The following is a 115,343-nucleotide window of genomic DNA, read 5'->3' as shown; positions in this document are numbered from 1 at the left end:
CCAGTCAGCCACTGGACTGGATCAGGCTGAATTTTCCAAAAGGCACGGTAGCCGGAACCTTCCTGCACAGTATTTTTGAGCATATCGATTTTCAGGATCGCAGTTACTGGAATCTGGAAATCCGCCGCCGTTTTAAAAATACGGCGCCACAAATCTGGCAGGAACTGAAAGAGAAATTTCATCAGGCCTTTCATGTTCGTCCATTGTTACAGCAGGCATTTACTCGGGGCTATCAGACGGCCTGTGTGAATTTACAGACCCTGTTTAGTCAGGTGGCCCGTCAAGGTCAAATGCAGCCGGAGAAATTGCAGCAGAGTATGCAAAAAGTACTCTCCAGCCTGAATTATAAAATCCTGACCGGAATTCGCCTGCATGATCAGAGTGAAGCTTATCGTCAGGAATGGCAGCAGTTTTTCCGTTCCGCTCAAACATTCGATCACTCTGAATGGTTGAACTTCTTAGGGCAGTTTCAGCGCTATGTTACAGAACTGGATGATGAGCCTTTTATCCAGTTTTTCGAACAGGAAATGGCGCAGATGACGCCTGCTGAGACAGCAGCAGAACTGGATGTAGAAACCGTTTTTCAGCAGGCATTCGATCATTTCATTGATGAGATGATTGAAGATCTTCTGCTCAATCGGGTTCATGACTGGCTCAAAGAAATTCTGGCTGCACCCCTACAGGCAGAGTTCAGCCTGGAGCAGTTGCAGCAAGGTACTTACTTGTCTGAATTCCCGTTTTACCTGTCTTTAACCGATGTGCCGTTACAGATTCGTCAGATCCAGCAACTGTTTGCCGAGCATGATATTCTCATGCCTGATTTTAATGAGGCAAAATCAGCACGCTATCTGACCGGATCTATCGATTTGGTTTATTTTGATGGCCAGCGCTATCATATTGCCGATTATAAAAGCAATTTTCTCGGGTCGGATCAGCAGCATTACACGGCCGAGGCCATCCAGCAGAATATGACTCACTCCAGTTACTGGCTGCAAGCGGCATTATATCTGGTGGCATTGCATCGTTATCTAAGCGTGAACATGCAGGGATATGACATGCAGCAGCATCTAGGTGGAGCGACTTATCTGTATCTGCGCGGTATGAATGGTCAGGCTGAACAAGGCGCTTATCACTGGCAGCCTAGTCTGGAATTTATTCTAAAACTGGATGAAATTCTGGGCTATTTTGAGCAGAAAAAATCAGCATAATTTTGATGATTTATAAAATTTTAAGAGTTTAAACAGAAGATTATCCTGTGGATAACTTTGAGGATAACTGTGTGGAAAATAAGCAAATTCACGTGTCTCAGCAATCAGCCCATTTAATGGCCTGGATTGACTATCTATGTCAGCCACCATTCAGTTCGGCGACTTTTGATGCTGCCGCAAAATTGCTGATTCAGCAGCTCCTTGAAGCGATGCAGGAGGGCAATAGTTGTATTCCGGCTAGTGCCGAGCAAACAGCTCTATTGCATCATCTGGTGCTGGATCGGAGTCAGCAGACTCAAGGCATTGCACCTTTTATTTTTGAGAACCAGCAGTTGTATTTATACCGCTACTGGCAGCTGGAGCAGGCAGTCGCCACCCAGATCGCCCGGATCAAGTCACAAGCCATCACGCCAGTAAATTTAAGTGAGCGTGATCGTAACCTCCTGACAGATCCACAGCAAAAGCAAGCGCTGGAAATGGTCGCCAAGCAGGGGCTGAATATTATCACCGGTGGGCCAGGAACCGGTAAGACCTATACCTTGGCACATATGATTGCGGTACTGCATGAAGCCTTACCCAATATCCGGATTGCGATGGCCGCTCCGACGGGTAAAGCGGCGCAGCGGATGCAGGAAGCCTTGCAGAAAGCTTTACATAGTGAAAAATTACAAGCTTTTGAGCTGGAGACTTTAAAGCAGGTTCAACCTGTTACTTTGCACCGCTTACTGGGCTTGGGGCGGTTGGGACGCCCCCGGTTTCATGCCAAGCAGCCTTTGCCTTATGATGTGATCGTGGTCGATGAAGCATCCATGCTGGACTTAAGCCTGTCACAGATGCTCCTTGCTGCAGTGCCAGATTCAGCCCGCTTAATTCTGTTAGGCGATGCAGACCAACTGGCCTCGGTGGATGTCGGCACTGTACTGGCAGACTTGCAGCAGACTTCTGTTCTGGCAGATAACCGGGTCAATTTAATCACGACGCGCCGTTTTGCCTCAGGCGCCCGAATTGGTGCGATGGCATACTTTATCCAGCAGGAGTATGTTCCAGCATCAGTTTTAAACCAGTTTGAACAGCAAGTGGTTGCTGCGAGTGAGCTGCAAGTAATTGCACTGGACCAGGTGGAAATTGACCAGCTGCAACTGCAGTATCTGCCAGAAATAAACCCAACTACAGGTCTACAGTTAGACCCATATTATGATCAACTGATGTATGGCTATCAGGCTTATGCGGACGCGATCAAACAGGCTCAGGATCAGACTGATTTCGAGCAATATGTGCAGCAGGCAATTCAGCACTTTGATCATTACCGGATTCTCACCGCAATCCGGCATGGTGATCTGGGTTTGAATAAAATCAATCAGCAGATTGAACAGCGTTTTCTGGCCAGTGTAGGCAAGTTAAAACAGGGCGACTGGTATACCGGCCGACCAGTGATGATGACTTATAACGATTATCAGCTGGGTCTGTCCAATGGTGATATTGGAATCTGTTTCTGGAGAGAACAAGAAGGACAATCACAATTTGAAGTATATTTCCCGAGTCTGGAAAAATGGGTGCTGGCGACACGCCTGCCAAAAAGTATAGAAACAGCTTTTGCTTTGACGATTCATAAATCGCAAGGTTCAGAATTTACTCATACGGCTGTAGTACTTGATCAACAAGCCAAAAATTTACTAAGTAAGGAACTGATTTATACAGCGATTACTCGAGCTAAAAAAGTCGTGAGCTTGCTGGTAGATCGTGATGCGTTTACACAAGCGCTATGTGTAAGAACCACACGAATAAGTGGTTTAAGCGAAAAAATACTTGAACAATGTAACAATGTATTGGCAAAAAATAAATAACTTTTGTAGGTAAATGCTTACATGGATTCAGGAAATTGGCGCATGGAGCTTTTAATCGGTTTTTGAGAAGATTGGTCACACAAAAGAACTCAACACGGAAAGTTGGGTATAAATCGCATAATAAGAACAAGAATGTCACCAGACAGCGAACTTACAGTGAAGTAAGTGAAAGAGGAAACTTACAGCCGCTAAGCCTTGTAGTTTTGGGAGAGACTACAAGGCTTTTTTATATCTGCCGTTAATGGAATTTTGCCGTAATCTTATAGAACGATAAAATTGGCAGAATAAGTAAATTTAAGTAAATAGCGTAATTAAAAGATATATAAGTGTAACATTTTGCAAATTTCGATGATAATTTTGTACGCAATGGCTTACAGCGAGTGAGGATAAATGCCTCTATGAGCATTTCGACAATATGGCAAAATCTACCACACAAGGAAGTTATTTTTAGTCAGGAAGATTTGAAAATAATAAAGCGTAAAACGCACTAAAAAAACAATAAATAAAAAATGATAATAGAAGAAACTACAGCGCGAAAAAGCCCGAGTTTACTCGGGCTTTTTTTTATCATTTATTTCTAAGCGCGATCAGAAATATTTTAAATATAAAAAGATCAGTTAATTTCTGCAGTTATCTAAACAGCTACTCATAAGCCAGATCAAGTCCAATTCCTGAAATTATGTGTAAATTGAACCATATGGAATTTATTCATATCAGTAAATAAGCCAAGGCAGCTTGGTAGCCAATACCATCAAAATTCATGATCTATTTTTGCAATCTGACGCAATTTCCCTTAAAATATGCAACTTGCTGTAGTGATGCACGGCAGTCAATGTATTGAATTCTCATTACTTTGATTTTTATCAAGATATATAAGCATCTCGGAGAAATCGAATGGCTTTAACAAACGCAGATCGCGCAGAGATCATTGCTAAATTTGCTCGCGCTGAAAACGACACTGGTTCACCAGAAGTTCAAGTAGCTCTTTTAACTGCTCAAATCAATGACTTACAAGGTCACTTCAAAGAGCACAAACACGACCACCATAGCCGTCGCGGTCTGATCCGTATGGTTAACCAACGTCGTAAGCTTCTTGACTACCTAAATGGTAAAGACCACGGTCGTTATGTTGCATTGATCGGTGCTTTAGGTTTACGTCGTTAATTCGATTTAAACTTTATTTTCGGGTTTATTGCATGCCTTGTGCTTTATTACTGAAAACTAAAGTCGGTTTAGCCTTTGGCTAGATCAGGGGAAGGGGCGAATGTTCGCTCCTTCTTTGTGTTTAAAAATAGTGTTTATTTCTGGTGAGGTCGGCTTCTAAGCTTTGTCATTTACCCGTCCATTTGGATGTGAATGCCAAACCTTAGGGGTCTCCACTAGAATAAAATCAGGAAAAAATAAAACATGTCGATGTTTAATATTGTTCGTAAAGAATTCCAATTTGGCCAACATCAGGTTGTCCTAGAAACAGGTCGTGTTGCGCGTCAAGCCAATACCGTATTGATTACCATGGGCGGCGTAACTGTATTAGTTGCTGTTGTTGCTCAACCCACTGCTAAAGCAGGTCAAGACTTTTTCCCGCTGACTGTTAATTATCAAGAAAAACAATACGCAGCTGGCCGTATTCCTGGTGGTTACGGTAAACGTGAAGGCCGTGCATCTGAAGCTGAAACGCTGATTTCACGTCTGATCGACCGTCCAATTCGTCCATTGTTCCCAGAAGGTTACTATAACGAAATCCAGGTGACTGCGACTGTTGTGTCTTCTGACAAGACTATGGAAGCTGACATTGCAGCAATGCTGGGTACTTCTGCAGCACTTGCGATTGCAGGTACACCATTCCGTGGTCCAATCGGTGCGGCACGTGTGGGTCTGATCAACGGTGAATACGTTCTAAACCCAAGCTTTGAACAATTGAAAGAAAGTGATCTTGATCTTGTCGTTGCAGGTACGGAATCTGCAGTACTGATGGTTGAATCGGAAGCGAAAGAACTTTCAGAAGACCAAATGCTGGGTGCAGTATTGTTCGGTCATGATGAAATGCAAATCGCGATCCAAGCAATCAAAGAATTCGCGACTGCAGCTGGTGCGAAAGAATCAACTTGGGTTGCACCTGAGAAAAACGAAGACCTTCGTGCAAAACTGAAAGAAGCATTCGAAGCGAAAATCTCTGAAGCATATACCGTTGCGGTGAAACAAGACCGTTATGCAGCACTTGATGCACTTCAAGCAGAAGCGCTAGCTCAGTTCGTTCCAGAAGGCGACGAAACTGGTCTTGCTGATGACGTAAACGAATTATTTGAAGATCTTAAATACCGTACCGTACGTGACAACATCCTGTCTGGTAAACCACGTATTGACGGTCGTGATACTAAAACTGTTCGTGCCCTTGATGTACAGGTTGGCGTATTAGAGCGTGCTCATGGTTCTGCATTATTCACACGTGGTGAAACTCAGGCATTGGTCACTACTACTCTGGGTAATACTCGTGATGCGTTGATGGTAGATACCCTGGCTGGTACCAAAACTGATAACTTCATGCTTCACTACAACTTCCCTGCATACTCTGTAGGTGAAACAGGTCGTGAATCTGGTCCTAAACGTCGTGAAATCGGTCACGGCCGTCTAGCTCGTCGTGGTGTTCAAGCCGTGCTTCCAGCAGCTGACCGCTTCCCGTACGTGATCCGTATCGTATCTGACATCACTGAATCTAATGGTTCATCTTCAATGGCGTCTGTATGTGGTGCTTCTCTATCATTGATGGATGCCGGTGTTCCACTTAAAGCACCAGTTGCGGGTATTGCAATGGGTCTGGTGAAAGAAGGCGAACGTTTCGCAGTTCTTTCTGACATCCTGGGTGACGAAGACCATCTTGGTGATATGGACTTTAAAGTAGCGGGTTCTGCTAACGGTATTACTGCGCTACAAATGGACATCAAGATTGAAGGTATTACCGAAGAGATCATGGAAGTTGCATTGAACCAGGCTTATGCAGGTCGTATGCACATCCTGAATGCAATGAACCAAGTGATTTCACGTGCTCGTCCAGAAATTTCTATGCACGCACCAACTTTCCAAGTGATCAACATCAACCCTGACAAGATCCGTGACGTGATTGGTAAAGGTGGTGCAACGATTCGTCAAATCACTGAAGAAACTAAAGCTGCGATTGACATCGAAGATAACGGTACAGTACGCGTATTTGGTGAAACTAAAGCTGCTGCACAAGCTGCGATTGCAAAAATCCAAGCGCTGACTGCTGAAGTTGAGCCAGGTACCATCTACACAGGTAAAGTGATTCGTATCGTTGAATTCGGTGCGTTCGTGAACATTCTGCCGGGTACTGACGGTCTGCTTCACATTTCTCAAATCTCTAACGAACGTATTGCCAACGTGGCTGACGTATTGAAAGAAGGTCAGGAAGTGAAAGTACAAGTTGCTGACGTTGATAACCGTGGTCGTATTAAATTGACAATGAAAGACATCGAACAAGCATAATTCGATGACTTTTTAAGTCTGAAAAAGCCCGCATCATGCGGGCTTTTTTATTTGGACAGATTCTTTATTTAAGAGCCAAGATCATTTAATAATCACATTTTAAGTAAAACGGATGATTAAGCCTTGTATTGAAACACTCTTGGTTGAGAAAGCTGTTCTCATTCAGGTAAGCGGATCGGCTTCAGAATTTTTTAACATGCGATAAATCTCGTCTTTTAATTTCAGTTTTTTGCGTTTAATCGCATCGATATCATCATTGATATGATTGACTGGATCGAGTTCAAGCTGGCTAATCTGTTTGTCCAATTCACTATGTTCCTCAAACAGTCGGGCAAAGTACGGATTTTCCTCACGTAATTGCACAATTAAATCACGGTATTCTGGGAACATATATTTGATCTTTTTATTGCAGTCTTTGGTTTTCATAGGGATATTTATCACTCAAAAAATAAAAGAAAAAAGCAAAATATGCCCTAGTCCGCATTGATTTAACTCAAGCAGACCGGACATTAAAAGACATTACTTGAAATGCAGATGTTTCACCTCGCGACGTAATTCCTGCACTTCATCAATGAGATCCAGCATCATGGCAACGGCACTAAAGGAAGCATCAAAATCACGCTGCAAACGGTAAGCCCGTTGTGCTCGAGTAATATCTTCCCCGAGGAAGGTACCAGGATGCGTTTTAGAACGGTTCGGCAAAATTCCATGTTCAATGAGTTGCATCACCCATTCCGGACTTTGGCCACATGCTTCAGAAAAGTGGAACAAATCAAAGGTACGATCATCCATGATTTCAGAGGGGATATAACCGTTGGAAAAGTTTTCTCTATATTGAATTGTAGTCATAGCTCTACTCCTTAAACAGCCAGGCTTGAGACATTCAGAAAGGAAGGTCGTCCTGAAGTAGGGGAATGCCATAATATTTTATGGCCGCTGCGCTGTGCCCTAACGGTATGGGATGCTATTTGAACCAGCATCCTACCTAGAAGAGGAACTCTTATCCTATGGAAATCCTGCTTGAACCTGAACAGCTCAGTCTGAGCAGGGAAACAAAGATCTAGGCGGGCATCTGTTTTTATAGTTTTATCTGTCATTTGCAAACCATCCGTTGTTTGCAACACACATTTACCCATGCCTATCAATTGAGGAATACATGTTGCATGGATACTCTGTTCCAGAGTCCGTAGCAGATTGAATTGCAGCTGAAGATAGATCATTGTGTGAATAAAAAATAACCGTCTTCGATTCATTATTATGAGTTTGGGCTAAGGGAAACAGTTTTTATTTGTACTTAATTGTTTCAAATCATAACCATTAAAAAAGCCCCTGAAACAGGGGCATGGAAAACTGAAAAAAATTAGTATTTTATCCAGGTAACACTGCGTCCGATAACCGAAACGCCTACATAACCACGCAGGGTCAGGCGTTTGCCATTGGCGCTTAAACGTGCTTTACCTTTGTAAACTTTACCGCTGATTGGATCAAGTACCTTGCCATCATGGAATTCGCGAGGTTTTTTTGGGTCTGCCTTAAAATCCCAGATAAATGGCAAGCCAATAAATGGTTTATTCTTAAGCTGTCCTGGACATTTGCTACAGATTCCCAGTTTTTCTGCACCTGGCAGGCTGCGGGTTTCTACGATAATTCCCTCATAGCTACCATCTGGTTTTTTGCGGATTTCGACATCAGCACGAGAATAACCGGATTGATCATCGATAGTCTTCCATTTCCCCAGTAGTGGATCTTCAGAAGCAAGGCTTAAACCTGCTACTGTTGCCAATGTGATCCCCATCATTAAGCGACTTAAAATTTTCTTCATAACATGCCTGTTGATCAATGATTATTCGTATTAGATTTATTACTCTAATTTATTCATAAAATGTAACAAAATCAATAGCGTAAAATGTGATGAGATTGGCATAAAATTAATAAATTCATGTGAATTATCACATGACCTAAAAATAAAAAAGCTCCTAAGGAGCTTTTCTTAATAATCTGAATTCGAAACTAGTTTTTAATCCAGGTCATATTGCGTCCGACCGGTGCACCTTCAGCACGGCTATGAATGACGAGATGCCTGCCATTATTTTTCAGGCGGGCACGGGCCTGATAAAGCTGTCCAGAAACCGGGTCGAGCAGAGTGCCGTTAATAAATTCATTGCTATGGTCGGGATGACTACTCAGTCCCTTAAGCATTGTGAGTCCGATGAGCGGTTGATCTTTCAATGCACCTTTGCATAGGGTGCAAGTTTGCTGTCGAGCTGCCCCTGGAATCTCACGGACATGCACAATTTTGGCAATATAGCGATCCTGAGCATCCTTACTAATCACCACATCTGCCAGGGAATAACCGGTACGGTCATCAATGGTTTTCCAGTGGCCAAGTAATGGGTCACTGTTGGCGAAAGCAGATAGACTGATGGTGCTTGCTGCTGTAAGAATGATAGAACAAAGCAGTTTGAATCTCATTGCCACATTACCCCATGTTATTGAAAATATATTTAATTTCTTAAAGGCATAAAAAAATTATGGGATTAATATAGCGTGAAAAATACACTAAATACCAGTCAATAATCACATTAAATTAAGAAAAATGAATATGAGTTAAAATTTACGTTCATTCATCCTGATGAGGGTGGGTGAATATTTTTGTGATAAGGAGTGAGATAAAGATAATGATTTTAAGCTGTCCAAGCCTTTGATCTGGTCAGACAGCTTACAGATGAGAATTTATAAAAACATGAGATTTACTCGACTTTCACCCAAGACACTGTACGTCCGAGCATGGGTGTACCTACATAGCCACGAAGCGTTAGCACATTGCCTCGGGAATTCAGCGTTGCCTTACTTTTATAGATATTGCCGGTTAGTGGATCGAGAATTGAACCATTAATGAATTCATTTTTCTTTTCTGGATTTGGTTTTAGACCTGATAAGACAGATAGACCCAGAATAGGTACGTCTTTCAGTGCCCCCTTACATTTAGAGCAATGGGTATGTGCAGGACGATTTGGAATAGCATGGATACGAACGACTTTACCCTGATAAGTACCATCATTGAGTTTACTGATTTCAACATCAGCACGTGCATAGCCTGTTTTGTCATCAATGGCTTTCCATGTCCCCGTGATTTCGGCTGCATAGCTGAAGCTCTGCACAGCACATAACATCACACCCATTAAATATCGAAATTTCATTTAAAATCTTCCACTTATTTTTTTGATTTTTTTACTTTGAAAATACCGTTGATCTTCTGATTCTATCGGTGTGCAAATTTTAATCATGTGGCAAGCTTGAAATTAAGTACATTTGTCTTTTTATATGAGAAATTTTGGTCAATATTTTATGAAAATATAAAATGAAAAAAGCACTCAATATTGAGTGCTTTTTTGAGCCGAACAGGGGAGGTTATTAACTGAGGTGTTCACCAAACAGGCTCAAAGCTTCTTCAGCCGTAAAAATATAACGGCTATTACAGAACTGACAGTCCATCTCAATTGGATTCTGGAATTCTAAAGTTTCACGAACCGATTCTACACCAATCTGCTGTAAGGCAATCGCACAACGTTCTTTAGAACAGGTACAGCCAAACTGCAAATGTTCTACTTCTGGTAAGCGCACTTCTTCTTCGTTATATAAACGATAGAGAATTTCATTGGCCTCCAGAGTGACCAGTTCTTCTGTTTTTAATGTTTCAGTCAGCATGGTCAGACGTGGCCATAAGTCTTCATCGACACGGCGTTGTTCTTCTTCACTGTTACGCGGTAGCAATTGAATCAGCAAACCACCTGCACGGTTGTTGTCACTGGCCAGCACGATACGTGTCGGAATCTGGGCAGACAGGTCATAATATTGCATTAGACAGCCAGCCAGATTTTCCTGATCAAGCGGAACAATACCCTGATAACGCTCACCAAATTCAGGCTCGATATTGATAAACAGCACTGGATTAGTCAGTGATTTTAAAACTGTGCTGCTATCTTCTGCTGCCTGAAAGTGTGGATCTTCTTCGTAATCCGCCAGTGCACGTACTTCACCGCGATGGTTACATTCAGCCATTGCCCATTTAAATGTGCCTGAAGCCTGAATTTGCAGGCTGATACGCCCTTTAATTTTCAGGGTGCTGGCCAATAGTGCAGTGGCGCTCAGCATTTCACCTAACAGGATTTTTACTGCAGGCGCATAGTCACGCTGGGCCAAAATTGTTTGTAAAGCTTCTTCAAGATGCACCACTTCACCACGAACAGGGCTATCTTCAATAAAAAAGCGTTGGCGTAAATCAGACATAAAATTCTCCATAACCCTGCTTTAATGGTGGCATTATTGTAAAACACAAGTTATGCCAGATCATCTCTTATGGCATCAATTCCTGAAGCGTTGTTGTCCTGTTGCGTGTCCGTATCCTGTTCTGGTATTTTTTTTAGCTGATCCTGAGCAAAAAGATACTCCAGTTCTGCCAGTGTATTCCTTGAGCCTGCAGAATTAAACGGGCTCTCCGTATCCAGATGAAATTGACGATTGAGCAGGTTTTCATCGTGAGTATGAAACTCATGGATCTTTTGTTGCGCCTGCTCTTCAGACAGTCCGCTCAGCTGACCTAGCAGACACTGACTGAGTTCTCGTGCAGAAGCATAGGTTTCTCGCCAGATTCGTTCCACGCCCAGCTCCTGAAGTAGATGGACATGATGCCGGTCACGTGCCCGTACCCATAAAGACATATCAGGATAATTTAATCGCAGATGCCGGACGGTCAGCAGTGAATCTTCAATATCATCAATGGCGACAATCACATGCTGAACCGTATCCAGATGTGCCTGAGCTAAAGCCTCTGGCTCAGTCGCATTGGCCTGATAGAAGGTAATACCGTAAGAGGTGAGCAATTCAGTTGCTTCGATATTGCTGTCCATGACACTGAATTTTTGTTGCTGTTGCAGCAAAATACGGGTAATGATCTGGCCAAAACGGCCAAAACCGATTAATAAAATTGGTGCAGTATTTGGTGGAAGGCTTTCAATGTCAAAGGTCGCTGCCAAATGATTTTGCCGATCCAGTCGTGGCAGAATCTGGTTATGTAATAACCAGTAAAATGCCGGTGTGAGTAGCATGGATAAACTTGCCATCCACATCAATGGGGAGAGCAGGGTTGGAGTAATGATCTGCTGCGAAAGTGCAATGATGAGTGCCAGAAAAGCGAACTCACCACTTTGTGCCACACTGGCGGCGAGTAGCGTACTGTTGCGCCAGCTATGTTGATAATAACGTGCCAATCCTAAGGTAATCGCAAATTTAATCAGGATCAGCGAAAGTGTTCCGGCAATAATCAATACGGGTTGCGTCAGTATATCGGCAAACTGCAATGACATGCCCAGGCTGATAAAAGCCAGCCCAATCAATAATCCGCTAAAAGGCTGCAGACTCTTTTCGACCGAAATCCGGAAATCAGAATCAGCCAGTAACATGCCAGCAAATAATGCCGCGAGGTACAGATTCAATCCCAGCGTATCCATCAGGACTAGTAAGCTCAGGAAAATGACAATGGCAACAATGCTATGCAATTCATGACGACCACTTTTGGCAATCCAGCGATAGAGCGGCTGCATGAAATAGCGGTTACATAGAAATAAGCCAGTAAAGGTAGCCATCATGGCAGCAAAATAAGCTATGCCATGTTCTGTTGAACTGACCCCAGCAAAAAGCGGAATCGCTGCAATGATAGGAATTGCAATCAGTGCATGAATCAGGGTGTTGGCATAAGCGGATTGACCATAACTGGTCGCCAGTTGTTGCTGATTATTTAAAAACTGGGTCACCAACGTCATGGCAGAGAGGCTGCCGGCCAGTCCGATGACAATGCTGGAAACCAGATGCTGATCGAGAAAGAACCAGGCCAGCAGGCTCAAAATCAGGGCCGTGCTCAGTACCTGTAAAATGGCCATAAACCACAGGGGTTGCCCAAGCTGAAGAATTCGTTGTGGTCTGAGTTGCAGACCAATCCAGAACATCAGGGCTAACAGGCTGATTTGAATAAAAGTCTGCATCACCTCAGGAGCAGAGATCAGCGCTAAGGCACTCGGCCCAATGATTAAACCTGTCAGTAAATAGCCCAGCACTGTTGGCAGTCTGAGTTTATGGCTCAGTGGCACCATTAACAGTGCAATCGCCAGAACCAGCGCTATTTGTAACAGTATCGACATTTTTCCGCCTTAAATTTTATTTTCATCCAGTCTTAAAGTTGAGCCTTTATCAAATGAAGATGGTCTCAATATTTTAGCTGAGTTCTTGTGGATCGATATCCAGTGTCAGCTTCATATTGGATGGCTTATCCTGTAACAGGTTTAGCCACCAGCTACGGACATAATAATGCAAACGGGCACGGTCTGCGGACAATAGCACCATATGAGATTGATAGCGTCCGGCCTTGCGTTCCATCGGGGCAGGAATGGGACCCCAGATGTCCAGCACCAGATCGGGATATTGCCTGAGCAGGGCAGCATGTTTCTGTAAGAATTCGGTATTTTGTGCCTGATCTTTGGATTCACAGCGAATCAGCACGGCATAACGAAAAGGAGGCATCTGGGCGATTTGCCGTTCGGTCAAAGTCTGCTTGGCAAAGGCGCGGTAATTTTCAGTGACTAAGGTATTCAGCAGCGCATGATCAGGTCTTAGGGTCTGTAAATATACATCCCCTTTATGTTCCCCACGTCCTGCACGACCTGCGACCTGTACGATCAATTGTGCTGTACGTTCTGTGGCCCGGAAATCGACACTGAGCAGACCAGAATCGATATCCAAAATTGCAACCAGCGTGACATAAGGAAAATGATGGCCTTTGGCCAGCATCTGCGTGCCGAGCAGAATCGCAGGCTCACTTTTCTGGATCTTGTCATAGATCTTTTGCCAACTACCCACCCGGCTGGTCGAGTCGCGATCGACCCGGATCACTTCAGAATCTGGAAAAAGCTCATTCAGATGTTCTTCAACTTTTCCAGTGCCCATGCCTAAAGTGGCCAGCTCCTGATGCTGACATTGCGGGCATTGTTCAGGCATACGATGAATGGTGCCACAGTGATGACAATGCAGATGCTGATAAGGTTGCCGATGCACAGTGAAATTGGCATCACAGTTCGGACACTGCGCCTGCCAACCACAACTGCCACAGATCAATACGGGTGCATAACCACGACGATTCAGAAAAATGAGCACCTGTTCTTTTTTGGCCAGGCGTTTTTTGATTTCTTCAATCAGATGCAGGCTGATGCCATGCTGCTTTGGCGCGACTTTTAAATCCAGAATATGGATTTTTGGCATCAGCGCTGTACCCGCGCGTTGATTCAGTTCCAGTACCTGCATTTTACCTTGCTGCACCAGTGCATAACTGTCAATGCTGGGTGTTGCCGAACCCAAGAGTACTGGACATTGCTGTAAATGTCCCCGGTACAATGCCACATCACGGGCATGATAGCGAAAGCCTTCCTGCTGTTTAAAAGACAGGTCATGCTCTTCATCCAGAATGATCAGGCCCAGATTCGGCATCGGTGTATAAATCGCAGAACGGGTGCCAAGCACAATGGAAGCTTTACCGGTTTCAGCGGCTTGCCAGGCTTGTAAGCGTTTACTGTCATTCAGGCCAGAGTGAAGCAAGGCAATATGACAATGGAAACGGGACTGAAAGCGGCTAATCGTTTGTGGCGTCAGTCCGATTTCAGGCACCAGTACCAGTACCTGCTTGCCCTGTTTCAGTACCTGTTCCATGATCTGAAGATAGACTTCAGTTTTACCGCTGCCAGTCAGGCCATCGAGTAAAAAGGCCTGATATTGCTTGCGGTATTTCAGCACTTGCTGAATCGCATGTTTTTGTTCCGGATTGGCCGTTAATGGCATCTGGGCCAGTTGTACAGGTTGCGGGCTAAAATCCTGTGCTTCCAGGACACATTCGCAAATCCCTTTTTTTTCGAGCGCTTTTAAAGTCGCTGTTTCTATTCCGGCCAGATTTAAGAGATTCTCAGTTGTTCCCACCGGATGCAGTTTTAGAATCCGATAGGCTTCCTGTTGCCTCTCGGAACGGCGAACCTTGGCTTCAGCCTCATGATCCAGCAATTTCCAGTTTCGGGCCAGCAGGTTATAAGGTTTGCCCTGACGCAATAAGGTCGGCAAAGCAGTCTGGATCACTTCCCCGATAGGAAACTGGTAATACTGTGCTGACCAGGTCAATACACTTAAAACCTGGGAATTGATAATGGCACGGTCATCTAAGAGCTCGGTGATGGCTTTCAGTTTGAAGCTCGGATCAATCGGAGCATCTAGCGGTAATTTTTCAGTAATCACGCCGACCAGATTTTGCCGGCCAAAAGAAACCGCGACTCGGGCACCCACTTCTGCCTGCTGATATTGTTCCTGACTCAAGCTATAGTCAAAACAGTCAAACAGATGCACCGGCACTGCAACACGAACACGATAAACAGGGGCAGTAACGGGAACAGAATTTGGCATAGTAACAGAGTGGGTCCTGATGAAATTTCGTCGTGCTCAAAGTTCAGTTATGTTAGAGTGAGCAGATAATTTATATTGAAGAATATGAATGATTTTGATGGTCTGACGCAACAGCGTTAAGCAAAATTTTGGAAAATTAGAGCATTACAATGCCTGCATATCAGTTTACTGCGCTTGACGCTTCAGGGAAGCAGCAAAAAGGCGTGCTTGAGGGGGATTCAGCACGACAAATCCGGCAACAGCTTCGGGATCAGGCGCTGATTCCGGTGTCCGTAGATCCGGTTGAGAAAAAAGACCAGTATTACCGTCGCAAATGGTTTGAAAAAAGCATCACTGCCTATGATCTGGCCCTTATGACCCGGCAACTCTCGGTACTGGTCGCTGCCGCAATTCCGCTAGAAGAAGCCATTCGCGCCGTCGGCAAGCAGAGCGAAAAAGTTCATGTGCAAAATCTGCTGATGTCAGTACGCTCCAAGGTGCTGGAAGGGCATAGCTTGGCTCAGGCACTGCAACAGTCTGGACGTTTTCCGGAACTGTATATTGCCACTATTGCGGCCGGTGAACGTTCTGGCCACTTGGATTTGATTTTGGATCAGTTAGCCGACTATACCGAAAACCGCTTCGCCATGCAGAAAAAGATTCAAGGGGCGATGATCTATCCGATTATTTTGCTCTTGATGTCTTTTGCGATTGTGATGGGTCTAATGACCTATGTGGTACCGGATATCGTCAAGACCTTTGATCAAAGCAAAGATGCCTTGCCGTGGATTACAGTGACTTTAATGAAAGCCAGCGATTTTATCCGGATCGCCTGGCCATTTTTGTTGATAGGGAGTGCGGCAAGTATTTTTCTGCTGGTACGTTTTTTAAGAACGACCGCTGGGCATTATGCTTTTGATCGTCTAACTCTGAAACTACCTTTATTCGGAAAATTATCACGTGGCATTAATGCTGCCCGTTTTGCCAGTACCTTATCAATTCTAACCCAGTCTGGTGTGCCACTGGTGGATGCCTTACGCATCGGAGCAGCGGTAAGTAATAACTGGGTGATCCGGGATTCGGTTAATCTGGCTGCTGAAAAAGTCACTGAAGGGGGGAACCTGGCTACCCAGCTGGAACGTAGTGGTTATTTCCCCCCGATGATGGTACAAATGATCAAAAGTGGCGAAGCCTCGGGGGAGCTGGATCGTATGCTGGAACGGGCATCGACCATGCAGGACCGTGAAGTGACCACGCTGATTTCGACATTACTCGCGCTTCTGGAGCCGCTGATGCTAGTACTTATGGCCAGTATTGTGCTAGTAATTGTGATCGCGGTGATGCTGCCAATCGTGAATATGAATAATATGATTTAAATAACATGTGTAACGTCTACGAAGAATCGAAAGTGCCTGAACTTTCTAAAGATGAATGAGAGATATTGAATGAAAAGGAATCCAAATCAAGCCATAGACCCTTCAACTACAGCTGTTGAACCTACCGTACGTGTGAGCCAGTTACGTGCACATCGTGCCTCAGGTTTTACCCTGATTGAAGTAATGGTGGTTATTGTTATTCTCGGTGTGCTTGCGGCCCTAATTGTTCCAAATGTAATGGGACGCGGTGAAAAGGCTAAAGTGGATACCACAGTCATCAAATTGCAGAGTATTGCGGGTTCACTGGATCAATATAAGCTGGACAATGGCAAATATCCAAGCATGCAGGAAGGTGGTCTAGATGCACTGGTAAATCAGCCGGCAACAGCGAAGAACTGGCTGCCAGGTGGCTATGTGAAAGGGGGTTATCCGAAAGACAGCTGGGATAATGACCTGCAATATGTGATTCCAGGAACCAATGGTCGTGCTTTTGATTTGTACTCTTTTGGTGCCGATGGACAGGCAGGTGGCGAAGGAACTGATGCTGATATTTATTACCAACCTTAATTGATAATTATTATAAATTAGTGAGTTATTGAATATATCACTTCACTTGATTGGTTGTTTCAATACTAGGTGAAGTGATAATAACTCTCAATCATAAAATATAATATAAGTAACTGAATTTAATAATATTAGTATAATATTAATGATTTGATAGTTATAATAAGAATTATTCCCATATTTATCTATTACAATTATCGTAAAATGTGAATAAATATAGCCTTTCTATTTACAAAAAATAGCTCATAATATTCTTAATGGCCCTTTTTTAGCCAAAGGAGAATGGTATGAAAGCATTAATATTGTCGGATGAAATAAACCAGTTTCATTGGTCGATGCTGAAATCTGTTCTTTTGGTTTTAAGCATTCTTCCAGCCAGCCAGGGAATTTTGCATTTATGGCAGACCACTGAAGGCAGCAGCCAGATTATGGTTGGTTTCTTTGCCATTAGCATGATGAGTACCTTATTCGTACTATGCTTCTGGTCAGCATTAAAAGCATCGGTCGTACAGTTTGAACAGGAACAGGCCTCTGCATTTGAAAATGGTATTGTTCAGATCTATCGTTATATTCCAATGTTGTCACTGGCGAGCATGTTGTCTTATCTGGTGATCCAGTTTTAATAACATATAGATAAAAAAACCGAGGCATGAACCTCGGTTTTTTTATAGTTCCTCCCTTTTAAAAAGGGAGGCCGGGAAGGATTTAGAAAATTAACTCCCTCTTGCGCCATATATGGATCACCTTTTGCAAAGGGGAAACTTTTGAGAGAAATTATCTTCTCGACTTAAAGCTGATATCCACTTTACGTGGACGGAAGCGCCAGCCCAGCAATAAGAGCAATACGGAGAAAATCAGCACTGGCCAGTCGCTGAGTTTCATATAGAGCGTTTCACCCTGCATGGCGGGGAGCTCACCGCGGAGTATAGCTTCTTTATCCATAGGTGCACGTTTCACAATATGACCATTGTGGTCGATGAACGCGGTTACCCCGGTATTGGTGGCACGAATAAACCAGCGACCATTTTCCTTGGCCCGCATTTGCACCATCTGTAAATGTTGCTGTGGACCGGCAGTGCCGGTAAACCAGGCATCATTAGATACGGTCACCAGAAAATCGCTTTGGCTTGCATTACGACGAGTCAGGTTTGGATAAGCCACTTCATAGCAAATTGCCGCACCTAGAGGATGGTTTTTCACATTTAATGGTTTCTGGATATCCGCACCACGCGAAAAACCACTTACCGAAGGGTCGTTTTGCAGAGCTGGAAGTACCCAACTGAGTGCGCCAGAGAGTGGAATGTATTCTCCAAAAGGCACCAGACGCTGCTTCTTATAAAGTCCACTCGACTCATCACCAGTGGCCATGATGCTATTGTAATATTTTGGCGTGCCTGCTTCCTGTGACTCAGCCAGATCCCAGAACGGAATACCTGTGACCCAAGCTGTTCCAGATTTTTCTGCCTGAACTTTCATCGCATCCAAAAAAGGCTCAATGTCGGTCTGGAACATCGGAATCGAAGATTCTGGCCAGACAATCAGGTCACGTCCCCATTCGGTCTTGCTCAGATTGGCATAGATCAGCAGGGTTTTTACCTGATATTCAGTTAACCATTTCAGGTCCTGGGGGATATTGCCCTGGATCAGAGAAACAGTGAGCGGCTTTTCATTTTTTTCTTGCACAAAAGTCAGTTGTGCTGCGCCCCAAGCACCCAATAACAAGAGTGCAGAAGGAACGATCCAGAAGACCCGTTTACTTAAGATTTCAACCAGTGCACAGGCCAGAACAATCACTACAAAGGACACCCCAAATACACCAAATAAAGGCGCATAGGCATCCAGATAAAGCTCAGTAAAAGCATAACCTGCAAATAACCATGGGAAACCGGTAAATACCCAGGTTTTGGCCCATTCAAAGATCACCCAAAGTGGTGCGAAGGTAAGAGGTGTTTCCGGGAAAAAACGACGATAAATAAAAGTCTGAAGCGCAGTAAACAGTCCCATGACGATCGCCATGATCAGGATCATGATTACGCTCAGGAAAGCACTGGTATCGCCATATACATGAATAGAGGTATAGAGCCAGAATGCACCCACAAACCATAATCCAATCCCATAAGCCCAGCCAATGCCAAAGGCCTGTTTCGCACTACGACCACGGACGCAAGCATACAGTAAGGCAGGAGAGAGAATCGCCAGCCACCAGTAATGATAAGGTGCCAGTGCCAGGCTAAAAATAGCGCCGGCAAATAAGGCAATCAATACGGGATAAATCAGGGCTAACTGCTTTTGCTGCTGGGCTGGATTTAATAGCTTATCGAAATATGCTCTCATTGGCGCACAGCTCGAATTAAACGAATAGAACGTGAATCTGCCTCAAGAATGGTAAATTGCCAGTTTTCCAGTTCAATCGTCTGACCTTCCAGATCATTTACCAAACCAATTTCTTGTAATAACAAACCGCCCATGGTTTCAACTTCATCATCGGAGAAATTGGCATCCAGCATATTGTTAAAATGCTCGATTGGTGTCAGCGCTTGTACTACCCATGTATTGGCTGTTTTCGGGTCTTGGTCTGGAACAATATATTGTGCTTCTTCATCAGCAATATCATGTTCGTCTTCAATTTCACCCACAATTTCTTCGAGAATATCTTCTAGGGTCACCAGACCTGAAGTTGTACCGTACTCATCAATCACTACCGCAATATGAGTCTGGGTATTTTTCAGCATACGTAGAACCTGATCCGAACGCGCACTTTCCGGCACAAACAGCGGCTGACGCATCAAGGCACGAATATCGACTTTGGAAGAAGGCTCGGTCAGGAAAGGAAGCAGATCTTTGGCCAGCAAAATACCAACCACATTATCCGGTTGGTCAGATGAGAACACAGGGAATCGCGAATGCGCAGATTCAACTAAAACATGCAGAATTTCCAGAAGTTGGTCATCTTCCTGCAAGCTAATCATGGACGTTCTTGGCGTCATGACTTCACGAATTTTGGTGGCTGGCAGATCCAATACGCCTTCCAGCATTGCAACAGTATCGGGTTCTAAAAATCGACGTGAATCTTGTACTAATTTTAGCAGTTCGTCGCGAGTTTCGGGTGCAGTTCCCAGCCATTTACGTAAGCCGCGCATACCCCACGACGGGCCTGATTCCTCGTGCATGATCTTTCCTAAAGACTCTTAATATCTAAAAAAACGTGATTTTATCATACCGCAGAAAATACGCTTGTCTATTGTAATTATGCTGCGCAGACTTGATCGCGCGGGTCAGTATGGTTTTGTGAATTGGTTCAAAGCGCGGGCTGCAATGCGATAGCCGCTTTATGCTAAAATAAGGCTGATCTTGAATTCCTGAGTCTGTCGATGTCTGAAGCCGAAATTACGCCAAGCCTGCAATTGAATACCCGTGGATTACGCTGCCCTGAGCCAGTCATGATGTTGCATCAAGCCATCCGTAAGTCTAAAGCTGGTGATGTAGTTGAAGTTTTTGCTACGGATAATTCAACTTCCTGGGATATTCCAAAATTTTGTATGCACCTTGGCCATGAACTGCTGCTTCAAGAAGAACGTCTGGATGAAAATGGCAATAAAGAGTTCCATTATCTGGTGAAAAAAGGCGGTTAAGAGATTTTTTGGGTAGATGAGTGATTCATTTGCCCATATTTTTGAAAGATTAAAATGAAAAGAAAGCTATTTTTTTTGAATACTTGATCTGCTTGAAGTTCCTGACTTTCAGAAAATAAAAATTTGATATTAAAGCCTCTTCCAGAATTACAGTGATGAATCGGAACCATGGCCAGACCAATGAATCTAGGCTGGATATAAATAATTCACTATAATGCCGCAAAAATATTTATAACAATTAAAAATGATAAAAAATCATATCGCTCAAGTATTAGAGCAATTGGGTCTTAGCGCACAGAAGCGTGCTTTGCTTGTTCAGTTTTCCCATCAAAAACTTAATTCTGAAGTTTTTCTGCAACGTATTGATGGCCAACATGTCCTGAATCAGGGACTAAAAATTGAGCTGATTTGTGTGTCGACTAATACCTTGATTCCCCTTAAAGAATTTATTGGAATTCAAGTAGCGATAGATCAGGTCACAGATCAAGGACAGTTATTTCGCAGTTCCGGAATTATTACGGCAGCAACTCAGGGACAGAGTGATGGTGCATTAGTGCTTTATAAACTCACCTTGGAAGATGCAACGTCGCTATGGCATAAACGCCGTAATAGTCGTGTGTTCATGGACAAGAGTGTCCGAGAGATTACTGAAATCTTATTCAAAGAATGGCAGGGTAAGAGTCCATTATTTGCGGCTGCACTCAAGCTGGATTTATCCGGTTTGCAGCAAACTTATGATGTGCGTCCTTTTACTATGCAGTTGAATGAAAGCGACTATGACTTTTTAACCCGTTTATGGCGTAGTGAGGGGATTAACTGGCTGATTGATGAGTCTGAGCTTATAATTGTGCATTCATCTGCACCGATTGCAGCACAAAAGCTTAGATTAATTGATGACAATAGCCACTACCAAGCTTTAAGCCGCAGGGCGATCCGTTTCCATCGTTCCAGTGCGACTGAACAAGAAGATAGCATGACCAGTTTTATTGCAGAACGACAGTTGCAGCCGACCGCTGTACATATCCAGCGCTGGCATGCCGGTCGCTTGAATCAGGAAGAAGGCATAGGTTCAGTACAAAGCAAGCACCAGCAGAGTCAGGTTCAGGATAATGCCAGCCTGGCATTGGAACAAGGCTGGAACATCAGTCCGGCATGGATCACTGATCTCAGGCATGCAGATCAGGCAACTCTAGCCTCGGATGCACAAATCGAGAAAATAAACCAAAATTTGCAGTATTTCTATGATGCACAGGCCAAACAATTTTTAGCAACATCCACGGTACGTGATGCCCAAGTGGGTTACTGGTTTCGGCTGGATCAGCATCCTGAAATTGACCAGCATCCAGCAGTAGATAAAGAATTTTTAATCATCTCTAGGAAATTTTATAACCAAAATAATTTGCCTAAAGACTTAAATGAGCAGGTTCATGCTTTAATTCAGCAAAGCTGTTGGCAGATGACAGAATCCAAGGACGCAGGTGAGCGTCAGGCCAACCAGCTAGTCTTGCAACGTCGCCATATTCACTTGGTTCCTGAGTATCAACCTTTATTGCAGCGGCCACAGGCCTATCCGCAATGCGCCAAGGTAGTCGGGCCAGAAGATGAAGAAATTTATGTGGATGAATGGGGGCGGATCAAAATCCGTTTTCTGTTCACTCGTCCGGATGACCATGCTCACGATGGTGGCGCAGGCAGCAATGACAGTGATACAGATTCAGCCTGGGTAGATGTTCTGACCCCGTGGGCAGGTATAGGTTATGGGGTCCGTTTCTTGCCACGCATTGGTGAAATTGTGGTCGTCGACTTTTTTGATGGCAATATTGATCGGCCTTTTGTGGTAGGTCGGATTCATGAAGGCCAACGTTCTCCGACGAAGTTTGATCAAAAAGGACAACTACCAGATACCAAAAAACTCAGTGGTATTCGCTCGCAAGAAGTACAGGGGCAAGGCTTTAACCAGTTACGTTTTGATGATACGACTGGCCAGATCAGTATACAGTTACATAGTAGTCAAGCTGCCAGTCAGCTCAATCTGGGTAACTTAAGTTATTCAAAAGAACAGGCTGAAAATGAAGGACGGGGTGAAGGCTTTGAACTTAGAACTGACCAATGGGGTGCAGTCCGTGCAGGTAAAGGGTTATTGATTTCGGCTCATAAACAGCAAGCCGCAGACGGTTCACATATGGATGCTGAACCAGCGAAAAGCCAGCTTGAATCAGGCTTGCAGATGAGCCAGGCGCTAAGTGATGTTGCTAAAAACCAGCAAACTGATCCGCTTGAAATCTTTGAAAATTTAAAAAGCTTTATTGAGAAAATTGAACAGCAAGATCAAGACAAGGCAGCTGCCTTTAAACAGGCAATTATGATTCTGACAGCACCAAAATCCATTGCGCTGAGTACCCAGCAGGATATTCATTTGTCTGCGGAGGGTCAAATTAGCCACCAGTCAGCGGACAGTATTAATTTAAGTTCGCAGAAAAATATTATTGGGCATGCCTCTTCTAAAGTCAGTTTGTTTGCAGCCCAACAAGGCTTAAGAGCTTATGCCGCAAAAGGCAAAGTTGAACTACAGGCGCAAAATGATGGGATGGATATTATTGCACGCAAAGGTATCAAAACTATCTCCACTGAAGATCAGATCGAAATTACAGCAGCGAAGGAAATTGTTTTAACTGCGGGCGGTTCTCAAGTTGAGATCAGTAGTGCCGGAATTTTGCCGATGACGGGTGGTCAGTTTGAGATGAAGGCAGGGCAGCATCAATTTTTATCAGGGGAAAAGACAATACATGATATTCCCTATCTTCCTGCCTCATATAATAGTTCCTATATTTTAGAGTTCGATGTGCGACATAAAATAGACAATAAATTATTAGAAAGCTCTCCAAATTTTAGTCTTATTGATTCTAAGGGGAATGTACGAACAGGAGAGGTTCCCAAAGATGGAATTATTAGAATTACTTCAGAAAATAAAGAAGAAAAATATACGGTTATGGTGCATAAATACGATGCAGAGATATCGGAGTTAGAAGAATGACTTATACGGCTCGTTTAAAGGTATCCTGTGATAATAAAGACCTTTTATCAAAATTAAGCTATACCTTACTAAATACGACAACTCAAAAAAGTTATGGAGGAAAAATTGGTCCGAATGGTTGTACCAAAATCTATAATTGCAATAAATTAGATTTAATCTTTGTAGAGTTAATTTTAAATAATTCAAAAATTGCCAGAGTGCGTGTTCCCGCACTAGAAAATGGCGAATTTAATAAATCGATATATAAATTAAAATCAACTACAGGTACAACAAAAAAAGCAGAATCAAATAAAGTACCTGTTAAAGTTAAAAATGAATTAGAAATAGCACTTGAAGCCTTACATGGTACAGCACTTTACTTTAGTAATAACTTTTTAGATCATGATAGCTCCTTAAGAATTGCTTATATGAAAGCAATTAAAAAAATGAGTCATGATTACTTAAAGGATGTTGAAAATGGAAGAATGACTGTAAAAGATGCTTCGAAAGAGGCTCATACATTAAGAAATGATATCTTAGAACAGACCAGGAAAAAGAATTCTCCAATCGCGTTAGCAGTATCACAAAAAGAAAAAATAGCGGCTAAAAGCTTAGATCAATTCTTAGAATATTATGCATTGAAATTAAAAGATCCTGATAAATGGAAAAGACTGAAAGATCAGTCAAGACAAACCTTAGATCATTATGTAAAAGCATCAACAGGTACAAGAAATTCATATTTTCAGGCGCTTTCAACAGCAGATAAAAATAAAGTTTTTTATAGTGTAGTTAAAGGATCAGGGGCATCCCATGGAACTTTTGATAAAGCAGCAAAGTATATGAAACCACTAGGCAGAGTAATTGTCGTTATTTCAATTTCCTATGCTTGGTATGAGATTTTTTCAGCTGAGAATAAAGAAAAGGAATTTTATAAAGAAGCCGCAACCATAGGCTCAGGAGTGGCAGCTGGCGCTGTGGGTGGTGCTATTGCAGGAGGAATTTGTGGCCCCGGGTCTCCCATATGTTCAACAGTGGGGGTAATAATTGGCGGTCTAGCGGGAGGCTATGGAGCATATAAATTAGTTGAAGCTTATGATGAAGAGTTGGAAGCTTTTACAGAATGGACTTTATTTTAATTTCAGTAGGTAGCCTGTATGTTTAAGTTTTTAAAAAGGTTAGTAAGAAAAGAAGCTAATAAAAATTTAGATACGAGTAATTATAAAACTAAAATTAAAAATTTTAGCTTAGAGCATGATCAGATTGTGGGCGTAAATATAGATGATGTAATAATAAAAATACCTTATACAGACATAGTAAGGATATCTATTATGGTTTATGAGGAAGATTTACTCCCTCAACCAATCTGGACTGTGCAAACAATAAAAGACATTATTGATATACCGAACGAATTAAATAATACAGATAAATTATTTTTTGAGGTTCTTAATAAAAAATTAGATGGTTACAACTCAATTCAAACCCAAGAAGAAATATTAAAAGCTATGAATTGTACCCATAACAGCCTATTCCATATTTGGCAGCGCCATGATGCAGATAAAATATTTAAATCTATTAAATACTAATTTTTTCTTGTACAAAAAAATTAAATGATGCGTATTTCATAATCTTATAAATATAAAAAAGCCTCTAAAATAATTAATTATTTTAGAGGCTTATGCAAGATAATTAAGCATTACATATTCGGGTAGTTCGGGCCACCGCCACCTTCCGGTGTTACCCAGGTGATATTCTGAGATGGATCTTTGATGTCACAGGTCTTGCAGTGCACACAGTTCGCTGCATTGATCTGGAAGCGTTTGCTGCCATCATCATTTTCCATGATTTCGTAAACACCTGCCGGGCAGTAGCGCTGTGCAGGCTCATCCCATTTCGGCAAGTTGACATCTACTGGAATCGAAGCATCGGTCAGTTTCAGGTGCGCAGGCTGGTTTTCTTCATGCACCGTATTCGATACAAACACAGAAGACAGACGGTCAAAGGTCAGCTTGCCATCCGGTTTTGGATAGTTCGGCTTGAAGTTCACTGCATCGACCGTTTTCAGAGTTTTAAAGTCTGGCACTAAATCATGGAGCGTGAACGGCACTTTAAATACGTTCTGGTCGATGAAGTTGAACGCTCCACCCATCCATTGACCGAACTTGTGCATTGCCGGGCCAAAGTTACGTGCGCTATATAGCTCTTCTTTCAGCCAGCTGTTGTTAAACTTGTCTGTATAAGATGTGAGTTCTTTCACGAAGAAGTCTTCGCCTTCGGTCACACGTGCAATCGCCAGGTCACCACCTTTTTCTACACCGGCAGCAATCGCTTCAAAGACTGCTTCACCACAAAGCATGCCGGATTTCATTGCAGTGTGTGAGCCTTTGATCTTGGCAAAGTTCAGGAAACCCGCATCATCACCGATTAAAGAACCACCCGGGAAGGTAAATTTCGGCAGAGAGTTAAAACCACCTTTAGTTACGGCACGTGCACCATAAGAAATACGTTTACCGCCTTCCAGATATTGCTTGATCAGTGGATGGGTTTTCCAGCGCTGCATTTCCATGAATGGATACATGTGTGGATTTTCATAAGACAGATCCACGATCATGCCTAATGTCACCTGGTTGTTTTCAGCATGGTATAACCACCAGCCACCTGAAGAACCGGTTTCAGATAAAGGCCAGCCCGCACCGTGCATTACCAGACCTGGTTTGTGTTTCGCTGGATCAATTTCCCACAGTTCTTTAATCCCGATACCGTAGTGCTGCGGATCAGCATCTTTATCCAGGTTGAATTTCTGGATCAGGCGTTTACCTAAATGACCACGGCAGCCTTCAGCAAAAATCGTATATTTGGCATGCAGCTCATAACCTGGCGCAAAGTTATGCGTCGGTTCGCCATCTTTGCCAATCCCCATATCACCGGTTTGGATACCTTTCACCGTACCATCTTCATGATACAGAATTTCTGAAGCAGCAAAGCCCGGGAAGATCGATACTTCCAGTTCTTCAGCTTTCTGGCCTAACCAGCGCACCACATTACCGAGTGAGATGACATAGTTGCCATCATTGTGCATGGTTTTAGGCACCATCCAATGCGGTGCTTCTTGTGATTTTTCATCTGAAAGAAGGAAGAAAGTTTTATCTTCTGTCACAGGAACATTTAAAGGCGCACCTTCTTCTTTCCAGTTCGGGAATAGTTCGTTCATCGCACGTGGTTCAAGCACAGCACCTGAAAGAATATGAGCACCGACTTCGGAGCCTTTTTCTACGACACAAACGGACAGATCATTTAAATTGTTTTCAATTGCAAGTTGACGGATCTTGATTGCAGCAGACAGGCCGGCAGGACCCGCACCTACGATCACAACGTCAAACTCCATCGATTCACGTTCGATGTGTTCCATGTAGGACTCCTCATATTTCTATTCGGTGGCAACCATAATCGGATGATTGGGTGCTGCCATGAGTGTTCTGAATTCCTAGACACAAAAATAGTAGTGTCTTTAAGCATCTGGGCTAGTATAGTTTTAAACCCAGGTTAAGCCAATTGGCTGAAACATATTATTTTTCCGTCATTAAGGTCTTCTTTATATGAATAAGTCAGCACCCGAGAAAAATCCGACGAAAAAAGTAGCTTCTAGCGATGATAAAAATTTAATGGATATCGCACAATACTTAAAAGATGCACAGGGCAGTCACAAAAGGTCAATCCCGCCTTTGGAGCAATGGCAGCCAAAGCATTGTGGGGCAATGGATCTCAAGGTTTTGGCCAATGGAGAATGGTGGCACGAAGGTCAATTGATCAAGCGTCAGCCGATGATAGACCTGTTTTCAACGGTACTCTGGAAAGAAGAAGGAAAATTCTATCTAAAGACGCCGGTTGAAATGATTGAAATCGAGGTCGAAGATGAACCTCTGTTTGTAAATCAGGTGGATCAGGTCGAGATTGAAGGCAAGACTTACCTGCAACTAACCACCACAACTCAGGACATCATTATTGTCGATAGCGAACATCCTATCTTTATGCGTCAGTATCAGGATGAATTGCGCCCTTATGTGCATGTCCGTTTTGGAATCAATGCGCTGCTTCAGCGGGCTGCTTTTTTACATCTGGTGGAGATGGGCGAGCTTGGTGAAAATGCTGCTGGAGAGACGGTTTTAAGCTTGAAAAGTGGTGATTTAGACTTGCATTTAAGCACCTGAGGTTTAAGCTTTGTCGCAAGGTCATTTGAAACAAGCAACTAGCAACGTTATGAGCGCTATCCAACCGATTTATCCCTTAGTAGATCCCATGCCCAAAGCCAGTGCTGATGCGCCTATCGGGATTTTTGATTCTGGTGTGGGAGGGCTATCGGTTGCTTTGGAAATTGCCCGGTATTTGCCCGATGAACGCTTTGTTTATTATGCCGACACGGCTTACGTACCTTATGGGCCCCGTAAAGATCAAGAAATCCGTGACCTGACTGCGCGAGCGATTGAATGGCTGTATCGTGAAGGCTGTAAAGTTGCAGTCGTCGCTTGTAATACCGCTTCTGCATTTAGTCTGGATTATTTACGTGAGCATTACGGCGAAAACTTTCCGATCATCGGACTGGTGCCAGCGCTCAAACCTGCAGTCCTCAATACCCAATCCAAAACGGTGGCCGTCCTGGCCACACCTGCAACCTTTCGTGGACAGCTGATTAAGGATGTCATGACCCGTTTTGCCGAGCCGGCACAGGTCAAAGTGATTCCGGTGACCTGTCTGGATCTGGTACCTTTTGTAGAAGCCGGTCAGCAGATGAGTCCTGAGTGTCTGGCGACATTAACTCAGATTTTACAACCGGTTGTTGATCAGGGCGCTGATTATTTAGTGCTAGGATGTACACATTACCCCTTCCTAAAATCGTCAATTCAGTATATTTTTGGTCAAAAGCTGACATTAATTGACTCAGGATTCGCGGTTGCGAGACAAACGGCCCGAATTTTGATTAAAAATGGGTTATTATTTGAACATGAGTGCAAGGACAGTCTAAAAATCCGACTTGTGGTTAGTGGTCAAAATGCTGAACAGCTCCAGCCGATTTTAGGGCATCTGATCCCAGTCGATATTAAATGGCAGGTCAGCAATATGGAGACAGAAGTCAGCTAGGCGACCGTCACTCATCTTATAATTTTGAAAGATATATTTTTATACTGGGGTCGTCATATTGTGTCAGGGCAGGGTCTAGCCGGTCAGATCAATGTGCAGTAAAAGAGGATAACCAATGCTCGATAAACGTTATCAGGTGTTTATCTCCACCTCTGGTGCAGAAATGCAGCCAGAGCGGATCATCTTGTCACAAACTTTGGTCGGCATGGGTTTCTTTTCCTGGGGGCTGGAACAACGTACTCCTTTAAATACTGCATTTGCGCGTCGCCAGATTGATGACTGTGATTATGTGGTGATTCTGCTGGGTAGCCAGTATGGCGAGCAGTCGGTTTCCGGTGTGGGTTATATGCACCTGGAATACATTTACGCTGTGACCAAGCAGAAACCGATTATTGTGTTTATGCATGAAGATCCGGCCTCACGTGATCCTTCATTGCACGATACCAAACCTGAATTACAGGAAAAATTTAAAGAATTTCGTCAGTTATTGCAGCAGGAAGCTGATCAGGTCTTTTGCTATCGCACCCTGCGCGATCTGGAAATGGCGGTACGTTTGAACATGCCGCAAATGCTGGAACGCTATCCGGTAAGTGGCTGGGTACGTCCGCAGAATACTCAAGCCTTGCATGACGAAATTGACCAACTCAAAGCTAAAGTGGCCCAACTGGAACGAGACGGCGGTACCCGTGAAGTAGACCCTTTCCTGAGCCTGCCGAAAGTATCTATGCATGAAGTTTTCTCCTTCGAATACCGTATGCATGCTTATCAGGATGGTAACTTTAAAGAGCTGAAAGTTCAGAAGAGACTGACCTGGGCACAATTGCTGGCTATTCTCGGCTCTACATTCATTAATCCGACGCCGGAGGAATTTTTCTCCAAGCATATGAATGAGTATTTGAATGAAACCGGTCTGGAAGATGCACGAGCGGAAATGCCGCGCGCGCATGCTGTAGCCCGTGCCCAGATTAATATTCGCGCCTTGCATAGCCTGAAATTGCAAATGCGCCAGAATGACTGGATTGTACCGTCAGGCCGTGATGACCGTCAGCGTCTGCTTTGGCAGATTACGCCTAAGGCACAAAAACTGCTGGACAGTAACTTGCTGGATAAAGATCGTACTTTTCAATATAAGTCAGTGTATTAATCCATATAGAGAATAAGTAAAAAGCTGTTAAAGTAAGCGGGTTGATACCACGACGGGCGTACTGCATGTTTTCTACAGCTAAACCAAAAGTTACGATTATATTGGCAAATTTAGGCACACCCGATGCACCGACTGTGCCGGCAGTACGCGATTTCCTGAAGCAGTTTTTATCTGATCAGCGTGTCATTGAAATTCCCAAGCCGATCTGGCAACTCATCCTGCGTTTATTTATTTTACCGTTCCGTCCCAAGCGAGTTTCCCAGGCTTATGCACAGGTCTGGGGTCAGGATTCACCGATGCGTGAGATTCTGCTGCAGCAGGTGAGTCAAGTAAAGGCCAAACTCATTGAACAATATCCGCAATTTGAACTGAATGTGGTGCCTGCCATGACTTATGGCAATCCCAATATTCAGGCTGTCCTTGATCAGATTTCGGCTCAACCGCAAGATCATATTATTCTGTTTCCGTTATTTCCCCAGTATTCAGCGACCTCTACCGCACCTCTGTATGATGCAGTCGCAAAATGGGTGCTGAAACAGCGCAATTTACCTGGTCTGTCGATTATCCGCGATTATTATCAGCATCCCTTATTTATTCAGTCACTGGCACAAAGTGTTCGGGATTATCAGGCGATTCATGGGCAGCCGGAAAAACTGTTGATGTCATTTCATGGTATCCCGCAGCCCTATGCCGATAAAGGTGATCCTTATGCGGATCGTTGCCGGATCACAGGCAAACTGGTTGCAGAAGCTTTAGGTCTATCTGAAGATCAATATGCAATTAGTTTCCAGTCCCGGTTTGGTAAACAGGAGTGGGTTAAGCCTTATACGGATGCCTTAATTGAAGAGTGGGGCAAACAGGGCGTGAAATCAATTCAGGTGATGAGTCCGGCTTTCTCGGCCGACTGTTTGGAAACACTGGAAGAGCTGGCCATGGAAAATGGGGAGACCTTTAAGGCCAATGGCGGGGAAAGCTACAGTTATATTCCGGCTTTGAACAACCGTGAAGATCATGTGCAATTGCTCAATACGCTGTTACAGGCTAATCTTGAAGCATTGAATCAGACGCTTGCCCATTAATCTTTTGAGGTTTCTTATCCTATGTTACAAGTCAAAATTGTTCCTGTGACTGCATTTCAGCAAAACTGCTCGATTCTTTGGGATAGCGACAGTAAAGAGGCTGTTTTGATTGATGCAGGGGGCGAACCTGAAAAATTAAAAGCGGAAGTAGAAGCACTGGGCTTAACGGTCAAGGCTTTATGGCTGACTCATGGCCATCTCGATCATGCTGGAGCAGTTGGTGCTTTAAAAAAAGTTTGGGATGTGCCGGTGATTGGTCCACATAAGGACGATGCATTCTGGCTGGATATGATTCAGGAAGTGTCTGCCCGTTACGGTTTTCCGATTCCGGAAAAAGTAGAAGTCACGCAATGGCTGGAAGGTGGAGAAGTTCTCAAGCTAGGTGATGAAGAGTTTGAAGTACGTTTTGCCCCAGGCCATACTCCAGGTCATGTAATGTTCTATAACAGGAACCATGCTTTGTTATGGACAGGGGATGTACTGTTTAAAGGCTCAATTGGACGGACAGATTTCCCGCGTGGCGATCACCAGCAGCTACTCGATTCAATCCAGCGCGAATGTTTTAGCCTGCCGGATGAAACCCAATTTATTTCAGGACATGGTCCGATCAGCAATATTGGTTTTGAAAAACAGCATAATCCTTTCGTTGCGGGAAAAGCAGGTTAAAGTAGGTAAAAAGATCAGCTTAGCTGGTCTTTTTATTTGCTAAAAGGGTTATTCAAAGACTGGCGGGTTTGTGCGTAGATCAGCCAGGTCATAATGGCAAGCAGAACTCCAACGACAATAAATAAGCCATCCTGTTGGAAAATTCCTATTCCTAATGACAATATCGCAAGTATTCCTACCCCAATTAAAATGATCTTTAGAAGAATGTAGCCCATGTTCTTGCTCTAAAATAATGTGATATTTCTGCGTAAGAACATAGTATTAAACTGGCATATGTGCTGTTAACTTGTGTTGGTTTTCTACAAGCTTTTTATAAAAATCATGTGATTATTTAGAATATGCTTAAGGCGATAGGATATTTTAAAAGGTTCAGTCTTCTTCAGAAGATTCAGCCGCTGGAGCATCTTGGGTTGGCAGTTTGTATTCTTCATTGGCCCAAGCGCCTAAATCAATCATTTTGCAGCGTTCCGAGCAGAAAGGACGAAATTCATTATTTTCCCAAGTGGTCAGTTTGCCACAGCGTGGACATTTTAAAGTGGTCAACATCAGCGCACTCCCTAGAAAAATAAAGCTTCGATTAGGCAAATATAACTGCACTTGTTAGACTTATACAGTTTTTATTAGTTTGATCTGATTATGTCGATTCGTCAATTTCAAGCACAGCGTATGCATGCCCCCCGTGATTTCCAAAGTATCAGTTCTGAACCGGTTTGTGTGGAAATCGGTGCGGGCAAAGGTAAACATGCTTTGCTATTTACCCAGACCAATCCGAACAGCAAGCTGATTGCGATCGAGCGGACTCGAGAGAAATTTTTGGCCATGCAAAAACAGCATGCGCTGGAAGGACAGCCGAATTTACAGACGGTTCATGCTGATGCTTTGCCGTGGATTGTGCATGCACTCTATCCAGCGCAAGTCGAACAGTTCTTTATTTTATATCCAAACCCTGAGCCGCATAACCCGGCACAGCGCTGGCTGAATATGCCATTTTTTGAGTTTTTATTATCGCGTTTAAAAACTGGTGGCATGATCACTTTAGCTAGCAATATTCCTGAATATATTGAGGAGGCAGAGCAGCAGGTTCAAAATCTGTGGAAACTGCCTTTCGTTAAAGAAGTCATTGGCCAAGACTCGGCAAGAACTCATTTTGAAATTAAATATCTAGAACGTGGTGAGTTGTGCCAGCAATTGATTATTAGTAAACCGGAAGGCTATACAACGCGTTTTGATGAGTTTCAGCCGCTACAAGGGCAGAATGCGAGTTCGGCGGAATAAGCCATGACGAAGCGCATTGCAATTGTGGGTGCTGGCCCGGCAGGCTTGATGGCTGCAGAAGTTCTGAGCCAGTCTGATTATGAAGTTCATGTGTTTGAACAGAAGCCTTCGGCTGCCCGTAAATTCCTGATGGCTGGGAAAACCGGCCTAAATATTTCTCATGCCGAACCCGTCGAGCAGTTTGTGCAGCGTTATGATCAGGTGAACTGGTTAGCACCTTGGATCAAACGCTGGGATGCGATATGGATTCAAAACTGGATGAAAGATCTTGGCATTGAACCTTATATTGGTTCTTCAGGTCGAGTTTTTCCTACAGAAATGAAAGCCGCTCCACTATTGCGTGTCTGGTTAAAACGTTTAACTGAGCAAGGGGTACAATTTCATTATCGTCATCAAATTCTAGATCTGAAAAATCATCAGCTACAGATCCATGATTTAAAAAATGATTGCGCATTCACAGAAAACTTTGATGCGATTGTTTTGGCTTGTGGTGCAGTGTCATGGTCAAAACTCGGCAGTGATGGGAAATGGCAAGCATGGCTTGATTGCAGTGAGATTGAACCTTTCCAAGCCAGTAATGCGGGTGTGGAATATCCATGGTCCAAGTTTATGCAGCCAATCTTCGGTCAGCCCCTAAAACGGGTCGAGGCTTGGGTTGATGGCGGTGACAAGACCATGGGAGATATCGTGATCAGTCACTATGGTCTGGAAAGTGGTCTAATCTATAAACAGGACCGGGGACTGCGTCAACAGCTGAAACAGGGTCAGCCAATGCAGCTGAATCTGGATCTTTTTCCGGATCAAACCTTAGAACAATTAGCTAAAAAATTACAGCCAAGTAAAAAGCAGTCTTTGAATAATATCTGGCGGAAAGCAGGTCTGGATGGTGCAAAAGCTGCTCTGGTGCGTGAACTGTTACCAAAGCCACTTTGGCAAAATGCTACTGAATTAGCACAGCAGATTAAGCAATTGAAAATTCCTTTAACCGGTTTCCGTCCTATACAGGAAGCGATTAGCTGTGCAGGTGGGGTTAAACGCGAGATTCTGTCAGAGCAGCTTCAGCTTAAATCCAATCCACATGTGTTCTTATGTGGTGAGATGCTGGACTGGGATGCGCCTACAGGGGGTTACTTGCTGACAGCCTGTTTTGCCACTGGACGAGCAGCCGCAGAAGGGGTGCAGCAATATTTAGTTCAAGCTCAATAATACGCATTCTTCAGAAAGTGAAAGTTAAATCTTAGAACTGCATATAAAATTTCAGGAAGCGTCCGCTTCCTGAAATGTATTATTTATTGTGCTGGGGCTTTATTTGCGGTGGTCATCTCTGGATATTGCGAACGCCAGCGTTCCAGTTGCTCTTGGGCATGTAGATATTTGCCCAGACCTTTTACATTTTCACTGGCTTCATTTACGGTAGAGGCCTGAGATTTCGGACTATTCACCAGTTTTTCCTGATGTTCCCAGTATTGATACATCAAACCCTGAATATAACGGCCCTGTTCAGTTTTAAGCTCCAGATCTTTGAGCATATTTAGCGAAGACTGGACATGATCGCGTTGACGTTGCTGGACAAATTCCGGAGTCAGATTGTCATCATTGCGCATGCCATTGAGCTCAGCTTCCAGATCCGCGCTCATTTCCTGGAAACGTTCTTCATAGTCATTCAAGACAGCAATATCATGGGGATCATCTTCCGTTTTAGGGAAGTTTTTCACGGGTCCAGTTTTCAATTCCTGCATGATTTCCTCTGATGCAGAGTCTTCCGTTGCCTGCTGTTCTACAGATTGTGAACTTTTCTGGTCACAGGCCATCAAAAACATGGCGGCAGTGAAAAGTGCAGTTCGTGACATCAATTGAATCGTGTGCATGATTGAATCCTGTTCCTAATTATTTTTCTTGAATACATAAATATAGGTGACATAAGGGAAATTAATCATATCTTCTGCACCCTTGTCCGTATAGTTTTTGATAATTTGTTCGAATTGCTGCTTGAGCTGCTGTTGCTGTTCTTTTGGTAGTGCCGCAATAAAGCTGGTTGACAATAAGCGTTTGGAAACCACCTGCTCGACAGGGCCATGCTGTAGCTGTTGCATTTGCGTTTCAGCATAAGGCTGAAAGAGATTCTGTTCTTCAAATACTTTACGCCAGGCACCACTATGATAACGTGGTGTATCGCCTTCCAGTGATGCAATATAATCTGCCAGGGCTTTAACCCAGTCGACTGTAATATCTCGTTGGTTCCAGACCAGTACCAGAAAGCCTTGAGGTTTAAGTACCCGATCCAGCTCCTTTAAGGTCTCTAGATTGGAAAACCAGTGAAATGACTGTGCACAAAACACAGCATTCACGCTATGATCGGGCAGAGGAAGCTGGTGGCTCATCCCTTCAAGGGTATGAATATCCGGATGTGCCAGTTTTAACTGGGCCAGCATTTCAGGGACAGGATCAATGGCGGTGATGTGGCTGCTGAGTGGAAGCAAATAGGCAATAAATTTACCTGTTCCTGTTCCCAAATCAACAAGATCTGCATCTACAGGCAATGACAGTGTCTCGGCAAGCCATGGGCTAAGATCTGCCGGATAGTCAGGGCGTACCTGCTGATAAAGCTCAGCCGCTGTACTAAACCCTTGTTGAGCTGCAGGATGCAGTGATTGTGTCATATTTTGCGCTTTTTAATCTTTTTCATCGATATAAAATAGCATATTCACTTTTTCGGCCCTATTCATTGAGTGAATTGTTGCCGAAAAGTTAGATTCACCAGCACGGGAAAGTTATGGATAAGCAGATTGTTTTTGAAGATGAGCATATACGCGCAATTTTTATGCCGGGGTCATCTTCAGAATTGATTTTTTCATTTGGAGATTTGATTACCCGTGCCAAGGGCTTGAGCATCAATGCCGAAAAATCATTAGCGAAATTTGAATTTAATGTTTTGGGAATCATGCCCAAACATAAATCCTGGTTTCCCAAAAGTTCCATGTGGAACATGTTGCAAGCCATTGCCGAGCTGATTGCACCGTTTCAGCAGCGCATTGCCTATGGTGGCTCCATGGGTGGCTATGCTGCGATTAAATATTCCAATCTGCTGAATGTTCAGCGAGTGGTCGCGATGGTGCCGCAATATTCGATTGATCCGGAAGATGTCGAAGATGCCCGCTACAACATGTTTTACCAGCCCGAGCTGAATGAAGGCATGCGGATTGAGGCAGAAGATGTCAGTCCGGAACGGGAATATATTCTGGTATATGACCCGTATTGCACCGAAGACCGGGTACATTACCTGAAACTAGAAGCCGTACTTCCGCAGCATCATGTACTGCGTCTGCCATTTACCGGCCATGACGCCATCGCTGTTCTGGCCAGCTCCGAGCTGCTGTATGACTTTTTATTGCATGAATATGATGAAAGTTATTTCTACCAGAAAATGCGCCGGGTCAAAAAAAACAGCAAGTTCTATTATCGCAAGGTGATTGAGAATATCCTGCCGAGGCATCGTTTTGCTTTAGGACGTATCCTGAAAAATAATGACCTATTGCTGGATACTCAATTTTTTGATGCAGCCCAGAAACAGGTGATTTTGCGTGAATTGCTGAGTAATAAACAGGTGGATCAGCAGGATCTGCTTAAGCTCGGAATTCACGTCAATCTGCCGCAGGAAAAGCGCCAGTTATTGCTGGATGCCTATGGACATGCACTGGTCTTTAACGTCATCAGCAACAAGATCGAAAGCTATACCGGTGATGCGATTGCACTGAACCATAAATTCCTGATTCCAATCTATGCCAAAGGTAATGGCTTGCTGACCATCAATCTGAATGATGAACGTTATCTGGTAGTGATGAATGATCGGCATATTATGAAACTGGTCAAGGAGCAGGATGAATTAAATGTAGGCATGCATCCGATTATCATGAAACGCTATGCTGATTTTTATATGTTCAGCTATAAACATCTGAATTTGCATACAGATGAATACGGCGCTTCCGGTTTCGTTGACGCAAGTGACAAAAATACACAGTTTGTGACACGAAGTGAAATGAACTAACCAAAAAATTTATCTAAAAAACAAATACTTGACTTATGTTTGCTAAGGCCTAATATGATCTTAGGCGGTATGAAAAATAGTCACACCGCTCCCGGTTGTTTATATGACAAGGGAGTAAATATATGCAATCCAAACAAGTTACAAGTATTTGTTTTATTCTTGGACTGATGCTGCCTAATTTTGCACACGCGGAAAGTGTGCATCCTGCAGTGATCTTGCTCAGTTCTTCTCTTATTTTTCTGATCTTTCTCAGTGTATATGTGATTTATAAGGTGCGCCGTTCTCTGCGTAACCATATTGATAAGTCTGTAGATTAACCACTTCTGACAGTAAGTTGCTTGAAAACCCTGCAGGACTTGTTTTAAATGGCAATCAAAATAAATTGTCAAACAAGGTTGAGGGTAGCGCCATGAAAGCCGCTTATTTAGATTATGCTTCTTTAGACCAACAGGATTTGGACTTTCAGGCACTACATGCAGTATTTGATCAGCTGGTCTTATACCCGGCCACATCGGCTGCAGAGATTCAGTCTCGTGTGGCCGATGTCGATGTCATCATTACCAACAAAGTCATGATTGACGCGGCAACCATCCAGCAATGCCCTCAACTGAAACTGATCCTGATTTCTGCTACGGGCACCAATAATGTCGATCTGGCTGCGGCCAAGGCATGTGGCATTGTGGTGTGTAACTGTCAGGCTTATGGCACCTCTGCCGTCGCTCAGCATACCCTTATGCTGATGCTCAATCTGGCCACTTCATTTTTAACCTATCAACGTGCAGTACAGCAGGGCGAATGGCAAAAGGCCAGCCAGTTCTGTCTATTGGGTGCGCCAATTGTAGAATTGGCAGGCAAGACCTTAGGTATTGTTGGTTATGGTGAGCTGGGCCATGCAGTTGCCAGACTGGCAGAAGCCTTTGGCATGAAAGTACTGATTGCAGCTTTGCCCAACCGTCCGGCAGATGACTCTCGTATTCCAATTGCCGATTTATTGCCACAAGTGGATTTTTTAAGCCTGCATTGCCCTTTAACGGAAGATACCCGTCATTTAATCAGTCATGCCGAATTGGACGCGATGAAACCAAGTGCATTTTTAATTAACTGTGCGCGTGGTGGAATCGTCGATGAACAGGCTTTGGCTCAGGCCTTACGCGAAGGAAAAATTGCCGGTGCTGCGACGGATGTGCTTACCGTGGAGCCTCCGAAAGAGGGAAATGTATTGCTCGATGCCTCAATTCCTAACCTGATCGTTACACCGCACAATGCTTGGGGCAGCGTTGATGCGCGTCAACGCATTGTGGATCAGATGGTGGAAAATGTAGACGCCTTTAAGCAAGGCCAGCCCATCCGTCAGGTAAATTGAAAAATTATCAAATAAAAACCAAATGCTGATCAAATTCGATCAGCATTTTTTTCGGTTTTCTGGCGTAATGTATTTATCTAGTAATTTTAAAAATTCACTCTGAACCAGTGCAGACCGGGGGTTAAATATAATTTCCTGATAGACGCGCTTAAATTCGGGTACCCGTTCATCGGGACGCTTGTCATAAGATGTTCGATAATGGGTTTCAAACATATAAATCAGATGATTCTGCGAAAAATAAGCAGTTCGATAGCTATAAATGTCATCTCCCTGAGTCCCGATTCTTAATTTACACATATCCTTGATCCGATACAGGTCGGCATTATTGCCAGAGGCGGGCCTAAATTCAGCTTCTTCCAAGTGTTCTATATGCTGGATTTTTTCGCCTTCGGTTTTATGGTTATAAGAGGCGGCACTAGACAGGCTCGGGATGGAGGATAATTCGTCATCAATCGCAGCAATTGAGGTCACGGTTTCACCTGAAACCAGTAAAGTGATGTACAGGATGGCTACACCACACAGAATGCCGGCGATAAAGCTGAGGAGAATTTTTTTCATTTTTATTATCTTCTCATGATTTTATTTGAGTTCAGTCTAAAGAAAGACTCAACTATCTTCAATGCTTAAAAGAAAAAGCCCGTAATGGGCTTTTTTCAATTCGATGATTTAAAGATCATCTACTGCATAACTGGTCGCTGTACCGGAACTTGACTGGGGCTGTGATACCGATGAATTTTGAGTTGCGGTAGATGGCTGACTCAAAGGCTGCTGTACGATCGGTGCCTGTTGTGAATTACCGCGCCAGACTTCACGGGTTTGCTGAATTTTCTGACCCGTTTGCTGTGCTGCCTGAGTCGCACCCTGATCTACTTTCTGGATGGTATCTGATGCCGCTGACTTGGTATTGCCCCAGGCACGATCTACACCCGGTTTAATTTTGGCAATGCCTTTTTCAGTGACTTCACCTACTTTTTCAGCGGTATTGATAACACCTTCCTGTGCTTTATAGGCAAACACATGCAGCAGGTTCGGATTCTCACCATAAGGTGCAATCGGTTTGTTGGTCTGAGTGGTTTCGGTCTGTGCAAATACAGGTGCACAGAACATTAAAGCTGTCGTTAAAATAATTGGGGTTTTGATATTCATTATGGATCGACCTCGAATTCGTCAAAGAGCGGTCTGAGTTTGGTTTTCAGTGTAACGGATAATCAGCCAAAAACAATGAATAAGCTGTGAAGAGAGTATAGGTTCAGCGTAGTTTGATGCGAGGATCTTATAATTTTTAAGGGGAAGAAAAAGTAGGTCAAATCAGGCGAAAAATTAAATTTCTATTCATTCAAATAAATAGCCCCATTTTCAAAAAAACAGGGCGATCTACTTAGTCACATTGTGTCAGGGCATCTTTAGCAAAATGATTGCGCAGGGTCACAAAGTTCTTTTGTACCGCAGCATCATGCAGGTCAAATTTTTGTGCTGTGCTGGTTCCGTCACGCTGGAAAGTCGCTGAGCCGGCATCAATTAGGGTCATGCCTTTAAATGACCATTGTTCAACTGAACGGTTGTTGCCAATGTCGCCAGTAAATTCAATCACGCATTTGTCGAGGAATTTGGTCAGTTTCGCCTTATTGTTGGTTGTTTCTGGAATAACTTCGAGATTTTGTACTTCCTGTAATACACCCAGTTCCAGCTGTGGAATGGTCGGTTGAGATGTACATGCTGTAAGTGCGATACCCGCAAGAGTTGCCATCATAAGAGTTTGAAATTTCATGCGCTTCTTTCTTGTTGAGTGTTGTTAAGGGGAGTATAGGGAATTGATAACTAAATGGCTATATCTTTGCATTATTTGAAAAAATCAAAAAAAGAAGCTCAATTTTATTGAACTTCTTATAAAATTTTATTTTAGCCTTTTGTTTATTGTTTCAATAAGCTTTGTACAATTTTGAATTTCTTGATCAGTTAGGTCACTGAGAGAATGTTCTCTTGCCCACTTAAGAAAAGCTTTTGAGAGCTTAAATTTAGAAAAATCTTTTACTGCTATTTTAAAAATATCGACAATAGCTTTATCCGATTCTAAATCTGCTACATTAAGCTCTATTTCATATTCATCTTGAAAGATTTTAGCTAATGTTTCACGGATAATATCTTCGATTTCTGAATTCTTAATTTCTCTGCTTAAGAATTCTTTTGTTCTTAAAATATTTTTGGCACCTAAAGAATGTATTACAGTTTCTTGAGTTGCTGCTTTTTCTCCTGCTGTATCTGAATCTAAAAGAGCCACAGATTTCAAATCATTATTGCTAAGCATAGAGGCGTAGTATGAAATTTTTGCTGATGTACCAACAGGTAGCAGTGCAATATTAGAATCAAGATTTTTATCAAGTAATGAATTAATTCCTTCTAAATACCATAGATCAGTTAGCCCCTCTAAAAGTACATTTTTCTTTGCAGTAAACATACTTTGAGCAAGGTTATAACCCAATGCCTCTTGAAGAGGAAAAAGTGCAGCGGGATCAGTAGAAACAATTTTATTATTAACTTTTGTACCAATTGATCTATTTGTTAATTCTACAATTCTGACTAAATCTAACTCATCTTGAGAGATCATAAATGGGGAATGAGTTGTATAAATTGTTTGATTCTTTTCAGCTAATTTACTAATGGTTTTAATAAATTCTTTTTGCTTCAATGCATGTAAGCTTGTAGCAGGCTCATCAAGTAAAAGAATGCAGTTTTTGTAGTCATTATCAGCTTGTGATTCAAAAACAATGAAAAAAGAAACCATCCATTGGAAGCCTTCAGATCTTTGATCAAGTTCAACTTTAGCTCCTAATTGATCAGTTACAACGACTTTTAATGATTGGCCATCTGCTGAAATTTCTAAATTGGATGCTTCATCTTTTTGATTGTTAGGATTCCAAATATCTTGAATAGATTTTGATAGATTTATAGATGCAGCATTTAAACGATAAAATCTATCATCTAGCAAATTATTGTAGGCTTCTAAATCAGTCTGATTTTCATTGGTTTTACCTAAGTTAGCTAATTCTCTTGCAGAATATCCCAAAAACTTGAGTAAAGAAATATTTCCATAATCATAGTATTTATCATCAAGTTGGTTGTTTTCTTGCCTATTAGCTAATCTTTCAAGATGAATTAAGGGCTTTACTTTTATGTAATTATTGAAATAGACAAATTTAGGTAGTTTTTCATATAAGTGCTTAATTAATTTATAGTAAATAATATTTGTATTAAGTACCTTAAAAATTTTATTTATACGTTCTAATTCTTTTTTATTATCTTCATCAATTTTTATTTCACACTTTTCAATTAATGTTTTTAAAGAACCTGAGTGAGACTCGTTTATATAATAATGATCTCCCGATGCTTGTTGTAACAACGTGTTTATTGCAGTAATTAACTCCTCAGTATTATTCGCTAAAGATAATGCTTCATTGAGTCTTAAAATATCTTTTTTAATTTCACCCCATGTAAAACGATTAATATTTTTTAAAGTATGGTTATATCCTTGATAAAATTTATTTTTTATATAAATAATTTTGGTTAAATCAATCTCAGTTTCTAAGACTTCTTTGAAAGTAGATTGGATTATTTTTATATCACTAGGTTCAAGTATAAAAGTACCACTGACTAAAGGTGTACTTTTACAAAGCTCATCGATGTTTTGACCTTTAATATGTTCTGCATATTTAGATCTTGGAAAGTCTCTTAATAAGCTTACCTTTTCAATTTCACTTGCAGGATTTAATTGATTAATAGCTTTTAAGAGTGCTGTTTTTCCTGCTTCATTGATTCCAACTAATACCGTTTTGATTTTTTCAATTTCGATTTCACCACTATCTAAAATACTTCGATAATTTTGTACATGTACTTTGACTAGCTTCATTTTTATTACTCAAAAGAAAACCCCACTAATTTATAGCGAGGTTTAGTTTAAACTTCAAGCATTTACGCTTAGTGCTGTAACACTGAAATATCTGCAACTTTAGTGAACAGGTCACGTAGCTGAGCAAGCAGACGTAAACGGTTTGCTTTCAGTTCAGCATCATCAGCCATGACCATTACACCATCAAAGAATGCATCGACTGGTGCACGCAGGACAGCCAATGCAGACAACGCAGCAGTGTAATCTTTAGAAGCAAATAGCGGCTCAACCACTGGTGTGATTTTCGCAAGTTCAGCAAATAATGCTTTTTCAGCATCTTCCACCAGATTTGCTTCAACCACAGCCCCTTCAGGTGCAGCTTCTTTGGCAAGAATGTTGGCAACACGCTTGTTCGCAGCAGCAAGAGCAGCCGCTTCAGGCAATGCACGGAAGTGATTAACGGCATTTACACGCTTGTCAAAATCAAGCGGTGATTTTGGTGACAATGCTTGAACAGCTTGGATCACGTCAACATCAACGCCTTGGTCTTCGTATTTCGCACGGTAACGACCTTCCAGGAATGCAACCGCATCTGCCAAAGTCTTGTCGTGGTCTTTCAAGACATCACCATAAGCAGCTAGAGCCAGCTTAATCAGGTCTTCGATGGATACATCAAGCTCATTTTCAGTCACCAGACGCAGAATACCAATGGCAGAACGACGCAGCGCAAACGGGTCTTTAGAACCTGTAGGTGCCTGACCGATACCGAAAATACCAGTCAAGGTATCTAAACGATCCGCAAGCGCAATCGTTGTACCAGTTTTGGTTTTAGGCAGAACGTCACCTGCGAATTTAGGTAAATACTGCTCACCTAAAGATTCAGCCACTTCATCATTTTCACCTTCAAGACGGGCGTAGTAAGTACCCGCGATCCCTTGAAGTTCAGGGAATTCACCCACTAGCTCAGAAGTTAAGTCACATTTAGCGAGAAGAGCCGCTTTTTCAGCATCTTCAGCTTTTGCACCTGTAATCGGAGCAAGTGCGACAGCCAGTTTGGCAATACGTTCAGACTTGTTCCACAAAGTACCCAGTTGTGCCTGGAATACCATGTTTGCCAGTTTCTCTTTACGAGACGCAAGCGGTTGTTTCTGATCTTGCTGGAAGAAGAATTCTGCATCTGACAGACGCGGACGAACTACTTTTTCGTTACCTTCAATGATTTGAGTCGGATCTTTAGACTCAATATTTGAAACGGTAATGAAGTAAGGCTGTAATTTGTTTTCAGCATTCACCAGACAGAAATACTTCTGGTTGTCCTGCATCGTAGTGATCAATGCTTCTTGAGGAACAGCTAGGAAGCGTTCTTCGAAGCTGGCACGAAGCGCGACAGGCCATTCAACCAGTGCGGTTACTTCATCACGAAGGTCGCTTGGCACAATCGCAATCGCATTCACTTCATCAGCAAGTGCTTTCACTTGACCATCAATGATTGCTTGACGCTCTTCAAAAGACGCTACAACGTAAGCCGCTTTTAACTTCGCTAAGTATTCGTCTGCATGTGTAAGCGTAATTGCTTCAGGTGCATGGAAACGGTGGCCATAGGTCACGTTACCTGCTTTGTGGTCTTGAATGGTTGCATCAACCACATCGTTATCTTTTAATAACACAACCCATTTTACAGGACGAACGAATTCAGTACGGCTAGCCGCTGAACGCATACGTTTTGCAATTGGCAGGTTATCTAAAGCTGTTTGTAAAATTTGCGGTAAAAGTACATCTAGACTTTGACCTTTGACATCTTTTAAGTAGCAAACTTTTTCAACTTTACCGGCTTGGAAAGTAGAAACTTGATCAACGGTAATGCCTTGACCACGCATAAAGCCTTCAAGCGCTTTAGTCGGTTTACCTTCAGCATCATAAGCAGCTTGAACAGCAGGGCCGTCAAAACGTTTTTGCGTATCTGCTTGAGCAGCATCAACGTTGATGATTTTTAGTGCCAGACGACGCGGTGCTGCATAAGCTTCGATTGCGTCGAAAGCAAGACCGGCATCTTTTAAGCCTTTTTCAGTTTCAGCTTTTAAAGCGTCACGTAATTTTTTCAGGCTTTTTGGTGGAAGTTCTTCACAGCCAAGTTCAAATAAAACTGTATGTTTAGACATTATTTGTTCTCCGCTGATTTTTCTGCTTGAGCCGCTTCTGCTTCAACTTGTGCTTTAAGCTGAGCCAGGACTTCGTCACGTAGGTGAGGTTCTGCCATTGGGAAACCAAGTTTCGCACGTGCAGCCACATAGCTAGTCGCGATTGAACGTGCCAGAGTACGAACACGCAGGATATAACGCTGACGTTCAGTCACAGAGATCGCACCACGCGCATCCAGCAGGTTAAAGCTGTGTGATGCTTTAATTACTTGCTCATAAGCAGGCAATGGCAGTTCAGCTTCGATTAAACGCGTTGCTTCAGCTTCGTAGAAGTCGAACAGTTCGAACATTTTTTCTACTGGTGCATATTCGAAGTTATAAGTCGATTGTTCTACTTCATTTTGATGGAACACATCGCCATAAGTCACAGTACCGAACTGACCTTTGGTCCAAACCAAGTCATAAACCGAGTCTACACCTTGCAGGTACATGGCCAGACGTTCCAGACCGTAAGTGATTTCACCAGTAACTGGGTAGCATTCAACACCACCGACTTGCTGGAAGTAAGTGAACTGAGTCACTTCCATACCGTTTAGCCAAACTTCCCAGCCTAGACCCCACGCGCCCAGTGTTGGAGATTCCCAGTTATCTTCCACGAAACGGATGTCGTGAACTAAAGGATCAATACCGATTGCCTTTAAGGAATCCAGGTACAACTGCTGGATATTGTCCGGGTTTGGCTTAAGCACAACCTGGAACTGGTAGTAGTGTTGCAGACGGTTCGGGTTCTCACCATAACGGCCATCTTTCGGACGGCGTGATGGCTGAACATAAGCGGCATTCCAGGTTTCAGGACCTAGTGCACGAAGGAATGTTGCAGTGTGGAATGTCCCTGCACCCATTTCCATGTCGTAAGGCTGTAACACGACGCAGCCTTGCTCCGCCCAGTAGTTTTGTAAGGCAAGAATTAAGCCTTGGAAGGTATCAATATGCGATATGGCGCGACTCATGGTCATCCACTTAAAATTAGAGAAAAATTGTGCTTGATTATAAGGATTTTACAGGGGAGTGGCAAAGGGTTAATACGCTGAAAATATTTTGGAAAAAATTAAAATGGTCTTCATTCATGCCAGATTTTGCGCGGCTTTGCTGCAATTTTATGCTGGAATAGCAATGGGGTGAGATCTAAAAATCAGGAATAAATCAGATGTATAGCATCCTGGTCACTGAAGCGCGATAAAGTTAAACTGATCTCATACGATTGGGGTCTTAGAATTAGTTTAATCTTCACACAATATAATAATGCCTAATAATAAGGAACTTCATGGCCACTTACCAAATTCAGTGCCATTTAAAATACAAGATTGTGCAACCTACCGAATTTATTTTTATGGTTCAGGTCGCCCATCATCCCGATCAGAATATTCTCGAAGAACAGCTCACCATGAATATGCCGGTCAAGTGGCATCAATTTCGGGATGCTCAGCATCAAAACCGCCATATCCGGTTGCAACTCGAGCCCTGTGAAGCATTTGAACTGAATTATAGCGCGACAGTTACCCGTCAGCCGTGCATTCCGGTTGATCTGAGGCAAAATCTGAATGAAGTCAAAATTCCAGACCTGCCGGATGAAGTACTACCTTATTTGCTGGCCAGCCGCTATTGCAATTCAGATTTAATACTTGAAATGGCGAAACGTTCATTTGGCTGGATGACACCCGGCTATACGCGTGTAAAAGCCATTGAACAGTGGATTTATAACAATATTTTTTATGTCTCTGGCTGCTCTGACCAGTTTACGACTGCAACAGATGTACTGGTCCACCGGGCAGGGGTATGCCGTGACTTTGCCCATTTAGGTATTGCACTATGCCGTGCTTTAGGAATTCCGGCACGCATGGTGGTCGGTTATGTGGAAATTGAAAAATTTTTACCCGATTTTCATGCCATTTTTGAAGCCTATCTGGAAGGAGGATGGGTGCAGTTTGATCCGACCCGTTTGGCTCCGGTTGACGAGCTGATTCGCATTGGCACCGGGGTAGATGCCGGAGATGTGGCCTTCTCAACCTATTATGGTCAGGTCGAACTACTCGAAATCGAACCTCTGATTAAACCTGATTCTCATAGCGAAGCTAAGGCTAAAATCACCTGACATGAATTATCTCATTGAAAATTCTATGAGGGATTGAACCGTAAAAGAGGACTAGATGGATGGCTGTCGCCTGGAGAGAGATTTAGCTTTTTAAACAGCATCCATTTAAGTGTAATTAAAAGATATAAAATGAATACATCTTTAAAGCGACTAGTTTTATAATGCGCAAAATCTGTAACCATTAAAATCAGGCGCGCCGTGTTCCATTCCAATCTCGACTGGCTCAATACCTTAAAACCGAATTTTAAAGTTCTTCCACTCAAAGACCGTTTACTCTGCGGTATTGGGGCACTACTGGGTCTCACGGTATCGTCATTACTGAGTTTATGGATTCTGGGCGATTTTGAAGCCTGGTATATCGCGCCGATGGGGGCGTCATCTGTGCTGCTGTTTGCGGTTCCGGCCAGTCCCTTAGCACAGCCCTGGAATATTCTGGTAGGTAATACTATTGCTGCTGTGGTGGGTGTGACCTGTGCCTTGTTTATTGCCAGTCCGACCGAAGCTTTTAGTCTGGCAGTGGCATTAGCAATCATTTTAATGATGACCACAGATTCCCTGCATCCACCGAGTGGTGCTGTGGCTATTACAGCGGTACTCGGCGGCAATGTGGTGCATGAACTCGGCTATGCTTTTGTTTTCTATCCGGTGCTGCTGAATTCGATTTTATTGATGGTGATTGCGATCGTCTTTAACCGAATGATTGGCAAGCGTTATCCGCAGCAGGCGCAATTAAATACCCGTTCCAAAGATCCGACCCCGACCCAGAAAGTCACCATTCAGCCACAGGATATTCAGGAAGTACTGGATCAGCAAACCGAGCTGCTGGACATTAGTGAATATGACCTGCAAAAGATTATTCTGGAAGCGCAGGACCGAGCCAATGCCCGTGCGGTCAACCAGTTTACCTGTCAGGACATTATGACCAAAGACGTGGTGACCCTGGATGCCAATGATGATATTCAGCATGCACTGGACAAGTTTAAGCAAATGAACCTGATGAGCCTGCCAGTGGTTAGTGCGGAAGGCAAGCTGGTGGGAACGCTGGCCATGTATCAGGTGGTAGAATGGTTTAAACGTGCTGCAGATGTGCGCAGCAGCTGGGAACATCAGGTCAAACATATTATGACCCGCAAGGTAGTCACTGTGCAGCCATTACAGCCGATTCAGGATCTGGTGCCCTATTTTGTGGAGCGTTCCTTTAACTATATTCCGGTGGTGAGTGAACAGCGTCTGGTCGGAATTATTAGCCGCGCAGATATCATCGCTGCCCTGAATCAGGAACTGAACCATTTTAAAATGAGAGCTTAAGAACTCTTATATAAATAATTCTGAAAAAAGCACCCTTGGGTGCTTTTTTATTTGGAATCTGGATTTATCTCAACTTAGATAAAGAACCAGTAAATAAACAGGGAAACCAAGAAAATACACATGATATTCAGGACAAAGCCGACTTTCATCATTTCACTTTGCTGAATATGACCAGTCCCAAATACAATGGCATTCGGTGGTGTCGCCACAGGTAGCATAAAGGCACAAGAAGCACCGATCCCGATCACAATCACCAGAATCTCTTTAGGCATGCCCATCTGGTCGGCAATGGCGGCAAAGACCGGAACCAGTAAGGCAGCCGAGGCAGTATTACTGGTAAATTCAGTCAGGAAGATGATGAAGGTTGCCACCACAAAGATAATCACGAGAGGAGAGGAGTCACCGAAAGCATTCGCCAGCGTCTGACCTAAGACCAGAGAACTCCCTGAATCCTTCAAGACAGCACTTAAGGTCAAGCCGCCACCAAACAGGTAGAGCACACCCCAATCGGTATTTTCAGCAACCTGTTTCCATGTAGCCGTACCCAGAATCACTACCATGCAGGCCGCCAGAATCGCGATCCAGGTATCGGGCTGTGTAATGCCGAAATTTTCAGTCAATTTTTTACTGAAAATCCAGGCAGTCGCGGTACAAAGGAATAAAATCATGGTGGCAATACGGGTCGTAGTCCAGGGAATATTTTCAGTGACAAAATTCACCTTATGATTCAGTTTTGGACGTAGCACCAGATACAGGCTTACTAACATTGCCGGAAGGATAATGAACATCATCGGCAGGCCAACTTTCATCCAGTCGGCGAAGTCATAACCGAGGGCTTTGGCTGCAATCGCATTCGGTGGAGAACCGACGATAGTGCCCAAGCCACCAATACTGGCCGAATAGGCAATCCCAAGCAGAATAAACACAAAGGTTTTACGATCTTTTTCAACATCCAGATGTGAAAGTAAACCCAGCGCTAGGGGCAACATCATGGCTGCGGTGGCGGTATTGGAAATCCACATCGACAGTGCAGCAGTCACTAAAAAGATAGCCAGTACTGACGCACCGAGATGTCCACCGGAAAGCGAGATAATCCACGTGGCAATTTTCTTGTCCAGTTTCTGGATATGCAACGCCGAGGCCAGGGCAAAACCACCAAAAAACAAGAAGATGGTGGGATCTGCGAAAGTGGTGAGTGCTGCTTGTGTGGTAATTGGTTCCAGTTCATCGCCTTTGGCCATGGGCATGGCGAGGACGACGGCCAGTATAGGTATCAGCAGGGCAGTAATGGTGATATGAATCGCTTCGGTCAGCCATAAAATGGCGATAAAGGTCAGTAAGGCCAATCCCTTATTGGCATTTTCGTCATAAGGCAAAATATGATACAAGCCATAAGAGACCACTGCAGCGATCACAATTAAAATCCAACCCTTTCGAATTCCTTTTGGCATGGCATCAGTCGGGGTGCGTAAAGGGTCGTTCATACAACCTCCTTGCTCAACTTTTTTATTTAAAAGCGTTTTTGAAATTCTTATAAAAGTAAATATGTGGTTTGATTAAAAAAGATATTATTTAAACAGTATAGTAGAGTGTTGTAATAATCCCACACTTTGCCAAAGTGCGTAAATCCCCAGTCCAAATAGAAAAAACAGCACCAGATATTTGAAATGTTGCTGGGAAAGTCGATGACGTATTTTCCCCCCTAACCAGACACCGATGAGAGCAAATAACGTGATTCCAAGCAGGATATGTCGCTGATGGGTTTGCAAAGAAATGAGAATCGGGAAGAGTAAAGTCAACTGCACCAGTTTGCTGGCAATAAAGTTAAGATTACTGATGATGACGATATCAGTTTTGGAGAGCTGACAGCTAAGCAGATACATCATCAGGAAGGGTGCCATGGCATTGGTTGCACCTCCTATCATGCCGGCCAGTAAACCGAATCCCAGCATACTAAGCTGACTGCTACTGACCCGAAGCGGAGTAGAGCGTAACTGATCCAGTACATAGAAAATAATCACCAGACCCAGTAATAATTTAAGATAGCCTTCATTGATCCAGATGAGTAATTTGACCCCCAGCACACTACCGACCAAGCTGCTGAGCATGAGTGGCCAATAGCGTGAGACATAATAGCGAATGCTCTGCAACAGGCTATGTTTTGGATCACTATTGAGCATCCAAAGATTCAATAACAGGCAGGGGAGGATCACCAAGGTGACTGCTGTACTTAAGGCATATTCACTGGATAAGGCAGCCGTACTTAGCATAGGAAAGCCAAAACCACTGACCCCATGCAGTAATGCCGCAATCGCACACAGCCAAAGCACAACCCATTCTGCCTGCGTCATCTGAAATCCATTTCAAGAATAAAGTATCAACTTATCCTGAATAGGCGAGCAGGGTAAAGCGTAAAATAGTAATAAGGCCAAAACCTAAAAATCAGGCAAAAAAAACCACGATCTTTTGGGGGAAGGACCGTGGCATAAAAATTTCACCATATGAATATTTAGGTGAAAGAGGAAACGATTTTATCGGTAGTCTTTATCCTGATTCACGGTACGTACAGGACGTTCATAATCAGTTCTGCTCGTAGCATAATCAGGCATAGAATTCTTTTTTGGCATCACTAACCATAGAACCAGATAAACTAAGATACCCGGGAAAGCAGCACTCATGACCGAAATAATCACGAAGATCAAGCGTAATAAATTTGCGTTCCAACCAAAACGTTCAGCAATACCACCCATTACACCTGCAATCATGTTTGAGCGGTTAGAGCGATATAAACCAACATTGGCCATCCAAGTCTCCTGATAGAAAAAAATAAAATTGAGTCTAAAAAATGACTCATATTTATAAGAATGGAGTTTTATCTAAATTTTTAAAGTATCTATTGAAAATAAATTCGTTAAGTAATGTTACGGGAGATTAAATAATCCTTAAAAAATCACTAAGATCATAAAAATTCCATTGAATTCATTATTAAAACTTATAAGTTTTCAGTGAGTCGTCTGCCTATATGGATGTGCACCCCTTCAGGTATATTTTTAAAATGAAATCGAATGTATCGCATCATTTAAGTGGTTTATGCCGGCTTGGATTTGTGCTGGAAAGTGTTGCAGGACTGATTGCCTGTGATGACCATCAAAGCAAACCCTTACCTGATACTACGAAAACTTTGGCACAAGATGGCGTAGTCATCTCCGCCGCCAATGAAAGTTATGACACCCGTAATGCTAAATCGCTCACCCAGACTGCAACCTATAATGCATTGCCTGTAGAACCAAATGTCGATCCTAAACCTGTACCGGATTATGCCAAAAGCTATGTCGGGCGTTATCTTACCCAGATTGATTGTGACGGGCGGTTTGCGCCTTGTACGGAAGGGAAGTCGGTGTTTATTTTGACTTTATTGCCAGATGGTACAGTGCATCGCAGTATCGTGCATTATGGCAAAGTATTTGTGAATAATTCCAGACGGGTTCAGACCGAAAGCAATATGACCTATCGTAAGGACCGCTGGACAATTAATCCGGAACAAACTGAACTGATCGTGGACCGTAAAGAAGGAGCAAAGTTCTACTATATGATTAAAAGCCCAACGCATCTGGTCATGAATCTGGAAAAAATTTACGACGAAAAAGAACGGGCAAACCAGCAGTTATTTGATCAGGGTTATCCTGCGCCTTCTAAAGCTTATGAGTTGGTCAAAGATTCTGAATTTAAGATCACTGAATAAAAGCGATAAAGTCTCCAAAGAATTTAAAAACAGCATAAATGAAAATGACGATTTTAAAATTGTCAGGATGAATTGCGCTTAAATAAAAAGAATGAACTGAATAATATAGGAAATATTATAAGAATATTGAAAGAAGATAAATATAGAGGGGAGAATGGTGGGCCGTCCGCGACTCGAACGCGGGACCAATGGATTAAAAGTCCACTGCTCTACCAACTGAGCTAACGGCCCATTCGGGTAATCAAAGCTACTTTGATTGAATTTTCTAAAAAGAGATTTTAGAAATGATGGTGGGCCGTCCGCGACTCGAACGCGGGACCAATGGATTAAAAGTCCACTGCTCTACCAACTGAGCTAACGGCCCATCAGGGGATATCAAATTTAATGGTGGGCCGTCCGCGACTCGAACGCGGGACCAATGGATTAAAAGTCCACTGCTCTACCAACTGAGCTAACGGCCCTGAACCAACAATTAAGCAAGGCTTAATCGTGCAGTGCAAGAGAAACTAAAAAGTTCTGAAAGCACCACTTTGTTTGATGGAGCGTATTGTAGCAAGATCTCATTGCAGCGCAAGTAAAAAATAACAAAGTTGCCTATGTTTGATTATAAATACAACAATTCTGCTTTATCTAAACAAAAAATAGGCAACTTCGGCACTTAGAAGCGATATTGATAGGCTTGAATGTTCTCAAAAATTTCTTGAGTCAGCTCACAATACGCATCGCTCCCTGGCAATAAAACCAGCAGGCGTTCATCGGTCTTGTTTGGATCAAAAGCCTGTTCTTTCAGTTTGTTTTTCTGATACTTGAAGGTACCGGTCGTTTCTACTTGCTTTTGAATGCGTAGAAAAACCGGAACTGCATATGTAGGCAGACAGCGTTTAAAGGTGCTGACCATATTTTTCAGGTCTTGCTCATCTAGGGTGCTTCCTGATTGCAGGGTAATTGCAGCCATGCCTGCACGGCCATTGGTATGCGGAATTTCTACGCCATAAACCACAGCTTCGATAATTTTGTCATACTCGGTCAGCATGTTTTCGACTTCAGTCGTTGAAACATTTTCACCTTTCCAGCGGAAGGTATCACCGAGACGGTCGACAAACTGAGCATGACGGAAACCGATATTACGCACCAGATCGCCCGTATTGAAGTAGGAATCACCTTTACTGAACACGTCATGCATGATGACTGCCTTGTTCTTTTCCGGATCGGTATAGCCATCGAAAGGGGAGCGGCGGGTAATTTTACCAATCAATAAACCGGTTTCACCTTTTTTCACCCGTTTGCAGCGACCTTTGGCATCACGCACAAGCTCATTTTTATCTTTGTCAAATTCGATAATGGCATAAGGCGTTGGTGAGAAACCGACAGTATTGTCAAAGTTAAAGACATTGCTGAAACCGACATTACCTTCACTGGAGGCATACAGTTCCAGTACTTCCTTGATGCCAAAACGGGATTTGAATTTATCCCAGATGTTTGGGCGCATTCCATTACCAATCATCTTGGTGACACGATGGCCTTTTTCCAGTTCAGACGGTGTTGCATCCATCAGGTAGCGGCAAAGTTCACCGACATAACCAATCGCTGAAGCATCAAATTTTTTGACATCTTTCCAGAAGGAAGAGGTGGAGAATTTACGGCGGATGGCAAAAGTACTGCTTCCGGCAATCACCCCACACCAGCACACCACAATGCCTGTCGCATGATAAAGCGGCAGGGTGCAGTACATCACATCATCTTTATTCAGGTTCAGAACATGACCATAGGTGCCATAGGCGAGTGTCCAGCGGCTATTGGTAAAGACCACCGCTTTAGGTAAGCCAGTGGTACCTGAAGTATAGATATAGAACAGGCCGTCTTTACCCTGTACCGAATGTGTGGTCGGTGTATTGAATTTAGGGAACTGGTCAATCTGCTCTGCCAGGTTAATAAAACCTTCAGGTGCCTGTCCGGCATTTTCTTGTGTGTTCTGATCGGCAAACCAGTGAAAACGGTCAGCGGCAATATTGAGATCATGACGGATTTCATCAACCGCAGCACGGCACTCTTCACCGACAATGACCGCAATCGGTTTCACCAGATTAATACTATGTGTCAGGACTTTGCCGACCTGAGAAGTATTCACCAGCGCAATCGTGATGCCCAGCTTGGCTAGACCAATCACGCTGGCAATAAACTCCGGACGGTTCTCGACCATCACGGCCACCACATCACCTTTCTGTGCACCGAGAGAGAGGTAAAAATGTGCGATCTGGTTCGCCCAGCCATTTAGGTGAGCATAGGTATAGGACTGATCCTCAAAACGTAATGCAATACCTTCAGGATTACGCTGTGTTGCTTTTTCAAAAGCTAAACCCAGGCCTGCGGGCGTATTGGGAGTACGTAAATAAGCCTGTCGCAGTCCGTTCAGCAGATTAGGGACCTTACTGATGAAGGCAGGGATTTTGGCTGCGACATCTGCAATGCCAATAAGATCGGGTTGGTTCGTCTGGGTCATGGGCGTCCTATCATTTTTCGTATCCAATGCGTTTAATTTATATGCAATAAACGGATGATAGCCATCTTTTAGCGTGTTGAAACTAGAGTAATCAACCTATTCTGACAAAATCTAGCAAAAAAAACCTAGCCACCGAAATGACTAGGTTTTTTTAGTTAACTGCAATTGGGTGAATTATGACTCAGTTGCAGTATTGGTTTTTTTCGGTGGACGGCCACGTGGACGACGTGGGCGGGCAGCCGGTTTTTCAGCTTTTGTTACAGTTTCTTCAGCTTTATCGGCTTCCGGAGTTTCAGTAGGCGCAGCTTCGTTTTCTGCTGGAGTTGCTTCAGCTGTAGCCGTTTCAGTGACTTCTTCAGCTGGAGCCTGTTCAGCGTTCGCAGTTTCTACAGGCGCTTCAGCAGCTGGCTCAGGAGTTTGAGTCGCTTCAGTTGTATCAGCACTTTCTACTGCGGCTACCGGAGCTTCAGCAGGTGCAGCTTCAGTATTTTCAGCTTTCGCCTCTTCCGCTGGAGCCGTTGCTTCTGCAGCAGGTTCAGCTGCAGTAGATTCTGCTTCAGCTTGTGCTTGCTGTTTAGCCTGCTGTAATGCTTGCTCGGCAGCCAGTTTAGCGAGACGACGACGCTCACGTGGATCATTCGCCACACGTTTCTCTGAAACCGGTGCAGGCGGAGTTAAATCCAGCACAGGTGCAGGTTCTGCTTCAGGTTGTGCTTTGCTGACTTCTACATCACGAGTTACAGGTTTTTTCTCTGTGGTCGCGGTCGAAACCGTTGTTAAAGTCGCATTATATTCCTGCGTGAACTTTTGCAATGCGCGGTTAAACGTTGGCAACAGACCAAACTGTTCAATCAGGACTGAACAGTCTTCGCCATAAACATGGCGAATCAGACTGCCAATGGTGTATTGGCCAAGTGTTGGCACCTGTGATGGTGTCAATTGCTGAGTTTTCGCCTGTTGGCCTTGTGCAGCACGGCGGCGGTCACGACGACGTTGACGTGGGTCATTGCTGGCACGCTGTTTTGATGATGACTGAGCTTCCGGTGCTTTCTCTGCAGGAGCAGATGCAGTCACTTCAGCCAGGAACTCTTCCGCAGCTGGCGCTTCTACAGGAGCATCGGCAGGGGCAGTCACTTCAACAGCAGGTTTTGCGACTGGAGCAGTGTCATTCAATGCCACAATTTCGCTTTTCGCCTCGTCAATATTTACCACCATTGCTGTTGGCATCACTTCTTTACGAGGAGCATCGACCAGTTCTACACGCACTTGCTTTTCATTGACTGCTGGAGCTTCAACGGCAGCAGGTGCTTGAGGTACAGCTTGCTCATTCAGAACACTTGGATCGCGGTGGCGATTTGGACGTTCTGGACGTTGCTGGTTGCGACGGTCACGACGTGGCACGTTTTGCTGTTGCTCATTGCCGTGAGTATCGCTTTGCTGTGCAGACTCGTTGTGGTGCTGACGGCGAGAGTTGCGTTTGTTTTCACGCGCTTCCTGACGAGAAACCTGAACCACTTCTTCATGCATCTGATGTTGTGATACATTATCAGACTGCGCCTGTTCACGTGGCTCTTTGTGCTTGTTGCTACGTGCTTTTTTGTTATGACGCTGTGATTTCTCTTCACGTTCAGTTTTTTCAGACTGATCACGCTCTGGTTTATGTGCCACAGTCGATGGCGCCAGATAAGCATTACCGGTAGTTGCCGGTACTGCAACAGCTGCTGGCTGTGCATGTACTGCTGGTGTTACAGGAGCAACCTGGCCGAACTGACCACGACTCACTGCCCCGCCATTCACCATCTGTTCAATAGCAGCAGCAGCATTGTTCGCTGTGCGAGACTGATCAACAGTAGTTGCCTGTTTTTGTACAAACAGGTTTTCTAACCATGCACATGGGCTGGCTGCAGGTGCTGCAACTTGAGCAGGTGCCCGTTGTGCAACAGGTGCTTGCTGTACGTTTTGCTGATTCTGGTTATTGCGGCGTTTATTGTTTTTGCCGTTGTTTTGCTGCTGAGCAGGTGCTGGCGCAGCAGTATGCGTATGTTCTTCTTCTAAATGCCACTCAGAAGACTCATAACCCAGTTCTTTTTCGCTTGAACGGGTTGCTTCAGTACGCTCGTAACTGGTTGGTGCGAAACCTTCAGGGTTATACGAAATTTCGTAGTGAGGCGTTTCCAGGTGTGGATGTGGAAGTACAGTTACGCGTGTATTTGAAGTTTGTTCCAGATATACTAGACTGTGACGTTTTTCATTCAGCATGAATGCTGCAATTTCTACCGGTACTTCAACCTGAACTTCACCATGACGTTCACGAAGGGCGATTTCTTCCACTTTACGCATGATTGAAAGTGAAAGAGAACGCAGGTCACGTACCATACCCGTACCATGACAGCGTGGGCAGACATAACCAGTCGCTTCTTCTAATGATGGACGCAGACGTTGACGGCTCATTTCCATCAGGCCGAAACGAGACAGTTGGCCAAACTGAATACGTGCGCGGTCGCTTTGAGTCGCTTCACGTAGTTTCGCTTCTACCATACGCTGGTTGCGATCTTTGGTCATGTCGATGAAATCGATTACCACCAGACCACCGATATCACGTAAACGTAATTGGCGAGCAATTTCTTCAGCAGCTTCAAGGTTGGTATTTAACGCTGTATCTTCAACGTCCTGACCACGAGTTGATTTTGCTGAGTTAATATCGATTGAAACTAAAGCTTCAGTTTGGTCGATCACGATCGAACCACCTGAAGGCAGTTTTACTTCACGTTCATAAGCAGTCTGGATTTGGCTTTCGATACCGAAATGCGCAAACAAAGGCTCATTCAATGTATAAGTTTTCAGCTTATCTAACTGAAGCGGCATTACTGCTTTAACAAAGTTATATGCTTCGTTATAGGCTTGCTCAGAATCAATCAGGATTTCTGCTACATCATCACGCAGGTAATCACGGATCGCACGAGTTACCACACCTGCTTCCTGATGGACTAGCATAGGTGATGGGCCTGAATTTGCAGTGCTTTGAATTTGTGCCCAAAGGTCTAGCAAATGTTGCAGATCAAGCTGTAGCTCTTCTTGAGAACGGCCAATGCCTGCGGTACGAACAATGACGCTCATACCACGTGGCACATTTAAAGAAGCCAGCATTTCTTTCAGTTCTTCACGTACTGAACCGGAAATCTGACGGCTGATACCGCCACCTTTCGGGTTGTTTGGCATCAGAACCAGATAACGACCAGCTAAAGAGATGAAAGTTGAGAGAGCAGCGCCTTTATTGCCGCGCTCTTCTTTTTCCACCTGAACCAGAAGTTCAGTGCCTTCAGTAATCAGTTCACGGATATTTGAAGTTTGACGAGGATCGGCTTTGTAGTAAGAGTTTGCGATTTCACGCATAGACAGGAAGCCTTGACGACCTGCGCCGTATTCAACGAATACAGCTTCTAAAGAAGGTTCAACGCGAGTCACGTGACCTTTATAGATATTCGATTTTTTTTGTTCACGGGTACGATTCTCTAAATCGAAATCGTAAAGACGCTGACCAGTGACAAGTGCAACGCGAATTTCTTCGGCATGTGTTGCATTAATCAACATACGTTTCATGGGTGTAACACCTTATAGTGATACACAGCAAAAAATCGCTATTCACGTAGCGAACATCACACATCACGGATCAATGGCCCAGATCTCCAATGAGTTTCATTGTGGTCTGAGTCTTTTATTCCCGGCGTCTACTTGAATATAGATCAGCTTCGGTATTTTGATTCACGTATTGATGATGGCAATACGGCTTCAATCTTTAAACGATTAAAGTCACCTGAACGTTTCACTGGCGGACAAGCGGTGCATTAGATGTGAGTAACTTTCACTGTCACATTGCTCGAAGATCATCCCTTCTTTATAGAAAGTGTCTTGATACGGAATTGTCGTCGTATCTTTACAAACTGTGCAGATCCAATGCATCAAACGCTGTAGCCTGAAGTCGTCTTCAGGGTGCGACTAATCTGATGTGTATCAGTTTACGTTTAAAAACCAACTAGGTTGGCGACATATTTTTCAGACAAACTGATTTATGTACCTGAGGTACAATTAAACGCAACAGTTTGCTTTGTTTGCCGATATAATAAGCCTTCGGCGTCGGCATAATTCTTTTGGGACCTTCCCGTATCATGTGAGTCTTTAATTGAATAATCAAGTTCAGAGAAATCTGAAATGCTTCAACTTTTACTCACAAACGATGGTTTCCGTGCGCTGACTATACCAAACCTTGCATCATCTGCCTATGGGCTAAGCTTATGTTTCTTGTGTAAAGCATAACCTAAGTGATCATTTTTTAATCAATTTTAGTATTTTTGGGTCATAGTAACTGTATGAATTCTACACAACAATGGCAAAGCGTCACTTGGTTTGAAGTGGATGAACATCAAGATGGACAGCGAATCGATAATTTCCTGTTCAGTCGTCTGAAAGGGGTGCCTAAAAGTCGGATTTATCGTCTGATTCGTGAAGGACAGGTTCGCGTCAATAAAAAACGCATTAAGGCCGAAACCAAACTGGCGATTGGCGACCAGATTCGTGTGGCACCGATTCGTTATGAGCAAAAAGATGAATCAGAAGCGCCGATTTCGGACAAGGTGGCTCAAGGTCTTCTGTCCCGTGTGGTATATGAAGATGAAGGCTTGATGGTCGTCAACAAGCCATCTGGAATTGCCGTGCATGGTGGTAGCGGTGTGGCATATGGTCTGATTGAAGGTTTGCGTGCTGCAACCGGTAAAAAATACCTGGAACTGATTCACCGTATTGACCGTGACACCTCTGGTCTGGTGATGATCTCGAAAAAGCGTAGTACCTTAAAAACGCTACAAGATTTATTACGTGAACATAAAATTAAAAAAACTTATGCCGCTGTCGTGAAAGGACAGGTAACGCTAGATAAACAACTCATTGACGCGCCTTTACACCGTTATGAACTTTCTAATGGTGAGCGTCGTGTACGTGTCTCTAAAGAAGGCAAAGAGTCTAAAACCCAGTGGAATGTAGCAGAGCGTTTTATGCATGCGACACTGGTGTATGCTTCTCCATTGTCTGGTCGTACCCATCAGATTCGTGTACATGGTCTCAGCATCGGTCATCCGCTGGTAGGCGATGAGAAATATGGTCACGAGACTGAATATCGTGGGCCAAAGCCACGCCGCTTATGTCTGCATGCGATGCGTCTGGAAATTCCGGGTTATCCGACCATTGAAGCGCCTTTGCCTGAAGATATGCAGAGTCTTGTGGCTCAGCTTCGTGCGCAAAAGGCGGATAAGGTGGTAACGCCTGCGGAAGATGACGAGTAATTTTTAGCTTTTAAGTTAACCCTCTCCCTGAGCAGCACTGCTGCGCAAGTCTCCTTTCTTGCACGAATTTTAAAAGCAATGCTTTAAAATTCGCTCAGGAGAGGGAACGTTGAGTTCGCATGTGCTAGTGATAAGTCAAAATAGCTAAGAATTTATCTTTATTATTTAGTACTGTACGTTGTTCAGTAATGAATTCTCCCTCTCCTTTTAGGAGAGGGCTGGGGTGAGGTAAAAGTAAAGCACAGCCGAGTTTTGTAGTTATAAAATCAAATTTTATCGCGTAGGCAGTGTTTTACTTTTGACGGGGGCAAAAGTAACAAAACCCCTTCTGTTGATCTGATGGCACCTCTCTATGCCACAGATCAACGGCGACATCCATGTCGCCATTGGATAGCCAATAGCTGTTGTGATATCACAATAAAAGTTATTTTGTGATGAAACTCTCCCTCCTTTGAAAAAGGAGGGTCGGGGTGGATTAACATTGAATCAAATACTAGGAACCTTATATGAATTCACCTGTAAAATTGGTCATTTTTGATTGGGATGGCACTTTATTTGATTCAGTGGGGCAGATCGTCTCGAGCCTGCAGTTTGCTGCACAACAGTTTCAGCAACCTTTAACTGATACAGATGCAAAAAGCATTATCGGATTAGGTTTGCCAGAAGTCGCACAGAGACTTTTCCCAACTGTGCCAGAATTACATGCCGATATTCTGCAGACCTATTCAGATCATTATGTGGCGAACTCTGTTGAAGATGCCTGGTTCGATGGCGTGTCTGAAATGCTCTATGCATTAAAGGATGAAGGCATTAAATTAGCAGTCGCTACTGGTAAAAGTCGTAAAGGTTTAGATCGTGTATTAAAGCAAACCAAGAGTATGGATCTGTTTCATGCCACTCGTGCTGCCAGTGAAACCCGCTCTAAACCAGATCCTTTAATGTTAGCTGAAATCCTGGCTGAAACTGGTATTAGTGCGCATGAAGCGATTATGGTCGGTGACACTTCTTATGATCTGGAAATGGCGATGAATATTGCCATGCCAAGTGTGGGTGTGACTTATGGCGTACATACACCGGAAACCTTGGCGCAGTTTAATCCGCTATCGATTGTCAACGATGTCAGCAGTTTGCATGACTTTTTATTGGCTAAAGTCCAATGGAAAGAAGCCATTTAATTCAGTATCTTAGTCATTATTCAAGATCCGGCATTTTCTGAAATAGAAGATGCGGATCAATGCTGTAGATTTGAACAACTGGTCTTATCTTTTAGTCTAAAGTTGTGATTACAGTGGTTTTGTTCTGTCATGATTGTTGAGTTATTTAGTTGGATATAAGTTAATTCATAATTATAAGATTATGTTCTTAATTGATTTTTATAAATTTAATTTATAGATAATAGCTATTGCAAAAAATAAAATAACTATTGGCATTCACGTCGTATTTTTCTCATCCTAAAACTGTTTATTCATATGCCCATACTAGGCGCAATTGTTTATTGGAATGATCGAAATGATCAGGCCAGAACATTTTGCCTGTCTTAGTTCTCGGCATAAGCCTCATTTTTGCAGTTTAAGGAAATATTGATGTCGAATTCTGCTGTTGTTGAATCAGTTGCACAAGCATTACGTACTGCTGAACTCTCAAAAACTGCGATCGCACCGATTCGCCCGGAACTTGGTGGTGAAAGTGCTGACGTAGATATTGCCTATGCCGTTCAGGAAGTAAATACCGAGCGTGCTCTGTCGGAAGGTCGCCGTCTGGTAGGTCGTAAAATTGGTTTGACATCGAAAGTGGTTCAAGCACAGCTTGGCGTAGATCAGCCTGACTTCGGTATGTTGTTTGCCGACATGGCCTATGGCGATGGTGAAGCAATCCCTGCAGGTTTGCTGATTCAACCGAAAGTTGAAGCTGAAATCGCATTAGTCATCAAAGAAGGCCTGACCAAAGCAAAACACACGTATGCAGACATCATCAGTGCAACTGACTATGCACTTCCTGCTGTAGAAGTGGTCGATAGCCGTATCGAAAACTGGAAAATCAGCCTGATTGATACCGTGGCTGATAACGCATCTTCTGCTGCATTCGTTCTGGGCTCTAAGCCTGTCAAACTGGAAAATCTTGATCTTGTGAACTGCAAGATGGTCATGACACGTGGCCACGAAGTGGTTTCTCAAGGCGTGGGTAAAGCATGTCTGGCAAATCCATTAAATGCTGCGGTATGGCTGGCAGACGAAATGGTACGCCGTGGCCGTCCATTATTAAAAGGCGACATCATTTTGACTGGTGCTTTGGGTCCAATGGTCGTGGCTCAGCCGGGCGATGAATTCAAAGTTGAAATTGAAGGCTTTGGTTCAGTAACAGCTGCTTTTGCTGCTGAATAAGGGAATACAAGAGAGTACGTTCATGAAAAAGATTAAATGTGCATTGATCGGTCCAGGTAACATTGGTACTGACTTGCTTTATAAACTGCAACGCAGCGAATGGTTAGAGCCAGTATGGATGGTGGGGATCGACCCAACTTCTGAAGGTCTTGCTCGTGCAGCGAAAATGGGCCTGAAAACTACGGCTGAAGGCGTAGACGGTCTGCTTCCTCATGTTGTTGAAGACGATATCAAAATTGCATTTGATGCAACTTCTGCTTATGTACATGCTGAAAACAGCCGTAAGCTGAACGAGCTTGGCGTGTTAATGATTGACTTGACTCCTGCTGCAATCGGCCCTTACTGCGTACCACCAGTGAACCTTGAAGCTTTACTTGAACAAGGCGAAGTGCCAAACGTGAATATGGTAACTTGTGGTGGTCAGGCAACGATTCCTATGGTTGCAGCGATTTCTCGCGTTCAACCTGTGAACTATGGCGAAATCATCGCGACTGTATCCACTAAATCAGTAGGTCCTGGTACTCGTAAAAACATCGACGAATTCACGCGTACTACTGCTGGTGCGATTGAAAAAGTGGGTGGTGCAAAACAAGGTAAAGCGATCATCATCATTAACCCTGCTGAGCCACCACTGATGATGCGCGACACTGTTCACTGTCTAGTTGAAGGTGAATCAGATCAAGCGGCAATCACTGAATCTGTACACGCGATGATCAAAGAAGTTCAGAAATACGTACCAGGTTACAAACTGGTGAACGGTCCTGTATTTGATGGCAACCGCGTATCGATCTTCCTTGAAGTTGAAGGTCTGGGTGACTTCCTGCCTAAATATGCAGGTAACCTCGACATTATGACTGCAGCAGCTGCACGTACCGCAGAAATGTTCGCGGAACGTGTTTTAAATGCAGTTGAAGCTTAAGGAGCACCTTCATGTCTAAGATTATTATTAATGATATGACTTTACGTGATGGTATGCATCCAATGCGCCATCAAACTACACCTGAGCAAATGGTTGCGATTGCAACTGCTTTGGATGATGCAGGTGTACCTTTAATCGAAGTCACACACGGTGACGGCCTTGGCGGTAACTCTGTAAACTACGGTTTCGCAGCTGCAACTGATGAAGAATACCTGAAAGCAGTGATTCCAAACCTGAAACAGGCGAAAGTATCTGCGCTGTTATTGCCAGGTATTGGAACAGTTGATCATTTGAAAATGGCGCATGATGTAGGTGTGGCAACCATTCGTGTGGCGACACATTCGACTGAAGGAGATGTTTCTGAACAGCACATTACTGCAGCGCGTAAAATGGGTATGGACACTGTGGGCTTCTTGATGATGGCACATATGGCTTCTCCAGAAAAACTGCTCGAAGAAGCACAAAAAATGGTGTCATACGGTGCAAACTGTATCTATGTGACTGACTCGGCGGGTTACATGCTTCCGCAAGACGTGACTGACCGTGTAGGTATCTTACGTGCTAACCTGGATTCAGACATCGAAATCGGTTTCCATGGTCACCATAACCTAGGTATGGGTGTTGCCAACTCTGTTTCAGCGGTTCAAGCCGGTGCAACACGTGTTGACTTGGCATCTGCCGGTCTAGGTGCTGGTGCAGGTAATACGCCACTTGAACTGTTTGTTGCGGTTGCAAATCGTATGCAAATGGAAACTGGTGTTGACCTGTTTAAAGTACAAGACGTTGCAGAAGATCTGATCATTCCAATGATGACTCATCAGATCCGTGCTGACCGTGATGCTGCAACTTTAGGTTATGCGGGTGTTTATTCTTCATTCCTGCTGTTTGCTAAACGTGCTGAAGCAAAATATGGCGTATCTGCTCGTGAAATTCTGCTTGAGCTTGGTCGTCGTGGTACTGTTGGCGGTCAGGAAGATATGATTGAAGATTTGGCATTGACTATGTCTAAAGCGAAAGAGCTTCAAGCTTAATAGTTAAAAGCTAAATTTTTTAAAAAAAAGCGTCCGAAAGGGCGCTTTTTATTTATTGGAATAAAATAGACTTCTTGCGTTAGTCAAAATTTAAACAGCCCAAAGCTACATTTTATAAGGTTTTAGCTAATTCAAAAATTAGGTAAAACGATACTTTCGCAAGAGGTCTAATGAATAAGATATTAAAATGATGGAATAAGATATTTTAATTATTACTATTTATTTTAAGAAAATAATCATGCACATTTCCTTAAACATAAAAACGATAAATAAAAAGTTATTTTTAAATTATAAAAAAATAATAGACTTCTTGCGTTAGTTAAAATTTAAACAGCCTAAAGCTACAATTTATAAGGTTTTAGCCAATTCAAAAATTAGGTAAAACGATACTTTCGCAAGAGGTCTAATGGCTATTTATATAAGAGAAAACATGGATTTATATTGATTATCTGGTTAATTTTTTATTTTAGTTAATTGTTTATAAATATAAGTCTTTTTCAAATTTCAGCATACTTATTCTATCTATAGAGATTAATAGAAAAATTTTAATACTGTAGTCGGATTTTTAAAAAAACTAGAGTTGAGCATGATAGCGGCATAGCTTAATTTGATTACTAGGAATAAGCCATGCGTCGTCAAAACTTATGGATAGCAATGCTTGCTGCAATAGCAAGTTTAGGAACAACTGCAGCGAATGCAGACTTTATTGACGACAGCAATGTTCAACTCAAATTTAAAAACTTTTATCTAGACCGTCAGTATCAAGATGACTATTCATCACGTAACTGGGGTTCTTGGTCACAAGGGATTACTCTAGATGCCAAATCTGGTTACCATGATATCGGTGCTGGTGTTGAGGTCGGTGTTGATGTATTAGTTCAACATGCAGTCAAACTTAAAGGTCGTGATCAGAATCCGGATTGGGTTTTACCGCATGATGGCCAAGAATCAAAGGATCATTTTGGAAAAGTTGGTGCAACCTTAAAAGCTAAGGTTTCGGAAACTGAACTGAAAGTAGGTGAATTATTACCTGTGTCGCCAGTTCTAGTGTTTGATCCATCACGTCAATTGTTAACAACTTATAGCGGTGCCTGGTTAGAATCTAAGGATATTCTGGAAGATACTAAATTCACTGTGGCTTACATTGATAAGATTAACAATCGTTATGATAATCAATTCCGTGATTTAACTAAATTTAATCCACCACAATTTGATAATGGCGCTGAATCAGATGGTATGTGGATTGTTGGTGTAGATCATCAACTAACAAAAGAGTTGGGTGCAAGTTATTGGTATGCAGATGTTCAAGATATCTACCAACAGCATTACTTAGGTATGAATTACAAAACTGCGCTCGGTGAAAAAACCAAATTAGATAGCCATGTGCGTTATTTTGATAACTCGGAGTCAGGTGACAAACTGTATGGTGAGATTGATAATCAGGCACTGTCAGTAGGGGCAAAAGTTAATCATGGTGCGCATACTGTAGGTCTGGGTTATCAGCAAATGTTTGGTGCTACTGCATTTCCAACACTTGGTGGCTGGGTGCCGCAGCCTTATCTGGTGAACTGGGGCGTTGCAACCTTTACTGCACCAGAAGAAAAGTCATGGAATGTTTCTTATGGCTATGACTTCTCTGAAATGGGTGCCAAAGGATTAAACGCAACTGCAGTTTATTTCAAAGGTTATGATGCTAAATCAGGTGATCAAAACTTTAATACTGATGAGCTAAATCTGATTGCGAATTACACTGTTCCAGAGGGTAAGTTAAAAGGTTTAGGCATCCAAGCGATGTATATTGATGTAAATTTTGCAAATCCTACTAAACCAGATCTTCAGGAATACCGCGTAGCGACAACTTATACTCATAAATTCTAATTTAAGCGCATTTTAAGAGCAGTCAGTATTCTGGCTGCTTTTTTTGAGTTGAGAATCTAGTCAAAACCTTAAATTAAACAGTGTTTTAAATTTAAAATAATTAGTTAAAACAAATACTTAAATAATATATTTTTTGTAGTATGCAAGCGTAATTTTATATCAGTTGAAGACAGTAGAGCGGTTAATATAAGACTGTAAAAAGATCATTTTTAATGAGTCAACTTGACGTCGAGTTCTCGTCATCGAGGAACACGCAAGCAAGAAACTGTAAGAGGAATCATGATGAGCACTGTTCAAATCCCTGATTATAAAACAGATCCTTTCTTCGGCTTAGAAGACAAATGGATTGAAACTGCAGAAGGTGAGTTGACTCACTACCATGAAATTGGTGAGGGTACGCCTATTCTGTTCCTGCACGGTTCAGGTACGGGTGTGTCTGCTGCTGCAAACTGGTGGTTAAACCTGCCTTCAATTGGTGAACAAGCACGTTGTATCGCAATCGATACCATTGGTTATGGTCAAACTGTGGTTGCACCAGGTACTGCTTATGGTATTCGTGCATGGGTGGATCATGCCGTACGTACTCTAGATGCTTTAGGTATCGAAAAAACCTGGTTAGTGGGTAACTCTCTGGGTGGCTGGTTGGCATTCCAGATGGCACTTGATTATTCTGAACGTGTTCTAGGTATCGTATCTATGGGTACTGGCGGTGCAAAACAGACTGCTGCGCTGAAAGCACACGCAAACCCTGTTCTGACTGAAGAGGGTATCAAGAAAACCCTGTCTATGTTCGTGGTGAACAAAGACCTGATCACTGACGAACTGGTTAAAGTACGTTTTGCTTCTGCTGCAAATGACTATGCATCAAACCGTTTGATGGATGTAGTGGGCGCACGTGACCGTGACCGTTTCGAATTCCCGTTAGACTTCGAAAAAATGAAAGACATCACTGTACCTGTATTATTGATTCATGGTACTCAAGACGTGGTGATTCCGGTTTCTCGTACTTGGGATATCCTGAACATCGTGCCAAATGCTGATGCACACATCTTCAGTCAATGTGGTCATTGGTCTCAAGTTGAAAAATCAGATGAGTTCAACACTGTGATCAAAAACTACCTGGCTGTACACGGCGTAAAATAAGTCGTACTCAGTTTAAAAAAGGATGGCTTCGTTCATCCTTTTTTCTTTCTAAAATATTAGATTTACAGCTGCCAAATGAACACCATTTCATTCAGTGAATTTTTTAAACATTTTTAATGCTTTTTAGCTATTAATCAGAATTTCAAAAATTAAAATGGGCCTTAGACTTCTTATTAGACTTAAGTTGTAAAAGAAGCCTAATTTGAGCAAAAATTAAACCTAATAAGCCATGGTCGGAGATGTTGGAAGCCAAGCTAGATGTGGTCTGTTATAGGAAAAATGAATATAAAATGAAATTTTGATTAGAAAAAATAAAAACAAAAAAGCACACGTATTCTCAGAGGAAATTACGTGTGCTGCTATAAGAATAGAAAATTAATGTGGTTCGTCGCGGTTAATGTCTAGGTAGAATACGCGAGTCAGAAGTTCCAGGAACTTCTTCACTGCGACTGAATTAGTATCCTTGCGATAGCTAACATACAGATTTAAAAAGGGAAGTTCTACATCCAGCGGGCGGATCACGGTATTGTTCATGGTCAATGGTGCGATATAGCCTGGCAGGATGGTACAGCCCAAGCCCATACCAATCGAGTTGATATTGAACAGAATATTATCCGCCTTTTGGACAACATTAAATTCAATTCCGTTGGCTTTGGCAAAATCCAGAATAGTATGATGCAGGGTCTGTGACTGTTCTGCAGATGGAATAATAAAATCTATACCATTCAGTAATTTAACTGGAATTCGATCGTATTTTGCTAAAGGATGATCTTTTGGCAAAATGAAGATCAATGGCTCATGAATCACAAACTGGCTTTCGATTTCATCGCTATGGAAATTGTGACGGGTAAAGGTCAGATCCAGTTCGCCTTTCTTCAATAATCGCATTTGCTCATTATTATTCAGACTAAGCAATTCAATTTTTAAATCAGGGTTTTGCACGCGCAGATTTGGCAGGATATACGGGAAGATTTTCATCTCTGCGACAGGGACGAAACCGATGCGCAGCATTTGCTGCTTGGCTTGTGAGACCTGACGCGCCATGGCAATCGCCTTGTCGGCTTGTGCCAGCGTTAGGCGGGCCTGTTCAAGGAATACAGCACCTTCTTCGGTCAGTTCGACTTTACGCTTGGTACGGTGTAGCAGTTTGACACCGACATCCTCTTCCAAATCTTTGATTTGCTGACTAAGTGATGGCTGAGCCGTGTAAAGTTTGAGTGCTGCCTTACTGAAGTTGAGTTCTTCAGCCACAGTAATGAAGTAGCGGAGGTGTCGTAATTCCATATCATCAGTCCGTCGAGTAATCCAAAAAATGTCTTACTATAATTTCAGAAGAGTATAATCTATAAGCAACTATGTCGTGAAGATTATTTTGTCATTTAGAAAGTAAATGCCTTGGAGGGATTGATTAGTGTTTTAATATAAAAATACACGCCTAGAATAATTGCTTAAAACTATTAATCAAAACAAAAAAAATATTTCCGCAAATTCACTCAAAAATCCATCATCGTTGAAAAGTTGAGTCTATTACTTTGTGCCATATCTGGTCACAGGAGAGCTTTTCATGAGTGGAAAAATTGATGTGCGCGAAATCGACGCTTTAGTCGATGCACAAAATGGACGTATCACGCCATCTATCTATACAGATCCTGACATTTACGAATTAGAACTTGAACGTGTCTTCGGTCGTACCTGGTTATTCCTTTGCCATGAAAGTCAAATTCCTAAGGCTGGCGATTTCTTCAATACCTACATGGGTGAAGATCCAATCATCGTGGCACGCCAAAAAGACGGCTCAATCAAAGCATTCTTAAACCAATGCCGTCACCGTTCTATGCGCGTAAGCTTCGCAGACTGTGGTAACACACGTGCGTTCACTTGCCCATACCACGGCTGGTCATACGGTATTGACGGTTCTCTAAAAGACATCCCGCTTGAAGAGCGTGCTTACCCACATGGTGCATGTAAAGAGCAATGGGGTCTGGTTGAAGTTAATCGTGTGAAGTCTTACAAAGGCTTGGTATTCGCTTGTTGGGATGAAACCACACCTGACCTAGAAGAATACATGGGCGATATCGCTTGGTACCTGGACGGTGTTGTAGATCGTCGTGAAGGCGGTACTGTGATCGTGGGTGGTGTACACAAATGGGAAATCGACTGTAACTGGAAATTTGCAGCCGAACAGTTCGCATCTGACCAATACCACGCGTTGTTCTCTCACGCATCTGCAATTCAGGTGCTGGGTGCAAAACCAGACGATGAATCTTCTAAGAAATTAGGTGCTGCACAAACTGCTCGTCCAGTTTGGGAAACTGCGAAAGACGCGATCCAATACGGTTCACGCGGTCACGGTTCAGGCTTCTTCTTCACAGAGAAACCAGATGCAAACGTATGGGTGGACGGTGAAGTAGCGAACTACTTCCGTGAAACTTACGAAGAAGTGAAAGAACGCCTAGGTGAAACTCGTGCGCTTCGTTTAGCGGGTCACAACACCATGTTCCCTACATTGTCTTGGTTGAACGGTACTGCAACGCTTCGTGTATGGCACCCACGTGGTCCAAACAAAACTGAAGTTTGGGCATTCTGTATCTGTGATGCGGACGCACCAGAAGATGTACAAGCAGCATTTGAACGTTCTGCAACGCGTGCCTTTGGTCCAGCCGGTTTCCTGGAGCAAGATGACTCTGAAAACTGGATTGAGATCCAAAAAGTTTTACGTGGTTATAAAGCGCGTCAAAACAAACTCATTATGGAAATGGGTAAAGGCAACGAGAAAGTACGTGAAGATGGTATCCCGGGTATCACGAACTATATTTTCTCTGAAACTGCAGCACGTGGTATGTACCGCCGCTGGGCAGATTTATTGATTCATGAAAAATGGGAAGACGTTGAAGCTGCGGCTGACGAATATGAGAAGGAGCTTATGAAATGAGTCAAATCAGTTTAGAACTTCATCACCAAATTAGTCAGTTCCTATATCAAGAAGCCAAGCTTCTTGATGACTGGAAATTCCGCGAATGGTTAGACACGCTAGCTGAAGATATCTCTTACACGCTACGTACTACACCAAACGCTCAAACGCGTGACCGTCGTCGTTCAGTTGAACCACCTACTACCTGGGTATTCAACGATACGAAAGATCTTCTGGAACGTCGTGTTGCACGTCTGGAAACTGGTATGGCTTGGGCTGAAGAGCCTCCATCACGTACCACTCACATGGTGAGCAACGTGATTGTTGAGTCGACTGAGGTTGAAGGCGAATACGACGTGTACGTGACATATTTATTGTACCGTACGCAAAAAGAGAAAGACGTGGTTATCTACTGTGGTAAACGTCATGACAAGATCCGTAAAGTTGAAGGTGGCCTAGGCTTCCAGATTTTCAACCGTAAGATCATGCTTGACCAAGTTACCTATAACTCACATAACCTGAGTGTGTTCTTCTAATGAATAAGATTTTTGTTTGCCAAGTTGACGAATTAGACGAAGGCGAAGCATTAAAAGTGGATTGTGGCGTAAACGGTATCGATGCGCTGGCTGTATTTAACAATGGCGGTGAATTCTTCGCTATGAACGATAAATGCAGTCATGGTAATGCTTCTATGTCTGAAGGTTACCTTGAAGATGACGGTACTGTGGAATGTCCATTACATTCAGCTCGTTTCTGTTTGAAAACCGGTCAGGCACTTTGCTTACCAGCAACTGACCCAATTCAAACATTCCCAGTTGTACTTGAAGATGGTGCGTTATACGTAGAGATGGCAGGAGAGTAATCATGGGTTGGCTACAAGGCGAAGTTGCACTGATCACTGGTGGTGGTTCAGGTCTCGGTTGGGCACTCGTAGAACGTTTCCTGGAAGAGGGCGCACAAGTGGCCGTTCTTCAGCGTTCAAAAGCTAAAGTAGATGCATTAAATGAACACTTCGGTGGAAAAGTTCTTGCGATCGAAGGTGATGTAGCCAGCTATGCAGATAACGTTCGTGCTGTTCAAGCAACTGTAGAACGTTTCGGTAAACTCGATTGTTTCGTGGGTAATGCTGGTATCTGGGATCACTATGCCGATATCGTCAATACTTCAGGTGAGCAGCTGGAAAAAGCCTTTGATGAGATTATGGGGATTAACACCAAATCTCTGATTTTAGGTGCGAAAGCTGCACTGGATGAGCTCGTTAAATCTGAAGGTTCGATCATTTTCACACTGTCAAATTCTGCATTGTATTCTGCAGGTGGCGGTCCGGTTTACACTGCATCAAAACATGCGGGTGTAGGCATTATGAAAGAACTGGCTTACGAACTTGCACCTAAAGTACGAGTCAATGCCGTTGCGCCATCAGGTATGAATGTGAACATCAAAGGTGCTGCATCTTTGGGTCAGGAAAATCTTGGTCTGCTCGATGCACGTGATCCTGAGAAAATCGCCCGTGGTATGCCACTGAACTTCTTACCTGAACCTGAAGACATGACTGGTTCCTACGTGCTCTTAGCATCTCGTCAAAATAACCGCCCGCTGACTGGTGTTCTGATTAACGCAGAATGCGGCCTGGGCATCCGTGGTTTACGTCAACCACGTGCAGGTTTCTTTGATGAATAAAAATCTAGTCTGAAATGGACTTTTCGGCAGCCTGTTCTTGGCTGCCTTCCTTTTAAGGAGTCTCTCATGGCCGTTAAACTTATTTGTGCTTCGCACAGTCCTTTAATGGAATTTGCTTCACCCCAAGAAAAACGCAAAGAACAGGCTGTTCGTGAAGCGTTTGAAAAACTGGCGGCTGAAGTAAAAGCTTACGACCCAACCCTGATCATTACCTTTGGCCCTGACCATTTTAATGGTTTCTTCTATGACCTGATGCCAAGTTTCTGCGTGGGGATCCGCGCGAGGGCTGCAGGGGACTGGGACTATGGTAAAGACAATGACCACATTGATGTGCCAGAAGACAAAGCACTGGCTTTGATTCGCCGTGTACTCGATGAGGGTGTGGACGTTGCATATTCTTATCGCATGCAAGCCGACCATGGTGTGACTCAGCCCTTACATTTCCTGTGTGAAGGCAAACTTGACCGTTATCCAACGATTACAATTTTTATTAATGGCGCTGCAGCACCGATGCCAACTACCAAGCGTACCATCGCTTTAGGCCGTGCTGTGGGTCAATACATCAAGTCTTTAAACCTTGAAAACGAGCGTGTGCTTGTTTTAGGTACCGGTGGTCTGTCACATGATCCACCTACACCGCAAATGGGTGCTGTACCACCAGAAGTGGAAGAGTTCCTGATTGCAGGCCGTTATCCAACGCCTGAAGCACGTTATGCACGTCAATCCAAAATTATTGCAGTGGGTCAAAAGCTGGCAGCAGGGGATACGTCAGTTGCCGTGCCTTTGAATGCTGAATGGGATATTGCCCTGCTGGAAACCTTCAAGAATGCTGATTTTGCAACATTAGAAGCGATGACTGAAGCTGAAATCCGCCGTGATGGTGGTCGTGGTGGTCAGGAAGTCCGTTCTTGGATGGCTGCCTTCGCTGCCTTAAGCGAAATGGGTGAGTACGAAATGACAACGCACTGTTATGAAGAAATCAGTGAATGGATTGCGGGCTTCGGCATCGTATCTGCAGAGTTAAAAGGTTAAAGACATGAGCAACATCGAAACCATCGTAATTGTAGGTGCTGGCCAGGCAGGTGCAAGCGCGATTTTAGAACTTCGTGGCAACAAATACGAAGGTAAAATCATTCTGATCGGTGATGAAACGCATCTTCCTTATGAGCGTCCACCACTGTCTAAAGACGTGATTCTAAAACCTGAAGAGACCAAGATTGAAATTCTGTCAGAAGAAAAACTGGCGGAACTTGGTGTAGAAACCATTCGTGGCAATGGCGTGAAAAAAATCAACGCTGAAGTGAGAACGGTTGAACTTCAAAATGGGGACGTTGTTGCTTATGACAAACTGTTGCTTGCCACTGGCGGCGCAGCACGTCGTCTGCCAAACTTCGATGCGCTGGGTAAACACGTTTATACCTTGCGTAACCTTGAAGATTCACAAGCTTTAGTACCTGTGTTGCAATCAGGCCGTCGTATTGTCTTGATTGGGGGTGGCGTGATCGGTCTGGAACTGGCTTCTTCTGCACGTTTCAAAGAATGCCAAGTAACTGTGATCGAAATGGGGCCTATGGTCATGGGCCGTTGTTCGCCACGTATTCTGAGCGAGTTCCTGTTAGAACAACAACGTTTGGAAGGTATCGATGTTCGTCTGGAAACCAAGATTGCAGACTGCCGACTTGAACAAAATCAAGACGGTGAAGAAGTTGTGATTACCCTTGAGGGTGGTGAAGAGCTTCGTGCTGATGCTGTAGTTTATGGTATCGGTATCGTGCCAAATGCACAATTGGCTGTAGAAGCTGGCCTGGATGTTGATTTCGCGATTAAAGTGAATGAAAACTGCCAGACTTCAAATGCAGACATTTATGCGGCAGGTGATGTGGCAACTCAATTACGTGACTGTGGTAACCACCGTCGTGTCGAAACTTGGGAAAATGCCAACCTGCAAGCAGGGATCTTTGCGCGCCATGTGATGGGCATTGAGCATCCGACGCCTAATCCAGCTTGGTTCTGGACAGATCAGTTGGACATCAACTACCAGTTCGTGGGTGACATGGCGGCTGCTGAATGGCAAGTTCGTGGTGAAATCAATCCAGAGCTTCGCGCTGAATCATCATTCGTGATGTTTGGTGTGACTGATGGCGTTATTGTTGGCGGTATCACTGTAAATGCGGCAAAAGAAATGCGTCACCTGAAAAAACTGATCAGCAAGAATGCAGCGTTTGAAGCAGATAAATATTTAGATCTCAGCCAGGATCTTCGTAAACTTGTGAAGTAATCTGAGTTTACAAAAGGGCAGACCTCGGGCAACCTGGGTCTGCTTTTTTATGTCTGTCAGATTGTGCTGTCATGACCTTATATTCCATTGTGATTTGAAATGGCTTTGTGTAGGTTTGGCTTACTTTTCAAAGATGAAAAGTAACAAAAATCTTTTGCTAAACTGAGGATATATCCCTATATCCTAGTTTAGCGGCGGCGTCCCTGCCTCCATCAGTATTGTTGATTGTGAATTTGGGCGAGAAGTTAGTTCAATTCTTTCTGATTAAAATTTAATTGAGTCCTTTATGAATTCAAATTCATCTCCCATGCTGGTGACGGCAAGTATTTATGCCTTGCTGGTGCTGATCTGGGCAGCGACGCCATTGGCGATCGTCTGGAGCGTTGCAGAAGTTCATCCGATGTGGGTGCTGATCATTCGTTATTTCGGTGCTTCTGTGCTGGCTTTGGTGATCTTGGCTGCCATGCGTAATCCATTGCCATTCGATCGAACCTCAATGATGAGTTATGTAGCAGGCAGTCTAAACCTGATCGGTGCACAGTTATTTATCTATCTGGCGGCGAATTATTTGACCTCTGGATTAATGGCTTTAATTTTCGGTTTCTCACCACTGGTTGCTGGCCTGATTGGGCATGTCATCCTGAAAACTAACCACCTAATCTGGTTGCAATGGCTCGGTATGGCTGTTGCCGTCGGTGGTTTAAGTTTTGTCTTTGCGGAGTCAGCAGATAGTAAAGTGAATCCGTGGGGCGTGGTCCTGATGCTGATTAGTATGGTGTCTTATATCAGCTCGATTTTCTGGGTAAAACAGATCAATGCGCCATTAAAACCGATGTCCCAAGCCACCGGTTCTTTGATTGTCTCTTCATTGGGATCATTACTAATCATTCCTTTTATCTGGCAATCTTTCCCAACACAAATGCCAAGTATGCAGGCGCTATTCGGCTTTAGTTTTACCATGATCCTGTCTTCGATTGTGGCGATGCTGTGTTACTTCTGGCTGATTCGTCGTTTGGCAGCCTCGACAGTGTCACTCAGCAACGTGATGACACCTGTGATTGCCCTGGTGCTAGGGGCAACCTTGAACAACGAACATATTAGTTCAAATGCGTTTGTCGGAATCGTGATTGTGATGTTTGGGATCGTGATGTATTTTTGGAAAGAGTGGCGAGAGCAGTATTTTTCTAAATCCTAAGCCGTATTACTCAAATTAAAAAATATTTAGAAAGGAAGCTAGGGCTTCCTTTCTGGTTTTTGATGCAGAACCGGGTAGGGATGTCTTTTCTATCCCTTTGAGAACGGCAGATAAGCTCAAATCCAGGCTTTAAGTCAAGGATAGTCGCATCAGACACAATAAACAGTATTGCTAGCTTTGTTCAGTATACCCATCAAACCCAGAATCTGCTGCTGATGTTCCACATGGAACAGTTGCACCTGATCAAAATAACCATGCTGGATAATCTGCTGGCGAATCTTCAGGATTTGCTCGTCATTCAGAAAATGATGCGAAGCCCGGACAGATTGCTCCCACAGTTCTAGGAGCTGAGGATGCCGATCGGCAGAAGTAAGGACAATCACAGCCATGAAGTTTCCGATTAAAAATGAGAACAACAAAACAATAAACAATTTATGTCAGCAGTTTATTAAGATGCAAAGAGATAAAATGAAAAATCAAATAGATCCATCTGTTTGAGGAAAAACTAGGACAACTTTGAATGTCATCTGAATCTAATAAAATTGTGGTCTATGCAGCGTTATTTGGCAACCTCGCTATTGCACTGGTTAAATTCGTCGCAGCCTATATTACCAATAGTTCTGCGATGCTCAGTGAAGCGATTCACTCGGTGGTCGATACCCTGAATGAAATTCTGCTTCTTTACGGCATGAAAAAGGCAGAGCAGCGCCCAGATGCCCACCATCCTTTTGGCTATGGCCGTGAACTGTATTTCTGGGCCTTTATTGTGGCCTTGATGGTCTTTGCACTGGGTGCGATTGTATCCATCTATCAAGGCATCCTGCACATCATTCATCCTGAAGAAATGCAGGATCCGATGATCAACTATATTGTCCTGGGTATTGCGACTCTGTGTGAAGGATTCTCCTGGACAGTGGCTTTAAGAACCTTCCGTAAAATGAAAGGCAAGATGGGCTATTTCGAAGCCTTTAGACGTAGTAAAGATCCGACCACCTTTACCGTATTATTTGAAGATACTGCTGCGCTAGTAGGTCTTTTTATTGCCCTGATCGGGATTTTCCTGGCTCATCAACTGAATATTCCTGAACTGGATGGTGCTGCCTCTATTCTGATTGGTGTCGTGTTGGCGGTATCGGCCTGGTTACTGGCACGTGAAACCAAAGGCTTATTGCTGGGTGAAACAGCAGATCCTAGACTACGTGAAAATGTACTTAACATTGCCCAGCAGGATGCTGCGGTCTATAGCGCCAATGGTGTATTAACCGAGCAAATGGGTGCACATCAGGTAATTGCCTCCTTAAGTCTGGAATTCAAAGACGATCTGACTTCTGATGAAATTGAAGCTTGCGTTAACCGGATTGAAGCGCAGATCAAACAGCTACACCCAGAAATTATTACTCTATTTGTGAAACCTCAAACCAAAGCGGTATGGCTGGAACGGACCCAAGGTCGTATTTAAGGAAATGAAGTTTTCAGCAGATAACTTTCGTCGGATAGTCAGAAGGGCATCAAGCGTGATTACGTGAATACGGGATAAAAATTTAGGTCATGAAATCATGTACAGTCAGGTATGGAGTGAGAATTATCGGATGAATATTGATCATTCTCCTGTCTTTTTAGAAAGCAGAATGGGCACAAACTTGATCACCAGTATTTATTTTTTTAGAAGATTTTCATCGGTTTTGGTCTTTCCATTGGCTCGATGTTTTGCTAAAAATAACAAAAACATAAATGAATCTTAGGCACGTATTTCATACTATGCTGGAATACCGAAGTATATAAGTTTGTATGCGATTTAAAGAGATGCTCCGTTTGAAAATTCCAAGTGGATGCTGTCTTGCATATAACAAATAATAAATAGTGGATATTTATGCAAGATCTTTTCAAGACTAAAAAATTTCAGCTTGAGACTGAGTCCAGTTGGAAACATCTCTGGTCCAAGCCGGTATTTGATTATCTACATTCCGATCATTTTGATGGTGAGCGGTTTAAGAATCTGGAGCATCATTCGCTCGAGCAAAGTCGCTTTGACTTGTATAAATGGTTATTCACCAGAAAATCCAGCACCTGGGAAGTGAATCTGGAACAGGAACGTGCCGAGTTTTTTTCACGTCCGCGTGCCTTGCCACAAAACCGGCCGGAAGCCACTTTAGATGACTGGCAAATCTGGTTTATTGGGCATGCCACCGCTCTGATCCAGATCGGGCCGTATAATTTTCTGACTGATCCGGTCTGGTGTGAATATGCCAGTCCTTTTGCATCCCGAGGGCCACAGCGCGTTATTCCTGCTGGCATTGCCCTGGATGAGCTGCCGCATATTGATGCCGTATTGCTCAGCCATAACCATTATGATCATATGGATCTGGCGACCTTGGCCTGGCTGCATCAAACCTATCAAATGCCGATCTATACTGGCCTTGGCAATGGCTGGTACCTGCCTAAAGACTATAATGTCATTGAAATGGACTGGTGGGAAAATGCATTTTTTGAAGATATCCAGATTGTCTATTCGCCAGCACAGCACGCTTCAGGACGTGGAATGCGCGATCAGAACTGTGCGTTATGGGGCGGTTTTTCCTTATTGAATGGCAAGGATCATTGCTATTTTGCTGGGGATAGCGGTTATGCGCCGCATTTCAAGGAAATTCGAAAACGCCTTGGGCCACCACGAATTGCGCTGTTGCCGATCGGTGCCTATGAACCACGTGAATTGATGCGCAATATTCACATGAATCCGGAAGATGCTTTTCATGCCCATCAGGACTTAATGGCACGTTGTTCAATGGCGATCCATTATCGGACCTTCCAGCTCACCGATGAAGCACGTGACCAGCCTGAAAATGAACTGCAGCATATTATCCAGCATTCATCCAAGCTGATTAACCCGTTTTACTGTATTCGTGAAGGTAAACGGATTATTGTCTAAGGGCTTCTCTTTGTTCTTGTTGAATTATTTGAATGACGATAACAAAAAGCATCAGCATCGCGATATTCATTACTACAGGATTAAAGGCGGCTATAAGCTGTAAAGGGTCGGTGAGTACGATCAGCAGTAATAATCCGCCCAGTCCAGCAATATTCAAACCATGTAATAGAAGGGATCTGTTCCATTTTAAAAAGCACAAACCAAACAGTATTTCACACAACCCAGATAAGCCTACCAAGCTTTTAGCGAGCAGTAGGCTAACCCCCATATTTTGCCAGATTTGCAGTTCAGCAGTAGATTGGAACAGAATTTTTGGAACCAAGCCCTGATACAGCCAGAGTGCAGCTAAGGCAAACTGGATTGTACGCAGCGGTTGCATTAATACAGAATCAGAATTCATGGACAGCCTCTTCCAGAAAGTGGCGTTTATTTTCGAGAGAAGGAATCAGACAAGAATCAGTTTTGCCAAATAGCTTATAGCGGTTTAAAGCCACCAGACGATATAGAAAATCGCGAATAAAACGTGGAATGAAATAGCCAGCATTCATCAAAGAAAATGGAAAACCGAGATGCTGCATCACCTTCAGTAAAGCAGTAGATTCGGTATAAAGTTTGCCATCCTTAATGACTACCATGGTGGTGTAATGTTCTGTCGACATCTGGTAGTGCTTAAGCAGGGCAGTGCCCAGCTCCGATTGTGCAGAGACCAGTTTAAACTGGATTTTTTTATCGTATTTAATCAGAAACTTTGCCCAGCCATTACAAATCACACAAACCGCATCAAATAAAATGATGTCATGGCTTTGAATGATATCTTCAATATTTTTGCTCATCGTTATACTTCTTTTTTGCGATATGGCTTTGATAGTGTAGTTCTACACACATTAATATAAAACTTCTTAACAAGGATGTTCGTCACTTTAAATTCTTTGGCTCATTTGAAAATAAAAATGGGAGTGATCAACTTTTCTTAATTGGATGGCTACTACAATATTATGGCTTGGCATCAGGATTGTAGTGTTTGGTGAGTCTATCTTTAAGCTCTGTAAAAAAGCCAGTAAGGTGAAATAGCTCATAATGGAAATAGCTTGGAAAAACAAGCAGGTTAACTATAAAGCTGGAGAAGCCTTCATGAATAAGCCTACACAACCTGGCACAAGTAAATGTCCCTTCTATCAGCGCATACTGCCGCTGGTAGCTCGAATATAGACTGGTGGCCCAATGCACTGAATTTGGATATTTTGTATCAGCATGACCGCAAAACGAATCCCATGGACCCTGATTTTGACTACGCTAAAGCCTTTAGCGAACTAGATCTGGAAGCAGTTAAACAGGGAACTGATAACCTCCAGTCAGGACTGGTGGCCCGCGGACTGGGGCAGCTATATTGGCATGATGGTGCGTACCGCCTGGTATCTGGCCGGAACCTACCGTAAGCAGGATGGACGTGGGGGTGCGAATACCGGTAATCAACGTTTTGCGCCATTGAATAGCTGGCCAGATAACGTCAATACCGACAAAGGCCGCCGTCTGTTATGGCCAGTGAAAAAGAAATATGGCAATAAAATTTCTTGGGGAGATTTGATTATTCTGGCTGGTACGGTCGCATATGAGGTGGCTGGGTTAAAAACCTTTGGTTATGCCGGTGGGCGTGAAGATATCTGGCATCCAGAAAAAGATATTTATTGGGGTGCAGAGCATAAATGGCTGGATGCGACCCGCGAACGTTATGACAATAAAGAAGACCGGAATACGCTGGAAAATCCTCTTGCTGCAGTACAAATGGGACTGGTTTATGTCAATCCGGAAGGGGTGGACGGCAAACCGGATCCGTTAAAAACCGCACAGGATATGCGTACCACCTTCGACCGTATGGCCATGAATGATGAAGAAACCGTCGCTCTGACGGCAGGTGGACATACCGTCGGGAAAGCACATGGAAATGGTAAGGCTGATGTACTTGGACCGGAGCCAGAAGCTGCACCACTCGAATTACAGGGTTTGGGCTGGAATAACCTGGAAGAAACCGGTAATGCCGCCTATACCATGGTAAGTGGTCTGGAAGGTGCTTGGACGACTAACCCGAACCGCTGGGACAATGAATTCTTTTATCTGCTGCTGAACTATGACTGGGAGCTAAAAAAGAGCCCGGCCAGCGCATGGCAATGGGAGCCGATTAATATTAAAGAAGAAGATCGCCCATTGGATGCGCATATGACCAATGTGCGCCGTAATCCGATCATGACCGATGCCGATATGGCGCTGAAAATCGACCCGGGGTATCGGGAAATTTCCGAAAAATTCTATCGTGATCCGGAGTATTTTTCCGAAACTTTTGCCCGTGCCTAGTACAAATTGACCCATCGTGATTTAGGGCCGAAATCTCGTTATCTGGGGCCGGATGTACCGGAAGAAGACCTGATCTGGCAAGATCCAATTCCATCAGTAGATTACACCTTAAATGAGAGCGAAATTGCGGACCTGAAAGAAAAACTGCTGGATAGCGGCTTGAGTCGCTTTGAGCTGATCAATACCGCTTGGGACAGTGCACGGACTTATCGTGGTGGGGCCAATGGTGCCCGTATTCGTTTACAGCCACAACGTGAATGGGTGGGCAATGAACCGGAGCGCTTGAATAAAGTGCTGAACAAACTTGAAGAAATTCAGGCAGGTCTGGAGAAAAAAGTCAGTATCGCTGACCTGATTGTACTGGGCGGATCGGCCGCAGTAGAAAAAGCAGCACAGGAAGCTAGGGTAGATATTCAGGTGCCATTTATTCCAGGCCGGGGAGATGCGACTCAGGAACAAACCGATGTCTATTCATTTAAAGATCTGGAACCGTTGCATGATGGCTACCGTAACTGGTTAAAACAGAACTACTCCGCTCAGCCAGAAGAAATGCTGGTCGATCGTACTCAATTGATGGGACTTACAGCACCAGAAATGACAGTATTAATTGGTGGAATGCGGGTCCTAGGTGCTAATCATGGTGGAAGCAAGCATGTCGTACTGACTGATCGGGTCGGTGTATTGAGCAATGATTTCTTTGTGAACCTGATGGATATGAATAATGTCTGGGTGCCGGTAGAAGAAAACCTTCACGAAATCCGTGACCGTCAAACGCATGACCTGAAATGGACTGCAACCCGTGTCGATCTGGTCTTCGGTTCTAACTCAATTTTACGTGCCTATTCTGAAGTCTATGCTCAGGATGACAATAAGGAAAAATTTGTAAGTGACTTTGTCAAAGCCTGGACCAAAGTCATGAACGCTGACCGTTATGATGTTAAACATCAACGTGAAGCCGCTTAAATTGAACTGCAATTCATATTCCTGATGCTTTAATTTAACACCAATAAAAAAACCACCCTCGGGTGGTTTTTTTTATTCGCTCAGTTCAAGCTGAAAAACTTAGAGAAAGCTTGGTAGGCCTTTGGCTGGATCAGTTGCTCGAGCCATCTGGGCATCAGCTACGCTCATCCCAAGAGCTTGGGCAACACCTTCACCATAGGCTGGATCACAAGCATAACAGTTACGGATATGACGGTACTTGATGAAATCAAGCGCATCACCCATTGCGGCTGCGGTATTGTTAAATAGAGCCTGTTTCTGCTCATCATTCATCAGGTTGAACAGGGCACGTGGCTGGCTGAAGTAGTCATTATCATCTTTGCGATAATCCCAGAAATCTGCATCACCCGTGATTTTGAGTGGTGGCTCTCTGAATTCTGGCTGTTCCTGCCACTGGCTGAAACTGTTCGGCTCATAATGCGGCAATGAACCATAGTTGCCGTCCATACGGCCCAAACCATCACGATGATTTGAATGTACCGGACAACGTGCAGCATTGACCGGAATCTGGGCATGATTCACGCCCACGCGGTAACGTGCAGCATCAGCATAGTTGACTAAGCGTGCCTGTAGCATACGATCCGGTGAGTAACTAATGCCTGGTACCAGATTGCTTGGCGCAAAAGCTGCTTGTTCTACGTCCTGGAAATAGTTTTCCGGATTACGGTTGAGTTCGAATTCACCTACTTCAATCAGCGGATAATCACCTTTCGGCCAGACTTTGGTCAGGTCAAACGGATGATAAGGCACTTTCTCGGCATCGGTTTCAGGCATGATCTGAACGTACATTTTCCATTTCGGATAATCACCACGTTCAATCGCATCAAACAGGTCAGTCTGGCTGCTTTCACGGTCTTTAGCAATTAGCTCTGCTGCCTCAGCATCAGTCAGATTTTTGATGCCTTGCTGGGTACGCATATGGAATTTTACCCAGAAGCGTTCATTTTGGGCATTGATAAAACTGTAGGTATGACTGCCGAAACCGTGCATATGACGGTAACCAGCCGGAATCCCACGATCCGACATTACAATGGTGACCTGATGTAGAGCTTCCGGCAATAAAGTCCAGAAATCCCAGTTATTGGTGGCGCTACGCTTATTGGTTTTCGGATCGCGTTTTACTGCTTTGTTTAAGTCAGGGAATTTGCGTGGATCACGCAGGAAGAATACCGGCGTATTGTTACCGACTAGGTCCCAGTTACCTTCTTCAGTATAGAACTTCAGGGCAAAACCACGAATGTCACGTTCTGCATCAGCTGCACCGCGTTCACCAGCGACGGTCGAAAAACGGGCAAATATTTCGGTTTTTTTGCCAACTTCCGAGAAAATTTTTGCACGGGTGTACTCAGTAATGTCACTGGTCACAGTAAAAGTACCAAATGCACCTGAACCTTTTGCGTGCATACGGCGCTCAGGAATCACTTCACGAACAAAGTTAGCCAGTTTTTCATTCAGCCATAAATCCTGAGCAAGTAAAGGTCCACGCGCACCTGCCGTCATACTGTTCTGGTTGTCGACCACAGGCGCACCAGCTTCAGTGGTCAGGTGGGTGACAGGGCATTTTTTAAAATCTTGGCTCATCTTTCCTCTCCAAGTTTTGAATATCTTGTGTCGTTTATCTAGTATTCATAAAATATTGAAATATATGCTAATCAGATCAGGTTTCACTATATTTACAATATCTTTAAATAAAGGGTGTGACAGCACAAAATAGAATTCAGGATATAATTGAGTGAGCTCACTCAAAAAATATTTTTAAAGTTAATAAAGTTTAAAATATTGAAAATTAAATGGTTACTCTTAAAAAGTAATGGGTTTTCCACTCTCTGACAATATCAAATTCTATATATTTTGAATAACTCGAATAATGAATGGGATTAAACGAAAATAACAATATCTAAGTCCATAATATGTTTTTATCAAAGGATAAAAATAATAAGTGAAAAGTGGTATTTAAAATGAATTTTATAACTGTTTTATTTTAAATGGTTTTTTAATTGAGTTTTGTTTGGCTGAAGAAACCCATAACAATAATGAATGGAATAAGGGTATTTTCTGGTTATAGCTCGCATTGTTGCATACAGAAAATCCTAGCTAAATGGGCTTTATTTTTAAAAAAGCATTGGCAAATATGCTTGAAAATTAGTCAGTCAGCCCTATAATTATCTCACTCCTTCCTCCAAGTCACATAGAGAGCAAAATGGCCAAGAAAAAAACAGCCAAGCAGGTGGTGATCCACAATTTTGTGGCAAAACACATGCATGAAGTCAACAAAAGCCAGGTTTTTGTAGACCGGAAGAAAAATGCAAAACGTGGTTATACCAAGCACAAACAAGGGCGATATCAACAAGATGATCGCCCTTTTTTATGGGCGGCTTAGGGCGGCCAGGAAGACGTAGATCTGTTTTGGGCAGAAGCTGATTTTAAGGGATTCTGTCAGGTATAGTTAAAAGATGAATTTCTTTTCGAAGAATGCGGTGAAGTCCTCCGGGTGGTTGAAGAAGCTTCTTCGGGAAACATATTTTGAAAAAAACGAGGCAGGGTCGCAGAACTCGAAGATCTATTTCGATCAGCATCAGCCATAGGCCGAGTCTGCTGAAAACTGGCAAATTTTCCTAGCTGTTGCCGATACAGTTTTGCCGCAATGACCGATGGATCATTCTTGCCTAAACGCCGTTGCTGGCTACGAGAAATTTCAATTCCCCATAAGGGACAGGCTTTAGGACGTTCAGTTTCACGGATATACTGGTGACTGGTACTTGTATTATTACGACCACCAGAAGATGTATATCTGGATTTTTGCGAACGTAAGGCCGGTGCAATAATAAAATAAAATGCTGCAGCCAGCATAAGCAGGATAAGTACAAATTCCATAAGTACCTCGACTGATGCAGAGGAACCTGGAAAAGTTCCTCCTTAAGCGCTGACCATACGGGTGGTGGATTTCACCATATCTCCTAAACCATGTGTTCTAAAATAATGCTCCATCCAGCTTTTTACCATGAGTGGATTGTCCAGTTTTAGTACATGTTTGAGTAATTCCTGTGCATCCGGCATCGGTACATGACAGATCGTTTTTCGGACTCTCAAAATATTGCTAGAACTCATGGACAAGGTATTAAATCCCATGGCCATTAATAGTACGGCCGATAGAGGATCACCAGCCATTTCACCACAGATACTGATCGGTTTGTTATTACGGTGACAATCCTCTACCAGACGGGTCAGAGCACGCAGAATCGCTGGATGCAAATGTGAATAGACATTGGCCACACGTGGGTTATTACGGTCGACAGCAAGTAAATATTGGGTCAAATCGTTAGAACCGACCGAGAAGAAATCAACCAGTTCAGAAAACTCATCAATCTGATGCAGTACGCTCGGCACTTCCACCATAATCCCGATTTGCGGCTTGGTAATTTTGACCTGTTCTTCTTCCTGAACGGCATGATGATCACGTTCTAACAGATACAGTGCTTCTTCAACTTCACTGACACTGGTCACCATCGGCAACAGGATATGCAGATTGTTCAGACCGATACTGGCTTTCAGCATGGCGCGAATTTGTGAAGAGAAGATTTCAGGATGATCCAGCGTAAAACGAATTCCGCGCCAGCCCAATGCTGAATTTTCTTCCTTAATCGAGAAATATGGCAGGTCTTTATCTGCACCAATATCCAGCGTTCGCATGACTACCGGTTTATTGGCAAAGTGACTCAGTTGCTGCCGGTAAATGGCACGTTGTTCCTCTTCTCCCGGGAAGCGGTCACGTAGCATGAACGGGATTTCCGAACGGTATAGGCCAACACCTTTGGCACCACGCTGTACACCACGAACCACATCAATCATCAGGCCGGTATTTACAAACAGACGTACAGCGGTACCATCTGGCGTAATTGCATCTTTGGTCTCGTATTGACGTAGATCTTTGGCAATCTGTTCTTCTTCTTTCTGAATTTCTTTATAGCGGGTACGCAGACGACGTGGTGGATTGATAAAGATACGGCCCTGATGCGCATCGACAATCATCTCGACGTCATCCAGAGTATTGATGGGCAGTTCAGTCACACCCACGACAGTCGGAATACCGAGTGCGCGTGCCACAATCACCATGTGCGAATTCATGGCACCTTCAGTGGTGACAATCGCGGCAATCTTATCAACAGGCAGTTCCACCAGTGCAGCCGTTGAAATTTCTTCACCAATCAGGATGCTTTCATCGGTCAGTTCGCGATGGCTTTCATCGGCTTCCTGCAACTTGGCCAGAATACGACGTCCCAGATCTTTTAGATCAGCGACACGTTCACGCAGGTAATCATCCTCCATCTGGACAAACTGCGCCACATGGTTATCAATCACGATGCGAACCGCACCTTGTGCCCAGTGACCATCACGAATCAATGCTTTAATTTCTGATGGCAGGGCATTTTCATCCAGCATACGCAGGAATACACTGAACAAAGCACGTTCTTCGGCCATCAGCGCATCCTGCATTTTGTCATCCAGGAACTGAATTTCTTCACGCACCGAATTTAAAGCATTATCTAGCAAAGCCAGTTCTTCGCTAATATTATCTGCTTCACGATCCGGAACAGCGCCTAGATCTGCAGGGGGATAAAGCACAATGGCGCGACCAAGTGCGATCCCGCCAGAACCGGATACGCCCTGGAAGGTTTTATATGCCGGTAAATTATTTGGTTTTCGGAATACATCAATATTGCCGACTGCATGTGCATGAGCGATTACGCCCGAAAGCTGAGCACATAGCGTAACCAGGAAAGATTCGGCTGCTTCACTAAAATCCTGGGATTCTTGATTTTGGACAACCAGTACGCCCATGACTTTACGGCGGTACATGACCGGAACGCCCAGAAAGGAATTATAAATTTCTTCGCCCGTTTCCGGTAAATACAGAAAACGATCATGCTTAGGGGCATTGTCGAGGTTAACGATTTCCTCACGCTGACCGACCAGACCAACCAGGCCTTCACCGGTATGTAGAGAAACATGACCGACAGCTTCGGGCTTCAGGCCTTTAGATGCCATTAATAGATAACGCTGGTTGCGTTCATCGAGCAGATAAATGGAGCAAACATCCACATGCATGGCCTCAGCGACCTGATTGACCATAATATCGAGTGATTCATGCAAACTGGTAGACGCATTAATCTCTTGGACAATGCGTCTCAGGGTATCCAGTTGCATATTCGACATGGGTGCTGCTCCGTATTTTTTTAGAAGTCCGGTAATTTAGTTTATTTATAACAATAGCCGAGCAAAAAATCTGCACATGCACGCGATTTTTTTAAGGTTTTTGTTGTGGTAATTGCTGACAGAGTTCAATCATGGCCTTGCGATAAACATCGCGTTTAAAATTCACCACTTGGCCTAATGGATACCAGTAACTGACCCATTGCCATTGATCAAATTCGGGCGGATCGGACAGATCAAGCTGAATGTTCTGTACGGGTGCCGTCAGTTTGAGTAAAAACCACTTCTGTTTTTGACCGATACATACCGGATCTGAATCCGTGCGAATGTATCGATACGGCAAACGATAACGCAACCATCCTTTGGTCTGCGCGATAATCTGGACGTGTTCAGGCAGTAAGCCAACTTCTTCTCTCAGCTCACGATAAAGTGCCTGCTCAGGGGTTTCTCCATATTGGATACCTCCTTGTGGAAATTGCCATGCATTATGACCAATGCGTTTTGCCCATAAAACCTGTCCAGCATCGTTTGCCAAAATGATCCCGACATTCGGTCGGAAACCTTCTGAGTCGATCATTTGGCTACCTAAAATTGTTTAATTTATGCCTTTGCTTTCGGGGAATATTATTTCTTTATCCAACTCGAAAAAAAGCAAAGTTTAAAAATGTTAAAATTGCTATGATCTTAACGAATTTCTATCGACTAGCGGAGATAGATTTACAATTTTTTTCTTAAATTTCAGTTTTTACGAGTATTTTCATGAAATTGGCGCTATTTGATCTCGATCACACCCTGTTAAACACCGATTCGGATCATTCCTGGGGGGAATTCCTGGTCAATGAAGGCCTGGTGGATCCCGTTCATCACCGCGCCATGAATGACAAGTTCTATGAGGACTATAAAAAGGGTCAACTGGATCCTTATGCCTATAATGAATTTGTATTCCAGTTTTTGACTCAACATGACCATGATTATCTGACCGAATTACATCAACTGTTCATGCAAAAAGTCATTCGCCCACAGATGCGTCCGGAAGGTTTTAAAGCGATTCAGCGCCATAAAGATGCAGGGCATGAAATTGTCGGCATTACTGCAACTTCGGACTTTATTACTGCACCGATTTTCCGTGAGTTTGGGATTACTGAAATTATTGCCACCAATGCTGAAGTCATTGACGGTAAATATACCGGTAAGGTGACCAATATCGCCTGCTATCAGCAAGGTAAACTGACCCGTCTGGAACAATGGCTGGCTGGTCGTGAGGTGACCGAGTCTTGGGCCTATTCAGATTCAATCAATGACCGTTTTCTGCTGGAACATGCAGATCATGCCATTGCTGTGAATCCGGATGATCGTCTGGAAGCACTGGCTAAAGAACAGGGCTGGGAAATTCAGAACTGGTCGATTTAAGTAATTCTTTCGATTTAATCAGGCACAACTTTGGTTGTGCTTTTTTATAAGCAGAAGAGGCTACTTTTTGACATGCCTGTTGCTGCATAAACATGCTATGCTCAGAGCAAATAAAGCAAGTCGACAATAACGATAGCAAGCGCCGAGGTAATGAAAATGACCCAAGTTAGACCGCGTATGACTCATCTATTTGCACAGTTAGGTCTGGATTCAAGTGCAGAAGGGATTGCCCAATTTATTCATGAGCATCAATTACCCAAAGATGTAAACCTGATGGAGGCGCCGTACTGGTCAGATGCGCAGCGCCAGTTCCTGGCTGAAAAAATTGCTTCAGATGGAGAATGGGCCATTGTGGTAGATCAGCTCAATGAATCTCTGCACGAGGATGCCACTAGCGGAATTGAGTAGTGAACAAAAAGCCAATCAGTTGATTGGCTTTTTCATTTGGGTATTACTGTGTTCGTTTCCATAAAGTTACTTGGGACAGGGTATGTTGATATTTACGCGCTGTTTCCCGAATCACAAAAGGCACATCCACAGGTTCGTCTAGCATTTCAAAATGTGAACTAAGTAAAGCCTTGATGCCCTCTAAGGTACTCAGGTTTTCTCCTGCCTGCTTAAATCCGCCGATCCATTCACTGCGTGCTGTATGTTCTTCCAGCCAGGTATAAGGCGAGGCCAGCATCAAAATGCCGCCCATATTCAGGCGCTTATGAATCTCACTCAGAAAAGCTTTAGGATGATGCAGACGATCAATCAGGTTAGCTGCCAGAATAAAATCATAATCTGTAAACTGAGGTTTCAGGTTGCAGGCATCGGCCTGATAAAACTCGACCTTATTGGCAGCCTGCTCAAGTCCAAGTTCTGCCAGTGAGCAGGATTTATATTCCACCAGTTCGCCCTCAACAGGAATGCTATAGCGCAGGGTCTCTCCTTGGGCCAGTACTACGCCTTGCTGAATAAAACGGGCAGAAAAATCTAGACCGGTGACCTGATCAAAATCTTGAGCCAGTTCAAAGCTGGCACGTCCAGTCGCACACCCGATATCCAGTGCTTTATGGCATGGAATGTTCTGAAAATAAGGACGGGCTAGTTTGATGAGGCTTTGTGCAAAGTTTGGAACACCGAAATATTCCGCCCCATACTGGAATTCAAGATATTGGGAAATCAGCTGATCGCTTTCATATTGCGAGTGAAACTGCAGTGATGTCTCTTCCGCGGCAACATAGCGAAAACCGGCATGCTGGAAAAAATGTCGCCGGAATGCATAGCGTGAACTGTGCAGGGCTTCATTACCGGCCGAAATCCAGGAACCGCCTTTAATCAGATGATGTTGGCCATCGAAGGTAGGGGTACTAAAATCATCATAGAAGGGATGGACTTGAAAGCCTTCGAAAGGATAAATCGGGGTCTCGGTCCATTGCCAGACATTGCCCTGAACATCATAAAAATCGCCATGCTGAAAATGATCCACCGGACAAGAGCTAGGGCCATATTTTAATTCAATATTGGCTTGCTCAGGACTTGGTAATTTGGGATCCAGTCCTGAAACTGCATACAGTCGATACCATTCATCTTCAGTTGGCAGGCGAATGGACTCTCCGGTCTGTACTGATTTCCAGTTACAGAAAGCCTTGGCTTCATGATAATTCACTTCGACTGGCCAGTCCCAAGGCATCGGAACTTCTTCCAGCATCAGTCTTAAGGACCAACCCAGTTCAGTTTTGATCCAGAAGGTAGGATGTGTGGCTTGAGAAAATGCCAACCATTGCTGGCCTTCTTCAGTCCAGTAGTTAGCTGTCTGATAACCCTCTGCTTCCACAAAGGCTAAAAACTCCTGATTGGATACCAGATATTTAGAGGCTTCGAATTCTTCAATTTCGGCATGATGGTGGCCGTATTCATTGTCCCAGCCATAAAAAGCATGTTCGAAATTTTTATGTAAATTGACCTGACCTGCCGGTACCTTTACCAGACTATTTTCAGGTGCAATACCGGTAATGACATTGGCACGCCACTGCGGATGATTTTGTACATAACGTAACTGATGCTGGCGGATTAAAACCGAAGACGTTTCCAGATGAATCCGTTCATGCTCAATGCCCATGATGATGGTCCACCAGGGATTGTGCCAGTTTAGTGGAAGTTGTAGCGGCGCATGTTCTATCACTTTCAAGACCAGGGCACGTACCTGATGCCGGTAATCACGTACCGCTTGAATGCTAGGCCAGTGATAGTTCTGTTCATCCAGATCATCCCAGCTCATTTCATCTACACCAATCGCAAATATGCTTTCCATATGCGGATTTAAACGTTCCGGAATCAGTTGAGCCAGCAACAGCTTATTGATAAAAAAAGTGGCAGTATGACCAAAATAAAAGATCAGTGGATGACGTAAGGCAATCGGTTTGACATAAAAGGCTTCTTCATTCTTCAGACAGTCAAACAGTTGCTCATAGGTGTCAAAGGTATTTAGAAAATAATTACGTAATACGGCACGCGTCGTCGGTTCATCTTCAAAATCAAGGTTGGGAGTAGGCTGTAGCGTTGGTTTAAGCGGTTTCCATAAACCCATTTCTTCGAGCAGGTCATGAGAAGAAGATAATAAAGTTTTGGAATCAGAAGATTTGATCTGCATTCTGTGCTTCCTTGAGTACGTTTTAATTTTTCATCTTCAGGAAAATGAATTTGATGCTTTTAAAAGTACTTGAAAGGAAGTGACAGATGCGATGTATTTAGGTAACAAAATGCTGCACCGATATTGATGCAGCAGAGAAATGTGAAAATTAGTTTTAAATTGACGGGCCTTGCATCAGTTGAACCAATGCTTCAGCTGCCTTGGATTGAGTACGACCCGGATGCCAGACCATACCGAGCTGACGGTTCATTTCCAGATTCAGATCCAGTTCTTGCAGGTCATGATTGACCAGGGTTTTGGGTAAGACTGACCAGCCTAAACCAATCGAAACCAGCATCCGGATGGATTCAAGCGGGTTATTGCTCATGGTCGTTTTCGGCTTGATACCCTGTTTTTCAAACTCGGCCATAGTAATCTGCGTGGTATAGGTCTGCGCAGAAGGTAGAAGGCTCGGGTAATTCACAAGATCTTCAAGAGACAGGTTTTTTTGCTGAGCCAGCGGATGGAACGGCGCTACCACAAAAACCAGAGGATCATTCCAGATGGTGACATATTTCAGACGTTCATCACCATGCGGTGGCAAGGTCAGGAAAGCCAGTTCCAGATCACCCGCCATCACCTGTTCATGTGCCTGTTCTGAATCTACAAAATGTACATCTAGCGTCACATTTGGATATTGCTGTACATATTCACGCAGATGGCTCGGTAAGTGATGCAGGCCAATATGATGACTGGTGCCAATTTTCAGTTTACCTTGTACCTGACCCTGTTCATGACTCAGGGTATAGTGAATATCACCCAGCTCGTTCAGCCAGTTTTTTACCTTAGGCAGCAGGGAATGTGCCGCATGAGTAGCCTGTACACCACGGCCCGCAGATTCAAATAATTTCACCCCGAAATATTCTTCCAGACTGTGAATACGTTTGGTCACAGCCGGTTGGGTAATAAAAAGCTGATCTGCAGCCAGAGAAATCGAACCTGTTTCCATGACTTTTACAAAGGCTTCAAAAGCTGCGAGATTCATCTTGATCACCTATAAAGTTTTTTTATGCTTAAGTTTATTATTGTAATAATTTAAGAATAAATCAAAGTAAAAATATAGAACTCTTGGTTTAATGTTGAATTAATACACATTTTTAAATGTTTTATTTTATGTCATAAAAAAAGCCACCGAGGGTAGGTGGCTAAAAGAGGAAGATCGACAAAAAATTATGCGGTGATTTCCTCATCCTGTTGCTGGCGTTTTGCTTCCCAGATTTTCTCGTGGAAGAAGAAAGCAACCGCCTGTACAGTCGGTTCTAATAAACTCAAGGCAATCGCCATGGTTAAACTGCCTGTGACAAAATAGCCCACTAACATCGCAACGGTGATGTGCATGATGTAATAGCTAAATGTCTTTTTGAACATGCGCTGATTGTTTTCTACGAAACGTTGAATATGTGCCATGTGGATCTTCCTCAAAACAGATAATTTGTGCCGATGAGGAAATAATAATAATTCTCATTTAATTTGTAAAAACGAATATTTTTAATAAAACGATCGGAAAATTAGATTTATAAAAAGAGAGCTAAACTATGATTTAATTTAAGTTTTAAAAGATTCCAAAAAGTTTTTTAACTAATAAAAATGATAAATTAGATTTATGTGAATGCAGCGATATAATCAAAATTAGCGAAAGAATTTACCCAGTCCAGTGGAGCACATCGACATGGCAGGCGAGACCCAAACAGCAAAAACATTATACGATAAGTTATGGGATGATCATTTAGTAAAACAACGAGATGATGGTTCAGCTCTACTTTATATCGACCGTCATTTATTGCATGAAGTGACTTCACCACAAGCCTTTGAAGGCTTGCAACTTGCTGGCCGTAAGCCATGGCGTTTAAGTGCCAACATCGCAACACCTGACCATAACGTACCGACCTCTAAAAAAGAGCGTGAGCAGGGCGTGGCTGGGATTGAAGATGATACTTCACGTATCCAGGTACAAACCTTGGATGACAACTGTAAGACGTTCGATATTGTTGAATTTGATATTAACGATATTCGTCAAGGGATCGCGCACGTTGTTGGTCCTGAGCAGGGCTTAACCTTGCCAGGTATGACGGTTGTATGTGGTGACTCACATACCGCGACACATGGTGCATTCGGCTGCTTGGCACACGGGATCGGGACTTCAGAAGTTGAACATGTATTGGCAACCCAATGCCTGGTTCAAAAGAAAATGAAAAACATGTTGGTACGCGTTGACGGTAAATTAGGTCAGGGCGTAACACCGAAAGATGTGGTTTTAGCCATTATCGGTAAAATCGGAACTGCTGGCGGTACAGGTCACGCAATTGAATTTGGTGGCCAGGTATTCCGTGACATGTCGATCGAAGGCCGTATGACCGTATGTAACATGGCAATTGAAGCGGGTGCACGTGTCGGTATGGTCGCAGTCGATGAAAAAACCATTGAGTATGTCAAAGACCGTCCATATGCACCGAAAGGCGAGCAATGGGATCAGGCGGTTGCGTACTGGAATACCTTGCATTCTGATGAAGGCGCGCACTTCGATACAGTTGTGGTGTTGCAAGGTGAAGAGATTGAACCACAAGTCTCTTGGGGGACTTCTCCTGAGATGGTGATTCCGGTGTCTCAAGCGGTCCCAACTTTGGAACAGGCCAAAGATGATGTACAGCGCAATGACTGGAACCGTGCTTATCAATATATGGGCTTAACTGCAGGTCAGGCTTTAGCAGATATTCAGTTAGACCGTGTATTCATCGGTTCCTGCACCAATTCACGTATCGAAGATATTCGTGCTGCGGCTGAAGTGATCAAAGGTCGTAAAGTGGCTTCTAGCATTAAACAGGCCATGATCGTTCCGGGTTCGGGTTTGGTGAAACAGCAGGCAGAATCTGAAGGTTTGGACAAAGTCTTTATCGAAGCTGGTTTTGAATGGCGTGAACCAGGTTGTTCTATGTGCTTGGCAATGAATGCTGACAAATTGCAGCCAGGCGAGCATTGTGCCTCAACTTCAAACCGTAACTTTGAAGGTCGTCAGGGTAATGGCGGTCGTACCCATTTGGTGAGCCCAGCCATGGCTGCTGCTGCAGCGATTGCCGGTCACTTTGTTGATGTCCGTTCATTTTAATTGGTACGCAGGAGCAGAAATATGAAAGCTTATACCGTTGAACAAGGTATTGTTGCACCCTTAGACCGTGCCAATGTCGATACAGATTTAATTATTCCAAAACAGTTTTTGAAATCGATCAAACGTACCGGTTTCGGTGAAAACCTGTTTGATGAATTGCGTTATTTGGATGAAGGTTATCCAGGTCAGGACAACTCGGTTCGTCCGATTAACCCGGACTTCGTATTAAACCAGCCACGTTATCAAGGTGCATCGATCTTAATTTCACGTGCTAACTTCGGTTGCGGTTCAAGCCGTGAGCATGCGCCCTGGGCCTTGAATGAATACGGTTTCCGTACTGTGATTGCGCCAAGCTTTGCTGATATTTTCTTTAATAACTGTTTTAAAAATGGCATGTTGCCGGTGATCTTGCCGGAAGAAACGGTTGATCAGTTATTCAAGGAATGTGCAGCAGCTGAAGGTTATCAGTTAACGATTGATCTGGAAGCGCAGGAAGTTCGTACACCAAATGGCGAAAGCTTCAAGTTTGAAGTGGACCCATTCCGTAAGCATTGTTTGTTAAATGGTTTGGATGATATTGGCTTAACTTTGCAGGCGGCAGATGATATTCGTGCCTACGAAGAAAAAACCAAACAATCACGCCCATGGGTATTTGCTGAAATTCATTCATAAAACAGCAAAAATTGTCATGGCATGACTGCGAAGGCCTTGCTAATATCAGAAGATTATTAATTTTTTTGATAGGTTAATACAGACATCATGGCAACGTATTGGAAACAGTGGCTTGCTCTAAGTGCAGTATCAGTGCTGATGACCGCGTGTCAGAGCATTGATACCTTCAAACTTAAACATGCCAAAGAAGATGCAGAAAGCAAATCCAATGCTTTGATTTATTGTGCAGGCACACCGGATTGTCAGTTTGAACGTTTAGATCGGACCATGATTGTGGATGAGTCCACCAAGCGAATCAGCCCAGAAGCGCTAGATCAGCGTCTGGTTCGTTTGCAGGCCAAAAACCTGAAACAGGATAATCCGATTTATTTATCTGTGCCGGAAGGGCAGCATGAACTGGTGGTGCGTTTCTATCCGATTAGCAAGGATAAGGCTGAGACCTTGCATCTGTTCCAGCAGTTTAAGGCGAATAAACGCTATACCTTGAAAATGTTCCGTGACCGAAATGCACGTAGCACCAGTTTATTAAATGCCTCTGCACCTGATCCATTGTGTGTGGACCTGTTGCAAGAGCAGAAAGTGATTCGTCGTTTTTGCAAACCCTATAATGTCATCAATGGCATTGCAGAGTTTGTAGAAAAAAAAATTTAACCTAGTCAGGTGGATGCCTGACCTTATAAATGGAAAAGCTCATGTCTAAACAAATTTTGATTTTAGCTGGTGACGGTATTGGCCCTGAGATTGTAAAAGCCGCAGAACAGGTGCTTACACGAGTTAATGAAAAATTCAATCTGGGTTTAACATGGGAACAAGGTCTTTTAGGTGGTGCTGCGATTGATGCACACGGTTCACCTTATCCAGAGGTAACCTCTGAACAGGCGAAAAAAGCAGATGCAATTCTGCTCGGCGCTGTAGGCGGTCCAAAATGGGATACGATTGAGCGTTCAATCCGTCCAGAACGTGGCCTGTTAAAACTACGTAGTGAGTTGAATCTGTTTGCGAACTTACGTCCAGCGATTCTTTATCCACAATTGGCTGATGCCTCTAGCTTGAAACCGGAAATTGTCTCTGGTCTGGATATCTTGATCGTACGTGAATTGACCGGCGGTATTTACTTCGGTCAGCCACGCGGGATCCGTGAACTGGAAAATGGCGAAAAACAAGGTTTTAACACTGACGTTTATGCAGAATCTGAAATCAAGCGTATTGCCAAAGTTGCGTTCGAACTTGCTGGCCTGCGTGACGGTAAAGTATGTTCAGTCGATAAAGCCAACGTGCTTGAAGTGACTGAGCTTTGGAAACAAACCGTGACTGCACTGAAAGAAGAGCAATATCCAGACATTAACTTGTCTCATATGTATGTAGACAATGCTGCGATGCAATTAGTACGTGCGCCTAAGCAGTTTGATGTGATTGTGACTTCAAACCTGTTCGGTGACATCCTGTCTGATGAAGCTGCAATGCTGACTGGTTCAATCGGTATGTTGCCATCAGCTTCATTGGATGAAAATGGTAAAGGGATGTACGAACCTTGCCATGGTTCTGCACCAGATATCGCAGGTCAAAACCTGGCAAACCCATTGGCAACTATTCTGTCTGTAGCCATGATGCTGCGTTATACCTTCCGTGAAGAAGCGGCTGCAAAAGCTATTGAAGATGCGGTAGGTAATGTTTTAGACCAAGGTCTGCGTACGGCTGACATCATGTCTGAAGGCATGACTAAAGTGGGTACGGTGGAAATGGGTCAGGCAGTTGTGACTGCATTGAATTAAGTTACTCAGTATTTCTACGTAAAAAACGCAGCCTTGAGCTGCGTTTTTTTATGACTGATTTTGATTAACAGGTTCGACCCGTAAGGCTGACAGAAGTTGCAATATTGTCTTTAAGCAAAAAGGTAATCTTGCATTGCAAATTCACATCATACCCTGATGCAGGACTCACAGTGACTGGAACCGGAACTGTGCCTGTACCTGCTGCCGGAAATTGGGCAATCGGTAAGGGCACGGTCACAGGACGTTCTACGACATAGCTGAGCTGTTGGGAGCTGAGCTCAGGTTCACTGATTTGCTGATAACCCAAACGTTTCAAATCTAAATTGCGATCAATATACTGGCTGCTCTGGCCAATAAATTGCTGTAAATAAGCTTCACGGTCGGCCTGGCTGATCGTGGGTGTCTGTGCACACCCTGACAGACCGAGCAACAGGATGCTCAAGCCCAATACCAGAGGAGTCCCTTTGCTTAACAACATCACATCACTCCTACTCAAGGAACGCTTAAAAACAGTGTAGTAGCAAAGTGTGAGAGGAACTGTTGTAATTTATTATTAGGTAAGACAACAATAATCAGGCAGTTAGATGTTAGCTGTAGCCATCAAATCCAAGACAACTTAGAATGTTCTTATATTCACTTCAAAATGAATAAAAAGCAAAAATGAGTATTAACAGGCACGTCCGCTATATTGCACGGATTGGGCAGTCCCTTGTTCTAGCTGTAAATGAATCTGACAAGGCATTTCAACCTGATAACCCGGGCCGGGTGCAGTTGCGAGTCGTACAGGGGCACCTATACTGACACTTTGCTGAATGGCGGGTATTCCCAACGGAAGTTAAATGGTGCGAAGTACGGTATAACTCAGACGTTTTCCGTTTGTACAGGTGCTTTTGAGGTCTTAAAACCGAGTGCAGTTAAATCCAGATCCTTGCGAATTGACTCTGCAGATTGGCCGATATATTGCTGTAGTTGCTGATCTAGTTGTCGTGATTTTGTCGAATTGGTAGTGGCGCAGGCACTCAGGCTGATTCCTAGGATCAGAGAAAACAAGATTTTTTGCATGAATGATTCACTGTTTTTATTAGAGGAAAAATAGAAATGATTATCTTCGAATGCAGTATAGGGAATGTGCAGGGGAATTGATATAAAAGAAAAGGCAATAAAAAAGCCACTGGATGAGTGGCTTTTGCTTCCGCTAAAACTTAGCGCGCACGGTATGTGATACGACCCTTAGTCAAATCATAAGGAGTCATTTCGACCTTCACGCTATCGCCAGTCAAAATACGAATATAGTGTTTACGCATTTTACCAGAAATATGGGCAATTACTTCGTGACCGTTTTCTAAACGTACACGGAACATAGTATTAGGAAGCGTCTCGGTGACAACGCCTTCGAACTCGATGAGTTCCTCTTTATTGGCCATAGCCTACCTGAATGAATAAATTGGAAAGGCGCAAATTATAGTCAATTTTTTCGCAAAACACAAGGTGTAATGGGCGTTAGACTGATCATCTGTCAGTAAAATAAGCGAAGTATGAGTTTAAACTTTTTTAACTAAAAAGCGTATGGTATCTGTTGTCAGTTTGGTCAATCACAGTTAATCTAATTTCAATCTTTTTAAGTATAAATGAAGTACATACAAGGAAGGTTTTTGAGTGAGTCAGCTAACGGATGCATCAGTCGTATTGCGTTTAGGCTATCAGGCGATTCGTCGTGCAGGTTTGCCAACAGAAGAACTTCTGACGAAAGCAGGAGTCGCTTTAAATCAGGTGGAGACCAATGACCGTACTCCGCTTAGTGCTCAGTATGCCTTCTGGGTTGCCGCAGAAGAGGTCAGTAAGGACCCGGATATCGGATTGCATCTGGGTGAACATTTGCCACTCTATCGCGGACAGGTGATTGAGCATCTGTTTATTTCATCAGAGAATTTTGGTGAAGGCTTGAAACGTGCACTGGCTTATCAGCGTCTGATCAGTGATGCCTTTCATGCCAAGCTGGTGGTCGAAGATGATCGCTGCTATCTGACCAATGGTGAACAGCCTTTTGCTGAAAGTCTGGTCAATCGTCACTTTACCGAATGTGCGATGTCAGGTGTGTTGCGTTTCTTTAAATTTATTACTGAAGGCCGTTTTGAACCGATCTATATCGATTTTAATTTTTCCAAAGGCGCGGCAGATGAAGAATATTTCCGGGTTTATGAATGTCCGGTAAGTTTGGGGCAGAAAGAAACCCGTTTGTATTTTGATCCAAGTATTCTGGATTTTCCACTTTGGCAGGCAGAACCGGAACTGTTGCAGCTACATGAACAGCTGGCGATTGAAAAATTACAGGAACTGGCTCGTTACGATTTAGTCGGGGAAGTGCGTCGTGCAATCGGTTCTACTTTAGAAAGCGGTGAAACGACTTTGGAAACTGTAGCCGCTCAACTGAATATTACTCCACGTCGTTTACGTACCCAGCTCAGTGAGGCTAATACTAGTTTCCAGCAGATTCTGTCCGATTATCGCTGTCGTCTGGCTAAACGTTTATTAGCGAGTACCAATGAAAGTGTGGAGCGTATTGTTTATCTGACTGGATTCTCGGAACCGAGTACCTTCTACCGTGCCTTTAAACGCTGGACCAATGAAACACCAGTGGAATATCGGAAGCGGAAGCAGCGTTAATTACCATCCTAAGTCCCTCCTTTCTTGCGCTTCAGCTTAAAGCAGTGCTTAAGCTTTGCTCAGGAGGAGAGTTCCTCCCTTTTTAAAGGGAGGTTAGGAGGGATTTAAAAATTAAAAATAATTAGCTTATTCCGGCATATTCAACCAATATGGACCCAAAGGTATTTTGGGTAAGTCAAAATGCTCTGGATATTCAGCCTGAATAAAATACAGACCGTCCGGTGGTGCGGTAACTCCGGCTGCTTTACGATCTTCTGCTGCAAAAATATGGTCAATATGGTCAACCTCATACATGCCTTGACCGATTTCCAGTAAACAGCCCATGATATTGCGTACCATATGATGCAGGAAGCCATCCGCCTGAATATCTAGAATCAGATAAGGCCCATGCTGGATCAGGCGGCAATGACGTACATGACGTACCGGCTGATTGGACTGGCAGGCTGCTGCACGGAAACTTTCAAAGTTATGCGTGCCTTCAAACTTTGCAGCTGCCTCAATCATCTTTTTGACATCAAGTGGATAGTAAATATGCGTGACCTGTTTATGCAGCAAGGCAGGGCGTACCGGATGGTTATAGACAATATAGCGATAACGGCGTGCCTGTGCTTTAAAGCGTGCATGGAAGCCATTATCCATCTCCTTGATCCATTGGATCGAGATATCCTTAGGTAACTGGCTATTTGAGCCCATTAACCAGCCTCGTTCAGAACGCAAGGCATGGGTATCAAAATGTGCAACCATATTCGTCGCATGCACGCCGGCATCGGTTCGGCCTGCACCATGCAGAATAATCGGTTTATCGGCAATTTTACTGAGTACCTTCTCGATTGTTTCCTGAACACTGATTACGCCCGGCTGTTGAGTCTGCCAACCTCGATAATTCGTTCCACAAAACTCAATTCCCACCGCAAAACGCTGCATAATGACCTCAAAACCTGTCTAATCGTACCAATGGGTATGCCATTGTTCTACCGTGTCATATTGTAAATACATTTTTAGGGCTTTTGCATAAAGATCAGCATGGCCATAACTTTCATTGAGCAGAATTTTGCAATCATGAACCCATTCAGCAATAGCATAACGCTGATCAGTGGCACCGAAAGGCACTTGAGTAGTTAAGACCGAGATACAGCCTTTAGCATAGAGCTGGTTGATGCAATCTACGATCTCTGGATTGACGGCCAGATTGCCGGTTCCAAAACCTTGCAGGAATAGGAAGTGGGGCGGATGGGCCAAAATATTTTTCAGATTATTGAACTGTTGGACTAAATCAATCGGCTGCATCATCAAGCTCATGCAGTTAAAATCTGGAGCTTTGGCAATATCGTTTGCCGTAACCTGATAACTTTGCTGGTTGGCCTGAATAGATATATGCGCGTCCAGACCAGTAAAGGCATTCAGCTCAGTGGTATGCTGCTTTAAGGTAGTCTGGGCATGAATCAGTTGCTGATGAAAAGCCAGATAAACACCTGCATTACACTGAGTTACTGAAGCGAGCGCAAAGCTCAGATTGTCCATGGCATCGCTAAATTCGCGTTGCGCATCGCCTTCAGCATTCAGGAGGGGATACTGGCTGCCAGTCAGCACAATATGAGCTGAATTCCCCATAAAATGTGCCAATACTGCACTGGCATAGCTCAGGGTATCTGTCCCGTGAATAATCACAAAATGTTGTATCTGCTGTTCAGATTGCAGATTTTGGATAAATTGCACCAGTTCTAACCAGTCTGTAGCAGTACAGGCACTACTGTCCTTAATCACAGGAGCGCAGTAATACTGAATCAACGGTTGATCCGTAGCAAGCAGCTGTTCCAGTTTTGGAATAAATAAATCGGCAGACATAGGGGCGAGCGGGTCACCGACACAGCCAAAGGTGCCGCCCATATAAATCAGTGCAATATCTTTCATCATAAAAAAAGCAGCCAAATGTGACTGCTTTAGTGTAAAGGGAAATTGATTAAGATGCGATTTGATTCAGCAACTGATCGGCTTGCTGACGTTGTGCTGCTGTATATTCAGTTTCACGTTCAGCAATGACTTCACGGGCAGCTGCATAAGCGCCTAACTGGATATATTGCTGTGCCAGCTCCAGGTTAAGGTCCGCTTCATTAACTTCCATCAGCTCCGGGAAAGACTGCACCAATGGATCATGTTGATCGGTTGCTGTATTTACTGGCGCTGTCGGAATCTCAAAATTCACCCCTGTAGAAACAGGAGCTTCTTTTACAGCTTCGATATTATCAAGTTTAAAATCTAGTCCAGATGTTTCAGTCGCAGCAGGCGTTTCAGTTGCAGGCGTTGCAATATCGAGGCTAGACAGGTCAAACTCAGTTGCAGGTTCGGCTGTTTTTTCCGCAGCAGGTGCTGGAGTGTCTAGAGAGAAAGAAAAATCTAAAGGCTGGATTTCTTCTGTTGTTGCAGGCGCTGATTCTGTTTCTAAAGATACAGATGGTTCAAGCTCAAGCTTAAAATTCATAACCGGTGCTGACTCAGTTGCTGCTGTTGGAGCAGTCTGGGTTTCAGCAGTACTCATCTGAAGATCAAATTCAACTGAATTATCTGATACAGGCGAAGCTTCTTCCGTTTTTACTGGCTCAGCCACTGGAATCTTCGGTTCAAAGTTGAACTCCAAGGGTTGGATATCAGGTACTGGTTCCGCTACAGCAGCTGGTTTGCTTGGTTGCAGTTCCTGTTGTAATGCATCAAATGCCTGTTCGTTTGAAGCAGGAGTGGCAACCAGGTCTGCAAAGGCATCTGTCGAAGGTTTACTTTCCTGTATAGGAGGGATTTGTGGCTGAGCACTTGGGAAATCAATAGTATCCTGATCAGCGACCGAAGAGTTTTCAAACTCACGCTTTTTGACCTCAGCCTGAGCCAGAATATCTTCCAGTTCCAGAGAGCGAACATGGTTAATCAGCTGTGAAATCGCAAATTCATCTTTTTGCAGGATATGAATGTCGAGTAGCAGTAAATATAACTCATGTTGAGAATTATCGCGATTCAGTGCCTGATTGATTTGCGCTTCAGCTGCAAAGAAATTACGTTCCTGAATCAGACCTTCAATTTTCTTGCGTGTTTCTGCTGATAGAGGCGTTGCTAATTTTTTAACGACTCCGGCTGGCTCGACCACTTTGGTTCTTTGTGAAGTGGATTTTGACGCAGCGCCAGGTTTTTTCGCTTTTACAGTTTTAGTTTTTGCTTTATCTGATTCTTGAGCATCTTGTCGTTTTTTTACGACAATTAATACGATGATCAATATCACTAATGGAATCACATAAATCAGCATGTTTTACCCCTTGGGGATAGAGTCCTTAAGTTCGCCTATCCCAATAAATCGTCATGTGTAACTTTTTAATTAATTGGCTTTTTATCTGCCTGTTGTGCTTTAAGCTGCTGTTGCAGCTGGGCAAGACGAGCATTTAATAATTGAATTCTGTGATCCTTCTGATTGAGTGCCAATTCTAGTTCAGTTACGTTTCTCTGTAATTTAACGGTTTTTTCACGGGCTGTCATAACTTTTAATGACAACTCTTTCGAAGTTCGATTTTCTTTTGTGTTTGAGTTGGCAGAAACCTGGCCGGAATCACGCTGATTCTCGGCAACCAGGCTCATTTCTGCCTCATTCAGACGATATTTGGTTTTTGCAGCAGGTTTGGAGGGCACTTGAACAGACTTAGCCGCTGCGGTCTGTATCGGAGTTTTCGCAGTATGAATGGTCGCTAAATTAAGTGCTGCACCTTTACGCAAGCGGTTGGCATCACCCCCAATAAAAGCATGTTCATTCTCACGCTTGATCTGCTGCATGACCTCACTCACTGGACGTTGCTGTTCACTGGCAATCCTCGAAGCAATGCCCCAAAGTGACTCATTTGACTGTACTACATAGGTCGGCTTAACCTGGGTTGAGGTGCTTTGTTTGATGGCTGTTGGCTGTGCCTGAGTTTTAGCTACTAAATTTGGTTTGTCCTGTGCAGTGGTAGATGCCGCCTGCTTGCGTGCCTGCTGTTCTGCATATTTTTTGACAAGTGGATCACTGGACACCATCTGGTTTTCAGTATTTGTCGGTGCAGAAACTTGCGCTGAGGTTGCATTTTTATTTGTTGGGGCTACTGCAACTTCAGCTGGTTTTGTTTCAGCCTGAACTTTTGTCGCTGCAGCCTGTAAGTTTGGCGTTACATCTGTTTGAGTTACAGCCGTATTGATTGCTTTGGATGGAGTATTCACTGGCGCAGTGTTTACAGTACCAGCTTGCTGTGAACTATGACTTGTCGCTGCTACCGCAGTTTCAGTATTAAGTTTTGTTGGGCTTGTGACTTGAGCTGCAATACTCGATGTTGGCTCATGGGTCACAGCAGCTATCGCTGTTTTAGGGATAGAGCTGGCTGATAATGCTGGAGGTGCTGTATTTTGTAAGGCTAACGGTTTTTCTGCTACAAACGAAGTGGCTGGTCTTGATTGGGCATTGGTATAGCGTGTACTCACCGGTAAGTTCAGGGCAATATCTTTTTCACTCACGACTACGACAGGCGCGAGTGGCTGTTCATTCTGTTTCAGGCTGGCCTGTAACAAATCAGTTTTAGGTCTTAATGCAGTACGGATATGCTGTAGGCGTGCTGCATTGCCTTCCTTGATTTTGACAATGATATTTAATTCACGATCAGTGACCGGGCGCGACGAGGTAATGGTAATAACCCCAGTACCATTACTGTTGCGACGGGTGAAAAAATTCAAATGACCCGGTGGCTGATGCGAGGCGCCCATAGAAATCAGGTCTTCTGGCGAGGCTAAACTTACCTCAATGGGCAAGTTAATATCTGATTGACGGAAATTCATTTCCGCATAAAGCAATTCCCCAGGTGCAGACTGGATTTGTACCGGATCTACATTAATCGCATAAATATTTTGTGAAGCAACAATGGCTAAAATGGCAAGCTTTAATTTGTTATATACAGTCATCTGTGAGCTCAGTCATTATCGCATAGCGAAAATTATAGATTAACGGGATGTTTATTTTTTGTAAAATACTTACGCAATAGTTACACAAAAAAGCCGATCAATAAAGATCGGCTTTGTGCTTTATTTCCTGACGGAAACTTAAGAATTTTTATAATCAATCAAGATGCGCAGCATACGACGTAAAGGTTCTGCAGCACCCCAAAGTAACTGGTCACCTACTGTGAATGCACCTAGGTATTCTTTACCCATGTTCAGTTTACGCAGACGACCAACAGGTACAGTTAATGTACCAGTGACTGCGACAGGAGTCAGATCAGTCATTGATGCTTCACGAGTGTTTGGCACAACTTTAGACCAGTCATTTGCATTTGCAATGATATCTTCGATCTCATCCAGTGGAACGTCTTTGCGAAGTTTCAGCGTTAATGCCTGAGAGTGACAACGCATTGCGCCGATACGTACACAGTGGCCATCAATCGGTACGATCTGCTGGTTACTCAGGATCTTGTTGGTTTCAGCCTGACCTTTCCATTCTTCTTTAGACTGGCCACTTTCCAGCTGCTTGTCGATGTATGGAATCAGAGAGCCTGCTAAAGGTACACCGAAGTTTGCAGACGGGAAGCCTTCACCACGTTGCAATTCAGCAATTTTAGAATCAATGTCCAGAATTGGAGAACGTGGATCATCTAACAAGTCTTTGGTATTGTTATATAAATAACCCATACCAGTAATCAGCTCACGCATGTTTTGCGCGCCCGCACCCGAAGCTGCCTGATAAGTCATTGAAGTTGCCCATTCCACCAGATTGTTCTGGAACAGACCGCCTAAGCCCATCAACATCAGAGAAACGGTACAGTTACCGCCCACGAAAGTTTTGGTACCTTTGACCAGACCGTCTTTGATCACATGCATGTTCACCGGATCAAGTACGATGATTGCTTCATCATCCATACGCAGGGTAGATGCTGCATCAATCCAGTAGCCATCCCAGCCTTCAGCTTTCATTTTCGGGAAAACTTCAGTGGTATAATCGCCACCTTGACAGGTAATAATGACATCCATTTGCTTCAGACTGTTAATGTCTGTTGCATCCATAAGTGCTGGGGCAGTCTTACCACCAAATGCCGGAGCTTCACCACCCGCATTACTGGTAGAAAAATAGAATGGCTCAAAATGAGCAAAATCATTCTCTTCAACCATACGTTGCATAAGGACGGAACCCACCATCCCGCGCCAACCGACCAGACCTACTTTCATGTCACTTTGCCTCGGTGCGTTAAAAAATCAAAAGGGATTCGAGTGTATCAAAAAGGGACGTGACTGCAAGAGCTACACAATCAAAACATCAATATTCTTGAGCGAAATATCTGCTTTATGATACATACAAAATTGATAAAGCAATTTTTCTTTTAGAAAAAATAATAACTTAGTAAAGAGTGTATCTTATGGTAGGGTTTATCCAGATCATGGCAATCGTGGTCATCTGGTTAAGTTTCTGGTCGCTGATTCCCCGAGATGAATGGTGGATTCGTGGTGCAGATTTTCCACGTTTACAGATTCTGGTTTTGGGCTTCATAGCCTTTATTCTTTTTCTCCTCGTCGATCACCCATGGACGGCCTTCAATCAGCTGCTTTTTGTCGGCCTGATCGCTGCTTTGGCGTATCAGCTGAAAATGGTCTTGCCTTATACCTTTGTCTGGAAAAAACAGGTCAAGCAGGTCAAGCAGGATCAGCTGGATCCGGATCGTCAGATTTCCCTGATTGTCTCAAATGTCCTCACCACCAATACCAAATATCATTTACTGATTGAACAGATCCAGACCCATCAGCCAGACTTGGTCTTAACGCTGGAAACCGATCAGGCATGGCAGGATGCACTGGCCGTCATTGAGCCAGATTATCCCTATCGGGTGCCCGTACCTCTGGATAATCTGTATGGCATGCATCTGTACAGCAAACTTGTGCTGAGTGAAACCGAGGTTAAATTTATTCTGAGTGATGAAATTCCCTCGATTCATACCAAGGTCATGTTACGTTCCGGACAACCGGTACAGCTTTATTGTCTGCATCCGAAACCGCCAAGTCCAACTGAAGCTAAAGATTCAACCTTACGTGATGCGGAACTGCTGATTGTAGGGGATCAGATTAAGGATCTGGATGAAAGCTGCATTGTGATGGGAGATCTGAATGATGTGGCCTGGTCACGCACGACACGTTTATTCCAGCGTATCAGCGGTTTGCTGGATCCACGTGTCGGTCGACGCTATGTAAATACCTTCCATGCCGATTATCCTTTATTACGCTGGTCGCTTGACCATGTGTTTCACAGCACCGATTTCGCTCTGGTGCATATGGAACGTTTAAAACACGTCGGGTCAGATCATTTTCCGGTTTATCTGATTTTACAAACTGGGCGGGTATTTGAGCATCATCAGGAAGCGCTGGAAGAAACAGATCAGGATGATCAGGAAGCCAAAGAAGCGATTCAGGAAGGAATTGAAAAGGCAGAGAAAGAAGAGAAAAAAGTCACTGATAAGATTGCGATGGCTTATAAGAATGAGGAGAAATTCCTATAGTTTTAGCTGAAAAGTGTACGATATTGCTTACAGCAGTTTCCGCTTCTTGCGAATGGGCAGTACAGAGGAATCCACGTATTCTAAGCTCATCAGCACAGGGAGTCGAGAAAGGATATTCTCATAAGGAAGACGAAGCTGAATGAAAACATCATGGAAATGATGCTGAAAGGGAAATCACAACAACGAAGAAGCAATTATAACATATGAAAGCACAACCTCATTAACCCGGGTTTTACAGGATGTAGAACCCGGGTTAAATTATTTTCGGCTTATTTTTTTATTATAATTATTTGATTATTAAAATAAAATTTAAATTAAAAAATGGATATTACCTGAATGGAAGTTATGATTTCTGATCATGATTCAGTCAATGAATCCGAAGTGCTACAGCTCTATCTTGTCAATCAATGGTCAGCTGCAGAAAAACCTCAATTACTTTTACAGGCTTTGCAGCATTCTCATAGTCTGGTGACGGCACGTATCAACGGTCGGCTGTTCGGCTTGGGAAATGCGATTTCAGACGGTTATCTAGTGGTGTATTTCCCGCATTTATTGGTTCACCCAGAGGTGCAGCGACAGGGCATTGGTCGTCTGATCATGCAAGAAATGCTGCAACGTTATTCAGGATTTCATCAGAAAATTCTGGTAGCTGATCAGCATGCCACTGAATTTTATAAAACTCTAGGTTTTGAGCGTGCAGGGCATACACAAGCAATGTGGATTTATCAGGGAACCGATCATTGATTTTTCTTGCCAATAATACCGTTCATATTGATTCTAGTTCTTAATAGATTTTATCGTAGCCTTCAGGACGGGTCTTAAAGCGACGATGGAACCACATATATTGCGTCGGTGCAATGCGCAACTGGCGTTCAATAATCAGATTTACTCGAGTTGCATCATTGACTTCATCCGCACTTGGCAAATTCTCTACCGCAGGCTCGATCAATACACAGTAGCGTGGATTTTTAATATCCCCAGTCCGGTAAAAATAGAGTGGAATGGCAGCGGCCTTGGTCATTTTTAATAAGCGACGATGTGCGGTTACTGTGGCTGCAGGTACCCCAAAGAAGGGTGCCATTACACCTTGTTTTAAACCAAAATCCTGATCCGGACTGTACCAGATGGCATGGCCATTTTTCAGGTTACGCACCAGACCACGCATATCATCATGGTCAATCTGGTTGGCATAAATGGTGGCACGGCAGCGGTAAATCAGCATATCGAGCAAGAGATTATTTTGTGGTCGATACACCACATCTGGCTCAAAATACTGTGCACATAAATAACCACCGGCATCTAGCAAAGTCGAGTGGGTGCCGAGCAATAAAGCCCCTTTACCTTCTGCCTGAGCCTGCTGGATATGTTCCAGCCCTTCAATTTGTACCCGGCCTTTAAACCATTTTGGACAGTACCAGGCATTCAAGGTTTCAAATACACCGAGCATCTGGTTAATAAAGACCATACGGGCATTGTCCTGAACTTCTTGAGCTGACCATTCCGGGAAACAGACTTCCAGATTGCGAAGCGTGGTTTCACGGCGAGATTTCAAATATTTAAATGCCATCTGGCCGAGTAGATCTGCCAGACGATGCTGAATCGCCCAAGGTAAGATGGCCAGAATCATCAGAAATACAATACCCACCCAGATACCCCAGTATTGCGGTAACAGGAATGACCATTGAAATTCACCGGGTTGGTATTCTGGCGTTCGACTCATAAATTCAATATTTAAAATCAAAGATGTCAGCAGTGTAGCAGAAGAGCTTTTTGAAATAAAAAACTGCAAAATAAAAAAGCACCTGTATGAATACAGATGCTTAGTGACTAGGCGATTTAAAGATTAACCTTTGGTCATATTTTCCAGTTCGTCCCAACGTTCCATTTTTTCCAGCAAAATCTCATCAATTTCGCCTAAACGTTCAGAGGCTTTGGTCGCTGCTGCGGCATCTGTGACAAACCACGAGCCATCCGCCAGTTTGTCGGAAAGTTCAGCTTGTTCTTTTTCCAGTGCTTCAATTTCAGCCGGTAACAGTTCCAGTTCACGCTGATCTTTGTAGCTAAGTTTTTTCTTTGGCGCAGGTGCTACAGGTGCAACCGCTGCTTCAGCCTTGGCTTGAGCTTTTTTGACTGCCATTTTCTGGTCAACCACAGTCTGATCTGGACGTTGTTCCAGATAATCCTGATAGCCACCGACATATTCATCAATATTACCTTTGCCATCAAAGACCCAAGTCGATGTGACGACATTGTCCATGAAGGCACGGTCATGCGAGATCAGTAGCAGGGTGCCTTTGTATTCCGCTAGCATTTCTTCCAGCAGTTCCAGCGTTACCATATCCAGATCGTTGGTCGGTTCATCCATCACGATCAGATTTGATGGTTTCAGTAATAGTTTGGCGAGCAGAATACGGTTACGTTCACCGCCAGATAGAGCTTTAACTGGCGTACGGGCACGTTCTGGCGAGAACAGGAAGTCTTGCAGATAGCTGTAGATATGACGACGTTGGCCATTCACATCGACATGATCTGAACCTTCCGAAACGTTATCTTTAACTGATTTTTCCAGATCCAGCACATTACGTAGCTGGTCAAAATAAGCAATTTCCAGCTGGGTTCCGGTTTTGACTGTACCGCCATGCTCGATTTCTCCCAGAATGGCTTTGATTAGTGTGGTTTTACCGACACCATTATCACCTACCAGACCAATACGATCACCACGCATTACAAGCACCGAGAAATCATTAATGATCGGTGCATTGTCACCAAACTTCACGCTCAGATGTTCAATCTCGAACACCACTTTACCTGAACGCTGTGCTTCCTGAGTTGACATGTTGACTTTGCCTTGCTGGAAACGGCGTGCTTTAGACTCTTCACGTAATTCTTTCAGAGCACGAACACGACCTTCGTTACGGGTACGGCGCGCTTTAATACCTTGACGAATCCAGGCTTCTTCTTCAGCCAGTTTTTTCTCGAACAGGGCATTTTGTTTTTCTTCTGCTTCCAACTGCTGAGCTTTTAGGTCGAGGTAACGTGAATAATTGCCTTCATAGCTACGCAAAATGCCACGATCCAGCTCGACAATACGGGTCGCAATACTGTCCACAAAGGCACGGTCATGCGAAATAAACAGTAAGGTCAGGTTATTCTGTTCTAGCAGGAATTTTTCCAGCCATTCAATACTTTCGACATCCAGATGGTTCGTTGGTTCGTCGAGTAACAGCACATCAGGTTGAGTGAGCAGGGCACGTGCCAACAGAACACGGCGTTTACGGCCACCGGATAAATCAGCAAGATCCGCTTCCGGATCCAATCCCATTTTACTCAGGATTGAATTAACCTTAGTTTCCAAAGCCCAGCCATCCAGCTGATCCATCTGATGCTGCAAATGTCCCATGCGGTCACAGGCTTCCATATCACCGAGCACGCAAGCTTCACTGGCTTCATGATAGGCACGCAACACTTCTGAAGCTTCACCGGCGCCATCAGCAACAATATCTGCAACCTTGCCGGAATCCATTGGCACGTCTTGGGCCAGCATGGAAATGGTGATGCCATTTTGTAACGAAACTTCACCACTATCCGGGAGTAAACTTCCTTCAATCAGTTTAAGTAAGGTAGACTTACCCTCACCATTACGGCCAATCAAACATACTCGTTCACCGCGTTCCAAATTAAAGTTGGCGCCGTCGAGCAAGGCAGGTCCGCCAAATGCCAGTTGGACATCCCTTAAAGTAATATAGGCCATAATGTTAATGTTTCCTGAAATCCCAAATGAGGACTTAAAATGACTAAACAACAAAATCTAAATGATCAGGCGTCATTTTCCGCACCCATTGAAGATTTGCAAGTGCGAATTGCATTTTTAGATGATTTAGTTGAAGAGCTGAATCAGCAGGTCACTCGCCAGAATCTGGAAATTGCCGATTTAAAAAAACAAATGCAGTTGTTATATCAACGTGTTGAGTCTGCAGATTTGTCCGAAGGGATTGATGCTTTTGATCCGGTCACCAACCGTCCACCGCATTATTAATTTACAAATAATTTTTAAAAAGAAAGCAAAAAGAAAGCCCTCCAGTCGTGAGGGCTTTCTTTTAAGCAGGTGAAGCTCGATAAACCTAAACCAAGTCACCACTTTTACTTCGTCCAAGATGATCTTTAAAATCTAAATATCGTCATGGAAGGTGGAAACTATTTGACCTTTCACACACTTCCTACTCTAATAGTATTTTTCTAGCTCAGTTTTTAATCTTGCCTTATGCACCAAAAAGTTGTCCTTCTTGATCTCGAAAATAACTTTCCTACAGCCAAACTGTTACATGACATCGTTGAACATTATCCGACCTTGTATCTGTTTAACTGTGCCGGAAAATTCGAGTTTGCTCTAGAAGAACTGACTGAGTTGGCCAGCTGGATCAGCAGCGGACAAATTATTATTCTGGATGTCCTGGAAGCAGAGCATAAAGAATATGAATATGCCCTGATTGTGGGTCAGCTGATGGCTTTGCTGGAAGCAGATACTCATGTCGAGCTGATTTCAGCCATGGATAGCAGTGAAATGCTGATGAAAATGCTTCAGGCTTCGGATATTGATTGCAGCCTGATTCAGGTGCTGCCAGAGGATGCATCCACAGGGGCTCAAGATAAACCTAAAATCCAGTTGCCAAGTATTGAAGCCATTAAAGCAAAACCGGCTTTGCAGCTGGTGAAAAAGTACTGTGATGCGCTCGGCAAGATGAGTGGTAAACCGACCACGCTCGAAACCTTAAAAAATTCAGTCACCAATATTCTGCAAGTTTTACCAGGCAAAGCGCAGCATGTAGTTGGCATGCTGATTAATCTGAAAATAGTCAAACGTTATGACGAGCAGATCAGTTTCCGTAAAAAAGTTTTGAAACAGTGGGTGCAACTAGATCTCAATGACAACCAACCTGCTGAAAAACGAGCTTTGGATCAGGTAGTCTCGAAGCTCAATACTGAAGAGCCTGTGGTTGAACCTGCTCAATCTCCAATCCAGTCTGCCCAGCAAGGTCTGTTCAAAAACTTTAATAAAATTGATCCGGTACAGCTCGAAGTCGCACGCAAGCTGTGCGAATTACAGGGAAATAAGCCTAAAGATATTTATGAATTACGTGATTTACTCGAGCAGTTATTTCCACAGTCAGATGTCCGTCTTTTACTTAAAGAGTTGATTGAAAAAGGATATATTTATTGGAATGGTCACGAAGTGTTATATAGTCATGAGATGTTTCTAAATTAGAATAATCTCATGAGGGCATATGAAAAAAATACTGTTATTGGATATTGAAAACTTACCCAAAACTGAAACAGAGCTCCTTCAATATCTTGCCCAATATCAATATGTTTATCTGGTCTATGCCAAAACGCCCATGGGGTTTAGTCTAGACGGTGTCGTCAGGCTTGCACCTGCAATCAGTGCAGGAAAACTAAAAGTCCTGAAGATGTCTAAAATAGGTAAAGACGCTGCTGATTTTGGCCTATGTTTTATTGCTGGACAGCTTTCTACCCAATATAAAAGCTCTGAAGTTTGCTTCGAGATTATGTCGAATGACTTTTCTATGGAATATGTGGCGGACTTACTTAAAATTGCCAAATTTCAGGCTAAAGTTATTTCAGCTAAACCATTAGTCAATCCAAATATTGCTCAGCAAATAAAAGCAGAAATAGACATTCAAAAACTGATTTTTCAATACTGCTCCAATTTAGTAAGAAGTAACTTTTCTAAGCCTGCAAAAGTAGAAAGTTTAATTAACTCGCTTAAAGCCAATTTAAAAGTGGAAGAAAAATGTGCTCAGCTTTTAGTGGATGAGTTAATCAGAATAAAAATTATTAAAAATCAGTCTAGTAAACTTCAATATCAGACTGCAGCAATTGAAAAATTTTATAAACAGCATTTAGCTACCGTCGAAACCGTCGAAACCGTCGAAACTCAAGATGAAGTGACTGAAAGAAAATTAAGTCATTTACGTCTGCGCCTGATGCCTTATCTCAATGTTGTTGCAGAACGTCGGCCTAAATTTATTGCCAGTTTCGAGGTGTTACTAGAGCGATGCGTGCCTAAGGAAGAGGTCCGAGAATCATTCAATTTACTCATCAAACATCAGCTAATACAGTTAAATAAACGGGAAATTATTTATAGTCCGCAGCTGCTGGGAAATTAAATTTATCCAGCGGTGCTTGCCTTTTATAGCGGGCTTATGCAAATCTAATATAAGAACATAAAGGTTGAACTATGGAAAATACCGGAATCTGGGTGGCAGTTGTCATCATCGTTTTCGTACTGGGGTCTATTTTTGGTCTGCGTGTGAGTCCTAGAGAAAAGGCATTAGGACTCATGCGTGATAAAGCCCGCAAGATGGGCTTACATCCACGTCTGGTGGTTGCACCTGACTGGACTAATATTCCCAAGGTGACTGAAAGTCGTGCCAGTATGGTGGCCTATTATAGTGTGCTGCTTCCAGATGCCCGTTTACCGCTGATGCGTGCCCGCGTGGTTGATAACAAACTTGAACTGGTGCATGGGGATGACAAATTTAAAGATTTTCCCATTGCATTAAAGGGCATTTATGCTATTGATATGCAGGCAAACTGTGTAGGACTCTATTGGGATGAAGAATCTGATCTTAGAGCCACACAACTTGATGACATCAAGGCACTATTACATTCTTTGGCTGAACTTTAATTTTAGAAATAAACAGGATTAAACGGTTAATATGGCGAACGCTCCTCGGTCCACATCAAAAAGCAGCACGGCGAAGTCTTCCGACGCTGGAAGTAAACGTGCCTTGGTGATTGTGGAGTCGCCTGCAAAAGCGAAAACAATCAACAAGTATCTCGGTTCAAACTACATCGTAAAATCTTCGGTGGGTCATGTGCGTGACTTACCGACGGGCGGCTCTGCGAAAACTGCAGAGAAAAAACCGGTGACCCGAACCAAGCTGACTGAAGCAGAAAAAGCAGAAAAATCACAGCAGGCGTTGATTAACCGGATGGGTGTCGATCCAGAACATGACTGGAAAGCCAAATATGAAGTCCTTCCGGGCAAGGAAGGCGTAGTCGCTGAACTAAAAAAACTGGCATCGCAAGTCGATGAAGTGTATCTCGCAACGGATTTGGACCGTGAAGGGGAAGCGATTGCCTGGCACTTAAAAGAAGTGATCGGCGGCGATGATTCACGCTACCAGCGTGTAGTCTTTAACGAAATTACCAAAAATGCCATTCAGGAAGCGTTTAAGCAACCATCTCGTCTAGATACCAATAAGGTCAATGCCCAGCAGGCGCGCCGTTTCTTAGACCGTGTCGTCGGCTTCATGATTTCACCACTGCTCTGGGAAAAAATTGCCCGTGGTCTGTCTGCGGGACGTGTACAGTCTGTCGCTGTAAAGCTGGTCGTGGAACGCGAACGTGAAATTCGTAAGTTCATTCCTGAAGAATACTGGCAGGTTTTTGCAGATACCAAATCCAAGAAAGATGATATTCGTCTGGAAGCGGTCAAGCAAAATGGCAAGACTTTAAAGCTGCATAATAAAGCTGAAACTGACGCTTTACTAAATCTGATTAAAGACGCCGAATATAAAGTTATTAGCCGTGAAGATAAACCGACCAAGGTCAATCCAAGCGCGCCGTATATCACTTCAACGCTACAGCAGGCAGCCAGCACACGTTTAGGCTTCTCGGTGAAGAAAACCATGATGCTGGCGCAGCGCCTGTATGAAGCTGGTTTCATTACCTATATGCGTACTGACTCCACCTTCCTGAGTGATGATGCAGTCAATATGGTGCGCGGTCATATCGAGTCTGAATACGGCGAGAAATATCTGCCAGCCAAGCCGAACCGTTATGGTAATAAAGCCGGTGCGCAGGAAGCTCACGAAGCCATTCGTCCATCTAATGTCGCGCTGAAAGGCGATAGTCTTGCTGGAGTGGAACGTGATGCACAGCGTCTGTATGACCTGATCTGGCGTCAGTTTGTGGCCTGTCAGATGACACCTGCTGAATATTTATCTTCTACGATTTTAGTCGATGCCAATGGTGTCGAGCTGAAAGCCAAAGGTCGTACCTTAGTATTTGATGGTTTCACCAAAGTTCGTGGTCAGAACAAATCTGATGATGATGTATTGTTACCGGCAGTGAAAGTCGGTGAAGTGCTGAAGCTGGAAAAACTAGATCCATCTCAACATTTTACCAAGCCACCGGCACGTTTTACTGAAGCATCTTTAGTCAAAGAGCTTGAGAAAAAAGGTATTGGTCGCCCTTCGACTTATGCTGCCATTATCTCGACCATTCAGGATCGTGGTTACGTAAAACTGGAGAACCGTCGTCTCTTTGCCGAGAAGATGGGTGAGATCGTTACTGACCGTCTAGATGAAAGTTTCAATAATCTGATGAACTACGACTTTACTGCAGACCTTGAAGGTCAGCTGGATAAAGTGGCAGATGGTGAGCGCAACTGGAAAGATCTGTTAGACAGCTTCTATGGTGATTTCAAGAAACGTCTAACCAATGCTCAGGGTGAAAACGGCATGCGCCGCAATCAGCCTGTAGAAGTTGAAGCAGTCCATTGTAAAGAATGTGACCGTCCGATGCAGATCCGTACCGGCACAACAGGTGTCTTCCTGGGCTGTTCAGGTTATAACCTGCCACCGAAAGAACGTTGTAAAGGTACATTGAACCTGACTCCGGTTGAATCTCTGGCAGCACTGTCTGATGATGATGCCGCTGAAACCGCTGATCTGATGTCGAAGAAACGTTGTCCAGTCTGTGGCACTGCAATGGACAGCTATGTGATTGATGGCGGCCGTAAACTGCATATTTGTGGTAATAACCCGGACTGTACAGGTTATGAGCTGGAAGAAGGCGAATTCAAGATTAAGGGTTATGATGGCCCAACCATTCCATGTGACAAATGTGATGGTGAAATGCAGCTGAAAACTGGCCGTTTTGGTCCATATTTTGCCTGCACCAGCTGTGAAAATACCCGTAAAGTCTTAAAGAATGGTCAGCCTGCACCTCCGCGCGTTGATCCGATCAAGATGGAACACCTGCGTTCAACCAAGCATGACGATTTCTTTGTTCTGCGGGATGGTGCCGCAGGTCTGTTCCTGGCTGCGAGCAAGTTTCCGAAAGTCCGTGAAACTCGCGCACCGAAAGTGGCAGAACTGCGTACTGTGGCGGATCAGCTGGATCCAAAATATCAGTTTATTCTGCA

The 115,343-nt window shown here is 43.6% G+C and carries 103 protein-coding genes, 3 tRNA genes and 1 pseudogene (2 of these 107 cut by a window edge); 56 read left to right on the top strand and 51 right to left on the bottom strand.

The window, feature by feature from the left end:
* The 4 genes from F897_RS01435 to pnp all read left to right on the top strand — a co-directional run.
* Positions 1–1,208: the 3' portion of a UvrD-helicase domain-containing protein gene (locus tag F897_RS01435; RefSeq protein WP_005232484.1), read on the top strand. Its footprint begins 2,911 nt before the window's first position; the window shows 1,208 of its 4,119 coding nt (coding positions 2,912–4,119); its start codon lies off the left edge, out of view; the stop codon is at positions 1,206–1,208.
* 71 nt (positions 1,209–1,279) lie between these two features.
* A complete protein-coding gene (gene recD / locus F897_RS01430) occupies positions 1,280–3,052 on the top strand; it encodes an exodeoxyribonuclease V subunit alpha (protein WP_034580345.1) in 1,773 nt (590 codons plus the stop codon).
* Between the two features lie 894 nt (positions 3,053–3,946).
* Positions 3,947–4,216 (top strand): 30S ribosomal protein S15, encoded by a 270-nt coding sequence (rpsO, locus tag F897_RS01425; RefSeq protein WP_004637724.1) that lies wholly within the window; start codon positions 3,947–3,949, stop codon positions 4,214–4,216.
* Between the two features lie 249 nt (positions 4,217–4,465).
* Positions 4,466–6,553, top strand: coding sequence for a polyribonucleotide nucleotidyltransferase (pnp, locus tag F897_RS01420; RefSeq protein WP_171064785.1), 2,088 nt, complete (start codon positions 4,466–4,468; stop codon positions 6,551–6,553).
* A 162-nt stretch (positions 6,554–6,715) separates the two neighbouring features.
* On the opposite strand, the gene F897_RS01415 is transcribed toward pnp, so the two are convergent.
* The 8 genes from F897_RS01415 to F897_RS01375 form a co-directional block, all read right to left on the bottom strand.
* The gene (locus F897_RS01415; protein WP_004781728.1) at positions 6,716–6,979 is read right to left on the bottom strand and encodes an HP1242/YdcH family protein; all 264 of its coding nucleotides are present in this window, start codon (positions 6,977–6,979) and stop codon (positions 6,716–6,718) included.
* A gap of 93 nt (positions 6,980–7,072) precedes the next feature.
* Complete coding sequence (locus tag F897_RS01410) at positions 7,073–7,402, bottom strand: chaperone modulator CbpM (protein WP_004781729.1); 330 nt, start codon at positions 7,400–7,402, stop codon at positions 7,073–7,075.
* Between the two features lie 511 nt (positions 7,403–7,913).
* Positions 7,914–8,375 (bottom strand): DUF2147 domain-containing protein, encoded by a 462-nt coding sequence (locus F897_RS01400; RefSeq protein WP_004781731.1) that lies wholly within the window; start codon positions 8,373–8,375, stop codon positions 7,914–7,916.
* A 188-nt stretch (positions 8,376–8,563) separates the two neighbouring features.
* The gene (locus F897_RS01395) at positions 8,564–9,025 is read right to left on the bottom strand and encodes a DUF2147 domain-containing protein (protein ID WP_005232479.1); all 462 of its coding nucleotides are present in this window, start codon (positions 9,023–9,025) and stop codon (positions 8,564–8,566) included.
* 278 nt (positions 9,026–9,303) lie between these two features.
* Positions 9,304–9,753, bottom strand: a complete 450-nt coding sequence (locus F897_RS01390) for a DUF2147 domain-containing protein (protein WP_005232477.1) — start codon at positions 9,751–9,753, stop codon at positions 9,304–9,306.
* Positions 9,754–9,967: 214 nt separating this feature from the next.
* A complete protein-coding gene (gene hslO / locus F897_RS01385) occupies positions 9,968–10,843 on the bottom strand; it encodes an Hsp33 family molecular chaperone HslO (RefSeq protein ID WP_004781734.1) in 876 nt (291 codons plus the stop codon).
* Between the two features lie 50 nt (positions 10,844–10,893).
* Entirely contained in the window at positions 10,894–12,750 is a 1,857-nt protein-coding gene (locus F897_RS01380; RefSeq protein ID WP_005232476.1) for a cation:proton antiporter domain-containing protein, read from the bottom strand.
* Positions 12,751–12,823: 73 nt separating this feature from the next.
* Positions 12,824–15,046, bottom strand: coding sequence for a primosomal protein N' (locus tag F897_RS01375; protein WP_005232475.1), 2,223 nt, complete (start codon positions 15,044–15,046; stop codon positions 12,824–12,826).
* Between the two features lie 149 nt (positions 15,047–15,195).
* On the opposite strand from F897_RS01375, the gene gspF reads away from it, so the two are divergent.
* From gspF to F897_RS01360, 3 genes are all read left to right on the top strand, one after another.
* Complete coding sequence (gene gspF, locus F897_RS01370; protein WP_005232474.1) at positions 15,196–16,401, top strand: type II secretion system inner membrane protein GspF; 1,206 nt, start codon at positions 15,196–15,198, stop codon at positions 16,399–16,401.
* A gap of 69 nt (positions 16,402–16,470) precedes the next feature.
* Positions 16,471–16,968 carry a type II secretion system major pseudopilin GspG gene (gspG, locus tag F897_RS01365; protein ID WP_005232473.1) on the top strand — a complete coding sequence of 166 codons (498 nt, stop codon included), beginning with the start codon at positions 16,471–16,473 and terminating at the stop codon, positions 16,966–16,968.
* A gap of 284 nt (positions 16,969–17,252) precedes the next feature.
* On the top strand, positions 17,253–17,588 hold the full coding sequence (locus F897_RS01360) for a hypothetical protein (protein WP_005232472.1): 336 nt from the start codon (positions 17,253–17,255) through the stop codon (positions 17,586–17,588).
* A gap of 151 nt (positions 17,589–17,739) precedes the next feature.
* Here the strand turns inward: F897_RS01360 and lnt are convergent, their stop codons facing one another.
* The gene (gene lnt, locus F897_RS01355; RefSeq protein ID WP_005232470.1) at positions 17,740–19,299 is read right to left on the bottom strand and encodes an apolipoprotein N-acyltransferase; all 1,560 of its coding nucleotides are present in this window, start codon (positions 19,297–19,299) and stop codon (positions 17,740–17,742) included.
* Positions 19,296–20,135 carry an HlyC/CorC family transporter gene (locus F897_RS01350; protein ID WP_004781742.1) on the bottom strand — a complete coding sequence of 280 codons (840 nt, stop codon included), beginning with the start codon at positions 20,133–20,135 and terminating at the stop codon, positions 19,296–19,298. Before F897_RS01350 ends, lnt begins: the two co-directional genes overlap by 4 nt.
* Before the next feature lie 201 nt (positions 20,136–20,336).
* Between F897_RS01350 and tusA the strand changes: the two genes are divergently transcribed.
* From tusA to F897_RS01330, 4 genes are all read left to right on the top strand, one after another.
* Entirely contained in the window at positions 20,337–20,597 is a 261-nt protein-coding gene (tusA, locus tag F897_RS01345; protein WP_004781744.1) for a sulfurtransferase TusA, read from the top strand.
* Between the two features lie 244 nt (positions 20,598–20,841).
* Positions 20,842–23,631, top strand: a complete 2,790-nt coding sequence (locus F897_RS01340) for a type VI secretion system Vgr family protein (protein ID WP_005232468.1) — start codon at positions 20,842–20,844, stop codon at positions 23,629–23,631.
* Positions 23,628–24,746, top strand: coding sequence for a hypothetical protein (locus F897_RS01335; RefSeq protein WP_005232466.1), 1,119 nt, complete (start codon positions 23,628–23,630; stop codon positions 24,744–24,746). Before F897_RS01340 ends, F897_RS01335 begins: the two co-directional genes overlap by 4 nt.
* Before the next feature lie 18 nt (positions 24,747–24,764).
* Positions 24,765–25,193 (top strand): hypothetical protein, encoded by a 429-nt coding sequence (locus tag F897_RS01330; RefSeq protein WP_005232464.1) that lies wholly within the window; start codon positions 24,765–24,767, stop codon positions 25,191–25,193.
* Positions 25,194–25,303: 110 nt separating this feature from the next.
* Here the strand turns inward: F897_RS01330 and F897_RS01325 are convergent, their stop codons facing one another.
* Positions 25,304–27,016 (bottom strand): electron transfer flavoprotein-ubiquinone oxidoreductase, encoded by a 1,713-nt coding sequence (locus F897_RS01325; protein ID WP_005232462.1) that lies wholly within the window; start codon positions 27,014–27,016, stop codon positions 25,304–25,306.
* A gap of 187 nt (positions 27,017–27,203) precedes the next feature.
* Here F897_RS01325 and F897_RS01320 point away from each other — a divergent pair, with 187 nt between their 5' ends.
* The 5 genes from F897_RS01320 to F897_RS01300 all read left to right on the top strand — a co-directional run bounded on the left by F897_RS01320 (position 27,204) and on the right by F897_RS01300 (position 31,632).
* A complete protein-coding gene (locus F897_RS01320) occupies positions 27,204–27,815 on the top strand; it encodes a DUF1285 domain-containing protein (protein ID WP_005232460.1) in 612 nt (203 codons plus the stop codon).
* A gap of 49 nt (positions 27,816–27,864) precedes the next feature.
* Entirely contained in the window at positions 27,865–28,743 is an 879-nt protein-coding gene (gene murI / locus F897_RS01315; protein ID WP_034580337.1) for a glutamate racemase, read from the top strand.
* 115 nt (positions 28,744–28,858) lie between these two features.
* Positions 28,859–29,887: a DUF4062 domain-containing protein gene (locus tag F897_RS01310; RefSeq protein ID WP_005232456.1), complete on the top strand. Its 1,029-nt coding sequence runs from the start codon at positions 28,859–28,861 to the stop codon at positions 29,885–29,887.
* A gap of 65 nt (positions 29,888–29,952) precedes the next feature.
* Positions 29,953–30,966 (top strand): ferrochelatase, encoded by a 1,014-nt coding sequence (gene hemH, locus F897_RS01305; protein WP_005232454.1) that lies wholly within the window; start codon positions 29,953–29,955, stop codon positions 30,964–30,966.
* A gap of 21 nt (positions 30,967–30,987) precedes the next feature.
* The gene (locus F897_RS01300; RefSeq protein WP_005232453.1) at positions 30,988–31,632 is read left to right on the top strand and encodes an MBL fold metallo-hydrolase; all 645 of its coding nucleotides are present in this window, start codon (positions 30,988–30,990) and stop codon (positions 31,630–31,632) included.
* Between the two features lie 32 nt (positions 31,633–31,664).
* On the opposite strand, the gene F897_RS01295 is transcribed toward F897_RS01300, so the two are convergent.
* Together F897_RS01295 and F897_RS01290 are read right to left on the bottom strand one after the other, a co-directional pair.
* Positions 31,665–31,847, bottom strand: coding sequence for a hypothetical protein (locus F897_RS01295; RefSeq protein WP_005232450.1), 183 nt, complete (start codon positions 31,845–31,847; stop codon positions 31,665–31,667).
* A 154-nt stretch (positions 31,848–32,001) separates the two neighbouring features.
* Positions 32,002–32,178 (bottom strand): DNA gyrase inhibitor YacG, encoded by a 177-nt coding sequence (locus F897_RS01290; RefSeq protein WP_005232444.1) that lies wholly within the window; start codon positions 32,176–32,178, stop codon positions 32,002–32,004.
* 84 nt (positions 32,179–32,262) lie between these two features.
* Here F897_RS01290 and F897_RS01285 point away from each other — a divergent pair, with 84 nt between their 5' ends.
* Together F897_RS01285 and F897_RS01280 are read left to right on the top strand one after the other, a co-directional pair.
* Positions 32,263–32,907: a class I SAM-dependent methyltransferase gene (locus tag F897_RS01285; RefSeq protein ID WP_171065439.1), complete on the top strand. Its 645-nt coding sequence runs from the start codon at positions 32,263–32,265 to the stop codon at positions 32,905–32,907.
* Positions 32,908–32,910: 3 nt separating this feature from the next.
* On the top strand, positions 32,911–34,113 hold the full coding sequence (locus F897_RS01280; RefSeq protein WP_005232440.1) for a TIGR03862 family flavoprotein: 1,203 nt from the start codon (positions 32,911–32,913) through the stop codon (positions 34,111–34,113).
* Positions 34,114–34,196: 83 nt separating this feature from the next.
* Here the strand turns inward: F897_RS01280 and F897_RS01275 are convergent, their stop codons facing one another.
* The gene (locus F897_RS01275; RefSeq protein ID WP_005232438.1) at positions 34,197–34,775 is read right to left on the bottom strand and encodes a hypothetical protein; all 579 of its coding nucleotides are present in this window, start codon (positions 34,773–34,775) and stop codon (positions 34,197–34,199) included.
* A 15-nt stretch (positions 34,776–34,790) separates the two neighbouring features.
* Complete coding sequence (locus F897_RS01270; protein WP_005232436.1) at positions 34,791–35,567, bottom strand: class I SAM-dependent methyltransferase; 777 nt, start codon at positions 35,565–35,567, stop codon at positions 34,791–34,793.
* 113 nt (positions 35,568–35,680) lie between these two features.
* Between F897_RS01270 and F897_RS01265 the strand changes: the two genes are divergently transcribed.
* From F897_RS01265 to F897_RS01255, 3 genes are all read left to right on the top strand, one after another.
* Positions 35,681–36,952 (top strand): hypothetical protein, encoded by a 1,272-nt coding sequence (locus tag F897_RS01265; RefSeq protein ID WP_005232435.1) that lies wholly within the window; start codon positions 35,681–35,683, stop codon positions 36,950–36,952.
* Between the two features lie 122 nt (positions 36,953–37,074).
* Positions 37,075–37,269: a hypothetical protein gene (locus F897_RS01260; RefSeq protein ID WP_005232434.1), complete on the top strand. Its 195-nt coding sequence runs from the start codon at positions 37,075–37,077 to the stop codon at positions 37,267–37,269.
* Positions 37,270–37,361: 92 nt separating this feature from the next.
* Positions 37,362–38,315, top strand: coding sequence for a 2-hydroxyacid dehydrogenase (locus F897_RS01255; RefSeq protein WP_005232433.1), 954 nt, complete (start codon positions 37,362–37,364; stop codon positions 38,313–38,315).
* Between the two features lie 39 nt (positions 38,316–38,354).
* On the opposite strand, the gene F897_RS01250 is transcribed toward F897_RS01255, so the two are convergent.
* The 6 genes from F897_RS01250 to glyQ form a co-directional block, all read right to left on the bottom strand.
* Positions 38,355–38,873, bottom strand: coding sequence for a hypothetical protein (locus F897_RS01250; RefSeq protein WP_005232432.1), 519 nt, complete (start codon positions 38,871–38,873; stop codon positions 38,355–38,357).
* A gap of 108 nt (positions 38,874–38,981) precedes the next feature.
* Positions 38,982–39,461, bottom strand: coding sequence for a hypothetical protein (locus tag F897_RS01245; protein WP_005232430.1), 480 nt, complete (start codon positions 39,459–39,461; stop codon positions 38,982–38,984).
* Between the two features lie 232 nt (positions 39,462–39,693).
* Positions 39,694–40,083 carry a hypothetical protein gene (locus F897_RS01240; protein WP_005232428.1) on the bottom strand — a complete coding sequence of 130 codons (390 nt, stop codon included), beginning with the start codon at positions 40,081–40,083 and terminating at the stop codon, positions 39,694–39,696.
* A 126-nt stretch (positions 40,084–40,209) separates the two neighbouring features.
* The gene (locus F897_RS01235) at positions 40,210–42,219 is read right to left on the bottom strand and encodes an AAA family ATPase (RefSeq protein ID WP_005232426.1); all 2,010 of its coding nucleotides are present in this window, start codon (positions 42,217–42,219) and stop codon (positions 40,210–40,212) included.
* Positions 42,220–42,287: 68 nt separating this feature from the next.
* Positions 42,288–44,357, bottom strand: a complete 2,070-nt coding sequence (gene glyS, locus F897_RS01230) for a glycine--tRNA ligase subunit beta (protein WP_005232424.1) — start codon at positions 44,355–44,357, stop codon at positions 42,288–42,290.
* Positions 44,357–45,346, bottom strand: a complete 990-nt coding sequence (gene glyQ, locus F897_RS01225; RefSeq protein WP_005232423.1) for a glycine--tRNA ligase subunit alpha — start codon at positions 45,344–45,346, stop codon at positions 44,357–44,359. The genes glyS and glyQ overlap by 1 nt, the downstream gene beginning before the upstream one ends.
* Positions 45,347–45,660: 314 nt before the next feature.
* Between glyQ and F897_RS01220 the strand changes: the two genes are divergently transcribed.
* Complete coding sequence (locus tag F897_RS01220; protein ID WP_005232421.1) at positions 45,661–46,488, top strand: transglutaminase-like domain-containing protein; 828 nt, start codon at positions 45,661–45,663, stop codon at positions 46,486–46,488.
* A gap of 198 nt (positions 46,489–46,686) precedes the next feature.
* A complete protein-coding gene (locus tag F897_RS01215) occupies positions 46,687–47,796 on the top strand; it encodes an HPP family protein (RefSeq protein WP_005232419.1) in 1,110 nt (369 codons plus the stop codon).
* A gap of 74 nt (positions 47,797–47,870) precedes the next feature.
* On the opposite strand, the gene F897_RS01210 is transcribed toward F897_RS01215, so the two are convergent.
* The 3 genes from F897_RS01210 to F897_RS01200 all read right to left on the bottom strand — a co-directional run bounded on the left by F897_RS01210 (position 47,871) and on the right by F897_RS01200 (position 50,600).
* A complete protein-coding gene (locus tag F897_RS01210; protein WP_005232417.1) occupies positions 47,871–49,280 on the bottom strand; it encodes an SLC13 family permease in 1,410 nt (469 codons plus the stop codon).
* A gap of 84 nt (positions 49,281–49,364) precedes the next feature.
* Positions 49,365–50,147 carry a sulfite exporter TauE/SafE family protein gene (locus F897_RS01205; protein WP_005232415.1) on the bottom strand — a complete coding sequence of 261 codons (783 nt, stop codon included), beginning with the start codon at positions 50,145–50,147 and terminating at the stop codon, positions 49,365–49,367.
* 180 nt (positions 50,148–50,327) lie between these two features.
* Positions 50,328–50,600 (bottom strand): PspC domain-containing protein, encoded by a 273-nt coding sequence (locus F897_RS01200; RefSeq protein WP_005232413.1) that lies wholly within the window; start codon positions 50,598–50,600, stop codon positions 50,328–50,330.
* Between the two features lie 251 nt (positions 50,601–50,851).
* On the opposite strand from F897_RS01200, the gene F897_RS01195 reads away from it, so the two are divergent.
* Positions 50,852–51,538, top strand: a complete 687-nt coding sequence (locus tag F897_RS01195) for a hypothetical protein (protein WP_034580331.1) — start codon at positions 50,852–50,854, stop codon at positions 51,536–51,538.
* 155 nt (positions 51,539–51,693) lie between these two features.
* Here F897_RS01195 and F897_RS01190 read toward each other — a convergent pair.
* The 5 genes from F897_RS01190 to F897_RS01170 all read right to left on the bottom strand — a co-directional run bounded on the left by F897_RS01190 (position 51,694) and on the right by F897_RS01170 (position 57,638).
* Positions 51,694–51,769, bottom strand: a tRNA-Lys gene (locus F897_RS01190).
* 57 nt (positions 51,770–51,826) lie between these two features.
* Positions 51,827–51,902, bottom strand: a tRNA-Lys gene (locus tag F897_RS01185).
* 21 nt (positions 51,903–51,923) lie between these two features.
* A tRNA-Lys gene (locus tag F897_RS01180) sits at positions 51,924–51,999 on the bottom strand.
* Between the two features lie 197 nt (positions 52,000–52,196).
* Complete coding sequence (locus F897_RS01175) at positions 52,197–54,038, bottom strand: long-chain-acyl-CoA synthetase (protein WP_005232410.1); 1,842 nt, start codon at positions 54,036–54,038, stop codon at positions 52,197–52,199.
* 174 nt (positions 54,039–54,212) lie between these two features.
* Complete coding sequence (locus tag F897_RS01170) at positions 54,213–57,638, bottom strand: Rne/Rng family ribonuclease (protein ID WP_005232408.1); 3,426 nt, start codon at positions 57,636–57,638, stop codon at positions 54,213–54,215.
* A gap of 767 nt (positions 57,639–58,405) precedes the next feature.
* Here F897_RS01170 and F897_RS01165 point away from each other — a divergent pair.
* From F897_RS01165 to F897_RS01135, 7 genes are all read left to right on the top strand, one after another.
* Positions 58,406–59,374, top strand: coding sequence for an RluA family pseudouridine synthase (locus F897_RS01165; protein ID WP_005232406.1), 969 nt, complete (start codon positions 58,406–58,408; stop codon positions 59,372–59,374).
* 506 nt (positions 59,375–59,880) lie between these two features.
* Positions 59,881–60,549 carry an HAD-IA family hydrolase gene (locus tag F897_RS01160; protein ID WP_005232404.1) on the top strand — a complete coding sequence of 223 codons (669 nt, stop codon included), beginning with the start codon at positions 59,881–59,883 and terminating at the stop codon, positions 60,547–60,549.
* 408 nt (positions 60,550–60,957) lie between these two features.
* Entirely contained in the window at positions 60,958–61,755 is a 798-nt protein-coding gene (locus F897_RS01155) for a 2-keto-4-pentenoate hydratase (RefSeq protein ID WP_005232403.1), read from the top strand.
* A gap of 22 nt (positions 61,756–61,777) precedes the next feature.
* Entirely contained in the window at positions 61,778–62,674 is an 897-nt protein-coding gene (locus tag F897_RS01150; protein WP_005232401.1) for an acetaldehyde dehydrogenase (acetylating), read from the top strand.
* 11 nt (positions 62,675–62,685) lie between these two features.
* The gene (gene dmpG / locus F897_RS01145) at positions 62,686–63,705 is read left to right on the top strand and encodes a 4-hydroxy-2-oxovalerate aldolase (RefSeq protein WP_005232400.1); all 1,020 of its coding nucleotides are present in this window, start codon (positions 62,686–62,688) and stop codon (positions 63,703–63,705) included.
* Between the two features lie 627 nt (positions 63,706–64,332).
* The gene (locus tag F897_RS01140; RefSeq protein WP_005232399.1) at positions 64,333–65,583 is read left to right on the top strand and encodes an OprD family outer membrane porin; all 1,251 of its coding nucleotides are present in this window, start codon (positions 64,333–64,335) and stop codon (positions 65,581–65,583) included.
* A 282-nt stretch (positions 65,584–65,865) separates the two neighbouring features.
* A complete protein-coding gene (locus tag F897_RS01135; RefSeq protein WP_005232398.1) occupies positions 65,866–66,726 on the top strand; it encodes an alpha/beta fold hydrolase in 861 nt (286 codons plus the stop codon).
* A 375-nt stretch (positions 66,727–67,101) separates the two neighbouring features.
* Here the strand turns inward: F897_RS01135 and hcaR are convergent, their stop codons facing one another.
* Positions 67,102–68,010 carry a DNA-binding transcriptional regulator HcaR gene (gene hcaR, locus F897_RS01130; protein ID WP_005232397.1) on the bottom strand — a complete coding sequence of 303 codons (909 nt, stop codon included), beginning with the start codon at positions 68,008–68,010 and terminating at the stop codon, positions 67,102–67,104.
* Between the two features lie 280 nt (positions 68,011–68,290).
* On the opposite strand from hcaR, the gene hcaE reads away from it, so the two are divergent.
* The 7 genes from hcaE (at position 68,291) to F897_RS01095 (ending at position 74,790) form a co-directional block, all read left to right on the top strand.
* Positions 68,291–69,658 carry a 3-phenylpropionate/cinnamic acid dioxygenase subunit alpha gene (gene hcaE / locus F897_RS01125; RefSeq protein WP_005232396.1) on the top strand — a complete coding sequence of 456 codons (1,368 nt, stop codon included), beginning with the start codon at positions 68,291–68,293 and terminating at the stop codon, positions 69,656–69,658.
* Entirely contained in the window at positions 69,655–70,173 is a 519-nt protein-coding gene (hcaF, locus tag F897_RS01120; protein WP_005232395.1) for a 3-phenylpropionate/cinnamic acid dioxygenase subunit beta, read from the top strand. The genes hcaE and hcaF overlap by 4 nt, the downstream gene beginning before the upstream one ends.
* Positions 70,173–70,499, top strand: coding sequence for a 3-phenylpropionate/cinnamic acid dioxygenase ferredoxin subunit (gene hcaC / locus F897_RS01115; protein ID WP_005232394.1), 327 nt, complete (start codon positions 70,173–70,175; stop codon positions 70,497–70,499). Before hcaF ends, hcaC begins: the two co-directional genes overlap by 1 nt.
* A gap of 2 nt (positions 70,500–70,501) precedes the next feature.
* Positions 70,502–71,317, top strand: a complete 816-nt coding sequence (hcaB, locus tag F897_RS01110) for a 3-phenylpropionate-dihydrodiol/cinnamic acid-dihydrodiol dehydrogenase (protein WP_005232393.1) — start codon at positions 70,502–70,504, stop codon at positions 71,315–71,317.
* Between the two features lie 66 nt (positions 71,318–71,383).
* A complete protein-coding gene (locus F897_RS01105) occupies positions 71,384–72,349 on the top strand; it encodes a 3-carboxyethylcatechol 2,3-dioxygenase (RefSeq protein WP_005232390.1) in 966 nt (321 codons plus the stop codon).
* Positions 72,350–72,353: 4 nt separating this feature from the next.
* Positions 72,354–73,595: a 3-phenylpropionate/cinnamic acid dioxygenase ferredoxin--NAD(+) reductase subunit gene (gene hcaD, locus F897_RS01100; RefSeq protein WP_005232389.1), complete on the top strand. Its 1,242-nt coding sequence runs from the start codon at positions 72,354–72,356 to the stop codon at positions 73,593–73,595.
* A gap of 286 nt (positions 73,596–73,881) precedes the next feature.
* A complete protein-coding gene (locus tag F897_RS01095) occupies positions 73,882–74,790 on the top strand; it encodes a DMT family transporter (protein WP_005232387.1) in 909 nt (302 codons plus the stop codon).
* A gap of 149 nt (positions 74,791–74,939) precedes the next feature.
* On the opposite strand, the gene F897_RS01090 is transcribed toward F897_RS01095, so the two are convergent.
* Positions 74,940–75,179, bottom strand: a complete 240-nt coding sequence (locus F897_RS01090) for a GNAT family protein (RefSeq protein ID WP_005232386.1) — start codon at positions 75,177–75,179, stop codon at positions 74,940–74,942.
* A gap of 131 nt (positions 75,180–75,310) precedes the next feature.
* Between F897_RS01090 and F897_RS01085 the strand changes: the two genes are divergently transcribed.
* On the top strand, positions 75,311–76,249 hold the full coding sequence (locus F897_RS01085; protein WP_005232385.1) for a cation diffusion facilitator family transporter: 939 nt from the start codon (positions 75,311–75,313) through the stop codon (positions 76,247–76,249).
* Between the two features lie 411 nt (positions 76,250–76,660).
* On the top strand, positions 76,661–77,716 hold the full coding sequence (locus F897_RS01080) for an MBL fold metallo-hydrolase (protein ID WP_005232384.1): 1,056 nt from the start codon (positions 76,661–76,663) through the stop codon (positions 77,714–77,716).
* Here F897_RS01080 and F897_RS01075 read toward each other — a convergent pair.
* Positions 77,706–78,095, bottom strand: a complete 390-nt coding sequence (locus F897_RS01075; RefSeq protein ID WP_034580433.1) for a DoxX-like family protein — start codon at positions 78,093–78,095, stop codon at positions 77,706–77,708. The two genes, F897_RS01080 and F897_RS01075, sit on opposite strands and share 11 nt — an antisense overlap.
* Positions 78,096–78,105: 10 nt before the next feature.
* Positions 78,106–78,549 carry a thiol-disulfide oxidoreductase DCC family protein gene (locus F897_RS01070; RefSeq protein ID WP_005232381.1) on the bottom strand — a complete coding sequence of 148 codons (444 nt, stop codon included), beginning with the start codon at positions 78,547–78,549 and terminating at the stop codon, positions 78,106–78,108.
* Between the two features lie 298 nt (positions 78,550–78,847).
* On the opposite strand from F897_RS01070, the pseudogene katG reads away from it, so the two are divergent.
* Positions 78,848–81,028: pseudogene (gene katG / locus F897_RS01065) on the top strand (catalase/peroxidase HPI).
* 99 nt (positions 81,029–81,127) lie between these two features.
* Here katG and F897_RS01060 read toward each other — a convergent pair.
* Complete coding sequence (locus tag F897_RS01060; protein ID WP_005232374.1) at positions 81,128–82,648, bottom strand: catalase; 1,521 nt, start codon at positions 82,646–82,648, stop codon at positions 81,128–81,130.
* A gap of 619 nt (positions 82,649–83,267) precedes the next feature.
* Here F897_RS01060 and F897_RS01055 point away from each other — a divergent pair.
* Positions 83,268–83,447, top strand: a complete 180-nt coding sequence (locus F897_RS01055) for a DUF7230 family protein (protein ID WP_005232372.1) — start codon at positions 83,268–83,270, stop codon at positions 83,445–83,447.
* Positions 83,448–83,503: 56 nt separating this feature from the next.
* Here F897_RS01055 and F897_RS01050 read toward each other — a convergent pair whose 3' ends face one another.
* The 3 genes from F897_RS01050 to F897_RS01040 all read right to left on the bottom strand — a co-directional run bounded on the left by F897_RS01050 (position 83,504) and on the right by F897_RS01040 (position 86,855).
* Positions 83,504–83,941 carry a hypothetical protein gene (locus F897_RS01050; RefSeq protein ID WP_005232370.1) on the bottom strand — a complete coding sequence of 146 codons (438 nt, stop codon included), beginning with the start codon at positions 83,939–83,941 and terminating at the stop codon, positions 83,504–83,506.
* 42 nt (positions 83,942–83,983) lie between these two features.
* A complete protein-coding gene (ptsP, locus tag F897_RS01045) occupies positions 83,984–86,281 on the bottom strand; it encodes a phosphoenolpyruvate--protein phosphotransferase (protein ID WP_005232368.1) in 2,298 nt (765 codons plus the stop codon).
* Between the two features lie 91 nt (positions 86,282–86,372).
* Positions 86,373–86,855, bottom strand: a complete 483-nt coding sequence (locus F897_RS01040) for an RNA pyrophosphohydrolase (RefSeq protein ID WP_004781838.1) — start codon at positions 86,853–86,855, stop codon at positions 86,373–86,375.
* 182 nt (positions 86,856–87,037) lie between these two features.
* Between F897_RS01040 and F897_RS01035 the strand changes: the two genes are divergently transcribed.
* Both F897_RS01035 and F897_RS01030 read left to right on the top strand, forming a co-directional pair.
* Complete coding sequence (locus F897_RS01035; protein ID WP_005232364.1) at positions 87,038–87,688, top strand: HAD family hydrolase; 651 nt, start codon at positions 87,038–87,040, stop codon at positions 87,686–87,688.
* Between the two features lie 156 nt (positions 87,689–87,844).
* On the top strand, positions 87,845–88,096 hold the full coding sequence (locus tag F897_RS01030; protein WP_005232362.1) for a DUF2789 domain-containing protein: 252 nt from the start codon (positions 87,845–87,847) through the stop codon (positions 88,094–88,096).
* A 43-nt stretch (positions 88,097–88,139) separates the two neighbouring features.
* Here F897_RS01030 and ovoA read toward each other — a convergent pair whose 3' ends face one another.
* The 3 genes from ovoA to F897_RS01015 form a co-directional block, all read right to left on the bottom strand.
* Positions 88,140–90,326 (bottom strand): 5-histidylcysteine sulfoxide synthase, encoded by a 2,187-nt coding sequence (gene ovoA / locus F897_RS01025; RefSeq protein WP_005232360.1) that lies wholly within the window; start codon positions 90,324–90,326, stop codon positions 88,140–88,142.
* A gap of 154 nt (positions 90,327–90,480) precedes the next feature.
* Complete coding sequence (locus F897_RS01020) at positions 90,481–91,350, bottom strand: LysR family transcriptional regulator (RefSeq protein WP_005232358.1); 870 nt, start codon at positions 91,348–91,350, stop codon at positions 90,481–90,483.
* A 185-nt stretch (positions 91,351–91,535) separates the two neighbouring features.
* Positions 91,536–91,772, bottom strand: a complete 237-nt coding sequence (locus F897_RS01015; protein ID WP_005232356.1) for a DUF2061 domain-containing protein — start codon at positions 91,770–91,772, stop codon at positions 91,536–91,538.
* Positions 91,773–92,034: 262 nt separating this feature from the next.
* Between F897_RS01015 and leuC the strand changes: the two genes are divergently transcribed.
* The 4 genes from leuC to leuB all read left to right on the top strand — a co-directional run bounded on the left by leuC (position 92,035) and on the right by leuB (position 95,912).
* Positions 92,035–93,468, top strand: coding sequence for a 3-isopropylmalate dehydratase large subunit (gene leuC / locus F897_RS01010; RefSeq protein WP_005232354.1), 1,434 nt, complete (start codon positions 92,035–92,037; stop codon positions 93,466–93,468).
* Between the two features lie 21 nt (positions 93,469–93,489).
* A complete protein-coding gene (leuD, locus tag F897_RS01005) occupies positions 93,490–94,140 on the top strand; it encodes a 3-isopropylmalate dehydratase small subunit (protein ID WP_005232352.1) in 651 nt (216 codons plus the stop codon).
* A gap of 87 nt (positions 94,141–94,227) precedes the next feature.
* Positions 94,228–94,791 (top strand): hypothetical protein, encoded by a 564-nt coding sequence (locus F897_RS01000; RefSeq protein WP_005232350.1) that lies wholly within the window; start codon positions 94,228–94,230, stop codon positions 94,789–94,791.
* Between the two features lie 41 nt (positions 94,792–94,832).
* The gene (leuB, locus tag F897_RS00995) at positions 94,833–95,912 is read left to right on the top strand and encodes a 3-isopropylmalate dehydrogenase (RefSeq protein WP_005232348.1); all 1,080 of its coding nucleotides are present in this window, start codon (positions 94,833–94,835) and stop codon (positions 95,910–95,912) included.
* Positions 95,913–95,976: 64 nt separating this feature from the next.
* Here the strand turns inward: leuB and F897_RS00990 are convergent, their stop codons facing one another.
* From F897_RS00990 to infA, 4 genes are all read right to left on the bottom strand, one after another.
* Positions 95,977–96,390, bottom strand: a complete 414-nt coding sequence (locus tag F897_RS00990) for a hypothetical protein (RefSeq protein ID WP_005232345.1) — start codon at positions 96,388–96,390, stop codon at positions 95,977–95,979.
* Positions 96,391–96,579: 189 nt separating this feature from the next.
* Positions 96,580–96,741, bottom strand: coding sequence for a hypothetical protein (locus tag F897_RS17640; RefSeq protein WP_164071333.1), 162 nt, complete (start codon positions 96,739–96,741; stop codon positions 96,580–96,582).
* Between the two features lie 32 nt (positions 96,742–96,773).
* Positions 96,774–96,974, bottom strand: a complete 201-nt coding sequence (locus F897_RS16765) for a hypothetical protein (protein ID WP_005232343.1) — start codon at positions 96,972–96,974, stop codon at positions 96,774–96,776.
* A 140-nt stretch (positions 96,975–97,114) separates the two neighbouring features.
* Positions 97,115–97,336: a translation initiation factor IF-1 gene (gene infA / locus F897_RS00980; RefSeq protein WP_001284370.1), complete on the bottom strand. Its 222-nt coding sequence runs from the start codon at positions 97,334–97,336 to the stop codon at positions 97,115–97,117.
* Between the two features lie 232 nt (positions 97,337–97,568).
* On the opposite strand from infA, the gene F897_RS00975 reads away from it, so the two are divergent.
* Positions 97,569–98,576, top strand: a complete 1,008-nt coding sequence (locus F897_RS00975; protein WP_004781856.1) for an AraC family transcriptional regulator — start codon at positions 97,569–97,571, stop codon at positions 98,574–98,576.
* 126 nt (positions 98,577–98,702) lie between these two features.
* Here the strand turns inward: F897_RS00975 and truA are convergent, their stop codons facing one another.
* The 5 genes from truA to asd form a co-directional block, all read right to left on the bottom strand.
* Complete coding sequence (truA, locus tag F897_RS00970) at positions 98,703–99,500, bottom strand: tRNA pseudouridine(38-40) synthase TruA (protein WP_005232340.1); 798 nt, start codon at positions 99,498–99,500, stop codon at positions 98,703–98,705.
* Positions 99,501–99,518: 18 nt separating this feature from the next.
* On the bottom strand, positions 99,519–100,490 hold the full coding sequence (locus F897_RS00965) for an asparaginase domain-containing protein (RefSeq protein ID WP_005232338.1): 972 nt from the start codon (positions 100,488–100,490) through the stop codon (positions 99,519–99,521).
* A 46-nt stretch (positions 100,491–100,536) separates the two neighbouring features.
* Positions 100,537–101,865, bottom strand: coding sequence for a hypothetical protein (locus tag F897_RS00960; protein WP_005232336.1), 1,329 nt, complete (start codon positions 101,863–101,865; stop codon positions 100,537–100,539).
* A 65-nt stretch (positions 101,866–101,930) separates the two neighbouring features.
* Positions 101,931–103,535 (bottom strand): type IV pilus assembly protein FimV, encoded by a 1,605-nt coding sequence (locus F897_RS00955; protein ID WP_005232334.1) that lies wholly within the window; start codon positions 103,533–103,535, stop codon positions 101,931–101,933.
* A gap of 138 nt (positions 103,536–103,673) precedes the next feature.
* On the bottom strand, positions 103,674–104,792 hold the full coding sequence (asd, locus tag F897_RS00950; RefSeq protein WP_005232332.1) for an aspartate-semialdehyde dehydrogenase: 1,119 nt from the start codon (positions 104,790–104,792) through the stop codon (positions 103,674–103,676).
* A 188-nt stretch (positions 104,793–104,980) separates the two neighbouring features.
* Between asd and F897_RS00945 the strand changes: the two genes are divergently transcribed.
* Both F897_RS00945 and F897_RS00940 read left to right on the top strand, forming a co-directional pair.
* Entirely contained in the window at positions 104,981–106,111 is a 1,131-nt protein-coding gene (locus F897_RS00945; protein WP_005232329.1) for an endonuclease/exonuclease/phosphatase family protein, read from the top strand.
* Between the two features lie 336 nt (positions 106,112–106,447).
* Complete coding sequence (locus F897_RS00940) at positions 106,448–106,855, top strand: GNAT family N-acetyltransferase (RefSeq protein WP_005232326.1); 408 nt, start codon at positions 106,448–106,450, stop codon at positions 106,853–106,855.
* A gap of 40 nt (positions 106,856–106,895) precedes the next feature.
* On the opposite strand, the gene F897_RS00935 is transcribed toward F897_RS00940, so the two are convergent.
* Positions 106,896–107,831, bottom strand: a complete 936-nt coding sequence (locus F897_RS00935) for an LpxL/LpxP family acyltransferase (RefSeq protein WP_034580430.1) — start codon at positions 107,829–107,831, stop codon at positions 106,896–106,898.
* Between the two features lie 123 nt (positions 107,832–107,954).
* On the bottom strand, positions 107,955–109,862 hold the full coding sequence (locus tag F897_RS00930; protein WP_005232322.1) for an ATP-binding cassette domain-containing protein: 1,908 nt from the start codon (positions 109,860–109,862) through the stop codon (positions 107,955–107,957).
* Between the two features lie 39 nt (positions 109,863–109,901).
* Between F897_RS00930 and F897_RS00925 the strand changes: the two genes are divergently transcribed.
* From F897_RS00925 to topA, 5 genes are all read left to right on the top strand, one after another.
* On the top strand, positions 109,902–110,147 hold the full coding sequence (locus tag F897_RS00925) for a SlyX family protein (protein ID WP_005232320.1): 246 nt from the start codon (positions 109,902–109,904) through the stop codon (positions 110,145–110,147).
* A gap of 225 nt (positions 110,148–110,372) precedes the next feature.
* Positions 110,373–111,374 carry a hypothetical protein gene (locus tag F897_RS00920; RefSeq protein ID WP_005232317.1) on the top strand — a complete coding sequence of 334 codons (1,002 nt, stop codon included), beginning with the start codon at positions 110,373–110,375 and terminating at the stop codon, positions 111,372–111,374.
* Positions 111,375–111,393: 19 nt separating this feature from the next.
* Entirely contained in the window at positions 111,394–112,296 is a 903-nt protein-coding gene (locus F897_RS00915) for a PIN domain-containing protein (RefSeq protein ID WP_005232315.1), read from the top strand.
* Positions 112,297–112,367: 71 nt separating this feature from the next.
* Positions 112,368–112,817 carry an ammonium transporter gene (locus F897_RS00910; RefSeq protein WP_005232313.1) on the top strand — a complete coding sequence of 150 codons (450 nt, stop codon included), beginning with the start codon at positions 112,368–112,370 and terminating at the stop codon, positions 112,815–112,817.
* A gap of 31 nt (positions 112,818–112,848) precedes the next feature.
* Positions 112,849–115,343 carry the 5' portion of a type I DNA topoisomerase gene (topA, locus tag F897_RS00905; protein ID WP_005232311.1) on the top strand. 148 nt of this gene lie beyond the right edge of the window, so only the first 2,495 of its 2,643 coding nucleotides appear in the window; its start codon is at positions 112,849–112,851; its stop codon lies beyond the right edge, outside the window.

It is taken from the genome of Acinetobacter variabilis (genome assembly GCF_000369625.1).
GTDB lineage: Bacteria > Pseudomonadota > Gammaproteobacteria > Pseudomonadales > Moraxellaceae > Acinetobacter > Acinetobacter variabilis.
This window is presented reverse-complemented; position numbering and strand designations above follow the sequence as displayed.

What these genes read in the sequence shown, in the direction of transcription:
- rpsO (WP_004637724.1), top strand. Translation starts at nt 3,947, where the DNA reads ATGGCTTTAACAAACGCAGATCGCGCAGAGATCATTGCTAAATTTGCT.
- pnp (WP_171064785.1), top strand. Translation starts at nt 4,466, where the DNA reads ATGTTTAATATTGTTCGTAAAGAATTCCAATTTGGCCAACATCAGGTT.
- F897_RS01415 (WP_004781728.1), bottom strand. Translation starts at nt 6,979, where the DNA reads ATGAAAACCAAAGACTGCAATAAAAAGATCAAATATATGTTCCCAGAA.
- F897_RS01410 (WP_004781729.1), bottom strand. Translation starts at nt 7,402, where the DNA reads ATGACTACAATTCAATATAGAGAAAACTTTTCCAACGGTTATATCCCC.
- F897_RS01400 (WP_004781731.1), bottom strand. Translation starts at nt 8,375, where the DNA reads ATGAAGAAAATTTTAAGTCGCTTAATGATGGGGATCACATTGGCAACA.
- F897_RS01395 (WP_005232479.1), bottom strand. Translation starts at nt 9,025, where the DNA reads ATGAGATTCAAACTGCTTTGTTCTATCATTCTTACAGCAGCAAGCACC.
- F897_RS01390 (WP_005232477.1), bottom strand. Translation starts at nt 9,753, where the DNA reads ATGAAATTTCGATATTTAATGGGTGTGATGTTATGTGCTGTGCAGAGC.
- hslO (WP_004781734.1), bottom strand. Translation starts at nt 10,843, where the DNA reads ATGTCTGATTTACGCCAACGCTTTTTTATTGAAGATAGCCCTGTTCGT.
- F897_RS01380 (WP_005232476.1), bottom strand. Translation starts at nt 12,750, where the DNA reads ATGTCGATACTGTTACAAATAGCGCTGGTTCTGGCGATTGCACTGTTA.
- F897_RS01375 (WP_005232475.1), bottom strand. Translation starts at nt 15,046, where the DNA reads ATGCCAAATTCTGTTCCCGTTACTGCCCCTGTTTATCGTGTTCGTGTT.
- gspF (WP_005232474.1), top strand. Translation starts at nt 15,196, where the DNA reads ATGCCTGCATATCAGTTTACTGCGCTTGACGCTTCAGGGAAGCAGCAA.
- gspG (WP_005232473.1), top strand. Translation starts at nt 16,471, where the DNA reads ATGAAAAGGAATCCAAATCAAGCCATAGACCCTTCAACTACAGCTGTT.
- F897_RS01360 (WP_005232472.1), top strand. Translation starts at nt 17,253, where the DNA reads ATGAAAGCATTAATATTGTCGGATGAAATAAACCAGTTTCATTGGTCG.
- lnt (WP_005232470.1), bottom strand. Translation starts at nt 19,299, where the DNA reads ATGAGAGCATATTTCGATAAGCTATTAAATCCAGCCCAGCAGCAAAAG.
- F897_RS01350 (WP_004781742.1), bottom strand. Translation starts at nt 20,135, where the DNA reads ATGCACGAGGAATCAGGCCCGTCGTGGGGTATGCGCGGCTTACGTAAA.
- tusA (WP_004781744.1), top strand. Translation starts at nt 20,337, where the DNA reads ATGTCTGAAGCCGAAATTACGCCAAGCCTGCAATTGAATACCCGTGGA.
- F897_RS01340 (WP_005232468.1), top strand. Translation starts at nt 20,842, where the DNA reads ATGATAAAAAATCATATCGCTCAAGTATTAGAGCAATTGGGTCTTAGC.
- F897_RS01335 (WP_005232466.1), top strand. Translation starts at nt 23,628, where the DNA reads ATGACTTATACGGCTCGTTTAAAGGTATCCTGTGATAATAAAGACCTT.
- F897_RS01330 (WP_005232464.1), top strand. Translation starts at nt 24,765, where the DNA reads ATGTTTAAGTTTTTAAAAAGGTTAGTAAGAAAAGAAGCTAATAAAAAT.
- F897_RS01325 (WP_005232462.1), bottom strand. Translation starts at nt 27,016, where the DNA reads ATGGAACACATCGAACGTGAATCGATGGAGTTTGACGTTGTGATCGTA.
- F897_RS01320 (WP_005232460.1), top strand. Translation starts at nt 27,204, where the DNA reads ATGAATAAGTCAGCACCCGAGAAAAATCCGACGAAAAAAGTAGCTTCT.
- murI (WP_034580337.1), top strand. Translation starts at nt 27,865, where the DNA reads ATGAGCGCTATCCAACCGATTTATCCCTTAGTAGATCCCATGCCCAAA.
- F897_RS01310 (WP_005232456.1), top strand. Translation starts at nt 28,859, where the DNA reads ATGCTCGATAAACGTTATCAGGTGTTTATCTCCACCTCTGGTGCAGAA.
- hemH (WP_005232454.1), top strand. Translation starts at nt 29,953, where the DNA reads ATGTTTTCTACAGCTAAACCAAAAGTTACGATTATATTGGCAAATTTA.
- F897_RS01300 (WP_005232453.1), top strand. Translation starts at nt 30,988, where the DNA reads ATGTTACAAGTCAAAATTGTTCCTGTGACTGCATTTCAGCAAAACTGC.
- F897_RS01295 (WP_005232450.1), bottom strand. Translation starts at nt 31,847, where the DNA reads ATGGGCTACATTCTTCTAAAGATCATTTTAATTGGGGTAGGAATACTT.
- F897_RS01290 (WP_005232444.1), bottom strand. Translation starts at nt 32,178, where the DNA reads ATGTTGACCACTTTAAAATGTCCACGCTGTGGCAAACTGACCACTTGG.
- F897_RS01280 (WP_005232440.1), top strand. Translation starts at nt 32,911, where the DNA reads ATGACGAAGCGCATTGCAATTGTGGGTGCTGGCCCGGCAGGCTTGATG.
- F897_RS01275 (WP_005232438.1), bottom strand. Translation starts at nt 34,775, where the DNA reads ATGCACACGATTCAATTGATGTCACGAACTGCACTTTTCACTGCCGCC.
- F897_RS01270 (WP_005232436.1), bottom strand. Translation starts at nt 35,567, where the DNA reads ATGACACAATCACTGCATCCTGCAGCTCAACAAGGGTTTAGTACAGCG.
- F897_RS01265 (WP_005232435.1), top strand. Translation starts at nt 35,681, where the DNA reads ATGGATAAGCAGATTGTTTTTGAAGATGAGCATATACGCGCAATTTTT.
- F897_RS01260 (WP_005232434.1), top strand. Translation starts at nt 37,075, where the DNA reads ATGCAATCCAAACAAGTTACAAGTATTTGTTTTATTCTTGGACTGATG.
- F897_RS01255 (WP_005232433.1), top strand. Translation starts at nt 37,362, where the DNA reads ATGAAAGCCGCTTATTTAGATTATGCTTCTTTAGACCAACAGGATTTG.
- F897_RS01250 (WP_005232432.1), bottom strand. Translation starts at nt 38,873, where the DNA reads ATGAAAAAAATTCTCCTCAGCTTTATCGCCGGCATTCTGTGTGGTGTA.
- F897_RS01245 (WP_005232430.1), bottom strand. Translation starts at nt 39,461, where the DNA reads ATGAATATCAAAACCCCAATTATTTTAACGACAGCTTTAATGTTCTGT.
- F897_RS01240 (WP_005232428.1), bottom strand. Translation starts at nt 40,083, where the DNA reads ATGAAATTTCAAACTCTTATGATGGCAACTCTTGCGGGTATCGCACTT.
- F897_RS01235 (WP_005232426.1), bottom strand. Translation starts at nt 42,219, where the DNA reads ATGAAGCTAGTCAAAGTACATGTACAAAATTATCGAAGTATTTTAGAT.
- glyS (WP_005232424.1), bottom strand. Translation starts at nt 44,357, where the DNA reads ATGTCTAAACATACAGTTTTATTTGAACTTGGCTGTGAAGAACTTCCA.
- glyQ (WP_005232423.1), bottom strand. Translation starts at nt 45,346, where the DNA reads ATGAGTCGCGCCATATCGCATATTGATACCTTCCAAGGCTTAATTCTT.
- F897_RS01220 (WP_005232421.1), top strand. Translation starts at nt 45,661, where the DNA reads ATGGCCACTTACCAAATTCAGTGCCATTTAAAATACAAGATTGTGCAA.
- F897_RS01210 (WP_005232417.1), bottom strand. Translation starts at nt 49,280, where the DNA reads ATGAACGACCCTTTACGCACCCCGACTGATGCCATGCCAAAAGGAATT.
- F897_RS01205 (WP_005232415.1), bottom strand. Translation starts at nt 50,147, where the DNA reads ATGACGCAGGCAGAATGGGTTGTGCTTTGGCTGTGTGCGATTGCGGCA.
- F897_RS01200 (WP_005232413.1), bottom strand. Translation starts at nt 50,600, where the DNA reads ATGGCCAATGTTGGTTTATATCGCTCTAACCGCTCAAACATGATTGCA.
- F897_RS01195 (WP_034580331.1), top strand. Translation starts at nt 50,852, where the DNA reads ATGAAATCGAATGTATCGCATCATTTAAGTGGTTTATGCCGGCTTGGA.
- F897_RS01175 (WP_005232410.1), bottom strand. Translation starts at nt 54,038, where the DNA reads ATGACCCAGACGAACCAACCCGATCTTATTGGCATTGCAGATGTCGCA.
- F897_RS01170 (WP_005232408.1), bottom strand. Translation starts at nt 57,638, where the DNA reads ATGAAACGTATGTTGATTAATGCAACACATGCCGAAGAAATTCGCGTT.
- F897_RS01165 (WP_005232406.1), top strand. Translation starts at nt 58,406, where the DNA reads ATGAATTCTACACAACAATGGCAAAGCGTCACTTGGTTTGAAGTGGAT.
- F897_RS01160 (WP_005232404.1), top strand. Translation starts at nt 59,881, where the DNA reads ATGAATTCACCTGTAAAATTGGTCATTTTTGATTGGGATGGCACTTTA.
- F897_RS01155 (WP_005232403.1), top strand. Translation starts at nt 60,958, where the DNA reads ATGTCGAATTCTGCTGTTGTTGAATCAGTTGCACAAGCATTACGTACT.
- F897_RS01150 (WP_005232401.1), top strand. Translation starts at nt 61,778, where the DNA reads ATGAAAAAGATTAAATGTGCATTGATCGGTCCAGGTAACATTGGTACT.
- dmpG (WP_005232400.1), top strand. Translation starts at nt 62,686, where the DNA reads ATGTCTAAGATTATTATTAATGATATGACTTTACGTGATGGTATGCAT.
- F897_RS01140 (WP_005232399.1), top strand. Translation starts at nt 64,333, where the DNA reads ATGCGTCGTCAAAACTTATGGATAGCAATGCTTGCTGCAATAGCAAGT.
- F897_RS01135 (WP_005232398.1), top strand. Translation starts at nt 65,866, where the DNA reads ATGAGCACTGTTCAAATCCCTGATTATAAAACAGATCCTTTCTTCGGC.
- hcaR (WP_005232397.1), bottom strand. Translation starts at nt 68,010, where the DNA reads ATGGAATTACGACACCTCCGCTACTTCATTACTGTGGCTGAAGAACTC.
- hcaE (WP_005232396.1), top strand. Translation starts at nt 68,291, where the DNA reads ATGAGTGGAAAAATTGATGTGCGCGAAATCGACGCTTTAGTCGATGCA.
- hcaF (WP_005232395.1), top strand. Translation starts at nt 69,655, where the DNA reads ATGAGTCAAATCAGTTTAGAACTTCATCACCAAATTAGTCAGTTCCTA.
- hcaC (WP_005232394.1), top strand. Translation starts at nt 70,173, where the DNA reads ATGAATAAGATTTTTGTTTGCCAAGTTGACGAATTAGACGAAGGCGAA.
- hcaB (WP_005232393.1), top strand. Translation starts at nt 70,502, where the DNA reads ATGGGTTGGCTACAAGGCGAAGTTGCACTGATCACTGGTGGTGGTTCA.
- F897_RS01105 (WP_005232390.1), top strand. Translation starts at nt 71,384, where the DNA reads ATGGCCGTTAAACTTATTTGTGCTTCGCACAGTCCTTTAATGGAATTT.
- hcaD (WP_005232389.1), top strand. Translation starts at nt 72,354, where the DNA reads ATGAGCAACATCGAAACCATCGTAATTGTAGGTGCTGGCCAGGCAGGT.
- F897_RS01095 (WP_005232387.1), top strand. Translation starts at nt 73,882, where the DNA reads ATGAATTCAAATTCATCTCCCATGCTGGTGACGGCAAGTATTTATGCC.
- F897_RS01090 (WP_005232386.1), bottom strand. Translation starts at nt 75,179, where the DNA reads ATGGCTGTGATTGTCCTTACTTCTGCCGATCGGCATCCTCAGCTCCTA.
- F897_RS01085 (WP_005232385.1), top strand. Translation starts at nt 75,311, where the DNA reads ATGTCATCTGAATCTAATAAAATTGTGGTCTATGCAGCGTTATTTGGC.
- F897_RS01080 (WP_005232384.1), top strand. Translation starts at nt 76,661, where the DNA reads ATGCAAGATCTTTTCAAGACTAAAAAATTTCAGCTTGAGACTGAGTCC.
- F897_RS01075 (WP_034580433.1), bottom strand. Translation starts at nt 78,095, where the DNA reads ATGCAACCGCTGCGTACAATCCAGTTTGCCTTAGCTGCACTCTGGCTG.
- F897_RS01070 (WP_005232381.1), bottom strand. Translation starts at nt 78,549, where the DNA reads ATGAGCAAAAATATTGAAGATATCATTCAAAGCCATGACATCATTTTA.
- F897_RS01060 (WP_005232374.1), bottom strand. Translation starts at nt 82,648, where the DNA reads ATGAGCCAAGATTTTAAAAAATGCCCTGTCACCCACCTGACCACTGAA.
- F897_RS01055 (WP_005232372.1), top strand. Translation starts at nt 83,268, where the DNA reads ATGGCCAAGAAAAAAACAGCCAAGCAGGTGGTGATCCACAATTTTGTG.
- F897_RS01050 (WP_005232370.1), bottom strand. Translation starts at nt 83,941, where the DNA reads ATGGAATTTGTACTTATCCTGCTTATGCTGGCTGCAGCATTTTATTTT.
- ptsP (WP_005232368.1), bottom strand. Translation starts at nt 86,281, where the DNA reads ATGTCGAATATGCAACTGGATACCCTGAGACGCATTGTCCAAGAGATT.
- F897_RS01040 (WP_004781838.1), bottom strand. Translation starts at nt 86,855, where the DNA reads ATGATCGACTCAGAAGGTTTCCGACCGAATGTCGGGATCATTTTGGCA.
- F897_RS01035 (WP_005232364.1), top strand. Translation starts at nt 87,038, where the DNA reads ATGAAATTGGCGCTATTTGATCTCGATCACACCCTGTTAAACACCGAT.
- F897_RS01030 (WP_005232362.1), top strand. Translation starts at nt 87,845, where the DNA reads ATGACCCAAGTTAGACCGCGTATGACTCATCTATTTGCACAGTTAGGT.
- ovoA (WP_005232360.1), bottom strand. Translation starts at nt 90,326, where the DNA reads ATGCAGATCAAATCTTCTGATTCCAAAACTTTATTATCTTCTTCTCAT.
- F897_RS01020 (WP_005232358.1), bottom strand. Translation starts at nt 91,350, where the DNA reads ATGAATCTCGCAGCTTTTGAAGCCTTTGTAAAAGTCATGGAAACAGGT.
- F897_RS01015 (WP_005232356.1), bottom strand. Translation starts at nt 91,772, where the DNA reads ATGGCACATATTCAACGTTTCGTAGAAAACAATCAGCGCATGTTCAAA.
- leuC (WP_005232354.1), top strand. Translation starts at nt 92,035, where the DNA reads ATGGCAGGCGAGACCCAAACAGCAAAAACATTATACGATAAGTTATGG.
- leuD (WP_005232352.1), top strand. Translation starts at nt 93,490, where the DNA reads ATGAAAGCTTATACCGTTGAACAAGGTATTGTTGCACCCTTAGACCGT.
- F897_RS01000 (WP_005232350.1), top strand. Translation starts at nt 94,228, where the DNA reads ATGGCAACGTATTGGAAACAGTGGCTTGCTCTAAGTGCAGTATCAGTG.
- leuB (WP_005232348.1), top strand. Translation starts at nt 94,833, where the DNA reads ATGTCTAAACAAATTTTGATTTTAGCTGGTGACGGTATTGGCCCTGAG.
- F897_RS00990 (WP_005232345.1), bottom strand. Translation starts at nt 96,390, where the DNA reads ATGTTGTTAAGCAAAGGGACTCCTCTGGTATTGGGCTTGAGCATCCTG.
- F897_RS16765 (WP_005232343.1), bottom strand. Translation starts at nt 96,974, where the DNA reads ATGCAAAAAATCTTGTTTTCTCTGATCCTAGGAATCAGCCTGAGTGCC.
- infA (WP_001284370.1), bottom strand. Translation starts at nt 97,336, where the DNA reads ATGGCCAATAAAGAGGAACTCATCGAGTTCGAAGGCGTTGTCACCGAG.
- truA (WP_005232340.1), bottom strand. Translation starts at nt 99,500, where the DNA reads ATGCAGCGTTTTGCGGTGGGAATTGAGTTTTGTGGAACGAATTATCGA.
- F897_RS00965 (WP_005232338.1), bottom strand. Translation starts at nt 100,490, where the DNA reads ATGATGAAAGATATTGCACTGATTTATATGGGCGGCACCTTTGGCTGT.
- F897_RS00960 (WP_005232336.1), bottom strand. Translation starts at nt 101,865, where the DNA reads ATGCTGATTTATGTGATTCCATTAGTGATATTGATCATCGTATTAATT.
- F897_RS00955 (WP_005232334.1), bottom strand. Translation starts at nt 103,535, where the DNA reads ATGACTGTATATAACAAATTAAAGCTTGCCATTTTAGCCATTGTTGCT.
- asd (WP_005232332.1), bottom strand. Translation starts at nt 104,792, where the DNA reads ATGAAAGTAGGTCTGGTCGGTTGGCGCGGGATGGTGGGTTCCGTCCTT.
- F897_RS00945 (WP_005232329.1), top strand. Translation starts at nt 104,981, where the DNA reads ATGGTAGGGTTTATCCAGATCATGGCAATCGTGGTCATCTGGTTAAGT.
- F897_RS00940 (WP_005232326.1), top strand. Translation starts at nt 106,448, where the DNA reads ATGGAAGTTATGATTTCTGATCATGATTCAGTCAATGAATCCGAAGTG.
- F897_RS00935 (WP_034580430.1), bottom strand. Translation starts at nt 107,831, where the DNA reads ATGAGTCGAACGCCAGAATACCAACCCGGTGAATTTCAATGGTCATTC.
- F897_RS00930 (WP_005232322.1), bottom strand. Translation starts at nt 109,862, where the DNA reads ATGGCCTATATTACTTTAAGGGATGTCCAACTGGCATTTGGCGGACCT.
- F897_RS00925 (WP_005232320.1), top strand. Translation starts at nt 109,902, where the DNA reads ATGACTAAACAACAAAATCTAAATGATCAGGCGTCATTTTCCGCACCC.
- F897_RS00920 (WP_005232317.1), top strand. Translation starts at nt 110,373, where the DNA reads ATGCACCAAAAAGTTGTCCTTCTTGATCTCGAAAATAACTTTCCTACA.
- F897_RS00915 (WP_005232315.1), top strand. Translation starts at nt 111,394, where the DNA reads ATGAAAAAAATACTGTTATTGGATATTGAAAACTTACCCAAAACTGAA.
- F897_RS00910 (WP_005232313.1), top strand. Translation starts at nt 112,368, where the DNA reads ATGGAAAATACCGGAATCTGGGTGGCAGTTGTCATCATCGTTTTCGTA.